This is a genomic window from Caenibius sp. WL (assembly GCF_019803445.1).
Taxonomy (GTDB): domain Bacteria; phylum Pseudomonadota; class Alphaproteobacteria; order Sphingomonadales; family Sphingomonadaceae; genus Caenibius.
Genome location: NZ_CP081844.1, coordinates 1,118,309 through 1,233,651 on the forward strand (window position 1 = coordinate 1,118,309; position 115,343 = coordinate 1,233,651).

Sequence of the window (115,343 nt, forward strand, 5' to 3'; positions counted from 1 at the left end):
GCGCGCCGCATGCCCCACACGATCGCCGCTTCCTTGGCAAAGGCGTAGGGATCGCCCAGTTCGGGCAGATGCTGTTCCGCCCAGGCGAGACCGGTGTCGTAATCGGGCGTCTGGACGAGTTCGGTTACCGTGGGCAGGCGCAGGACATAGCCATTGCCCGCCGTGGACGCGATGATGGCCACCGCCCCGCCGCGCCGCATTTTGGGCAGAGTCTGTTCGACGAGATAGCGCGCGCTGAGGAAATTGACCTGCACCACTTCGATGCCGGGGAAAGTCTGCGGCAAGCCCGCGCAATAGAACAGCGCGTCGATCGGTCCATCGATCCCGGCCAGCGCGGCGTCGATATCCGCCCGGCTGCGCAGATCGCAAAGGGTGAAGGAGGCGAGGTCCACCGGCGAAGGCTTGATGTCGAACCCGTGCACTTCACCACCCAGGCGGATCAGTTCGCGTGCGGTCGCTTCACCGATACCGGAATGGCAGCCGACGACGAGGCAGCGTTTCCCTTCGTATGACCACAGGTCCATAACTACTCTCTCCCGATTGTTTGGCCGAACGTATCGCAAGCAGGGGCCGATTCAAGCGGGAGTGCGCGTGGAGGCTTTGGCGATATGGACATTTAGCGGGATATCGCGGCATCCTCCGTTGCCCCCCATGCGCGGAGTAACCTAACCGGGTGGGAGTGGCGGTTGTCCGCGATGTGTCGAGACTTGGTAGTGCGCGCCAGCGATGGCGCGATAGGAGAAAGATGACGATGTCGGTTGCGGCAAAAGCGCGAGAACTTGGGCTCCAGATCGAAGATCCGCTGGTGATTGCCGATCCCGATAGCCATGCCTGGGACGAAACGGCCGATCTGGTCGTCGTCGGGCTGGGTGGGGCAGGTGTCGCGGCGGCGCTGGAAGCGGTGGAGCGTGGCGTCAGTGTGATCGCTGTGGATCGCTATGAAGGTGGCGGATCGACCGCGGCCAATGGCGGTGTGTTCTATGCCGGGGGCGGCACCGTGATCCAGAAGGAGGCGGGGGAGGAAGACACGCCCGAGGAGATGTACAAGTATCTCAAGATCGAAGCGGGCGATGTCGTTTCCGATGCCACCTTGCGCAAATTCGTGGCGGAAAGCGTGCCGACGATCGACTGGATTCTGGAGCACGGCGGCAAGTTGCAGGGCAGCGTGTGGAAAGAGAAAGCCTCTTATCCGCCGCTCGACAAGTTCCTCTACCATCCGGACAACACGCTGGTATCGAGCTATCGCAAGCGGGCGAAACCTGCCGCGCGCGGCCACCGTGCATTCGTGCGCAACGGCAAGAAGGCGTGGGGATTGGGCGCGGCGATTTACGATCCGCTGCGTGATTCCGCGTTGAAGCAGGGCCTTGTGTTCCATCGCCATTCGGAAGCGCGGCAACTGGCGGTGGACAGCACCGGCCGGGTGGTCGGGGTCAAGATCCTCTCGATCCCCAAGGACAGCGCCGATGCACGCAAGTTCAGCCAGTATATCGCGCGGGCGGACAAGTTCCTCGCCATGCTGCCGCCTGCCTTACCGTTCGCGGCGATCACCATCGGCATCGGCAATCACTACTTGAAAAAAGCCATGGCGATCGAAGCACATGGACGGGAAACCCGCTGGATTCGCGCCCGCGAAGGGGTGTTGCTCAGCACCGGCGGCTTCATCATGAATCCGAAAATGGTGGAAGAGCATGCACCCGATTATGCCAAGGGCATGCCCAACGGCACGCTGGGCGATCAGGGTGCGGGCATTTATCTCGGCAAGTCGGTGGGCGGGCAGACCGCATTGATGGGCAAGATCAGCGCATGGCGCTTCATCAACCCGCCCAAGGCATGGGCCAATGCCATTGTCGTCAATCGCAGGGGCGAACGCTTCATCGATGAAACCGTCTACGGCGCCACGCTGGGCGAACATATCGGCGATCATCAGGGCGGTGTCGCCTACGTGGTTTACGATGCGGCAGCGCGCAAGGCGGCTTTCAAACAGGCGATGGACCCGGTGCTGGTGCCGTTCCAGCGAGATGTGACGCTACTCAACCTGATTTTCAATTATCAGAAGGCGCCCACTGTCGAAGCGCTGGCGCAAAAGCTCGGTTTCGATGCCGCGACGTTGAAAGCAACCATCGACACTTACAACCGCGCGGCGCGCGGGGGAGTGGACGATCCGTTCGAGAAAGACCCGGCGGATATGAAACCGCTGGAGCAGGGGCCATTCTACGCCATGGACATTTCGGTGGCGAGCAAGTTCCTGCCGCTGCCGGTCATTTCCTTCGGCGGTCTGCGGATCGAGGAGGAAAGCGGGCTGGTGCTCAACCGCGAAGGCAAACCGATCCCGGGGCTCTACGCAGCCGGGCGCACGGCGGTGGGGATCGCTTCGCAGACCTATGTCAGCGGGCTGTCCTATGCCGATTGCGTCTATTCCGGCCGCCGTGCGGCGCGCCATGTCGCCAAGGCGAACCTCTGAGAGACGAGCAGGCGGGGCCGATGCTGTTTGCACCGGCCCCCTTGCTGCGCATAAGCGTCAACCGGCGGCGAGCCCACCGTCGACGATCAGCCCGTGGCCGACCATGTAGCTGGCCGATCCCGCGACCCACAGGATCGTTTCGGCGATCTCCTCCGGGGTGGCGATGCGGCCGATAGGATGGTTTTGCGCTACCAGTTCTTCGGCGTTGTCAGCCGGGATCGAACCGATATTGTCATCCAGGATGGCGGTCCGCACGGCGCCCGGGCAGACCGCATTGATGCGGATGCCTTCGCCTGCATATTGCAGCGCTGCCGAACGGGTTAGCCCCAGGACGGCGTGCTTGCTGGCGGAATAGGACGGCTTGTTGGGTACGCCCGCAAACGAGGCAAACGAGCCGACATTGACGATAGAGCCGCCCTTGCCCTGCATCTGCGCGATTTCTTCCTTCAGGCAGAGGAACACGCCGCGCACGTTGATGCCCATGATCCGGTCGAACTTGTCGAGCGACCAATCGGCGACTGGCGTGAATTCGGGATCGATCCCGGCGTTGTTCACCGCATAGTTGAGCTCACCGTAAGTGGAAACGGCATGGCGCACCATTGCGGCGACCTGTTCGGGCACCGATACGTCGCAGGCAACGAAACTGGCGGTTCCGCCCGCCGCCGCGATCTGGTCAACCGTTTCCTGCCCGGCATCGGCCTGATAGTCGGCCACCACCACTTTGGCCCCCTGCGCGGCAAACAGCTTTGCGGTGGCGCGCCCGATCCCGCCGCCCGCGCCTGTCACGATCGCGACTTTGCCTTCGAATTTGCTCATCTTTGTGTGGTCCTCTCCATGCATGCATCTGGCCCGCGCCCCGCAGGAAGCTTGCCCGTGCCCTGCAAAGTGGCAGGCGGGCCGCGACGCGGCAAGCGCTGTTGCATGATGTTATCGATCAGGCCAAGATTGCGGCGATGGCCGGAAGGTGGCTGCATAGGGCCGGCGCGGCTTGTTGCCCCAGATGCGGTGACATAGTCTGCTCTCCAAGAAGATGGCGATAAGGCTATCGCATAACGGGCAGAGAGATGCGGGTCGAAACTATCACCTTTCCCGTTGCGCCGGGTGTCTCGCTTCAGGCGGATCGCTATGGCGCGCCCGATGGTGCGCCGGTGATCCTGCTTCATGGCGGCGGGCAAACGCGCTGGTCGTGGAAAGGCACCGCGCAGGCGCTGGCCGATGCCGGTGGGAAGGGCGGGTTCGCCGTCCATGCCGTGGACATGCGCGGCCATGGACAGAGCAGTTGGTGCCCGGATGGCCAGTATGGGCTGGGCCACTTCGCGCAGGACGTGCGGGTCCTCGCCGGGATGATGCCCGCGCCGCCGGTAATCGTCGGGGCGTCGCTTGGGGGATTGTCCGCTTTGCTGGCCTGCGGGGAAGATCCGCAGGCGCCGTGCGCGGGGTTGGTGCTGGTCGATATCGCGCCGCGCATGGAACAGCGCGGCACCAGTCGCGTGGGCGCTTTCATGCGCGATACGCTGGACGGGTTCGATACGCTGGAAGAAGCTGCCGCTGCTGTGGCGGATTATGCCCGAAATGGGCGCCGCGATACCCGGCCCGAAGGCCTGCTCAAGAATTTGCGGCAGGATGCCGATGGCCGGTATCGTTGGCACTGGGACCCGGCGTTCATGGCGGCGGGCAAATCGGGCTGGGACCCGGATGTGGTGGAACGGCGGCTGATGGCTGCCGCCGCTCGAATCACTGCGCCGATGCTGATCGTGCGCGGCGGCGAAAGCGATGTGCTGAGCCGGGAAACGATGGATCATCTCAAGCAAGCCCTGCCGCATATCGCGCAGGCCGAAATAGCGGGAGCACGCCACATGATTGCGGGTGATGACAACGCGCGGTTCAACGCCGCGATTCTGCCGTTCTTGCAGGCTCATGCAGCGGCGCAGGGAGGGGCTGCATGAATCGGCAATCCACCCGCCCCACGCGTGAAGAAACCATGGCCCGCTTCATGAAGGGGGCCAGCCGGGTGATGGGGTTCACCCGGGATATGCCCTATGTGGTGGCCGATCGGCTGGAAGAACGGGCGCAAGACAGCGCGGATGTGCCGTTCATCCTGTTCGAGGAGCAGCGGATCACTTTTGCCGAAGCGAACCGGCGCGCGAACAGGATCGCCAATGCCGCGCTGGCACAGGGGTTGCAGCGGGGGGATGTCGTCGCCCTGCTGATGAACAACCGCCCCGAATATGTGCTGACCTGGCTGGGGTTGTCCAAAGCGGGGATCGTCACTGCGCTGCTCAACACCAGTGCGACGGGCGCGGTGCTGCGCCATGCGTTGACGCAGGTCGGCGCGAAGGCGCTGGTCATCGATGCGGATCTGCTCGGCGCGCTCGATACGCTGGATGGGCCGGTGGGCATGCCGGTGTTCGTCGATGCCGAAGTGGGACAGGATTACACACCGGACGCGAGATCGCAGGATTTCGCCGCGCTGATTGCCGCAGCTTCGGATGAAGCCCCACCCGCCGAATGCCGCGCGGGGCTGAAAGCGGAAGATACGCTTTACCTGATTTTCACTTCGGGCACGACCGGCCTGCCCAAGGCCGCGAAGATGAGCCACCTGCGCTTCCTCAACGCGGGAGAGATGATGGGCGGGCTGATGGAGTTCGACAAGGACAGCGTGTTCTACTGCGTCCTGCCGCTCTATCACGGCGCGGGCGGGATGGTGGTCCCATCCGCCTGCCTTGCTTTCGGCGTGCCTTTCGTCCTGCGGCGGAAGTTCAGCCGCTCCGGCTTCTGGCCCGATGTGCGCCGGCATAAAGTGACAGCCGCCTACTACATCGGGGAAATCGTTCGCTACCTCATGGCCAGCCCGCCGCGGCCGGATGACCGCGATCACACATTGCGGAATGTGGCGGGTGCGGGGCTCAAGCCCGATATCTGGCATGCTTTCGTCGATCGCTTCGGCATAGAGCGGGTGTTCGAAGGGCTGGGCTCGACCGAAGCCAATTACGGCATCACCAATGTCGACAATGTCGTGGGCGCGGTGGGACGCATTCCCTATCCCGAATACACCAACATCAAAGTGCTGCGCTGGGACGTCGAAAACGGCGAATATGTGCGCGATGCGGATGGCCGCCCGGTCGAGGCGGGCCCGGACGAAGTCGGCGAACTGGTGGCCGAAGTCCGCCACGGCAACGATGGGGTGGGATTCTTCGAAGGCTACACTTCGAAGGAGGCCACCGATGCAAAGCTGCTGCGCGGGCTGTACAAGCCGGACGATGCATGGGTGAAATCGGGCGATCTCATCCGCGTCGATGCCGATGGCTATGTCTATTTCGTCGACCGTGTGGGCGACACGTTCCGCTGGAAAAGCGAGAACGTCTCCACGCAGGAAGTCGAAACCGTGCTGGCGGCCTTTCCCGGGCTGGACATGGTCAACGTCTATGGCGTGCGCGTGCCGCATACCGAAGGGCGGGCGGGGATGGCCAGCCTGACATTCCAGCAAGGACACAGCTTCGATCCCGCTGCATTCTACGCTTTCGCGGAAGAACGCCTGGCATCTTATGCCGTGCCGGTCTTCGTGCGGCTGTCGCAGGCGGCGGACATGACCACCACGTACAAGCTGCGCAAAGGGGCGGTGCAGCGGCAGGGATACGATCCGGCGCTGACGGGGGAACCGGTCTTCGTGGCCGATCCGGCGGCCCGGACATATGTGCCGGTCACGCCCGAGACGCTGGGGCGGCTGGGGATCGCCCCGTTCGAGAAAGAGGAAATCTGAACCATGCGGGTCGATTATACCCCCGAACAGCGCGCGATCCGGGCGGAATTTCGCGCATATCTGGATCGGCTCGTCACCGACGAAGTGCGCGCCGAAACATTGGGCGCCGAGGGCGGGCCGCTCTATCGCGAAACCATCCGCCAGATGGGCCGCGACGGTTGGCTGACGCCCGGCTGGCCGGTGGAATACGGTGGGCGCGGGCTCGATCCCCGGACGCAGAAGATTCTGCTGGAAGAGCTGGTGCTGGCCGCCGCGCCTTATCCCTTCGTTACGGTCAACACCGTGGGCCCGGCGCTGATGCGGATGGGCACCGATAAGCAGAAGGAAATGATCCTGCCGCGCATCGCCAGCGGCGATCTGATTTTCGCCATCGGCTATTCCGAACCGGGCGCGGGAACGGATCTCGCCGCGCTCAAGACGCGGGCGGTGCGTGAAGGCGATCATTACCGGGTGAACGGGCAAAAGATCTTCACCAGCGGGGCGGAAGGGGCGGACTATGTCTTCCTCGCCACCCGCACCGATCCCGACGCGCCGCCGCACAAGGGCATAACGATTTTGATGGTCGATGCGCGCGATCCGGGTTTTTCGTTCTCCCCTATAGTCACGGTCGGCGGCATTCGCACCAATGTCAGCTACTATCAGGATGTGATGGTGCCCGCCGATATGGTGATCGGGCAGGAAAACGGCGGCTGGCGGCTGATCGCCGAACAGCTCAACCATGAACGGATCGGGCTGGCGGCATTGAGCTATGCCGGGCACGGCCATTTCGACCGGGTGGTGGAATGGGCGAAAGCGACGCCGGTGGGCCGCACGGACCGGATGGTGATCGATCTGCCATGGGTGCAGATGGCGCTGGCCGAGGCTTATGCCCTGCTGGTGGCGAGCGAGACGATGGGCAACCGTGTCGGCTGGGAAGTGGCCGAAGGATCGACCCGGCCGGATCTCGCGGGTGCGGTGAAAGTGTTCGGTACCGAGGGGATGATCAAGGTCATGCGGCTGTTGCTCGATGTGCTGGGCGCAGCGGGGCTGGTGCAGGCCGGATCGCCGGGTGCGGTGCTTTCCGGGCGGATCGAGCGCGAATACCGCGCATGCCAGATCAATACGTTCGGCGGCGGCGCGGTCGAAGTGCTGCGGGATATGGTGGCGCAGATGGGGCTCGGCATGCCCCGTGCGCCGCGCTGAGGAAAAGGTGGTCCAGATGAATGATGTGAGCGATCTCTATACGCAGGCGCGGACATGGGTCGGCAAGCAGGCGACCCGCCCGACCACGGCGCGCGATCCGGTGAATGTGCCGATGGTGCGCCGCTGGTGCGAAGCGATGGGCGAAACCAATCCGATCTTCGTCGATGCCGATGCGGCGCGGGCCGAAGGGTTCGCTGCACCCGTCAGCCCCCCTGCGATGATGGAAGTGTGGACCATGGCTCAATACCGCCCCGGCGGGCGGCTGAAGGACGATTCGATCCCCGTTCTCGAACTGTTCGATAACGCGGGTTACACCGGCGTCGTCGCCACCAATATCGAACAGGAATACGATCGTTATCTGGTCGAAGGTGATACGGTGTCCTTCACCGCAGTGGTCGATGATGTGTCGGAAGAGAAGCGCACCGGCCTCGGCATCGGGCACTTCGTCACCATCCGCTATGAATTCACCGATCAGAACGGCGAACCGGTGGGGCGGATGCTGTTCCGCGTGCTCAAGTTCAAGCCCAATCTGGCCCAAGCTCCGGCTCCGGCAGTGGCGGACGACGCGGCCAAACCGGCCTTCCCGCACCCCCGCCCGGCGATCACGCATGACAACGCTTTCTACTGGGAAGGCATCGCCCGGCGCGAATTGCTGATCCAGAAGTGTAGCGGCTGCGGCGAATTGCGCCACCCGCCGGGGCCCGCTTGCCCGCATTGCCATTCGCTCGAATGGGATACGGTGAAGGCATCGGGCAAGGCCACGCTCTACAGCCACGTGGTGATGCACCAGCCGCGCCTGCCTACGTTCGATTATCCGCTGCCCGTGCTGCTGGTGGAGCTGGAGGAAGGCGTGCGCATGGTCGCCAACGGTATCGATCTGCCGGCGGACAAGCTGGCAATCGGTATGAAGCTGGACCTCGATTTCATCGAGATCGAGCCGGGCTATCTGTTGCCCGCGTTTCGGCCCTCGCGCTGAGGAGGGTGGCATGGAATTCGCACTCGATAGCGATCAGAACGCGATTGTCGAACTGGCGCGCACCATTTTTGCCGATCACTGCGATGACGAGCAATTGCGCAAATTCGCTGCCTCGGGCCAGCCCTATGATGCTGAGCTATGGCGCGTGTTGGCCGAAGCGGGGCTGACGGGCGTTGGCCTCGATGAAAGCGTCGGCGGCACCGGCTTCGGCGTGATCGAAACCGCGTTCCTGCTCGAACAGGCAGGCGCTGCGCTGGCTCCGGTTCCGCTGCGCGACACGCTGATTGCGGCGCAGACTCTGGCCACGGCGGGGCCAGCGCATGATGGGCTGGTTGCCGAAGCAGCGACAGGCAAGGCCATCCTGACGAGCGCCTGCGAAGAAATCGGTGCGGCATGGGACAGCCCGGCCCTGCTGGCCCGGCGCGACGGCAACGGCTGGCGCCTCACCGGCAGCAAGACCGCCGTGCCCTGGGGCATGGAGGCATCCGCGATTCTCGTATCCGCCGGCATCGATGGTGCGGATGAGTCGGGCCTGTTCCTGCTGCCTGCCGATACGGCTGGCTTGCGGCGCGAAGCGCAGCACGGCACCGATCTGACGCCGCTGGCTCTGCTCGATCTTCAGGACGTTCACCTGCCCGGCGACGCCTTGCTCGATGCGGGGCAAGGCCATGGCGATCTGCTGCGCTGGCATCTGGGGCGCATGCGCGTGGCGCTGTGTGCCAGCCAGCTCGGCATCGCCAGCGAAGCGCTCAAACGCACGGCGGGTTATACGGCGGAACGGGTCCAGTTCGGGCGTCCGATCGGTTCGATGCAGGCGGTGCAGCAACGCGCGGCCGATGGTTACATCGATGTGGAAGCCATGCGCTCGACCACGTGGCGGGCCGCCTGGCTGATGGATCAGGGGCTGTGCGACGATGCCGATATCGCTGCCGCAAAGTATTGGGCGGCGATCGGCGGACACCGGGTCACGCACAGTGCCCAGCATCTGCACGGCGGCATGGGCGCGGACATCACTTATCCGATCCATCGCTTTTTCCTGGCCGCGAAAGCGGTCGAATCCGCGCTTGGCGGCGCGCAGCCGATGCTGGCCGCGCTGGGTGCGCATATCGCGGCAGGCAAGGCGCGTCCGCTGTCTGCCATTGGTGGAGGTTTCGATGCAGTTTGAAGATATCAAGGAAGGCGCGGCGCTGCCGGAACTGGAATTCCCCGTCACCGCTTCGGCGATCGTCGCGGGGGCGCTGGCCACCAACGACTATGAAAACGTCCATCATGACAAGGCTGCGGCGCAAGCCACCGGCGTGCCGGACATTTTCATGAACATCCTGACCACCAATGGCCTGGTGCAACGTTATGTCGGGGCATGGGCCGGGCAGAGCGCCCGCGTGCGCAGTATCAAGATCAAGCTCGGCGCCCCCAATTTTGCAGGCGATGTGATGCGGATCAACGGTTCGGTCGCGCATGTCGATCCGGCCACGCGCGAAGTCGCGGTTGCGGTATCGGGCCGTAACGCCATCGGCGAGCATGTCGGCGCGACAGTCACCCTCCATTTTCCTGAAAGGAACGCGGCATGAACGCGCTTGCTGGCAAGGCGGCCATCGCCGGAATCGGCGCCACCGAATTTTCCAAGAACAGCGGGCGCAGCGAACTGCGGCTGGCGGTGGAAGCGACTCTCGCCGCGCTGGAAGATGCCGGGATCGACCCCGCGGAAGTGGATGGCATGTCCACCTACACGATGGACAACAACCCCGAGATCGAGCTGTTCCGCAATATCGGCGGGCGCAATCTCAAGTTTTTCAGCCGGGTCCATTATGGCGGCGGGGCTGCCTGCGCGCCGATCCTGCACGCGGCGATGGCCGTGGCCACGGGCGTGGCCGAAGTGGTGGTGTGCTACCGCGCGATGAACGAACGTTCGCAATACCGCTTCGGGGCGGGCTATGCGCCCGATGCGGTGCCGACGGCGGAAGCGGCGCACTACGGCTACTATGTGCCGTTCGGGTTGATGTCTCCGGCAAGCTGGGTGGCGATGGCCGCGCAGCGCTATATGCACGAACACGGCGCGACATCGGAAGATTTCGGCCGCATCGCCGTGGGCTTCCGCGATTTTGCCGCGACCAATCCCCAGGCGTGGTTTTACCAGCAGCCGATCACGCTGGACGATCACCAGAATTCGCGCTGGATCGTGGAGCCGTTGCATCTGCTTGATTGCTGTCAGGAATCGGATGGCGCGGTGGCGATTGTCGTCACCACGGCGGAACGGGCGCGCAAGCTGCGCCAGCCGCCGGTGATCGTTCGCGCAGCAGCGCAGGGCGCGTGCGACGATCAGCAGATGATGACGAGCTATTACCGCCCCGATCTGACCCGGCTGTCCGAAATGGATCTGGTGGCGCAGCAGCTCTATGCCATGGCGGGCATCGGCCCGGCGGATGTGCAGGCGGCGGTGCTCTACGATCACTTCTCGCCTTTCGTGCTGCCGCAGATCGAAGCGTTCGGCTTCGCAGCGAAGGGACAGGCGAAGGATTTCGTGCGTGAAGGAAACATCGCCCGGGGTGGCCGCCTGCCGGTGAACACCAATGGCGGGCAATTGGGTGAAGCCTATATCCATGGCCTGAACGGCGTGGCCGAAGGCGTCCGCCTTGCGCGCGGGCAAAGTGTCAACCAGCCCGGCGATTGCCGCAATGTGATCGTAACGGCGGGAACCGGCGTGCCAACATCGGGATTGATCCTTTCGGCGGACTGAAACGGCCCTGCGGGGCAACTCTTGCAATGATCGGATGGGGGACGTGAACCAGCATTCGCAAATGCCGCCCGGTTACCGCTCGCGGATCGATGTCAGCGTTTCGACATCGGTCCTCGTTGCCCAGCTTGCGACGCATTTTGCGCCCGAGCCGGGGGAGTTCGTTCTCAACGAGCGGCTGCACACACTCTCGCTCGAACTGCAGGTAAAGCAGAGCTTCGCTGTCGGCCGGTTCGAAATGGGGGGCGCGCCGGGGGAATTTTCGGATATCGGCCGCGCGCTGTTCGTCCCGGCCGGGGTGCCGCTGCGCATTCGGTCCGACGGGGTGCTGACCAACACCATTCGCTGCTTCTTCCGCCCGCCCAAGCTGGAAGAACTGCTGGGGGAAGAAATCGATCAGTCGCGCAACCGGCTGAACAGCTGCCTCAATGTCAAACGCCCGGTGGTGCGCGATCTGCTGCTACGGATCGCGCGCGAGATCGAAACCCCCGGTTTCGCTTCGGCCCGCCTGCTCGATGCGCTCAGCGATCTGCTGCTGGTCGAACTGGTGCGCTATCTCAGGGAAACCCCGGCTGATGGCAACCTGTTGCGCGGTGGCCTATCGCGCGCAGCCTATCGCAAAGTGGTGCGGCGACTTGAGGAGGACGGCCCGCCGCCTTCTCTCGATGAACTGGCGGCACTGGCCGAATTGAGCAAGCGCCATCTGACGCGGGCTTTCCACGAAACCACCGGGATGACCATTCACCAGCAGCTGGACGAATTGCGGCTCAAGCGCGCCACGACCTTGCTGGACGATCCGGAACTGTCCATTGCCGAAATCGGGGAACGGCTCGGCTTCCGCTCGGGCTCGGCCTTTTCTACCGCGTTTGCCCGGTGGAGTGGGAAAAGTCCCAGCCGCTATCGCGGAGAACTGGTGCGTTCGCGCGATCTGCGCAAGGAGGAACTGGGCAACCTGCCCCAGACCACCTATCAGACAAGACAGCAGTAAGAGAGGTATCCTGTGATCCGATTGTCCCATCGCGGTATTTGCGTCAGCGATCTCGAAGCATCCGAACGGTTCTATCGCGAGGCGCTGGGGTTCGCGGATTATCAGGATCATGGCGTGATCGAAGGGCCGGACATGGACCGGACCATGGAAATGTCCGGCGTCCGCCTGCGGGCCAAGATGCTGCGTTATCCCGGTGGTCCGGTGATCGAACTGCTGCGTTTCCTCCAGCCCGACGCCACCGGCCCGCGGGAAAAGCGTTCCACGCTGCAATACGGCCTTGTCCACCTCTCGTTCTATGTCGACGATATCGATTCCGCTGCTCAGAAAATCCGCGATGCAGGCGGGACGGTGTACGACCATACGCGCGTGCAGAATGGCGAGGGTGGGATCACTTTGATCTATTGCACCGATCCCGATGGCGTGCGGATCGAGCTGATGCATCAGCCGGGTATCGCCCAGCGCTTTTCGCATAGCGGTATCTGCGTGTCGGATATCGACGTGTCGCTGGCCTACTACGCGGCGCTCGGTTTCACACCGGCGGAAAACTACGTGTTCGACGAGCCTACGACTTTCCTCGACACGATCAACGAAGTGCCGGACATCCGGCTGCGCGCGCAGATGATCCGCGATGCGGAAGGGAACACGCTGGAACTGCTGAAAGTGTTTGCCCCCGATTCTTTCGGTTCGCGGGAACGCCAGCCGCTTAACCGCTATGGTCTGACCCACATCGCCTTCTGGGATGACGATCTGGAAAAGACCGTTCCGGCGCTGGAGGCAAAGGGCGGGCATTTCGTGGCGGCAGCCCATGTGCGCACGCCCTCCATCGAATTGCAGCAAGGCGGCGATCCCGATGGGGTGCGGATCGAATTGATGCGTCCGGTGGCGTGAAGGCACGCAAACGGGCTGACAAACCGTTGCGCCCGTCCTAAGGCACCTCCCATGCACGCCTTGCGCACCTTTCTGCTCGGCCATCGCGGCCTGGCCGCATTCGCGGTGGCGCTGGCCCTGTGCATGAAAGTGCTGCTGCCGGTGGGCTACATGCTTTCCAGCAGCCTGGATGGTTCATCCACGCGCGTTCTGACTCTGACTCTCTGCCACACCGGCAGCGAAGATGGGCCGGCGGTTGCCAATGTCACTGTCCCGGTCGATGGGCAGGCGAAGGGTGACGGAAAGAGCGCTGCGGGCAAGGCGGACGGGCAGTGCGCCTATTCTTCCCTGTCGATGTCGGCGGTGGTCGGGGCCTCGCCCGCGCTGCTGGCGCTGGCTTTTGCCATTATCCTTGCGCTGGGGCTCGCCCCGGCGCGGCGTCTGCCGTTCGGGCCGATCGCCTATCTGCGGCCGCCATTGCGCGGGCCGCCAAGCTTCGTCTGACATTCTGAGCTGATCTCCGCCATCCGCGCGTTCACCTGTTCACAGGCGCGCGCAGGGTGGCCGTATCGGCTTTTCCGCCTTCCTGGTGATCGCCACCGTGCACCATCCGCCCATGCGGGTGGCCGGGCTGGCCGATCACACGATAGCTGTCAGATGGAGAACAGCGTGAACACCGCCAATTGGGCTTTTGCCGCCGCCACCCTATCGCTTCTCGCTACCCCCGCGCTTGCCGAAAGCGGCAGCGATGCCGACCGGGGCGACAATCATATCATCATCGTCACCGGCCGTTCGGCCAGCGATCAGGCAGAACAGCAGGCGCGGGCCACCCCTGGGGGCACCGATGTCGTCGGTTACGAAGACTATGCCGACAAATCGCTTGTCTCGTTACGCGATGCGCTGGCCTATTCGCCGGGAGTCTATCTCCAGCCGCGCTATGGGCAGGAAGTGCGCCTGTCCGTGCGCGGATCGGGCCTTTCACGCGGCTATCACATGCGCGGGCTGACACTGCTGCAAGATGGTGTGCCGATCAATCTGGCGGACGACAACGGCGATTTTCAGGAACTGGAACCGATCTTCTTCGACCATCTGGAAGTCTATCGAGGGGCCAATGCGCTGCGGTTCGGTTCGGGCACGCTGGGCGGCGCGATCAACGGCGTGACGCCGAACGGCAGGGATGCGCGTGGGCTCTATTTCCGCGCCGATGCGGGCAGCTTCGACACGTTGCGCGGGCTCGCATCCTATGGCGGGGCAACGGGTAGAATGGACTATTGGGGGGCGGTGAGCGCCGACACCTCGGACGGGGACCGCCAGCATGCCCGCCGCCAATCGCTGCGGTTTCATGGCAATCTGGGGATCCGCCTCAGCGATACGATCGAAACGCGATTCTACGCCAGCCACAACCACATCGAACAGGATCTGCCGGGCGCCCTGACCATGGCGCAGGCGCTGTCCCATCCGAAAACGGGCAATTTCATGGGCGATCAGGCGCGCAATATCGATTCCGTGCGCTTTCAGAACCGCACCAGGGTGGCGCTGGGCGCTGCGCAGCTCAATTTCGGGGTGTTCTACAACCGCAAGTCGCTCGATCATCCGATCTATCAGGTGATCGATCAGGAATCGCGCGACCATGGTGTTTTCGCACGGCTGGAATGGGCCGATGGCCCCCTGTCGCTGACCGTGGGTGGGGAAGCCCGCTTCGGCACCGTGGATTCGCGCCGCTTCGTCAACGTGAACGGCAGGAAGGGCAAGGTGACATTCGCCGCCGACCAGCGCGCCCGTACCGCCAATCTCTATGCCGAACTGCGCTATCGCCCGATCGAACGGTTGAGCCTTATTGTCGGGGGCATTTATGCCGATGGCTATCGCCGCCAGCATGAAACCTACAATGTGACCGCCGGTGGCGCGCGTAATGTCACGGCGCGGGCCGATTTCAGCGAATTTTCGCCCCGCTTCGGGATACTGTTCGAACCGTCGGGTACGGTTCAGGTCTATGCCAATTACAGCCGCTCGGCCGAATTGCCTGGCTTTGGTGAACTGGCGCAGATCAGCCAGTTCGTTCCTCTCTCAGCCCAGCGGGCGTGGACGGCGGAAATCGGCGCGCGCGGCACGGCCGGTATCGCACAGTGGGATGTTTCGTTCTATCGCGCGGACCTGAAAGGCGAGATGCTGCAATATACCGTCGGCAGCGATATTCCGGCGTCCACGTTCAACGCCGGGCGCACCCGCCATCAGGGGATCGAAGCGGCACTGGCGCTCGATCTCGCCCCCTGGCTGCGATTGCGGCAAGTCTATCAGTACAGCGACTTCCGCTTCCGCCGCGATCGTGAGTTCGGCGGCAATCGTCTGCCCGTGATCCCGCGCCACATGATGCGGGCAGAACTGCGGTTCGGGTCGGACGAATTGCATATCGCCCCCAATTTCGAATGGGTGCCACAAGGGGCATGGGCCGACTATGCCAACACCGTGCGCACGCCTGGCTATGCCTTGCTGGGATTGACGGCCGGGGCGCGGGTATCGGATCGAGTCGATTTGTTCTTCGATGCGCGCAATCTCACAGGCAAGAAGGCCGTGGGCGATATCAGCGCGGTGATCGCGGCCGGACCGGCGTCGGCGATCTACTATCCGGTGGAGCGCCGTGCAGTGTTCGGCGGCGTGCGCGCGCGGTTCTGATCACCGGTATCCTGGGCCGGGCGATGGAGCGAACACTGTCCGGCTCTGGCCTTTCAGGGAATGGGAGACGAGACAGCGGCGGCGGTTTTACGCCTGTTCCAATGAGAATGAGATTGACTCGCATTAATTTCTCGGACACGGGGGCATGATCCGAAGGGGATGAAATCGGTCATGTTCGACGGCGCGGATTATCGGAGCGAGGAAGGGGCGATGCCGTCTGCCCTGCGGCGTGCGCCGATCCCTGTCGAGGTCGGTGTGCTGTCCCCCGGTGCGAATGGCCGCATGAATGACGAGGGTCCGCGCATATCGGCTGCCCGCTATGGCGATACGCGCCGGCCCAATATCACCGCGATCATCGTAACCGCCATGATCCATGCCATCGTGCTGGCCGCGGTCCTGATGATCCGCAGCGAGGCCCCGCAGGAAAAGCGGCGTGAGCGGCTGACAGTGGTCGATCTCATGGCCTCGCCACCGCCTCCGCCGCCCTCTCCGGACACGCCTCCGCCACCTCAGTCCGAAATCGCCGCCCCGCGTCCGCCGATCCGGATCGCACCCACGCCGCCAGTGGCGGCGACGCCCGATCCGCAGCCGCAAGCCCCGGTTGCGCCCGTATCGGCACCGGCCATCGCCCCCCAGCCCTCCGTAATAGCCGCGCCGGCGCCGCCCAGCACAGTGCAGGTGTCCGATCTTTCGGTGCGCATGACCTCGGGTTCGCCGCCGCGCTATCCGATGGAAAGCCGCCGCAAGCGCGAACAGGGCACGGTGGTTCTCTCGCTTACGCTCGGCCTCGATGGCCGGGTGGCAAATATTTCCGTGGCGCGCAGCAGCGGTTTCGATCGCCTGGATCAGGCCGCGTTGTCCGCCGTGCGCAAATGGCGCTGGGCCCCGTTGATCCAGGATGGCAAGCCGGTCCTGATGAAAGGTGTTGTTGAAATACCCTTCGTCCTGAAAAACGCGGATTAGGCATTTTCCGATCACTTTCGCAGGAATGACGTGGGTGGCCGAAGTGGCCGCGCGCTGCCATTCGGGTTCGCGCATTGCAGGATCGGGGGGGGATACCCCATATGTGAACCGTTGCGAGCAGATCGCATTCGTGAAGCGATGATGGAGCGGAACTGTGTTGCAATCGGTTTCCCAGAGTGGCGGCATTTCAAAGGCATCGGGAAATCCGGGGGGCCATGTGGCTGAAGACGGAGCCCGCTATATCGCCCAACCTGTCCCGCATGTCATTGTCGTCGAGGACGATCCGCCTTTGCGCACCTTGCTGATGCGGCTTCTGGTGGAAAACGGCTATCATGCGACCGGCGCTGCCGATGGCGAGGAATTGCTGCGGGCGATGGCGGATCGCGGATCCAACCCGGTCGACCTGATCCTGCTCGATATCATGCTGCCCGGCGATGACGGATTGACGCTGTGCCGCCGGATTCGCGAATACAGCAAAGTGCCGATCATCATCATCAGCGCACGCGGGATGGAAGCGGATCGGGTGGCGGGGCTGGATACCGGGGCGGACGATTACATCGCGAAGCCTTTCGGCCGGTCCGAACTTCTGGCCAGAGTGCGGGCCTTGCTGCGCCGGGCAGGCGAATCGCGCATTCCGCCCGAAGCGTTCGAAGTGACCCAGCTCGATTTCGCGGGCTGGCGCTATTTCCCCAAGCGGCGCGAGCTTTTTGCGCCCAGCGGGGCGGAAGTGCCGTTGACCGCGGCCGAGCATGACCTGCTGCAAACGCTCCTGCGCCATCCGCAGCGCACCATCGGGCGCGAAAGGCTGATCGAACTGGTGCGCCACAGGATCGGCAATTCCACCGACCGCAGTATCGATGTGCTGGTCAGCCGCTTGCGCCGCAAGCTGGGCGGGCAGCGCAACCACCTGATCCGCACCATCCGGGGCGTGGGCTATATGTTCGCCGCCGATGTGACAGGTTCCTGATCGTGGTGTGGACCGGGCGCGGCACCGGCATGGTGGCGCGGATCGCGCTGGTCCTGCTGGCGGCGGTGCTGGTGGAAGCGCTGGGCACCTATGCGTTGCATCGCTGGCAGGATCGCGAACTTGTGTCCGACAGCCAGACGCAGAACATCGCCCGGCAATTGGTGGACGCGGCGCATGCGGCGGAGCAGACCGCGCCGGATGAACGGGCCCGGGCGGTCCATGCGCGGGAAAGGGCCGGTCTGGCGCTGAACTGGGTGGGGCGCAGTGTCGTGACCGATCACAGCGCCTTTTCGCCGCAGCTTGCCAATCTGCGCGCGCGGCTGGTGCAGCAGGCGCCGGAATTGCGGAAGCGCGAAATCCATCTCAGCCTCCTGCCCTCCGGTGGCGGGGGGCAGCGCGATCTGATCGGGCTGGTGGAACTGCGGGACGGATCGTTCCTGTCGTTCAGAGTGGCGGGCTATCTCAGCGCCCCGCTGCCGGTGTGGGTCGTGTTGCTGCTGCACGTGGCGCTGGTGTGCGTGGTGTGCGGCGCGGCGCTGGCCATGGTGCATGCGCTGGTGCGCCCGCTTGCCCGGCTGGCCGCGGCCGCCGATGAAACCGGGCGCAATCACGCCGCGCGGATCGATCCCACCGGCCCGCACGAGGTGCGCCGTGTGGCCACCGCCTTTGCCGCGATGCAGACGCGGCTGTTGCAGATGATGGAAGACAACACGCAGGCGCTGATCGCCGTGTCGCACGATTTGCGCACGCCAATCCAGCGCTTGCGGCTGCGCGCCGCACTGATCGCGGATGATGAGGTGCACGAGGCCATCCAGCAGGATCTGGCGGAGATGGAGCATTTCATCGATTCCACGCTCGCCTATGTCCGCAGCGGCATGGATGAGCCTGCACGGCTGGTCGATATCGCCGCACTGATCGCGACCATTGTGGACGATGCCTGCGATACCGGGGCCGAGGTCCACTATGCCGGGCCGGGCTCTTTCACTCTCCATGCGCGCGCCGCGGTGCTGACGCGCATCCTGCACAATCTGATCGGCAACAGCCGCCGCTATGCCCAGCGGATAGACGTGAGCCTGGCAGGTGAGGAAGGCGTGCAGGCTCTGATTACGGTGGAGGACGATGGCCCTGGCATTCCGGCGGAACACCGTGCAGCATGCTTGCAGCCGTTCCAGCGCATGGACCGGGCGCGAAGCGGGGGCGAGGCGAAGGGGGCGGGGCTTGGGCTTTCGATCGTGGCCCGCAGCGTGGCCGCGCAGGGCGGAACGCTCGCGCTGGAAAGCAGTAGTCTGGGCGGATTGGCCGTGCGGATCGTCCTGCCTGCCGCGCCGCCGGATGCCCCTCCTTCCGAAGCCGGTGGCAATGGGGATGGCTCTGCGCCCCATTCTGGCGGATGAAGAGGTGTCCAGCCCTTGATACACACTGACACAATTTTGCTATTGATCTTTATTCTCAATTAGACCACGCAAATTCATAACTTGAGTAAAGCTCCTATCCCGATGGACATGCAGACAAGCGATATTCCCTCAGCCAGTGCCGGGGCCGGGCGGCCGCGCAAGGCGAAGAAGAGCGGATTGCCGCCTTTTCTCGTGCGCCAGTTCCATACCTGGCACTGGATGAGCAGCGCGGTCTGTCTGGTGGGCATGCTGCTGTTCGCGATTACGGGAATCACGTTGAATCATGCCGCCTCCATCGAGGCGAACCCGGTGGTGAAGACCGAGGAAAAGGTTCTTCCCGAAACCCTGCTTCCGCTGGTGGAAAGCGGGAAAGGCACAGCCCCGGTCCCGCAGCCGGTGGCGCAGTGGCTGGAAAAGGAACTCGCTGTCAGCGTGGCTGGCCGTAAGCCGGAATGGAACGATGACGAGCTTTATATCGCGTTGCCGCGCCCGGGCGGGGATGGCTGGGTCGCGATCGACCGGGTCAGCGGCGATGTGACTTACGAAGCCACCAGCCGGGGTTGGGTCGCCTATCTCAACGATCTGCATAAGGGCCGCAACACGGGCGTGGCGTGGTCGTGGTTCATCGATATTTTCGCTGCCGCCTGCGTCATTTTCAGCCTGACCGGTTTTCTCCTCCTGCAGGTCCATTCCAAACGGCGGCCGTCCACCTGGCCGATCGTCGGTGCGGGCGTAATTATTCCGCTGCTGCTTCTCGTCTTCCTGATGCACTAACGCCGAAGGACCAACTCATGCGCAAAACTATCGCTTTCTTGGCCACGGGCCTGATCGCAACCCCGGCGGTGGCCGGCGAGATGACGGTGAACGTCGAAATTCCGCGGCTGCGCGTTGCGGAATATCACAAACCCTACGTCGCGGTCTGGGTTGAAAACGAAGCGGGCCAGGCGGTCGCCAATCTCAAAGTCTGGTACGATGTCGATATGCGCAACGCCGAAGGCACCAAATGGCTGCCCGACATGCGCACCTGGTGGCGGCGCACGGGGCGGACGCTCAAAATGCCCGTCAACGGCGTCAGCGGGCCGACGCAGGGGCCGGGGCGTTATGCGCTCAAATTCCGGGACGGCGTGCGGCCCTTGGGCAAGCTCGCGCCGGGTGCCTACAAGCTGCGGATAGAGGCCGCGCGCGAAGTGGGTGGACGCGAAACGCTGGCCATTCCGTTCCAGTGGCCGCCGCGCGGGACGCAAACCGGATCGGCCCAAGGCCAATCCGAACTGGGTGCTGTCAGCCTGATTCTGAAACCTTGAAGCGACCCGGTCGCCGTCTGCAAATAGAGAGGAAATACGGATGTTTGCCAGAGCCAGCCTGATTGCCGCCGGTCTTGCCATCGGCCTCGGTGCCTTCATGTCCACGCCGGCCGAAGCGCATCGCCGCTGGCTGCTGCCGTCGATGACGGTGTTCGCGGGGGATGAAGCCACCGCCTCGGTGGATGCCGCCGTGTCCAACCAGTTGTTCGTGTTCGAACATCATGCATTGGCGCTCGACAATCTGGCGATCACCGGGCCCGATGGCCAGACCGTGCAGCCCACTATCATCGGTTCCGGCAAGTATCGCAGCGCGTTCGATGTGCCGTTGAAGAAGCAGGGCACCTATCGCATCGCTTTGACCAGCGAGGGCCTGATGGGGTTTTACGAACTGAACGGGCAACGCCAGCGCTGGCGCGGCACGCGCGAGGAAATAAGCAAGATCCCCGCCGGTGCGACCAACGTGCAGATCAACGAATCCATTTCGCGCACGGAAACTTTCGTATCGCTTGGCACGCCCAACGATACGGCGCTGAAGCCGATCGGGCACGGGGTCGAAATGATCCCGGTCACGCACCCGACCGATCTTGCCGCGGGTGAACCGGCGGTGATGCGCTTCCTGTTCGACGGGCAGCCTGCCGCGGGTCTTGAGATCGAATTCGTCGAAGGTGGCACGCGCTATCGCGACAACGACGGCGCCCAGAAGCTCACCACCGACGCGAAGGGCGAAGTGACGCTCAACGTCAAGGATGCGGGCATGTATTATCTGGAAACCACCAAGTCGGTGGACGGCAAGGAAGGCCAGCCGGGCCGCCGCGCGTCCTACACCGGCGTGCTGGAATTCCTGCCGTCCTGATCGGGCCGGCGTGATCGGATGACGATACAGGGGGGCAGCGGCGAAGTCGGCGAACTGCTGCTGCCCCCGCATCTTTCTCCCGATACCCTGCGTCCGCTGGCTGGTGGGCGCGCGCTCCGTCTCGATGGAGAGACGATGGGCACATATTGGGCGCTCTCGGCGGTGGTGCCGCCGGAACTGCCGGAAACCGGTCTGCGCTCCCTGCTGGAACAGGGGTTTGCCCGTGTCATCGCGCAGATGAGCCAGTGGGAGCCGGATTCGGAAATCAGCCGTTTCAACCGCGCGGCGCCCGGCACCCGTTTCCCGCTGTCAGCCGAATTCGCTTATGTCCTCGATTGTGCGCTGGAAATCGCCCGGGCGAGCGGGGGCGCATTCGATCCCACGCTGGGCGGGGCGAGCGATCTGTGGGGCTTCGGCGCCAGCGCGGCACCCATTCAAACGCCCGACGAGAAAGCCGTTTCCACCGCGCGCGGGCCGAATTGGCGGCATTGCATCTTGGAAGACGGCGGGCGCATCGCGGTGCAGCCCGGCGGGCTCACGCTCGATCTTTCAGGCATCGCAAAAGGGTTTGCCGTCGATCTCGGCATCCGCTGGCTGGAAGCTATCGGGGTGCATCACGCATTGCTCGAAATCGGGGGGGAATTGCGCGGCGTGGGCGTTCAGGCGGATGGCATGCCGTGGTGGGTCGATATCGACATTCCGCCGTGCAGCGATGCGCCCCATGCCCGGATCGCCCTGACCGGATGGGCGGTGGCGACATCGGGCAATTACCGCCGCCGCCGCGAAAGCGATGGGCAAAGCTGGTCGCACAGTCTCGATCCCGTCAGCGGGGCTCCGCTCGGCGATGACGTGCTGTCCGCAACCGCCTTGCATCCGGGATGCATGCAGGCCGATGCGCTGGCGACCGTGCTGATGGTGCTGGACGGTGAAAAGGCGATGGCTTTTGCCGATGCGTACGGCCTGCCCGCCCGGGTGGTGTCCCGCAATGCCGTGCGGACAAGTGCCGCGTGGAAAGTGTGGGCGCAGGACGAGCCTAGGCAGGATTGAGGCTTCAGACCACCGGCATCTGCCGTTCGATGGTGCGGGCGGCACTGAGCAGCAGCTTCTGTACTTCCGCTTCGTATGCAGGATCGATCTGGGCCATAGTCCGGGAAATCGAAATGGCGGCAGGCACGCGGCCATCGGCCATGCGGATAGGGGCCGCGATGCAATAGAGGCTTTCGGTGATTTCCCCGTTGTCCACCGCCATGCCCGTCTGGCGGACGCGTTCCAGTTCCTCCGCCAGCGCGGCGGGATCGGTGATCGTATTACCGGTCAGTGGGACGAACGGCCCATTGGCGAGATAGGTGTGCAGTTGATCTTCCGGCAGATGGGCCAGCAGCGCTTTGCCAATACCCGAACAGTAGGCTTCGAGCTGCATGCCGACTTTGGTGAACAGGCCGCTCGCCCCCCGGCCGGTCTTGATGCGATAAGTCACCATGTCGTTTTCGAAAGTGCCGAGCTGGACGACGCTGCGCACTTGGCTCGCCAGATCGTGCAGCACGGGCGCGGCGACATTGGCGATAACCTGCTTCTCGTCCAGCCGGTGCAACAGGCCGAGCAGCCGCGTGCCCGCGATGTGGCGCCCGTTGCCCGCGGGGGTGAGATAGTTTTCCGCCACCAGCGTCGCCACCTGCCGGTGCGCAGTGGCGATGGGCATGCCGATGGCGCGGGCGATGGCGGAGACCGAGCGTTCGCCGCCATCGGCGATGATCGCTTCCAGCATGGCCAGCGTGCGCTGGAACGAAGACAGGACAGGGGTTCCCTTGCTCATATGATGAGAAATATGGCGCATGCTTATCTGGATTCAAGTCCGGCTTCTTCCTAGATAGGGTGGGAAAGCCGTGGCGCGATCCTGCGCGCCCGGTGCACGCGTCGTCTTAAGGAAGGTTACGATGTCGAGAGTGAAAGCGGCGATTATCGGTTCGGGCAATATCGGCACGGACCTGATGATGAAGATGATCAAGCATCCCCAGAATATGGAGCTTGTGGCGGTTGTCGGGATCGACGAGGCGAGCGAAGGCCTGGCGATGGCTCGCGAGCACGGTATTGCGACGACGCACGAAGGGCTGGAAGGCCTGCAGAAGCTGCCGGTCTATCCCGAAATCGGTATCGTGTTCGATGCGACCAGCGCTTACGCCCATAAGGTGCATGACGAGGCGCTGCGCGCCGACGGTATTCAGGTCGTCGATCTGACCCCGGCCGCGATCGGCCCGTTCACCATTCCGCCGGTCAACATGCGTGAACATCTCGATGCGCCCAACGTCAACATGGTGACCTGCGGCGGGCAGGCGACCATTCCGATGGTCGCGGCCGTCAGCCAGGTGGCCAAAGTCCATTATGCGGAAATCGTCGCTTCGGTGTCCTCGCGTTCGGCAGGCCCCGGCACGCGCGCCAATATCGACGAATTCACCCGCACCACCGCCAACGCCATCGAAAAGGTCGGCGGGGCGACCAAGGGCAAGGCGATCATCATTCTCAATCCGGCCGAACCGCCGATGATCATGCGCGACACCGTCTTTACTCTGTCCGAAGGCGCGGATGAGGAAACGATCCGCCAGTCGGTCAAGCAGATGGTGGCCGAAGTGCAAAAGTATGTGCCCGGCTATCGTTTGAAGCAGGAAGTGCAGTTCGAACGCTTCGGCGACAACAACAAGCTGAAAATCCCCGGCATGGGCGATTTCACCGGCATCAAGACGATGATCATGCTCGAAGTCGAAGGCGCGGGCGATTACCTGCCCAGCTATTCGGGCAATCTCGACATCATGACCGCCGCCGCCAAGGCAACCGGCGAACTGCTGGCTGAACGCCGCATGGCCGCTGTGAACGCCTGAGGAGACGCACCAATGACCAGCACTTTCAATGTCGAAGCGGGCGACAAGCTCTACATCCAGGACGTGACTCTGCGCGATGGCATGCACGCCATCCGCCACATGTATGGCATCGATCACGTGCAGGCGATTGCCAAGGCGCTCGACGGCGCGGGCGTCGATGCGATCGAAGTCGCCCATGGCGACGGGCTTTCGGGCGCGAGCTTCAACTACGGTTTCGGTGCGCACACCGACTGGGAATGGATCGGCGCGGTGGCCGAGGTTCTGGAAAAGAGCGTGCTGACCACGCTGATCCTGCCCGGCGTGGGCACGGTCGAGGAACTGAAGCGCGCTTACGATCTCGGCGTGCGCTCGGTGCGCGTGGCAACGCATTGCACCGAGGCGGACGTGTCGAAGCAGCATATCGGGATCGCCCGCGATCTCGGCATGGACGTTTCCGGCTTCCTGATGATGAGCCACATGATCGATGCCGAAGCGCTCGCCCAGCAGGCTCTGCTGATGGAAAGCTACGGTGCGCAGTGCGTCTATGTGACGGACAGCGGCGGCGCGCTCGACATGGATGGCGTGCGTGATCGCCTGCGGGCCTATGACAAGGTGCTCAAGCCCGAAACCCAGCGCGGTATCCACGCGCACCACAACCTGTCGCTGGGCGTGGCGAACTCGATCGTGGCGGCGCAGGAAGGCGCGGTGCGCATCGACGCCAGCCTCGCGGGCATGGGCGCCGGTGCGGGCAATGCGCCGCTAGAAGTGTTCATCGCCGCGGCCGACCGCAAGGGCTGGAATCACGGGTGCGACGTGATGGCGCTGATGGATGCGGCTGAAGACCTCGTCCGTCCGCTGCAGGATCGCCCGGTGCGGGTGGACCGTGAAACGCTCGCGCTCGGCTATGCCGGGGTTTATTCGTCCTTCCTGCGTCATGCGGAAAAGGCGGCGGAAACCTACGGTATCGATACCCGTGCGATCCTCGTCGAACTTGGCCGCCGCAAGATGGTCGGTGGACAGGAAGATATGATCGTCGACGTCGCGCTCGATATGCTCAAGGAAAAAGCCTGAGCATTTTTGCGCGCATCGGATGGTGGACTTGCTCCGCCACCACGATAGCCAATTGGAAAGGGCCGCCATTGTGCGGCCCTTTTTCGTGGCGTGGCCCGCCGCAAACCCCTGAATGACGTTTGGGGCTGGGCGTTTGCTGCGATGTCTGCCATGCCGTTCCCGGCAACGAATAGAATGGGACTAAACGTTTGTCCAGTGAAGCGGCGGTGCGCCTTGCCGAAATAGCCTGTGAATTGTGCATCGAAGCGGGGATCGGCAACCTGACGATGCGTGCCGTTGCCGAGCGGGCCGGGTTAACCCCGCCGGCGGTGGTCTATCATTTCGGCAATCGGGAAAAGCTGCTGCTGGCGGCGTTGGAGGCGCTGCGTCAGCGGCTTTTGGCGACTTATCAAGCGATTGTGGCGGGCTTGCGCGCCGAAGCGGTGGGGGACATGGATGCGCATTCCGCCATCTGCGCCGCGCTGATCGAACTTGTCGCGACAGAGGGCAGGGCCTTCGCGGCGAGCGACGATATGGCGCGCGCATTGGCTGTCACCGCGCAGGCGCAGCAGGCGGGCGCTGTGGTGGCGGGCATGTATGGCGATGCCGAAACCTTCTGGCGCGCGCTGCCCGCCGTGGATGCCCTGCCTGAGGACGCCCGCGTGCTGTGCGTGGCGGTGCCCTTGGGCCTTATCCCCTATGCGATTCTTGATCGGGTGGCGGCGCGGCGCAATGCGATGATCGTCCAGGCGATCACGCGCCTGTTCGCGCGCCTGCACGGAGCGGCGGTGATTCTGCGCGAGACGGCAGGCGATCTTGCTCCGCTGGAGGATGAGGCACGGCCTGAAGGCAAGCAGCAGATTGTCGAAGCGACAATCCGCCTGAGTGGGCGATTGGGCATCGCCGGATTGACGCATCGCAATATCGCCAAAGAGGCCGGGCTGTCAGCGGCCGCGACCACCTATTTCTATCCCACCAAGGAAGATATCGTGGTGGATGCGGCGCGGGTGGTGCAGATGCGGGCGATCGATGCGGTGATCGCCGGGCATGTGCCGCCGCCGAAATTCCCCTCCCGCATTGCACTCGACGCGGACAGCGAAGAACGCAGCGAGCTTGCCGCGCTGACGGCGTTCATGAACGCTGCGGCGATGCTTCCTGATCTCGGCAATCTGGCGGCGACCTTCCGCTGGATTCGCGGGCTTGCCGCCGTGCGCTGGTTGCGCGCGCGCGGCTATGCGGTGGACCGGCTGGATGGGATCATCTGGTCATCGGCGACTACGCCGCTGACGCGAAAGGCGCTGCTTCTGCCCAAGGCGCAGCGCGCGGCTTTCCTTGATGATACGGCGGAAATCTGGCTCCATCGCCTGTTCGGCCAATCCTGACTGTACATATATAAAGTCGATCCTTGACGGATGTTAAGGATTCGGATAAATTTCCCTCAAATCTCGAATCCTATCGGCGGTAATTCGAGGATTTGAGGGAAATATAGCTAGCCTGAGACTGTTCAAAAATTCAGTCATTTGGGTTTGGGGAGATTTATGAAGCATTTTCTGAATTCGTCCGCGTGCCTCGCTCTCGCTGTTGGGTTGGCTGGTTTCGCACCCGCAGCTCTGGCGCAGGAGCAGGAAGCGCCGAGTGCTGAAGGCGGCATCGCTGAAATCGTCGTTACCGCGCAGCACCGCGCGGAGTCGTTGCAGAAGACACCGATCTCGGTCGCCGCGCTCACCAGCGATGCGATCGAAGCCCGCGGCATCACCAGTGTGACCGGCCTGCAGTCGGAAGTGCCCAATCTGCAAATGACCCCGCATCCGAACAGCGCCACCACGACCCGGATTTTCATTCGCGGCGTGGGCAATATCGATGACCAGATCACGCAGGATCCCAGTGTCGCGGTCTATGTCGACGGGATTTATGTCGGCCGCAGCCAGGGCCTGGCCAGCGATATTGCCGAGATCGAGCGGATCGAAGTCCTGCGCGGCCCGCAGGGCTCCCTCTACGGGCGCAACGCCACGGGCGGGGCAATCAATTTCGTATCGCGGCCGCCGCAACTGGGCAAATTCGAAGCCAAGCAGGTGGTCAGCGTGGGCAACTACGATTACCTGCGCACCCGCACCCGGCTGAATATCCCTCTCGGTGAAACGCTGGCGGTGGAACTGGGCTACGTCCACAGCGAAAAGGACGGGTACGTCAAGAATCGCGGCACCGGCGTTTCCCGTTTCGGCGATCAGCGCCGCGATGGGTATCGCGCGGCGGTGCGGTGGATGCCGACTCCCGATATCGATATCCGTTACAGCTATGACCGCAGCGATATCGGCGATACGCCGGCTTATCTCGTGGCCATGCCGATCTATCCGAAAATGATCGACCGCCCGACCGAAAGTTCGCGCTACGTATCCAATCTGCGTCGCAACGATGTGCGGGCGCAGGGGCACAATCTGACCGCCAGTTTCCAGCTCGGCGATCATCTCGAACTGCGCTCGCTCACCGGCTATCGCCGCCTGCACAATGAATCGAACCAGAACTATCTGACCGGGGCGGTCGGGCCGTTCCCGCTGTTCGTCAACTCCTTCGACGATCGCCAGAAACAGTTCAGCCAGGAATTCCAGCTTCTCGGCAGCGCTCTCGATGGCCAGATCGAATATGTTCTGGGCGCCTATTACTTCGATGAAAGCGCGCGTTCAGCCAACACCACGATAACCGCGGCCTCGGTTCGCACCGATCGCAGAGTCACCGCCAAGAACCGCGCCTATGCCGTCTATGGCCAGGGCACGTGGACTCCGGCGGGCCTTGACGAGCGTCTGCATCTCACGGTCGGCGCCCGCTGGTCGCGCGACAAGCGGCAGGCGACGCTGCAGGACGTCATCACCCAGGCCAACGGTGCGGTGAACGTGCTGCCCGCGGGGGCGGGCCGGAATGCCTATTCCAATGTCAGCCCGACACTCATCATCGCTTATGACATCAACCCGCAAGTCAATGCCTATGCCAAGGTTTCGCGCGGCTACAAGTCGGGCGGCTTCAACATCCGCGCATCGAGCACCCAGCGCTTCAATCAGGGGTTCGGTCCGGAAAGCCTCACCGCTTATGAACTGGGCTTCAAGTCCGACCTGTTCGATCGTCGTCTGCGGCTGAATGTGGCGTTGTTCAACGCCAACTACAAAGACATCCAGATCAACATGCAGACCGATCCGAACAACCCGACGCGCACCGACGTGCTCAACGCGGGCAAGGCCCGGATTTATGGTGCGGAAATCGATCTGACGGCGATGCCGGTGGACGGGCTGACGCTGACGGCCAGCTATGGCTATACCAAAGCGAAGCACAAGAAGATCATCGGTCTCAATGGCGAGAACATCGCCGACAATTTCGTTTTCACGAATATCCCGCGCAACAGCCTCAATCTCGGTGCGGACTATGAATTCGCGAAGACGAGCATCGGCAATTTCTCCGCTTCGGTGAACTACAGCTATCAGGATCGCGCTTATGCCTCGGTGGCCGACAAGCGGCAGATCCTGCCGAAGTACGGCCTGCTCGATGCCCGGCTGACGTTGTCGGAAATTCCGGCGGGCAAGCTGGACCTGCGGCTGTCGGCCTGGGGCCGCAATCTTACCAACAAGGAATACCTCGTGTTCGAAGGGGCCGTGGGCCTGCCCGATCGTTTCGGTGCATTGTTCGGCGAGCCGCGCAGCTATGGTCTCGATCTGACGGCATCATTCTGAAGGAGATAGCATGGCAATAACGGTCAAACCCGTTCAGCCGCTCATCGGCGCCGAGATCGAGGGGATCGACCTGATGTCCGTCTCGGCTGTCGAAGTGGCCGAAGTGCGCGCGGCGCTGTTGCGGTACAAGGTGCTGTTCTTCCGCAACCAGAAGCTGGAGCGGGCGAATCACGTGGCGCTGGGCAAGGCTTTCGGCGAACTGGAAGTGCACCCGCTGTCGGTCCATCCCGATTTTCCCGAATTGCTGGAAATCGCATCCGATGGCGATGTCTCGGAAGGGCGCCAGGCGCCCGCCGCGGATTTCTGGCACAGCGACACGACGTTCCGCGATGTGCCGTCGGCGGCGTCGATCCTCAAAGCCACGGCTTTGCCGGCGCTGGGCGGGGATACGCTGTGGGCCAATATGGCGGCGGTCTATGCCGGGCTGCCGGAAAAGGTCCGCCAGCGGATCGATGGGCTGGACGCCTGGCATGATGGGCTGGTGTCGTTCGGGCGCCATCTCGACACGCCCGAAAAGCGCGCGGGGTTCACCGCCAAGCATCCGCCGCAGCGGCATCCGGTGGTGCGCATCCACCCGGAAACGGGGGAACGGGTGCTTTACGTCAACAGCGGCTTCACCACGGCCATCGCCGATATCGATCCGGCGGAAAGCGAAGACTTGCTGCGGCTGCTGTTCGACGAAGTGAAAAGGCCCGAATATCAGGTGCGTTTCCGCTGGGAACCGGGCGCGATCGCCTTTTGGGATAATCGATCGACACAGCACTATGGCGTTGCGGACTATTCCGGTTATCGTTGCCTCGAAAGAGTAACAATAATGGGTGACCGCCCGGTCGGCCCGACAGCGGAGTAGGATCATGGAAGCGACGGACAGGTACGAAACTCCCACGGATATAATCGTGCCAGTCCGGGAACCGCCTCGCTGGCTTGCACTGGCGTTGCTGTTCTTTGCGCAGATGGTGGCGATCGGCAGCATTTCCTACGGATTTTCCGTGCTGCTGAAGCCGCTGGCGCTCGATTTCGGCCTCCCTCGCGCCGAGGTCAATCGCGGTCTGATGGTGGTGCTGGTCGGTATGGCCGTGTTCTCGCCCCTGATCGGGCGGGCGCTCGACCGGTTTTCCGGTCGTCTGGTAATTGCCTGCGCGGCCGCGCTGTTCGGGGCTGGTTGGCTGGTGATCGCGGTCAGTCACAATCTGGTGATTGCCCTGCTGGCGGCGTTCTTCCTGCTGGCGCCCGGCGGCGCGGCGCTGGGGCCGCTCGCCGCCTCGACGCTGGTCGCGCGCTGGTTCACCGAGAAGCGGGGGCTGGCGCTCGGCGTGGTGTCGGTCGCTTCGTCCACCGGCGGCCTGCTGGTGGTCCCGGTGCTGACTTTCCTCATCGACACCTTCGGCTGGCGGCAGGCGATGGGTGCGTTTGCCGCGATCGTTTCGTTGATCGTGCTGCTGTTCGCATTCATCCTGCTGCCCGACAGGTCGGATCGCCCCGCGCAGGGCGAAGCGGCCGCGCAGGCGGTGGACCAGCCGGGCAATCTGTTTCTGATCCGAGATTTCTGGCTGATCGCGTTTGCGGTGGGATCGATCATGGCGATCAACGGCGCGCTGCTGTCCTGTTTGATCGCCTATGCCACCGATCGCGGCTTCACCGCGTATCAGGGGGCGGCCCTGATGTCGGTGATTTCGGGTACGGCGGTTCTGGGTAAACTGGGCATCGGCGCCCTGTCCGACAAGATCGATCCGCGCTGGCTGTTTCTCGTCGTTATCGTTCTTAATGCTTGCCTGCTGGCAATGCTGATCGCCAATCCCGCTTATCCGACACTGTTCACCGTGGCTGCGTTGACCGGGCCCGCTGTGGGCGGGGTTCTGCCGCTGTGGGGCATGCTGGTCGGCGGACGTTTCGGCGTGCCGTCGATGGGGCGGGCGATGGGGTTGATGTCCACTGTCTTCCTGCCGCTCAATCTGCTCGGACTGCATATCGTCGGCACGGCTTTCGACAAGACCGGCAGTTATCTGCCGGCCTTTGAAATCTATCTGATGGTCCTGGTGTTCGTGGCCATCGCTATCCTGCCCGTCAGGGCATCCTTCAGGAAATGACTGCTCATGCGTAAACGTCTCGCGATCTCCTTGTTGCCTTTGCTGGTGTTCGGCGGCATCGCCCAGCCTGTGGTTGCGGCCCAGCCTGAACCGCAGGCTGCCACGCTCCCACCGGAACTGCCGACAGGCGGGTTCGATGCGGGCCTGTCCAACAAGGAGATCGAAAGACTGACGGCAGAGGCGTTCTACTGGGGCCTCAATATCGCGGGGTTCTATGAACTGCGTTATGTCTATACCCAGTTCGAAGGCCAGCCTGCCTTTCGCGGGATCAACCGGATGCAACCGATCAACCAGTTGATGGATGCATCGGTGCGCTATGCCACCACGGTGAACGCTTCGACGCTCTATTCCGGCGGTGCGTTCGATGTTTCCCGCGATCCGCTGGTGATCGAGGCCCCGGCGGTGAGCGATGGCCGCTATTGGAGCGTGCAGGCCGGCGATCAGAACGCCAACTGGTTCATGATGGTGGGATCGCAGTTCACCGGGAACGAAGCGCAGCGTTATATCATCGTCGGCCCCAACTGGCGCGGGACCATTCCGGCGGAGTTCCGTTCGACCCAGGTCTATCGCGCCACGTCCGACAGTTTCACGCTGGCGGTGCGGGTGGCGGTGACCGACCGCAGCGAAGCCGACATGGCGGCCGCGCGCAAGGCGGTGAACGGCGTGCTCGCCGCTCCGCTCCGCCTGTGGCAGGCCAACGGCCGCAAGGTACCGCCGCTGGCGCAGCAGCCGATCGAGAAAGCAACCTACCGCCACTTCCCACGGATGAAGCAGATCGTCGATTACGGCCGCACGATGACGGCGAGCGACTATCTCCAGCTTCTCAGCCTCGCGATCAACGATCCGGCAATCACGAAGCGCAGCGATTCCGTGCGTGAAGTGGCCGTTCTGAAAGAACTGGCGAAGCTCGGCCTGCGCGAAGGCGTGCTGCTCGATCCGGCAAAGCTGACCCCGGATCAGGTGGCGGCGGCCCAGGCCGGTTTCAATGCGGCCCGCAAGAAGGCGAAAGACGCGCTGGAGGCGAGCCTTGTCAACATGAACGGCTGGCGCTTGCAATCCTCGCTGTTCCACAACGATCTCGATTATGTCGCCAAGGCTGGTTCGGACGATGTGGCTTGGGGCACGCCGGTGCCCTATCAGTCGCACACTATCGCCTATATCTTCCGCGACAGCACGGGTCAGGTGCTGGACGGCAACAAGCGCTACACGATCACGTTCGACCGCGCGAACATGCCGCCGGTCACCGAATTCTGGGAACTGCCGGTTTATGATTCGGCGGGCTATTTCATTCCCAACCCGATCAATCGCTACAGCACCACCAGCTATCAGGTTGCGGCGGGCGCTTTCGCCGAGAAGGACGGGAAAGTGACGTTCTACCTGCAAGCCGACCGGCCGAGTGATCCGGAACAGGCGCGCAACTGGCTGCCTGTCGCCAAAGGTGACACGTTCCAGCTTGCCGCCCGCTATTACGGGCCGATGGCGCCGCTGATCGATGGGACCTATCCAATGCCTGCGATCATCCTCAACACCGGCAAGTAAGCCGCTGGCGGTTAATCCGCCAGCAGCGGCAGTTCCTCGAAAGAGGGATCGTCCGGCCCACAGGTCCCTTGTGCCGATCTGGTGGTATAGGGGCTGGGCCGGGCGGGTTCTTCGCGGGACCAGTCGATCACCCGGCGGCGGCGGGCGAAAAGCCACCGCCCCTCGCGCTTGACGTAATGATCGAGATAGCGCCCGCCCGCCGTCATCTGCGTGGCCGGTTCGCCGGGGAAGATATGCGTGTTGATCGTGTAGATTTCGCCTTGCGCCTCGGTTCCGTCGATGGCGATCAGCATGTTGGCGACGAGGTGCTGCGTCTTCATCGTGCCCATGGTCTGGCGCAGCCATTCGATGAACAGCGCAGCTTCGCCGCAGAATGCTTCGCCATGATCCTGCACCGCGCCGGGGGCGTAGAGCGCAGGCAGAGCCGCGAAATCGCGCCGATCCACCGCGCGGCTGTAGCGGGCGAGAAGATCGGCGATTTCCGCGCGGTCGGCGAGGTCCTGCAGTGTGAACCGTTCGGCGCTCATGCGACGAGTTGTCCGCTGCGGATGGCGATATCGTCGGTGAGCATATCCCAGCCCTGCTTTTTGAGATCGGCCAGCGGGACCAGATAGGATGCGACCTGCGGCGGCTCCGCACACTTGATGAAGCGCAGGCTCATTGTGCCGTGCACATGGCCGAAGCTGTCGATCCAGTTGCCGCCGATGCCCGGGTTTTCCTCCGCGATCACCACCCGCACTGTGCCGTCGGCCTCATGGCGGGCCATCATCCCGTTGATATAGCCGCCCTTATGCTCATAGGTGTCGAGGTTTTCCTGGAAGATATTGAGCAACTGGAAAATCCAGTATTCGGCAGGCGGCGTGGCGAAGTGGAACACCAGCGCCATATCCTTGGGCTTTTCCCACATGCCGAACGCGTGATGGCGGTCGGCCACCCCGCCGTTGCTGAGATAGACCGTGCGGGAAAACTGCAACTGGTTGGCCCGGGTGGCCAGATTGTCGAACCACCAGCTCCGTTCCAGTTCGGCATAGCCGCGCACCATCTGCGCGGCCCGCGCAAGATTGGTCGCCAGTTCCTCCGGCCGCACGGGGCGCTGCCTCGGCTGGTCGAGCCGCTCGATATGGAAAGTGGCGGGCACTTCGGCGTCGCGATCCTTGTGCACCAGCCGGATCAGCAGCCCGACGGTGTCATCCCCGATCTTCAGCCAGTCGCGCCCATCAGCCGGTTTCTCCGGGCTGCAGATCACTTCGAAATTGCCTTCGGCATCGAAACGGATCGCATCGCTCTGGAGGAAATCGGTGGTGTACAGCATCGCCGGATCGAATTCCTTGACGCTGTCCGCCCCCTTGTCGGCCCAGTCGCGTGCGCCCACCGTCCGATCCTGGTTGGCTTTCCATGCCGCCATCACGAAATAGGGCAGAGTGCCGCGATTGCCCCATACGCGATAGGAATGGCCCGGTTCATACCATTCGGACAGTAGATGATCCTGATCGGGCGTTTGCGCGTTGATCGAACAGCGGAACGGAGTGTCGCGCAGGCGCGGATGAGCGGGCTCGCTGTTCTCGACGAAGCGTTCCAGCCCGTTGCGCAGCAGGCGGCTGAGATGGCGATACCATTCGGCGCGATCAAGATCATCGGGCACATCGCCCCAGCGTTCGATCTCATGCCCGGTGAGGCGGACCGTCTCGCAAAAATCGTCCCAGGCTTGCCCGGTCAACAGGCGCTGTGCCGCTTTGGCGTCGGTCATATCTCGCTCCTCTCTACGATGGATGGTGGGGGTGTGCCGCGCCGTTGCAGGACGGAAATCACGAATCCGGTCAGCAAGGCGAGGCCCAGAATAAGAAAGCAGCCCTTGGCCCCGAATGCTTCACGCAGCGGCAGGATCACCAGCGGGCTGAGAAATTCGCTGAGGAAAACCGCGCTGTACATCAGTCCGATGGCCCGGCCGCGCGCGGCATGCGGTGTCCGCGCGATCAGCACAGCGGCGAAATGCGGGGAAAACAGGCCGGTGCCGGTGCCCAGCAACATGCAGCCGGCAGCCGCGCTCCACACCCCGCTCGACTGGCTGAGCGTGATCGTGCCCAATGCAAAGGCCATCAGGATCGCGCTCAATGTGCCGCGTTCGCCCAGCTTCTGGCGCACGCGGGCGTAGAGCGCGGCGGAAACGATGGAAAGCGCGGCACTGCACGCGATGATGCGGGATTTGAGGACCGGGCTGACGATGCCGTTGTGTTCGAGCAGGAACGGGACCTGTGTCGCGGGCATCATCATCAGGCCTGCCATAGCCAGCACGAGGGCGTAGATCGGCCAGAGCGAGGACACCACAGTGCGGGTGGGCGTCGCCGCGCGATCCGCGCCGCCGGTGGCGATGGAAGGAACCGCGATCAGCGCCAGAACGACCAGCGGCGCGGCGACGAGATAGATCGCGAAAGGCATCCGCCACCCACCCGCCGCGGCGAGTACGCCCGACAGCAGTACCGCGCTCATCGCTGCGACCCCGGCGAGCGAATCCTGGATACCGATCATCTTGCGCCGGGTGATTTCGTCGAACCGTTCGCCGATCAGCCAGGTGGCTCCGGTGGCGACGCACGCTCCCCCCAGGCCGAGCAGGAAGCGCGAGACCAGCAACGCTATCGGATGGTCGATCCACAGCCCAGCCGAACCGCCAAGGGCGAACACCGCGAACGCCGTGATAATCAGCGAACGGGGCCCGATCCGGTCGATCAGATAGCCGCCCAGTGTGCCGCCGATCATCAGCCCCAGCGCCGGGGTCGTCATGATCCACTGGGCGAAGAAAGTGCCGCCGCCATGGCCGGCGAAATAGCGCGCCATGGCCGGAATGACGGGGGCAATGGTGGAAAACGTCAGCGAGATCAGGGGCGGCCCTGAAAGCATGACGATCAACAGGGCAGCCCATCGCAGGCCGTGTACCGCTTTCAATTGCTCTGTCGCGCTGTGTGCCATGCCTTGCCTGAGGATGTGTCTGATTGCCGGAAATGGGAAACCGATGGTGGCGGAGCCGATACGATCAGGGCGTGGGCGCTGCGCGAATGGGCGCAGGGCCGCCTGTGCGTTGCAAGTGTCTCTCCGATCCGTTCCTGTTTTCAACAGCGATCTTGCGCGAACCGCCAGATGGGCGCAACCTTTTATGATTGTGCGGGTTATCCGCCGGAATCGGAACGATAAAGGGCCGGGCCGCCCACGCGGTGCAACAGGTGGAGGATTTTTCGTGGCAGCTCTTGAGCGGACATCCAGTGCGGGCTCCTTCGGAATCAGGCACGTGCCATGGATCGTCATGGCGCTGGTCGGGGCGTTCTCGCTCTGGGTGGTCGCGGTATCGCGGGGGGAAGCGATCAATGCGCTGTGGATCGTGGTTGCCGCCGTATGCTGCTTCCTCGTCGCCTATCGCTATTACGCGTTGTACATTGCCCGCCATGTGATGCGGCTCGATCCGTCTCGGCCGACGCCGGCCGTCTATCGCGCTGACGGGCTGGACTATGTGGCGACGGACAAGCGGGTGCTGTTCGGGCATCACTTCGCCGCGATTGCCGGTGCCGGGCCGCTGGTCGGCCCTGTGCTGGCCGCGCAGATGGGATATCTGCCCGGCACCTTGTGGATCATTGCCGGGGTCGTGCTGGCAGGCGCGGTGCAGGATTTCATGGTCCTGTTCATTTCCATGCGCCGCGATGGGCGCTCGCTCGGCGAACTGGTGCGCATGGAAATGGGCGCGGTGGCAGGCACGATCGCCTTGCTCGGCACTTTCATGATCATGGTCATCATCCTGGCGGTGCTGGCGCTGATCGTGGTCCGGGCGCTGGCGGAAAGCCCGTGGGGCATGTTTACCGTGGCGGCGACTGTGCCGCTGGCGCTGTTCATGGGAGTCTATACCCGCTGGATTCGCCCGGGCCGGGTGGGTGAAGTCTCCCTGCTCGGTTTCGTCGGGCTGATTCTTGCCATCGTCTATGGCCAGAACATCGCGGCTTCGCCGTTCTGGGGGCCGTTGTTCACGTTCACGCCGGTGCAATTGTGCTGGATATTGATCGGCTACGGCGCGGTGGCTTCCGTGCTGCCGGTGTGGCTACTGCTGGCCCCGCGCGATTATCTGTCCACATTCCTCAAGATCGGGGCCATTGCCGCGCTGGCTATCGGGATCGTGATTATGGCCCCGCCGCTCAAGATGCATGCGGTGACGCAATTTGTGGACGGCGGCGGGCCGGTGTGGTCGGGGGCGTTGTTCCCGTTCCTGTTTATCACCATCGCCTGCGGCGCGGTATCGGGCTTCCATGCCCTGATCGCCAGCGGGACGACCCCCAAGCTGATCGCCACCGAAGCGGATGCGCCGATCATCGGTTATGGCGGGATGCTGATGGAAGCGTTTGTGGCGATCATGGCGCTGGTCGGCGCTTCGATTCTCGATCCCGGGCTCTATTTCGCCATGAACAGCCCGACCGCGATCACCGGCGGCGATCCGGCCAGCGCGGCCGCGGCGGTGACGGCGATGGGCTTTCCGATTTCGGCCGATGTTCTGGCGCAGACCGCGCGCGACGTGGGCGAACATTCGATTGTCTCGCGCACCGGCGGCGCGCCCACGCTGGCCGTGGCGATGGCGGAAATCTTCGCCCATGTGGTCGGCGGGCCCGGCTGGAAAGCGTTCTGGTATCACTTCGCCATTTTGTTCGAGGCGCTGTTCATCCTCACGGCGGTGGACGCAGGGACGCGCGCCGGGCGGTTCATGCTGCAGGATCTGATGGGGCTGGCAGTGCCGTCGATGCGCTCCACCACCTCGCATGTGCCGGGGATCATCGCCACCGCGCTGTGCGTGGCGGCATGGGGTTTCTTCCTTTATCAGGGGGTCACCGATCCGCTGGGCGGGGTCAACACGCTGTGGCCGGTGTTCGGTATTTCGAACCAGATGCTGGCCGCTGTCGCCTTGATGCTGGCCACCGCCGTGCTGTTCAAGATGAAGCGCGCCCGCTATGCTTGGGTGGCCGCGGCACCTGCGGCCTGGCTGCTGGTGTGCACCGTCACCGCCGGGTTGCAGAAGATCCTCTCGCCCGATCCGGCGGTGGGCTTCTTCGCTCACGCGGCCAAGTTCGCAGGCGCGGCGGCGCGCGGCGAAGTGCTCGCTCCGGCCAAGTCGATGGATGAAATGCGCCAGATCATTTTCAACGACAGGATCGATGGCGCCCTGTGCGTGGTGTTCCTGCTGGTGGTGCTGTCGCTGTTGGGATTCACGATCCGCACCTGCATCGCGGCTTACCGCGCGGACCGGCCGACCGCGTCAGAAGTGCTGCCGGCCACGGCGGCGGCGCAATGAAGCGGTTGTGGGCCATGATGCGCGAAACCGCGCGGATGATGGTGGGCCAGCCGAGTTACGAGGCCTATCTTGCCCATATGGCGGCCAGCCATCCCGATCATGCGCCGTTGAGCAGGGTGGAATTCTTCCGCAACCGGGAGGAAGCGCGGTTCGGCGCCAAAGGCGGCGGGCGCTGCTGCTGACTGCGGGGTGGAACGGGCCCCGGCAGGGCCCGTTCCAGAAGCGATCACATATGCGTGCCGCCGTCGATCCGCAGTTCGGTGCCAGTGATGAACTTGCCATCATCCGATGCGAACATGGCGATGGCGCTGGCCACGTTTTCCGGCCCGGCAAAGCCGCCGTCCATCAGGGCGGGCGACATCTTGGCGAACAGCATCATGTCGGCATCGGCGGGCAGGCCCGGATCGTTGGTCATGCCCGACTGGATGCTGCCGGGGCAGACCGAAACGGCGCGCAGGCCCTGCTTCGCGTATTCCAGCGCGATCGTGTGGGTGAACGCCTGGATGCCGCCCTTGGAAGCCGCGTAAGCCGCCATGTAGGGGTGGGCGAAGCTGGCCGAAGTGGAGCTGAAATTGACAACCGCGCCATGCCCTGAACGCAGCAGTTCGGGCAGGCATTCGCGGGTGACGAGGAACGTGCCGGTGAGATTGATCGCCAGCACGCGGTTCCAGAATTCCAGCGTCGTCTTGTGGGTATGCTGCGAACGCAGGATACCGGCGGCATTGACCAGCACATCGAGCTTGCCCGCCTGCTTGATGGCGCCGCCGATCGCCTGCTGCACCGAATTTTCATCGGCAACATCCACCACCAGCGTGGTCAGACGGTCTGCATCGCCGGCTTCTTCGGCACGGGCGCGGGTTACGCCGAGGCCTTCTTCGGAAATGTCGGCGGCGAGCACAGTGCCGCCTTCCGCCAGGATGCGGGCCACGGTTGCCTGCCCGATGCCCGAACCGGCACCGGTGATGAGGACGACGCGATTTTCAAATCTGTTCATGAGGTTAATAATCCATTGGAATATCCGGGCAGCCACGGGAAAGCGTGCCGCCAGACATATTGTAAAGCCATTCGAGCCCCGGTTGCCGGTTGGCCCACCCTTGCGTTAATGCCGCGTGGTTACGTCATGGACGCTGCGCGTTTCATCGCGCGATCCATGAAAGGATACCGGCAATGAACGTATGATATTCGCGGATGAGCGGCGGTTTGGTGCGGGTTCTGATGGAGGACAGCATGATGGTCAGCGGGATCGCCGTGGGAAAGGATGCCCCGAAGAGGCTGGCCCGCATACTCCTTGTGATAGCCCCGGCGGAAACGCCGCCTGCGACGGCACTACACCAAGAAATGCTCTTGTCCAAGCGTGCCGTGGCCGGGCTTGCGGCCGATACCAAAAGCGAGGGCAATGCCCCCGCAATCGGTCGCACGCGGGATGATCCCGGTCTGCCGCCCCCGTGCGAGAGGGTGGCAGACCATTGCCGGATCACTCTCCGAAGCGATAACGCAGCTGGACGCCCCAGGTGCGCGGTTCGTTGTACAGCAGGCTGGTGGTGCCGAGGACCGAATAGATCGGCACGCCGCCGATCTTGTAGAGTTCCTTGGTGACGTTGTTGACGAAGACGCCGAGCGAGAGCCCTTCCTTGCCGGCGATATTGTTCCAGTCGGCGCGCAGGTCGAGCTGGTTGTAGCCGTTTTCGACGCCCAGCGGATCTTCGAAGACCGAGAGGCTGTAGCTGCTCGAATAGGCCCAATTGGCGCCGAACGAGAGTTCGCCCACATTGTCGCCCAGCGGCACAGTGTAATTGCCGGACAGGTTCAGACGGTGTTTTGCCAGGAACGGGAAGGGCCGGTTGGTGATTTCCTTGCCAGTCTGCACATCGAGGAAGCTCGAATACTTGGCGTCGGTCAGCGAGTAGGACGCGCCGAGCGTCAGATGTTCGAACGGCTTCAGCGTCAGGTCGGCTTCGAGGCCCTTGATCTTGGCCTTCGCGGCGTTGACGATCAGGTTGATCAGCGCGAGTTGGCCCGTCACTGGATTCTGGGTCGAAAAGGCTTGGCTGACCTGTGCATCCTTGAGTTGTGAAATGAAGCCGGCAAGATTCAGGCGGCCTTCCATCCCGCCAAGGCTGAAATCGGTTTTGAGGCCGAGTTCGAAGTCGGTGACCTTTTCAGGCCCGTATGCCACGCCGAAGTCCAGCGCCTGCGGGTTCAGGCCGCCCGCACGATAGCCACGCCGATGGGTGAAATAGACCAGTGTGGTGGGATTGACCTGATAATCCAGCCCGATGTTGTACGACGATGCGTTGAAACTGGCTTTGGTGAAAGTCGGACATCCGTTGACAAGGCTGCAGGTGTTGGACGCGAACGAGAATTTCCATCCGTTGGCTGCAGTCGCGGAAGCATCCCTATAGTTCTGCGCGGACACCGAGCGGAAATCGTGCGTATAACGGTACCCAGCGGTGAAGCTGAGGCCTTCGACGCCCATGTTCGAGAAGTCATAGGTGAACTGGCCGAACAGTGCCTGGCTGCGTTCCACGGGCGAGGAAACGCTGAGCGAAGGCGTGCCTACAGACACCTGTACCGTGCGCTGCGGCGAAGGCGACTTGCTCCACAGCACGAACGCACCGATGGTGAAATCCAGAGCGCCGTCGAACGCCTTGCCCTGCAACTGCGTTTCGTTGCTGATCTGGCGCAGATTGACCGACCAATCGCCATCGGGCGTGACCTGATCGAGCAGCGGATAGGCCGTGCCGTCCATGTCATAGCGGCTGAGTTGCTTGTAGCGGCGATAACCGAAGATGTTCTTCAGCGTCAGATTGTCGCTGATTTCGAAGGTCGAGATATTGGTGATGCCCCACCCGCGCGATTTGGACAGGCCATCCACGATGGACTGGGAAATCCGTGGCCCGTACTTGATCTGATTGGCCACCTGATTGGGAAGCGCCGGATTGGGGAACATGGAGACACGGCCCGCCGCCACTGCCAGCGGGAAGTAGGTGGCAGGGTTTGTAATCAACTGGGTGATGGTTGGGCCATTGCCGCCCAGCGTCAGCGGAATGGCCGGGCCGGAACCGCTGGTATTCACGTTGGGGGCGAGCACCTTGTTGGTGTCAATTCCGGCGATCTGCTGCGAAGAACCGTTGGTGTTCGAATGCATGTAGTCGAACATCAGGAAGTTTTCGAAGCGGTCCGATGGAGTCCACAGCATCGAGCCACGCAGACCGAAATAGTTGCGGTCGTCGAGTTCCTGCCCGGTGACGATGTTCTTGGTGAACCCGTCACGCTTGGCAAGTTTGCCCGCGAAGCGGAACGCCAGTGTATCGCCAGCGGGGAGGTTGATCGCGCCTTCGATCTGGCGATCGTTGAACCGGCCATACTGGAGGTTCACATAACCGCCGGTGTTGTGCGTTGGGCGGGCCGGTTCGTAGAGCACCGCGCCGCCGGTGGAGTTGCGGCCGAACAGCGTGCCCTGCGGGCCTTTCAACACCTGCACGTTCTGCAAGTCGAAGAACTTGCCGGGGCCGGTATCGCCGGTCTGCAGGGGAACCTGCGCAAAATAGGCGGTGACGCGCGGGTTCTGCCCTTGTGCCGAAGCGCCCGAGCTGGACTGGCCGCGGATGGACATGGTCACTTCGTCGCGAGCCTGCTGATAGGTGGTCAGCGCCGGAACGATGCGTTGCAGGTCGGTTGCATCCTGCACATTGCGTTCGCTCAGCATGTCGCCGCTGAAGGCCTGCACGGAAATCGGCACCGACTGGAGCGATTCCTCCTTGCGGCGGGCGGTCACCACGATATCCGCAAGGCCGCTGCTGGCCGATTGACCCGTGGGTTGCGGCTCCGCGTCCTGCGCAAATGCGGGCGCTGCGCCCACCATCAGGCCGACGGTTGCCGCCATGGCACCGATTTGCCAACGCTTGCGATAGATACAGGAAGCCCCTCTGCGCATCATACACCCTCCCAAAGTATTTTTCTTATGAACCCAGTTCAAATTTCTGAACTTAAGTTCATGTATAACGAATTTGTACTGGGCGTCCAGAGAGTTGATTGCGTGTAATAAGTATTACATAACAAATGGATGGGCCGTGGTGTTGCGTGTCTGCCACATCCCCGAAAAGGATGCGCGTGTGGCCTGATCGGGCGATTCGTCTGTGGTTCGGCACCTAGTGCCGCCGGGGGTGGCGGGCAGGCAAATACCGGCTGCCCCCGGCTACTGGTCAGGCAACGACAGCATCGCTGTAAAGGTTGGGGCTGCCCAGCCATTCGCGGTGGGATTGCGGCACTTTACCGCCTTCGTCCGTGATGCCGTAGACTTGCGCCTGTTCTGCGCCGATCAGGGTCTTGCCCGACAGTTCCATGCGCGCCGGATCTGCGTGGATGGCGGCGATGACGTGGCCGGTGAATTCGGGTGTTTCGGCGATTGCCAGAACCTGCGCATATTCATCGGGGCGTTCGAGCGCGGAAGCCTTGGTTCGCTCTGTCGCCAGGATACCCATCCAGACGGAGACCGTGGCCACGCCATGCGGGCGCAGGTCCACCGCCATATCGTGCGCCATCTTGTCGACCCCTGCCTTCTGCGCGCCATAGGCCGCGCCGTGCATGTAACAGGTCGCACCCGGAGAGGAGGTGAAAGCGATCAGCCCACTGCCCTGGCGGACCATGATCGGCGCGGCGTAGTAGCTGGCGACATACTGGCTGCGTAGGCCGACATCGATGATTTCCGCGAGCGAAAGCGGCTTCTCCCAGAACCCGCCTGGCCGGATCAGGGCATCGTCGATATGGGCGACATTGTTGACGAGGATATCCAGCCGTCCCTGTTCCTCCTCCACCTGCCTGAACAGCGCCGCGACGCTGGCATCGTCCCCATGATCGACGCGCACGGCGATCCCCTTGCCGCCGGCGGCGGTGACGGCTTCGGCGGTTTCGCTGATGGTGCCGGGCAAGGCCGCATCGCCGGGGTTGATTGTGCGCCCGGTGACATAGACAGTGGCCCCGTGCTGGCCCAGAGCGATGGCGATGCCGCGCCCGGCGCCGCGGCTTGCCCCGGTGACGACGGCGACGAGAGGCAGAGAGGCGTTCATGGGAAATCTCCTTACGATGCCGGGGCACTGCCGGCGATGGCGGCATGGATAGTGCCATCTTCACCAATGCCGCGCATCAGGAATGATTGGCGTTCGAACCGCGATCTCGCGCGTGGGTGAACCTGTGCCTCAATCCCGCCTTTCAAGGCCGCGTAGGAACAGGCGCACGCGATAATCGGCCATGGCGGCGATCTCGGCGGCCGGCGGCGCTTCCTCGTGATAGGCGAGCGCCTGATCGGTGTAGAAGATCAACTGGAAGAACGTGATCGCATCGCGCGGATCCGGAGGATTGAGTTCGCCGGCCTCCGCCCGGGCGGCGAGATAGGCGGCCAGCGGGCGCACGCCTTCGGCCTGATAGGCGGCAATGAAATCCTGCATCACTTCGGGCCGCGCAAAACCGAGTGAAATCATCAGTCGCGCCACGTGGTAGAACGGCAATCCTCCGGCAAAGGGACGGTACATTGCGGCGATATAGGTCTCGGCGAATTCGCCCAGCATCGCCTGCGCCGGACGCGCCGGGTTCAGAACGACACGGCAGGCGGAAAGCATGTGCCGCGCGGCGTGGAGCATGACTGCATCGAGCAGTTCGGCCTTGCCGCCGATCATGCGATAGACGCTCGCCTTGCCCATCCCCGCGGCTGAGGCGATTTCTTCCACCGTTGCCGTTTCATAGCTGCGTTCGATGAAAATCCGCGTCGCATGGTGGATCAGGCGGGTTTGTCTGGGATCGTCGAACGGCGTGTCAGAGTTCACGGCGGTTTTCCTTATCCGTGCGGCGGACTGGTCGGTTCTGCCCCCATGCATGCTGTTTGCACAGCCTTTATGCTGCGCGGGACACGATAGGGAGAGACAGTTATGATAACCACACCAGCGGCCCCGGCGCGGATTGCCGCTTTCGATGCGAGCGATGATGCGGATGCGATTGCGGAACGGATGCTCGGCGATGGGGCGGTGATCGTCCGCAATGTGCTGGGGCAGCGGACACTTGATGCGTTCAATGCCGAAATCGACGAGTGGTTCGCCCGCCAGGATGCCGCGCCGCGCACCTATATGAACGACACGGTTACCCACTTCTTCGGCCCGCAGACGCGCCACCTCGCCGGGCTGGCGGGCAAATCGAAGGTGTTCCGTGGCGAAGTGCTGTGCCACGAGGTGCTGATGGCGCAATGCGAACGGGTCCTGCGCCCCCATTGCGCGGCCTATCAGCTCAATTTCGCCGATGTGATGGACCGTGGCCCCGGCGCGGCCCGGCAACTGATCCACCGTGACGATGGCATCTGGCCCTATCTGCCGCGGCAGGCTTTCCCGCTGGAATTCGCCACGATGATCGCGCTTGGGCCGTTCACGCCGGAAATGGGCGCGACGCTGATTGTGCCGGGCAGCCATCGCTGGGATGCGGATCGCCAGCCTGAACCGCATGAAATTGTCGCTGCCGGGCTGGAGCCGGGCGATGCGGTGTTCTATCTCGGCTCCACTCTGCATGCAGGGGGCGAAAACCGCACCCGGCAACGGCGCCGGGGGATGCATCTGAGCTATTGCCTCGGCTGGCTGCGCACAGAGGACAACAATTATCTCACAGCGCCGATCGATCTGGTCCGCACGCTTCCGCGCGAACAGCAGGCGATCCTCGGTTATGCATTGCACGATGGGATCGAGGTGAATGGCGGTTTTCTGGGCGCAGTGGACTGGCGCAATCCGCTGGACCTGATTTCAGAAGGCAAGATCTGAAAGAAAATTGCGGAACTGCGATATATTCAGCGCGAAAGAATTAAGTAAGCGCGCCCATCTCCTTTTGCTGTCACAGGCGTTAAGATGGCTGTGAGGCGTCCCATATGGGCGGAAATCGTGAAGAGCATTTTGCGGCATTCGCCAAATTTTTCGATTGATAAAGGTAATGACGTTTTCTATTTTATTGCCGGATAGCCTGATTGGATGGTTTGTCCTTTAAATACAGATAATTGATAACATACAAATAAAGGGAGGGTGTTATGATGGTTCGTGGCAAACACATTCTGTCGATGGCATGCGTGTCCGCAGTGTGTCTGGCAACTCCGGCTTTGGCGCAGGACGCGCCGCCGGCCTCCAGCGGTGGTCTGGATGAGATTGTCGTCACCGCGCAGAAGCGGTCGGAAAATCTCCAGAGCACCCCGCTGGCGGTCAGCGCGATCACCGCCGCCGCGATCGAGGCGCGCGGCATCACCGATGTCAGCGCGCTGACGGCCATCGCCCCCAACATCACTGTCACCACGGCCCCGGCGTCGAGCGCGAACACGGCCATTTTCATTCGCGGCATCGGCGATCAGGAGCCGGTGCTGACATCCGATGCCCCGGTCAGCATCTATGTCGACGGGGTCGTGCTCGGGCGGTCGACCGGCGCGGTGTTCGATCTGGTCGATCTCGAACGGATCGAAGTGCTGCGCGGGCCGCAGGGCACGCTCTACGGCCGCAACACCATCGGTGGCGCGGTCAATTTCATCACTGCCAAGCCCGCGCAGGAATTCGGGGTCAAACAGCGTTTTTCCTATGGCAGTTTCAATCAGTGGCAATCGCGCACCACGATCGACACGGGTGAACTGGGCACATCGGGCCTGCGGGCGAAACTGTCCTATGTCCATCGGGAGCAGGATGGGTATGTCAACGATCCGACTGCCAAGAGCAGCCGCGATCCGGGGGCGCTGAATATCGATGCCGCGCGGGTGGCGCTGTCCTTCGACAAGGGCGGTGCGTTCCGGGCCGACTATGCGTTCGATTTCAACCATCGCGAAAGCATGGCGCCCGCATTCCAGGCCACGATCATGCGGCCCGATGTCCTGGCCTATGTCAACACTTCGCCGTCGCTTGGCGGGGCTGCCCCGGTCATTTCGACCAAGCGTCGCAAGCGGCTGGCGCTGGATACCGATGGGCTGCTGACCGACAAGGTCTGGGGCCACACGCTCACGCTGGAGCTCGATCTGGGTGAGAATACCATGCTGCGCTCGCTCACCGGCTATCGCAAATGGACCAATATCGACCGGGGTGACGATCTTGACGGGCTGGCCGGTATTCTGGGCAATACGGTCGATCCGATGATCCTGGTGGGTGGCTCGTTCACCCCCACTGGGGTCCAGCCGATCAGCCTGTTCAGTTCCAGCAACCGGCGCAAACAGCACCAGTGGACGCAGGAATTCAACCTGATCGGCAAGGTCGGGGACCGCTTGGATTACGTGCTTGGGCTGTTCTACTTCAAGGAGAAGAGCCAGGAGATCAATCCGCAGTTCCCCACCATCGTGATCTCCCCGGAATATGCCGCCCCGGCCTATGCGCTGCTGAGCTTCGACCACAAGTCGCGCTCGCAGGCGGCTTTCGGGCAAGTCACCTATCGCGCCACCGACCAGCTCAGTTTCACAGGCGGGATGCGCTATACCAGCGACAAGAAGGAACTCGATCAGGTTTCACCGTTCGCGCGGGAGCTTTCGCGCAAGTTCCACAAGTTTAACTGGGCGGCTTCGGTCGATTATCAGGCGAACGACGATGTGCTGATCTATGGCCGCGTCGCCACCGGCTACAAGGCGGGCGGGTTCAATGCCCGTTCGGCCAACTCGGGGTACAAGCCCGAAACGCTCACCTCCTATGAAATCGGCCTGAAATCGGAATTCTTCGATCGGCGGGTGCGGCTTAACGGGGCGCTGTTCTATGCCACGCACAAGGACCTGCAGATCCAGCAGTTCCAAGCCGGATCGAGCGGCGCGACGAGCATCACCGCCAATGCCGGGAAGGCAAAGTACAAGGGCATCGAACTGGAAGGGCAGGCGATTGTCGCCACCGGCCTGACCTTTTCCGGATCGGTCGGCTATGTCGACCGGAAGTACAAGCAGTTCGAAATTCTCGATCCGGGCACCGATCTGCCGGTCGATGTGGCGGACAGCGCGCGTTTCCCGTTCTCTTCCAAGCTGACCTGGAATGCGGCGCTGCAATACGATGCGCCGCGCTTCGATTTCGGGCAGCTTTCGGCCCGCGTCGAATACAATTATCGTGGCAAGGTCTATTTCCATCCGACCACGGTCGGCGCGCCGCTCAACGATGAAATCGCGGGCAAGGCGCGCGGGTTGCTGGATGCGCGCATCACGCTTTCGGAGCTGGAAGTGATCGGCAAGAAGGCGTCCATCGCCGTCTGGGGCAAGAACCTGACGGACGAAGCCTATCGTGTGCACGGGATCGATTTCGGCGGGCTCGGTTATGCCGGGAACGTCTATGGCGAACCGCGCAGCTTCGGGGTCGATCTGAACTTCGAACTCTGAATGGGCTGGCCGCCGGGCGGGTAATCCCGTCCGGCGGATCGTTTGAAGGCAGGAGAGACCGGCCATGACAGGCACAGCGCACGGCGTGCAGCCGTTTGTCATCGATATCGCCCCGCAGGTGATCGAGGATTTGCAGGACCGTTTGCGTCGGACCCGCTGGCCGGCGGACTTCGGCAACGATGACTGGAGCTATGGCGTCGAAGGCGGGTATTTGCGCGATCTGGTGGCCTATTGGGCCGATGGATATGACTGGTACGCGCAGCAGGAGGCGATGAACCGCCACGCGCATTATCGCACCGAAATCGATGGTGTCCCGCTGCATTTCCTGCGCGAACCGGGCAAGGGCCCCAATCCCGTCCCGCTGATCCTGACGCATGGCTGGCCGTGGACATTCTGGGACTATCGCGATCTGATCGGGCCCCTGTCCGATCCGGGGGCGTTTGGCGGCAATCCGGCCGATGCGTTCGAAGTGATCGTGCCTTCGCTGCCTGGCTTCGGGTTTTCCACCCCGCTGCGCAAGACGGGGCTCAATTTCTGGACCACCGCCGATCTGTGGCAGACGTTGATGACGCAGGTGCTCGGCTTTCCCCGCTACGCCGCGCAAGGCGGCGATTGGGGCGCGATGGTCACGACGCAACTCGGCCACAAATATGCCGATAGCCTGATCGGGATTCAGGTGTCGGCGCCGATGGTCCTCAGCGCCTTTTCCAGCGATCGCCCCTTTGCCCTGCTGGACGGGCAACTGGAAGGGATGCCGGCGGAAATGGCCGCCCATGCGATAGCGGTGGAACGCCGGATCGCCAGCCACGTGACGACGCATCTGCTCGACCCCCAGACTCTGGCCTATGCGATGCACGATTCCCCCACGGGAATGCTTGCCTGGCTGCTGGAACGGCTGCGCGCATGGAGCGATTGCAACGGCGATGTCGAAAGCCGCTTCTCCCGCGACGATATCCTGACGAGAGCGACGCTGTACTGGGTGACCGAAAGCTTCGGCACCACCGTGCGATACTATGCCGAGGCGGGGCGGCATCGCTGGCAACCTTCGCACGACCGCCAGCCGATGGTGGAAGCGCCATCGGGCATATCGTTGTTCCGCAAGGACGGGGCGGCTCTGTTCGGTGATGCCATGGTGCCGATTTACAACCTGCATCATCTGGCGGATCATCCGGCAGGCGGCCATTTCGCCGCGGCGGAAGAACCGCACACATTGGTCGAGGATATCCGGGCGACATTCCGCACATTACGCTAGCCTGGGCGCGTTCCCGCTTTACCGTAACCGAACGCTCGGATACCGATGTGATCGGAACGGCTCGGTTTGTTGGCGAAAGGGCCAACTCCGAAAGTGGGACGGGAGCATATGCCGCAGGAGAATCGCCATTTCGATATCGTGATCGTCGGGGCGGGATCGGCCGGGTGTGTGCTGGCCAACCGGTTGAGCGACGGCACCGGATTGCGCGTGCTGCTGGTGGAAGCGGGCCCGAAGGATCGCAGCCCGTTGATCCACATCCCCGGGTTCTTCACCGCGATGTATCGCCCGGGCAAGTTTTCCTGGGTCTATCCCACCGCGCCCCAACCGCACGTCGATGGCCGGGTGCTGCGCGATGTCCGGGGCAAAGTGCTGGGCGGATCGAGTTCGACTAATGGGATGCTCTATTGCCGCGGGGCCGCCGCCGATTATGACGGTTGGGCGGCAATGGGCAACGCGGGGTGGAGCTATCGCGAGGTCCTGCCCTATTTCAAGCGCGCGGAAGATCACGACGGGGGCGGGGATGCCTATCATGGCGTGGGCGGCCCGTTGCATGTGAAGCGGTCGCGGGTGGAGCATCCGCTGGCCCGCGCTTTCATCGCGGCAGCGGTGGAAGCGGGGCACCCCTACAACGAGGATATCAACGGTGCCCGGCGGGAAGGCTTCGGCCCGGCGGAGGCCACGATCTGGCACGGGCGGCGGTGGAGCACGGCCTCCGCTTATCTGAAGCCTGCGTTGAAGCGGCCCAACCTGACTGTGATGACAGGCGCGCAGGTGACGCGCATTCTTATCGACAAGGGCCGGGCGGTGGGCATCGAACTGGCGCGGGGCAGCCATGTCGTGACTTGCATGGCGGGCGAAGTGGTGCTGTCGGCGGGGGCGTTTCAGTCACCCCATCTGCTGATGCTGTCGGGCATCGGCGATGGGCGCAAACTTGCCGCGCACGGCATCCGTGCCGGGGTGGACCTGCCGGGGGTGGGCGCCAATCTGCACGATCACGCCAGCATCACCGCCCATGCGCGATGCAGCGCGCCGATCTCCTATTCCAGCCTGCTCAACCCGCTCCATGCGGGGCAGGAGCTGTTCAAGGGACTGATCGGGCGGCGCGGGTTCATGGCCGATTGTTCGATCGAAGCGGTCGGCATGGTCCGGTCACTGCCCGAACAGCCGGTGCCCGATATCAAGTACCAGTTCGTGCCGATCCGGCTCGATCCGCTGACGTCCCAGCCGTTGCCCGAACACGGCATGGTCAACCGTATGGAATTGACGGTGCCGGAAAGCCGCGGCGAAGTGCGGCTGGCTTCCGCCGATCCGCTGGCTCTGCCGGTGCTCGACGCCAATTATCTTGCCGAACCCGGCGATCTGGCCCGCCTGCGTGAAGCGCTGCGGATGGCCATCGAAATCTATCGCCAGCCCGCGTTCCGTGAATTCGGGGTCGAGCCCGATCTGCCGGTGGCCGACATGGCGGACGATGCTGCGCTCGACACCTATATCCGCGCCACGCTGACCAACGATCACCACGCGGCGGGCACCTGCAAGATGGGGCACGATCCCGCTGCCGTGGTCGATGCGCGGTTGCGGGTCCATGGGGTGGACAATCTGCGCGTGGTCGATGCGTCGGTGATGCCGGTGGTCGTTTCGGGCAACACCAATGCGCCCACGATTATGATCGCGGAGAAGGCTTCCGACATGATTCTCGGCCGCGAACCGCTGCCAGCCGCGCCGGTGTGACACGCCGCCCCGCGCGCCGGTCAGGCAGGCGGCGGGGCGAATGCGCGCAGCAGATGATCGACCAGCTTGCGGGTATGATCTTCGGGCTTGGCGACGGAGCTGAACATCGTGCGATAGATCACTGTGCCGACGATCAGATCGAACAGGATATCGGCATCGGCGGCTTCGTTGATCGTGCCGTTTGCCTTGCCGGCCGCCACAATGGCGCGCAATTGCCTGCGGGCGTTGGTTTCCGCCGGGGTGTGCAATTCTTCCCGCAGGGCTTCGTCGTTGTAATAGGCGCTGTTGAGGCCGAGACTGGCCGCGGCGATTTCGGGGATGCTGTACTGGTTGGCGATCTGTTCCACCAGCGCGGCGATCTGCGCGCGCAATTCACCCTCCACCACGGGCATTGGGCTGTCATGGTTGCCGTAGGCGATGGCGGCGGCGAGATGCGCCTTGCTGCGCCAGCGACGGTAGATTGTCGGGCGGCCGATGCCGGTCTGCTTGCCGATCGCCTCGAAAGTCATCGCTTCGTATCCGCCTTCCGCCAGCAGGGCACGGGCGGTGGCGAGGATCAATTCATCGATTTCGCTGTTGCGCGGCCGGCCGGGATTGGGCCGGTTTTCTTCCTCTGTTGCGCTTTGAGCGGCCAAAACCTTCTCCTCGATCAATCCTTGTTCCTGTATTTGCGCATTTTTGCCGCGGTGACAAAGGCAAGCGATGGAAAGCGTTGCGCTGACCATATCATTACGATACATATCGTATTTAGCAAACGAGAATCTGCAAGAGAGAGGTGCTGATGCGTAAGGTCAAATTGCGGGCCGGGATGTTCCTTGCTCCGTTTCATCCGCTTGACGAAAATCCGACACTGACGTTCGAGCGCGATCTCGAACTGGCGCAGTTCGCCGACGAGATCGGGTTCGAGGAATTCTGGTACGGGGAACATCACACGGGCGGCTATGAAAACAGCCCGTCGCCCGAACTGATGATCGCCGCCGCTGCCCAGCGGACGAAGCGCATCAAGCTCGGCACCGGGGTGGTTTCGCTGCCCTACCACAATCCGCTGATGACGGCGAACCGCATCGCCCAGATCGATCACCTGTCGTTCGGCCGCGCGATTTTCGGCGCCGGGCCGGGCCTGCTGGTCAGCGATGCGCACATGCTCAATCTTGATGTGCGCGAATCGCGTGACAAGCTCGACATCGGCCTCTCGGTCATCACCCGCCTGCTGCAGGGCGAGTGGGTGACCGAAAAGTATGACGGCTGGTTCGACCTGCGCGACGCGCATTGCCAGGTGCTGCCTTACCAGCGCGACATCGAAGTCTGCGTGGCCAGCACGTTTTCCCCCAACGGCGGCGTCCTGGCGGCCAAGTATGGCGCGGGCATGCTGTGCCTTGCTTCGACCAGCTACGGCGGGTTCGATGCGCTGACGACCAACTGGCAGATCGCCTGTGACAAGGCCGCGCGCGAAGGCCGGACGATGGACCCGTCCTCGATCCGCTGCGCCACCGACATGCACATCGCCGAAACCCGCGACAAGGCGATGGATCAGGCGCGCGTGGGCTACGAACGCTACCTGCTCTACATCAAGAACCAGTCGGAACAGCTGCCCGATTCCCCGGCGCACAAGACGCTGGAAGACCTGATCGAATCCGGTGAAATCGTCGTCGGCACGCCGGACGATGCGGTGGCGCAGATCCGCCGCCTGGAAGAAAAGGTGCCCGATTTCGGCTGCCTGCTGCTGCTCGACAAGAACTGGGCCGAAACGCACCATAAGAAACGTTCGATGGAAATGATCGCCCGCTACGTCCTGCCCGAAATCAACGGCGACAATCGCGCCCGCCAGCGTTCGTACGACTGGGCGCGCGAAAACCGCGACGGTTTCATCGATGTGATCCAGTCGGCGACCAAGCGCGCGTTCGAAAAGCATGCGGCGGAAGCGCCGGCCGAAACCGATTCCGCCATCGCGCGCCGCTGAGAACGAGATCGGGAGAGAAACGATGTTGTCAGCCAACTATATCGATCCGGGCCGGATCGAAGCCCGCAGCGACGCCACGCGGCCGAAGCCCGCCCCCGGCGAAGTTCTGGTGGCGGTGGAAGCCTGCGGCATTTGCGGGTCCGATCTGCATATGTACCGCAACAACAGCTACCGCCATTCGCTCGTCCGCAAGACGCCAGAAGGCTATGACGTTCCCGGGCATGAATTCGCCGGGCGCATTGCCGAACTCGGCGAAGGCGTCGAAGGGTGGAGCGTGGGTGAAGCCGTGGTCGGCGTTACCGGTTATGGCGGGGGCATGGCGCAGTTCGTGACCGTGCCGGTGAACCCGTTCCAGCTCGTGCGCATTCCCGAAGGCGTCAGCTTCGCCGAAGCGGCGACGACCGAGCCGATGGCGGACGGGCTGCAGATGGTGCGCAAGGCCGAAATCAAACCGGGCGAAAACGTCATGGTGTTCGGTGTCGGCATCATCGGCCTTGGCGTGATCCAGGCGATCCGGGCCAAGTGCCCGGATGTCGGCCGGGTGATCGCGGTGGACGTGCAGGACGTCCGCCTCGAAGCGGCCAAGGGTGTGGGCGCCAGCGACACGATCAATCCCCGCAATGCCGATATCTTCGAAGCCGCCGTCGCCCTCTGCGGCGCGGAAGACGATTATCGCGGCAAATCGGCGAAAATCGACGTGGTGATCGATTGCGCGGGCTACATCCCGCACATTCCGGGGCCGCCGCCGCTGGAAATCGCGCTGCGTTGCCTTGTCAACCGTGGCGGGCGTATCGTCTGCTTTGGCGCTTACGAAGAACCGATGACGATCGATTTCAGCTACGTCATCAAGAAGGAGCCGGTCATCATCGGTTCCAACGGCTACGCGGCCGAGGAACTGGTCGAAGCGCTGGACATGATGCGCACGGGCAAAGTCGACCGGGTGGGCCTGATCTCGCACACGTACGCGCTGGATGAAATCAGCGCGGCTTTCGAAAAGCAGGGCCAGCCCGAAGCGGTCAAAGTGATGCTGGAAATCCCGCAGGACACCGCGGCCTGACAGGCGGCAGCGAACCCCGCAAAATGCCGCTATCGTTGAAGCCCGGCCTCAGGTTACACTGCGGCCGGGCTTTCGCTTTCGGAAATACGCATATAGAGAAGGTATGCGAGGAGATTTTCGCTTTGCGTAGTTTGTAAAGGCGATATATCGCGTATTCAGGTTTTGTGCCTGATCATGGGCCGTATAAGGTCTGGATTGCGGCAAACGATGGAGAGATGGATGCACAACCGTAGCGGCCTGAGGCCGGCAACCCAGCTCTCGCAAGGAGACTGAGAGATGGGCATGTTCACCAAGAAGCGCTTTCGCCATTTGATGTCGCCGGGCCGCATCAACCAGCTCGAATTGCGCAACCGTATCTTCTTTTCCCCGATGGGATCGAATCTCGCGGAAGAAGACGGTTCGGTGGGCGAACGACTGCGCACCTACTATGTCGAGCGCGCCAAGGGCGGCGCCGCACTGGTGACGATGGGTTCGGTTTCGGTCGGTTTCCCGGTGGGCGCCAGCAACTGGCGGCAGGAAGCGATCTCGGACGACAAGTTCATTCCCGGCCTCAAGGCGCTGGCGGACGAAGTGCACCAGCACGGGGCGAAACTGGCGGTGCAATTGCATCACGCCGGCATCACCGCGATGACCGACATGCTCGATGGCCGCCCGCTCGCTTGCCCTTCCGTGCCCAAGGCATCGAAGGACAGCGGCGATTTCGTCGATGTCATGCTGGAGGAGGAACAGGCCAAGTTCTTCGAACCTTACGCCACTATGGGCGAAATCAAGTATGACACGCTCGATACGGAAGAAAGCATCGAGCGGATCGTGCAGATGTTCGCGGCGGCGGCCGACCGGGCCAAGCGCGCGGGGATCGATGCGGTCGAACTGCACGCCGGGCACGGCTACATTTTCTCCACGTTCCTTTCGCCCGCCTACAACCAGCGGACGGACGATTTCGGCGGTTCGGTCGAAAACCGCGCACGCTTGCTGACCCGCACGATCCGTGCGGTGCGCGAAGCGGTGGGGCCGGATTATCCGGTGTGGATGCGCTTCGACAGCCAGGAATTCCTGATGGATTACGGCATCACGCTGGAAGACGCGATCCGCGTGGCGCAATTGGGGGAAGAGGCCGGGCTGGACGCCATCCATGTCAGCGCGCACGGCGATTCCAATTATGGCCGCACCTATTCTACCGGCCATGCCACCGATATCCGCAATTGCTTTGTCGGCAACGCGGCGAAGATCAAGGCGGCGGTGTCGATCCCGGTGATCTGCCCGGGCCGGATCGAACCGGAAGACGCCGACCGTTTCATCGCGCAGGGCAAGCTCGATTTCGTGACCATGGGGCGCAAGCTGCTGGCCGATCCGCATCTGCCGAACAAGTTGCTGGCCGAACAGCCGGAAACGGTGCGCCCCTGCGTCTATTGCTACACCTGCATCAGCAACATTTTCAAATCCAGCCACGTGATATGCGCGGTCAACCCGTTGACCGGCTTCGAGACCGAGCGGCAGCCAGAACCGGCCGAACGGCGCAAGAAAGTGCTGGTGGTCGGCGGCGGGCCGGGCGGTATGGAATCTGCGCGGCTGCTTGCCAACAAGGGGCATCAGGTGATCCTGTGCGAAGCGACTGACCGGCTGGGCGGCACCGCGCAGTTCGCGTCCGTCGCCTATGCGCCGAACCAGCGCATCGTCGACTGGCTCAAGCGCGAAGTGCACGATGACCGGATCGATCTGCGGCTTAACACCCGCGTCACGTCCGAACTGGTCCGCAGCCTCGGCGTCGATGAAGTGATCGTCGCCACCGGTGCGAAACGTTCGATGCCGCCGATCCCCGGTTCGGATCGCGATTTCGTCTTTTCGGGCGATGACATGCGCAAGCTCGTGCTGGGGCATGATCTGGAGGAAATCGCCGACAAGACCGGCGGTTCGACCCGCTTCGCAATGAAGTGGGGTAGCAAGACAGGCCTGACCGGCAAACTGGGCCTGCTGCGCGAAGGATCGAAGTTCTGGATGCCTATCGGCAAGCGCGTGGTCATTCTCGGCGGTGAACTGGTCGGTCTCGAACTTGCCGAATTCCTCGCCAAGCGCGGGCGGCAGGTAACGGTGCTGGAAGACAGCAGCCGCGTGGGCCGGGGGCTCCCGCTGGTCCGCCGCTTCCGCGTGATCGACGAATGCCACGAACTCGGCGTGGCCTTGCTGACCAACACCGCCGATGCCCACATCGGCGAGCACACGGTGGCCTACACCAACGACAGCGGGCAGGAGCGCACGATCGGCGCCGATACGGTGATCGTGGCCAAGGGCGCGACGGGCGATGACAGCGTGGCCGACATGCTGGAGCGGGACGGTTTTACCGTGCACCGCGTGGGCGATTGCACCGGGGTCGGCTATATCGAAGGGGCAATGCGCGACGCAGCGCTTGCCACGCGCACGATCTAGCCCGCCGATGGAAGCAGGGCAGGACAGGGACGCGGGCTGGCTGGTCGCGGCGGTGTGCATCGCCGGGCCCGCGCTGGTCGCGCTGATCCCCATGGCCGCCGCCCCCGCGCTGGTGGCCATGGCGCAGCATTTCGGCGCGAACGCCGACAGCCAGTTGTTCTCGCAGATCGTGATGACTCTGCCCGCCGCGATGCTGGTGGCCTCCGCTCCGGTGGCTGGCTGGCTGGCAGGGCGGATCGGGCAGCGCGCGGTGCTGCTGGCTTCGCTGGTGCTCTACATCATCGGCGGGGCAGGGGTCCTGCTGATTGACAGCCGTTCGGCCCTGCTGGTGCTTCGCCTGCTGCTCGGCATTGCGGGTGGCGGCATCCTGACATCCTGCCTCGGCCTGATCGGCGATCATTTTTCCGGCCATCGGCGCGAACGGGTGCTGGGCTATGCCACCTCGGTGTCTTCGCTTCTGGCGGGGGTGGCGCTGATCTATGGCGGGCGCCTGGTCGATCTGGGCGGCTGGCATGCGCCTTTCGCGCTCTATCTGCTGGGCGTGCCGACCCTGCTGGTGTCATGGTTCGTGATCCGCAACGCTGTGCTGGCGCCGGAAGACGCGGCGGAAAAAGGCGTGGCCGCCGCGCGCGATCTCGCGCACGTCTGGCCCTATTACGCGCTGCTGATCTTGTTGACGCTGGGTATGTTCACCCCTTCGATCCAAGGGGGCTTCGTGCTGGCCGCACGGGGCATGGGCAGCGCGGAAACCATCGGTGCGGTGATCGCCTCCACCTCCTTCGTGGCGATGATAACCGCCTGGGCGTTCGGGTACCTGCGCCGCTGGATCGGATTGCACGGGTTTCTCGTGCTCGATGCGCTGAGCATGGGCTGCGGTATCCTACTGATCGGCCTGTCGAGCGAAGTGTGGATGGTGTTCCTCGGCTGTGCGCTGGTCGGCATCGGGGCGGGGATGTCCGAACCGGCCACGGCATCGCTGCTGTTCCGCCGCACGGGCCCCGCTGTCCACGCGCTGGCCATGGGGCTGATCGTCAGCGCGCTCAACGCGGGGCAGTTCCTCAATCCGCTGCTGTTCGATCCGCTGCGCCGGGGGATGGGCGTATCGGGGGCATTCGTGGCGCTGGGGCTGGTGTTTCTCGTGGTTGCAGGCGGTCTGGTGCTGCGCAACCGGCATGATCTGACAGAAAAGGACAAGGGTTAGGATGGCACAGCGTTTCGCAGGCAAGCGGGTTCTGGTGACGGGGGGCGCATCGGGCATCGGCCAGGCAACCGCCGAACTTTTCGCCGCCGAAGGGGCCACGGTGGCGATCGGCGATATCGACGGTGCGGGCGCAAAGGCGATGGCGGAGCGCCTCGGCGGTGTGGCTTTCGCTTATGACGCGCGCGATCCGGCCGCCGCGGCCAAGCTGGTGAGCGACGTGGAAAGCGCATTGGGCGGGATCGATATCCTGCTCAACATCGCCGGGATCATGACCTGGGGCCGGATCGAGGAAACCGACCCGGCCGCATGGCAGCGCACGCTGGATATCAATCTGTCCGGCCCGTTCTACCTGACGCAGGCCGCGCTCGAACCGCTGAAGGCGAGCAAGGGCAATATCGTCAATGTCGCATCGGCCGGGGGAATTCACCCCGTCTATGGCACGTCCGCCTATGGCATTTCGAAGGCGGGCGTGATCGCGCTGACCAAGAGCACCTCGCTCGAATGGGCGCGCCATGGCATCCGGGTGAATGCAATCGCGCCGGGCGGCGTGGCCACGCCGATGCATGAAAAGAGCACGGCGGGCGGCGGGGTCGATCCCGCGATCTTCACCGAAGCGGCGGGGCGCAACATGCCCAAGCTGACTGACCGCGAAGCCTGCACACCGGCGGAAATCGCCGCTGCCATCGCCTATCTCGCCAGCGACGATGCGCGCTATGCCACGGGTACGGTGCTGATTCTCGATGGCGGGCAGACGACGGGTTGACCGCGGCCGCCCCGCAACGCCGATAGGAGCACAGGACATGACCACCAACCCGGGCGCGGATATCTGGGACGCTTTCACTGCACGGCTGGGCGAGGCGCGGGCCACGCTCAACGCCCCAGGGGCCCCCGCCGATCTCTTCGATCAGGCGGAAGGGGCGCGCTATCTCAGCCGCCTCGTCCGGCTGGGGCTGGAGATGTATCTGGAAGGAGGCGATCCCGATTTTCCCGCTTTCGTGCGGCCGAGCCATGAAACGGCGAAGCTGGGCGGGGACAATCCTGACAACCTCTATCTCTCGGCGACGATTGCCGGGGATCGGACCTATCGCCTGACCGGCAATGTGGGATCGGTGGCCTATCTCAGCATCGGATCGAAAGCGAACCGCTACGCGATCGACGGCACGATGGCGTCCACCGGGGAACTGAGAGCGAACGAATTCCGCCCCGATGCGAACGGCGATTTCGTCATCACCGCCAGCCAGACCGATCCGCAGGATGGCAGCGCGTGGTTGCCGTTGGCGGCGGATTCGAACATCCTGCAAGTGCGGCAGACCTTTATCGACCGGCGCAGTGAAGTGCCGGCGACGTTCGCTATCGAACGGATCAGCGATGGCCCGGCGATGCCGCACCCGCTCGACCCTGAGGCGCTGAAAGCGCGCCTGCAAGGCGCGGCGGATTTCGTGGTCAACAGTTCGAAACTGTTCGCCGACTGGTCGAACATGTTCATGGCCCATCCCAACGAAATGCGCGATTGGGGGCAGGACATGTTCCAGAAGGCCGGAGGCGATCCGGCGATCTTCTATGTCCACGGTTACTGGACATTGGGGCCGGGCGAGGCGCTGTTGATCGATACGCCGATCCCCGATTGCGAATTCTGGAATATTCAGATCAACAACTGGTGGATGGAATCGCTCGATTACCGGTACGTCCCGGCCTGCATCAACAAGGGCACCGTGGTGCCCAACGCGGATGGCACGGCGACCATCGTGGTCGCGCATGACGATCCGGGCCGCCCCAACTGGCTGACCACGCATGGGCATAACCAGGGCTTCCTGCTGCTGCGCTGGATCCATGCGGCGCAAACCCCGGTGCCGACCATACGGAAGATTACGCTCTGAGGGTGCGCGAAGGGGAAAGGCGGCAGTCTTCCCATGCCGCGCAAATGAACAGGGCCGCGTGTGCAAACGCGGCCCTGTTTTTTTTCGGTCCGTTCGCCGGTTACAGCGGCATGTAATCGCCGCCGTTCACATCCAGCGTGGCGCCGGTCACGGCACTGAACAGGTCCGACAGCGGCAGCAGCACGCCGTGGGCGCATTCCTCGTCGGTCGGGATTCGGCCGAGCGCCATGGTGGAGGAGATCGCGGCCACCGTTTCATCGACGCTGGGGCCGCCTTGGGCCGCCTGATCTTCCAGCCAGGCGCGTGCGGGGGCGCTCATCGTCCAGCCGATGGCGGGGGTGTTCACGCGGATATTCTTCGGCCCCAGTTCGGAGGCGAGATAGCGGGTCAACGATGCCAGCGCCGCCTTGGTCGAAGCGTAGCCGCCCTGATGCTGCACGACCTTGCGCGCAACCTGGCTGCCGACGTTGACGATCGAGCCGCCGCCCTGCTGTTCCATCACCGGCACGACCGCGCGGATCATGCGCAGAGTGCCGATCACCGTGACATCGAATGCACTGAGCAGCACGTCGAGATCGATCTCGTTCACCGGGGCGAGATCGCCGGGGCGGTAGGCCGAATTGACGAGACCATCGATCCGGCCGAAGGCGGCCTGTGTCTTTTCCGCGGCGGCGTTGCAGGCATCCTGCGAAGTGATGTCGGCCTGAATGATCAGCGCCTTGCGGCCCATTTTCTCGATTTCACCCGCGACTTCTTCCATCAGCGTGGTCGAGCGCGAAACCATCGCCACATTCGCGCCCAGTCGCCCCGCCTCATAGGCGATTGTGCGGCCGAGCCCGGGCCCGACGCCGGTGACCAGAACGGATTTGCCTTCGAGAATGCTCATTATCGTCTCCCAAGTGTCTGTGGATGGCGCCGGCACGATGGCCGCGCATGTGGAAATGAAGCCTGTGGCAGGCGATGCGATCCGCCCGCCGGGCCAATGCACGGAATTTGCCAGAAGCCACCGGGGGCGTCTATACGCAAAAAGGAAGATGTGGCCTGATTTGTAACGGTATGCGGAGTTGCCCAATGTCGCAACTTTAGGGGCGTACCTGCGCACGATTGCAAATGCCGGCCGGATGCCATAGCCCCGGCAGCGAAAGGGGCGGGAATTGAAGCGTCAACTGGATGAACAGGACGAGGCGATCATCGCCGTGCTGCGCGAAGATGGCCGCATCGCGATTCGCGAACTCGCCCAGAAGGTCGGCCTGACCGAGGCGACCGTACGCGCGCGTATCCGGCGGCTGGAAACATCCGGATCGATCCGCATCGTGGCCAAGCGCGATCTGGGGGCCATGGGCTATCCCTACACCGCATTGGTCGGCATCAGGATACGCGGGCGGACGATCGACGAAGTGGGACAGGATCTGCTGGCGATTCCCGAAGTGATCTCGATCCTGTCTGTGATCGGGCGCAACGATCTGGAAATCCAGGTCGTCGCCCGCGACATGGCGACGCTGAACGGATTGCTGACAGAAACCATCCCGCAGATCGATGGGATTGTCGGCGTGGAATCCGCGCTGGCGATGAACATCGTCAAATACGATCACCCCTGGGGGCGCTTCGAATGAAGGAAATCGAACTCAGCGATCTCGACCGGCGGCTGCTGGAGCGGCTGGCCACCGATGCGCGCGTCAGCAATCGGGAAATCGCGCGCGAATTCGGGCTGACCGAAGGCGCGATCCGGCTGCGGCTGAAGCGCCTGATAGATGAAAAGGCGATCCAGGTCGCCGCTGTCACCAACATCGATCACGTTCCCGATTCGGTGATCGCCTACCTCTGGATCGACGTGGATGCGACGTATCCCTTGGCCGGAGTGCTGGATGCGCTCGTCGCGCAGCCGGAAATCACCTATGTCGCTTCGCTGGTCGGGCGGGCGGATATTCTGGCGATCACCTGGGTGCGCAGCGCGACGCATCTGGCCGACTATCTGCATAACACCATCGATCCGATCCCCGGAATCGGGCGCATCCGCTATGAATTGACTCACCGGATGATCAAGCACGATTACCGTTTGACGACGATCACACGCTAGCGGCGAAGGTGGGGCTGGCTTCGCACCTTCGATGCCATGCCTGTTTCGAAATACGCAAAGCGCAATAATTTTGATCCTGATTTCCTTTTTGCGTTTGACAGCTTCCCTTGTGTGACGGCATTTCCCGTCCATACAAGGAGAATGCCATGGGATTCGAGGAAACACGCCGTGCGCAGTTGCGCACGCTCTTCGCGGAGCTGATCGGGGCCTACGGGCGCAAGGATTTCGAGACTTTCGCCCGGTATGTGGATGAACAGGCCGTGTTTGAATGGCCCTATCTGCCGCTCAAGGAATTTCCCAGCCGCATGGTCGGCCGCGACGCGTTCATCGAAACCTCGCGCGTGGGGATGGAGGATTGCGACGGCTATCACCACCAGATCGATACGTTCTACGATCAACTCGATCCCGACACGCTGATTGTCGAATATCATTCGGATACCACGCTGCGTTCGAGCGGCATCCACTATTCCAACAAATATCTCGGCATCCTGCGCTTTGAAGGCGATCAGGTGGTTTACTGGAAGGAGTATGTGAACCCGATCATCATTGCCGAAGCATTCGGGCTCAATTTCCAGAACGAAGCGGCCAACTCGTGAGCGGGTGGGACAAGGACGTTGATGTTCTGGTGATCGGAACCGGGGCGGGGGGCATGGCGTCGGCCGTGTTCGCCGCCCATCGCGGGGCGCGGACGCTGATTATCGAAAAGAGCGCGCAATATGGCGGCACTTCGGCGACTTCGGGCGGCGGCGTGTGGATTCCGTGCAGCGATTCCGCGCGCGAACAGGGGCAGGAAGATACACCGGAAGAGGCCTTCACTTATATCAAGGCGCTGACCGGCAACACCGTGGCCGATGCCCGCATCCGCGCTTTCGTGGAAAATGGCCATGTGATGAAGCGTGCGATCGAGGCCATTTCTGACCTGCGCTTCACCGCGATCCCCTACACCGATTATCAGGCGGAAAAGCCGGGCGGAAAAATGGGCTATCGCAGCCATGCCTGCAACACCATCGATGCGCGGGACCTGTCGCGGGAGGATTTCGAGAACCTGCGCACCACGCACCCTTCGGCCATGCTGTTCGGCTTCATCCCGTGGACGATCATGGAATCCGCGCCGATGATCACGCGCGGGCCGGGCTGGAAGACGATCATGGCGAAAGTGCTGTGGCGTTATTACAGCGATATTCCGCAGCGTCTGCGTTCGTCGCGCAGCCGGTTCGTGGTGTTCGGATCGGCGATTGCCGGGCACCTCAAGAACGCTCTCAATCGCTACGGCGGGGAGATGTGGCGCGAGGCGGAGCTGGTCGATCTGGTGAAAGGCGATGATGGCCGCGTCGAAGGCGCGGTGATCCGCAAGGACGGCCACGATGTCCGCGTGCGCGCGGCGCGGGGGGTGATCCTTGCCGCCGGTGGGTTCGAACGCAACCGGGCCATGCGTGAACAATACCTGCCGGGCGCGGAAAGCCGCCCGGAATGGTCGGCGGGCCAGGAAAACAACACCGGTGACGGGATAACCGCCGGGATGCGCGTGGGCGCGGCCATCGATCTGATGGACGAGGCATGGTGGGCGCCGACTCTGAACGTGCCGGGCGAAACGCGCGGTCGCCCGCTGTTCTACGAGCGGGCGCTGCCGGGCAATATCATGGTCAGCCAGACGGGTGAGCGCTACATGAACGAGGCGCGCAGCTACGATATCGCCGGGCGGGCGATGATCGACGCAGACCGGCCCGATCGGCGCACGATCCCGTCATGGATCGTGCTCGACAGCCGGTTTCGGCGGAAATATCCGATGGGCCCGGTCCTACCGCTGGTGCCGGACTGGCTGCTGCCCAAGCGGGTTCGCCAGATGTATGTCAAAGCGCCGACGATCCGCGCCCTTGCGGAAAAGATGGGCGTCGATCCGGATCGGCTGGAGAACACTGTCAACCGTGTCAACCGCTTTGCCGCCACCGGGGTGGATGACGATTTCGGCCGCGGTTCGGCCCCGTACGATCGCTATTACGGCGATCAGTCGGTGCAGCCCAATCCCAATCTCGCCCCGATCGACGAAGCGCCGTTCTACGCGCTCAAGGTCTATCCCGGCGATATCGGCACCAAGGGCGGTCTGGCGACGGACGAGGCCGCGCGCGTACTGGATACGCAGGGGCAGGTGATCCCCGGTCTCTATGCCATCGGCAACAATGCGGCGTCGGTGATGGGGCCATCCTATCCCGGGGCAGGTTCGACGCTCGCCCCGGCGATGACGTTCGGTTTGCTGGCGGTGCAGGATTGCCTGGGCGGCCCGGCAGAAATGGCGCAAGCGGCGCAATAGCCGCCTCAGGTTGGTGAGCCTGTAGAGAAAAAGGGCCCGGGGTGACCCGGGCCCTTCAGGTGTCCGGCGGGAGCCTTCAGGCTGCCGGTGCCGGAGCGATGCCTTGCATCAACCCGTCGATGATGCGCCGCTTCATGGGTGCGACCCAATCGCGTTCAAGCGCTTCGTTCAGCAGACCCGCTTCCTTGAGTTCGTCACACAGCTTCATCTGGTGGCCGATATCGAACAGGTCATACTGCGAAGAGAATTTGCCGTCGCCGCCATAGGTGATGAAGCTGACGCCTTCGGTTTCGTAATAGCTGCCGTCCGGGCGGCGGCCCGGGCCGCGGTTGACCCAGCGGCTGAAGATCTGGTCGCCGTTGACTGCGAAACTGGTGACCGGGAAACTCCATCCGGCCCAGCCGGACCCCACATCCATGTCGCGCCCGTAATGGGTCTGGCGGATTTCCTCGCGGCTGCGCGCGAAGACCGGCATCGCCCCGCCATAGGGGCAATAATAGGTGGCGTTTTCGTGATAGAGTTCGTCCGCAATCCAAGCCCAGTGATTGCGTTTCTCCGCTTCGACAAAGGCATCGCGCAAGGCGATGATGGCGGCTTCGACTTCTTCGCGTGGATAAGACATCGGATTCTCCCTTTTTCGCGCGATAGAATGGGCAAAGTAGGCAATTTCGTCAAGACGCCATTGCCATATGCGGAGTATTTTGTCATAAAAAACTACGCAAAAAGATATTACGGTTGAGGTGGGTGATTCATATGCAAAATCTGGCGCAACTCGAACCCGATGCTCTGATGGCCCGGGCCAAAGCGAACACCGGGCTGGACGATTTCGGTCCCGATCATTTCCTCGAACCGCTGACGGTGCTGACCCGTTCGATGCGGGAAGAAGCCGATCTGAACGAAGCGGGCATTCAGATGCAGGGCGGGCGCATTGTCAATGCGCTGGAAAACCGCCTGCGCCGCCAAGCATTGATGAAAGCGCATCCCGAAATCGCAGACGAGAAAGTGGAAGTGGGCGCGATCATCGTCGGTTTGCCGCGCACCGGCAGCACGATGTTGCACCGTCTGCTGGCGGCATCCCCCCGGGCGACGGCGATGGTGTGGTGGGAAACGATTTTCCCCCTGCCGCGCGACGAAAGCGGGGCGGCCGATATCGCCGCGCGCAAGGCCGATGCCGAAGCGCTGGTCGAACAGCTTGTCGGCGCTTCCGCCGGGTTCGATGCGATCCATCCGATGGATGCGCATGCCTATGACGAGGAACTGCCGCTGATCGAGCAGTCGTTCATTTCGAACATTCCCGAAGCGATGATGTATCTGCCGAGCTATGGCGCCTGGCTGCTGGAAGCCGACCAGCGCGCCGCTTATGGCGAACTGATCGACTGGCTGAAAATCCTTCAGTGGCAGGACCCTTCGCGGCGGGGTCAGAAATGGGTGCTCAAGGCGCCGCATCATCTGACAGCGGTGCAAACGGTGCTCGACATGTTCCCCGAGGCGGTGATCGTCATGACGCATCGCCGGATCGATCATGTGATCGCCAGCTATTCCTCGATGGTCGGATCGTTGACCGGCGGCAACACCGACACCGATTTCCGCGCCGCGCAGGCCCGGCACTGGAGCGCGCGGCTCAAGCGCAATCTGGAAGACATGATGGCAGCGCGCCGCAATGCGGAAGATCGTTTCGTCGATGTCGATTACCGCAAGCTGCTGGCCGATCCGGTGGGCCATGCCATCGGCATTTTCGCCACCGCCGGAATACACGCGGACGATGCGGACGTGGCCGCGTGGAAAGCCTGGCTGGACGGCAACAAGCGCGACAACCGGCCATCGCACAAATACGAACTGGCCGATTTCGGGATCGATGCGGAGCAGTTGAGCCGCGAATTCGCATTCTATACTAACGTCTACGGAAGCGAATCCTGATTGTCGGGAACGCGGAGAGAGAATGCAAAAATGAAAATCGAAGGCAAAGAAGCGGACTATCTGAAAGGGGCGAACGAACCTCTGGCCGGGTCCATCCTGATCAGCAATTCGCGCTATCTGAACAATCCGCGGTTTCGCGATATCTATGCGCAGATGGGGCTCAAGCGGAACGGGCATGATCTGCCCGCCGCCTATCTGGTGCCGGAAATCAACAACGCCATCGCCGAGGAACTCGACTACGAACGGCTGATGACGCTGCTGGCGGAAGAAAAGGCCAAGAACGCCGAATTCGCCGAATGGCTGGATACGCGGTTCCTGTCGGACTGGAACGCAATGGATCTGTCGGGGTGCAAGGATGGTACGGTCGGGGCGGCGATCCGCGGCTTCATCCAGGAAAGCGGCATGGATATCGATTTCATGTTCCGAGGCGAACCGAAGAACGATTTCGAATACCTCAACAAGCGCCGGGTGCAGAACCACGATATCGAACATATCGTCACCGGTCTCGACCCCAGCCCGGTGGGCGAGGAATCGCTGATCGTCGCCAACACGGTGGCGTGCTTCAACTATTTCTCGCCGGAACTGGCCGGGATGCTGACGTTCCAGCCGATGTTCCTGTCCTCGACCAGCCTCATGCGGATGAATTGCCACTATCCCCAGGTCGTGCCCGCGATGCTCGAAGGCACCGCGCGCGGCTATGCCCTGGGCATGAAGCAGAAGAAGCCGCTGTTCATGATCCGCTGGGAAGACTGGATCGATGTTTCGATTGCGGATGTGCGCAAGGAATTCGGCTTCGAAGATGGGCCGGAGCCCGGCCACTGGACCTGGACTTTCGAAGCGGCTTACGGGTGATCCGATCATGACCGACTTTGGTGTTACCGACTTTCTGGCGATCCAGAAGTTGATCCATTCCTATCCCCGTTTTCTCGATGCCGGGAAGCTCGACGGGGTGGGGCAGCTGTTCGCTTCGGCGACGGTGCATTTCGAAGGCCGCGATGATCCGGTGGTCAACGATCCGGCGGAAGTCACGCGTATGTTCGCGGACTTCCTGCAGCTTTATGATGGGATTCCGCGGACCCGCCATCTGATCTGCAATGTGATCGTGGAACCGGAAAGCGCGACTGTGGCCACGGCGACCAGCACCGTGCTGGTGGTTCAGGCGGCCCCGACCTTGCCGTTGCAGCCGATCATCACCGGGGACTATCGGGACCGGTTCGAAAAGCGCGACGGGCAGTGGCGCTTTACCGAACGCTATATCACCAACGATCTGTTCGGCGATCTCTCGGCCCACGGCCGCTATACGATTGGCGCCTGACCGGTCCTTTCCCTGAAGGAAACCGGCAGCCCCCGCGTTCCATCCGGAGCGCGGGGGTTTCGCTGTCAGGCGAGATAGCCGCCATCGGCGGCGAGGACGGCCCCGTTGATATAGGCGGCATCCTCGGAACACAGCCAGACCACCGCCTTGGCGACATCTTCCGGTTGGGCGAAGCGGCCGATAGGGATCGGAGCCAGCAGCATATCCTTGTATTCGGGCTGGTGGATCACCTGGTTGGTCAGCGGCGTATCGACCACGCCGGGCGACACCGCGTTGCAGCGGATGGCGCGCCCGCCGTATTCCTTGGCGATCGTCTTGGTCAGGCCGAGCACGCCATGCTTGGCCGCCGTGTAGGCCGCCGTGCGCGGATAGCTGATATGCGCCTGCAGCGAGGTGGTGTTGACGATGGCCCCGCCGCCGCTTTCAAGCAGAAGGGGCAGTTCGGCGCGCAGGCAGTGGAACACACCATCCAGATCGACACCCAGAACCTGCCGCCATATGTCCAGCGGCAATTCATGCGTTTCGGGTAGCGGAGCGCCTTTCAGCGGCGCGACTTCGGTGATCCCGGCGTTGTTGAACGCGCAATCGAGCCGGCCGAACGCTTTGCGCACCGCGTCCACCATGGCGAGGCAGTCGTCAGGATTCATCACATCGACGGTGCAGGCGATCGCTCCTGGCAGTTCCTGCGCCAGTGCGCTGGCCGCTTCGCCATTGCGATCCGCAATTGCGACACTGGCCCCTGCGGCGGCGAAGAGGCGTGCGGCTGCGGCGCCAATGCCGCTCGCCCCGCCGGTGATGAGAACAGCCTTCCCCCGATAATCCATCTGTTTTCCTTTCAGTATTCCATGGCTCCGTGTGCCGCGATGCGCGCGCTTTGGAAACCACTTTCCCACCGATTACCGCATGCTACGCAAAGCGTCAATTATATGCGATGTTTGATCGCTTCACGTAGTTTATATGCTTTTCTGATTCTGCAAATGGAATCCGGGCTGCGAAGGAGGCCGTTCATAACCCGCACAACGCGGGTGTGCGGTATGCTTGCCCGATTGCATTTTACGCAAATAGATAACTGTTGGATTTGATTTGTCATTTTACGTAGCAATTTGGCTTGATGATTTGTGCAAATTTTATCATAAGAATGCGTGTAGAATGCAGCAAAAGGCTGCCACCATCGCTCAGGGAGTAGGAAATGAAACTTCGTTTTGCCGTTCTGGCGGGTTCCATGCTGGCGGCTGTCCAGCCGCAGATGGTTTTCGCTCAATCGACGCCCGCGGGTGGCGCCTCGGCGGGGATTGGCGATATCGTCGTGACCGCGCGCCGCACCGAAGAAAGCGCGCAGACCGTGCCGGTAGCGGTGACCGGCTACAACAGCGAACAACTCGAAGCGCTGGACATCAAGGGTTTCGGCGATATCGGCAAGACGGTGCCGAACCTCGATGTGCAGCGTCAGTTCGGTTCGGCCAGCGCGCCGCAATACTATCTGCGCGGCGTTTCCACCGGCACCTTGAAATTCGAGGCGGACGCGGGGATCGGCCTCTATATCGATGGCGTCTATCTCGGCCGCCCGGCGGGGACGGCGTTCGATCTCGCCGACGTGGAACGGGTGGAAGTGCTGCGCGGGCCGCAGGGCACGCTGTTCGGCCGCAATTCCACTGGCGGTGCGATCAACTTCATCACCGCCCGCCCCACGGGCGAATTCGGGGTGAAAATGGATGGCACCATCGGTAATTACGATCGCCGGAAGGGCTCGATCACGGTCAATCTGCCCGCGCTCGGGCCGATTAGCGCGCGCGTATCCTATCTGCATGATGAAAACCGGGGCTATGTCCGCAATCTGACGCCGGGCCGGACTTTCCATTTCGCGGAGCCGTTCGGCACGATCAAATCGGCTAAGACCTTCGGTGCGGAAAACACCGACGCCGTTGCCGCAGCGGTGCATATCGATGGCGGGGCGCTGCAGGTCGATTACAAGTTCGATTACACCGACAAGGTCAGCACGCAACTCGCCCAACAATTGCTGGGGTATGATCCGACCTATCTTCCGGGTGTGGGCGATCCGCCGTTCTATACTGCTGCGCCGAGCATCTATGTGCCGCCCAGCAGCAAGCGGCAAAAGGCGGTGGCGCTCGATTTTACGACGCCTTCGCATCTCAAGATTCAGGGCCACAGCCTGACCATGGCGCTGGATGTCAACGATGCGATCACGCTGAAAAGCATCACCGGCTTCCGCAAGATGGATGAATTCGTCGGCGGTAACGATATCGATGGCGGGGCTTACATAGTGGGCGGCCTGCCGTTCACCAACATTTCCTCGGTGCAGGATCGGCATCAGAAGCAGTTCACGCAGGAACTGCAGGTGCTGGGCAAGACCGGCAACTGGGACTGGGTGCTGGGCGCGTTCTACTTCCGTGAAACCGGGCGGGACAACAATCCCGTGTTTATCGGGACGCTGTTCCCGACACACTTGCCGGAAATCATCCCTTCCACAGGCCCGGGCACTGGCAACACGCTTAACGCATTTGGAGTGCCGAGCGATTATCTCGCCGGGGCCGATGCTTCGATCCGCAACAAGTCGATGGCTGCCTATGCCCATCTCGGCTACAAGGCGGAGCATTTCGAACTGGCAGGTGGCATCCGCTACACCAAGGACAAGCGGCGTGAAGTGCTGCGCGCGGCGGGCTTGATTCCCTTCGCCGCACCGCCGGTCACCGCCAATGCGTCGTTCGACCATTGGGATTTCGACGCCACGGCGACTTATATCGTCAACCGCAATGTCCGTGGCTATCTGCGCTTCGCCACCGGCTATCTTTCGGGCGGCGTGATGGGCGGCAACCTCTTCAAGCCCGAAACGGTGAAAAGCTACGAAGCGGGCGTGAAGGCGGACCTGCTGGACAACAAGCTGCGCATCAATGCCGCTTATTTCATCTCGCGGCGCAAGAATGTGCAGACGCTTGGCTTCAATGCCGCCAGCGGCACTTTCCTGTTCTCCTCGCCCTATGGGCGCGAGAACGGGTTCGAGATTGAACTGACCGCCAAGCCGGTGGAGGGGCTGACGCTGAACACCAGCTATGGCTACCTCCACCAGAAGCTGGCCAACGATCCGGTCAACGGCCCGGTCAACTCGCTGGCGCCCAAGAACACGCTCAGCCTTGGCGCGCAGTATGATTCCCCTGCTTTTGCCAATGGCAGCTATGTCACGTTCCGGGTGGACGGGTTCTATAAGGACAAGCGCCTGTCCGACCCGATCCGCAATGCGGCGACACTGGATATGACAACGCTGCCTTCGCGCTTCGATGTCAACGCACGCCTTTCGCTGGTCGATCTGCCCATCGGCGGGGCCAAGGCGAAAGTGTCGGCCTGGGTCCAGAATCTGACCAACAATCAAAAGCTGGAATTCGCCCGCAATCTCAGCACCAATGTGATCGGCACGTTCCAGGTGCCGCGCACGTTCGGTGTGGATGTCGGCTTTGCCTTCTGAATATGTATGAGGGAATTGGGATAATATCGCGATATATGATTTGATCGGAACATAGTATCAGAAGGTAATACTATGATTAAATCTGCTTCGCGATTTATCCCAATCCCATATGCGCTGCTTCTGTTGTGCAGCGGCCCTGCCTTGTCGCAAGAAATGCAATCCCGTGATGGCCACGGAATAATTGATATCGCGAAAAGGTATGAAGGGGTAATCACTGATCTTTCCCACAGAATCTGGAAAATGCCGGAAGTGGGATTCAAGGAAGAGAAAAGTTCTGCTCTGTTGCAGTCGGCCCTTCGCAAGGAAGGGTTTTCGATAAGTTCCGGCGTTGCCGACATGCCAACGGCATTTGTCGCGCGTTATCGTACAGGCGATGGGCCTGTCATAGCCTTTCTTGCCGAATTCGATGCGCTTCCCGGTATCAGCCAGCAGGCCGAAGCGACCGCGCCATCTCCCGTCATTGGCGAAAATGCGGGGCATGCCTGCGGGCACAACCTGTTGGGGGCGGGCAGTGTCGGGGCTGCGCTTGCCGTGCGGCAGTGGATGGCGAAGACAGGCTTCAAAGGCGAGGTGCGAGTCTACGGCACACCCGCGGAGGAGGGAGGTGACGGCAAAGTATATATGGTCCGTGCCGGCCTGTTCGATGATGTCGGCGCCGTACTGCATTGGCACCCTTACAGCCTTTCCGCAGTGATCAACTCCACCAGCAGGGCCAACATCAAGACCGACTTCACATTTCACGGGATTTCAAGCCACGCCGCAATTGCTCCGGAAAAGGGGCGCTCTGCTTTGGCGGGTATCGAAATCATGAATGTAGCCGTTAATTATATGCGGCAGTTCATTCCTGAAAGTGCACGGGTCCATGGCGTTGTCACCAACGGAGGGGAAGCGCCGAACGTCATCCCCAGCGTTGCGTCCAGCAGTTACTACGTCAGGGATATCGATGTTAATATCGTGAAAGACGTACAGGGAAGGCTTCTGAAAACAGCGGAAGGCGCTGCGATTGCCAGCGGAACGAGTGTTGAATGGACTATAAAGGGCGGCGTCTATCCTTTGCTGATAAACGATACTCTCAACAAAATAGCCTATAAGAACCTGAAAACGGCAGCTTCTGCATTGGCATGGGATGAGAAAGAACATCGCTACGCCGAATCCGTTCAGAAGTCCCTGGGCATGGCGCCGGAAAACGATCCGGCGTTGGTTATCCCCCTTGCGCCCTTGCCTCCCGGTGCCGAGCGCGGGGCAGGCTCGACCGATGTGGGCGATGTTAGCGTTGTCGTCCCCACGGTCGGGGTCATGGTGATGGCGTGGCCGCAGGGTGTGACACCGCATAGCTGGGCTGCTGCGGGGGCAAGCGGCAATTCCATAGGAACGAAGGCCGCGGTTACCGCTGCCGCCGCGCTGGCGATGACTGCTGTCGACCTGTTTCAGTCGCCGGAGGCATTGAGCGACGCGAAGAAAGAGCTTCTGAAAAAGAGAGGCCCGAACTTCAGATATGAGGCTCTGCTGGGCAATCGAAATCCCCTGGATTGACGGAAGCGCTCCTACCGCCCCGATATAAGGTACGCCGTCCCTGTTGCTGCCTGAACTGACCGGATGTGTGGGGGCATTTGCGGAAAAAGGGGGGAAAGCACGCCTTCCGCATATGGGCTCCTGCGGGGGAGTTTCCTATAGGCACGGGCGATGCACGCGGACCCAGCCATTCTCCTGCACGATATCTTCGGATTCGAAACCTTTCGCGGGGTGCAGGAACAGGTGATCGGCCGGGTGATGGCGGGGCAGGGAACGCTCGCCATCATGCCCACCGGGGCGGGCAAATCGCTATGTTACCAGCTTCCCGCCGTGGCGCTGGACGGCTGTTGTATCGTCATTTCGCCGCTGATCGCTCTGATGCACGATCAGTTGCGCTCCGCCCGCGCGCTCGGCATTCGCGCCGCCAGCCTGACGTCCGCCGACGCCGACTGGCGCGAAACGCAGGATCGGCTGATCGCGGGGGACCTCGACCTGCTCTATGTCGCGCCGGAACGGGCGAGCGGGGAAGGTTTCCGCAACCTCCTCGAACGCGCGCGGATATGCCTGTTCGCCATCGACGAGGCGCACTGCGTCTCCGAATGGGGGCACGATTTCAGACCCGATTATCGCCTGCTGCGCCCTTTGCTCGATGCATTCCCGCACGTGCCGCGCCTGGCGCTGACGGCGACGGCCGACGGCCACACCCGCTCCGATATTCTGGCGCAATTGGGCCTACCGCCCGCCGGGCTGGTGGTTTCGGGCTTCGACCGGCCCAACATCCGCTATGCGATCAAGCCGCGCGACGGGATGCAGCGGCAGATTGCCGATGTGCTGGCGGCCAATCCGGGGCCGGGTATCGTCTATGTCCAAACGCGCGCGATGGCAGAGCGGCTGGCGCAGTCTCTGGCGGGCAAGGGGCGGCCGGTGTTGCCCTATCATGCCGGGCTCGATCCGCAGGTGCGCGCGGGCAATCAGGCGGCTTTCCTCGCCAGCGAAGATATGGTGATGGTTGCGACCGTCGCTTTCGGCATGGGGATCGACAAGCCCGATGTCCGCTTCGTGATTCATGCCGGGCTGCCGAAATCGATCGAGAGCTATTATCAGGAAAGCGGCCGAGCCGGGCGCGATGGTGATCCGGCTGTGGCCACGCTGTTATGGGGCGCGGAGGATTTCGTTCGTGCGCGCCAGCGGATCGGTGAAGTCGACCCCGCCCGCCAGCAGGGAGAGAGGGCCCGTATCGGGGCACTGGGTGCGCTGGTGGAAACGGCGGGGTGCAGGCGCGCGGTCCTGCTGCGCCATTTCGGCGAGGACCCGCCGGCAAGCTGTGGCAATTGCGACAATTGCCTGTCGCCCCCGGTCAGCGTCGATGCGACGCAGACGGCGCAGAAGCTGCTATCCGCCGTGTACCGCACCGGGCAATCCTATGGATTGGGCCATATCGAAGCGGTGCTGACGGGCAAGAGCAACGATCGGATCGCAGCGCGCGGGCACGATGCGCTTTCGGTGTTCGGTATCGTCAGCCAGGATGAGGCGCCGCTGGTCAAACCCGTGGCGCGTGCGCTGATGGTTCGCGATGCGCTGGAAACGAATGAGCACGGCGGCCTGACGCTGGGCCCATCGGCACGTCCGTTCCTGCGCGGCGAGGAAGCGGTGGCGCTGGTCCTGCCGCCTGCGCGCATGCGGCGGGGCAAGCGCGGCGATGTGGCCAATCCGGTGGGCGATCCGCTGTTCGATGCGCTGCGCGAATTGCGCCGCGATCTGGCGAAGGAAGCGGGCGTACCGCCCTATGTCATCTTCCATGACAGCACTTTGCGCGAAATGGCCCTGCGCCGCCCGCGCAACGATCTCGATCTGGGGCATATCGCCGGGATCGGCGTCCGCAAGCGGGAGGTGTACGGGCAGGCGTTTCTGGATGTGATCGCGCGCTTTGCGCAATAGCGCGGGCGTTCAGACCGGAGTGCTCTGCTGCGGGCCCGCGCTGGCGACCTGTTCGGCCACATGGCTGCGCCACAGCGCGGCAAGAAGATCGGTCTGAGTAATCATTCCGGCCAGCTTGCCATCGGGATCGACGATGAGCGCATCATGATGCAGCCCGGTGGATAGCGCGGGCAGCAGTTCGTCGATCGGCAGGTCCGGCGCAGCGCGGTAAGGCGCGGGATCGAGCACGTCCTGCACCAGCCTGCCGTTGCCCGCCAGAAGCTGGGCATGGCCGACGATGCCCACCGGATGCCCTTTGCCGTCGACCACCGGCATGGCCGAAAGATTGCGGCCGAGCAGGCGATCGCGCGCCTGGCCGACGCCTTCGTCGGGATGGGCCACGATCACATCGCGCGACATGATATCGGCGCAGCTTAACGCGCGGTGCAGGCGGCGGTGGGCGCGTGCTTCCACTTGCCGGAACAGCGTGTCGAGATCGTCGCGGCTGACGTCGAGCAGTTCGTCATAGCGAGCCAGCACCGCATCGATATCGGCGGTGGTGAAACCCACCCGGTCTTGCGGCAGGGGATCGCGCGTGCCGTGCGCGTTGGGCTGCGCCGGCGCAGCGCGGTGCGGGTAGCGGTGGCGCGTGGCATTGTTGAACAGGATGCCGACCAATAGCAGAAGCACCGCGTTGAGCCCCACGGGGAAGAAAGCGAACGCGAAGCCGGCTTTCGCGATAGCCGGGCCGCCGAGCGCCGTGGTCAGCGCCATGGCCCCGCCGGGCGGGTGGAGGCAGCGGCACATGCGCATCGTTACGATGGCCAGCGCCACAGCCGCCGCACCAGCGAACAGGCCGCCGGGCAGATAGGCCGCACAGGCCACCCCGACCAGAGTAGAGAGGACATTGCCGCCGATGATCGACCATGGCTGGGCCAGGGGGCTGGCGGGCACCGCGAACAGCAGCACCGCCGATGCGCCCATCGGCCCGACCAGCGTGGGCAGGCCGTGGTTATCGCCCAGCCACTGGTGGCTGATCCAGGCCGTGAGAAGAATGCCGGTCATCGCGCCGAGACTGGCGCGGACGACGTTGAGATGCCCCGGAAGACCCAGTTGGCGGAAGAAGGCGAATCGCGGCATGGCTTTGTCGATCTGTCGGTCGAAAGGAAGTGCCGCGCGCTAGACGAAACCAGCCTTCCCGCCAACTGCAAGCATGCAGGGCAGCCGTAAAGGTTGCCTATCGCGGGGAAGTTCCACACACTGCGGCCATTCCCGCGTCAATCACAACATAATTGAGGAAAGCCATGAAACGTATCGCCATCATGACTGCAACGCTGCTTCTGTCAGGAGCGCTGGCCACAACGGCCATCGCGGGGGAACCGTTGCGCATCGAACGCAAGGATGCGCAATCCGCGACCGTGGTGCGCGATGACACCGTCCCGGCCAGCTTCTGGTTGAGCCGCGATACCGTGCTGGATGATGGCGATACCCTGATCGTGCGCGACAGCAAGGCGCAGCGCGTGGCCGTGAAACTTCCGGCCAGCGAACGCAGCTATGTGATCGTGCGGCGTGGCAACGAGGCGCCGCAAGTGGTGGCCGAACGTCTCCTGCCGTTGGAGAAAGGCAGCAATTTCCGCGATCTGGGCGGCTATACCACCAAGGACGGGCGAACTGTCCGCTGGGGCAAGGCGTTCCGTTCGGGGGCAATGCCGCTGTTGACGGATGCGGACTATGCGTTGCTGGAACAGCTTCGCCTGGGGGCGGTGGTCGATCTGCGCTCGCTCGAAGAACGGGAGGTCGCACCCGATCTGCTGGATGATCGCACCGGGGCGCTGTTCCTTTCGAACGACTATTCGATGAAGCCGCTGTTCGCCAAGATGGAGGCAGGTAGCGGCGAAAACACCTATCAGGGCATCGAGGAACTGCTGGTGCCGCAGCTGCGGGCGATCTTCAACCGCCTGCTCGCCGACGACGGGGCCGTGGTCTATCACTGTTCAGCCGGGCAGGACCGCACCGGCATCGCCACGGCGCTGATTTACGAAGTGTTGGGGGTCGATCGCGAAACGATTCTGAAGGACTATCATCTTTCCACCGGGTTCCGCCGTCCTTCGGTCGAAATGCCGCCGGTCGATCCTGCCGATTATCCCGGCAATCCGATGGTCAAATACTATGCGGCGAGCCAGGCAAAACCGGGCGGCGCCAAGGCAGAGCCGCTTTACACCCCCAGCGGCCAATCGCATCTGGCGCAGTTCTTCACCTATATCGACAGCCGCTATGGCGGGACGGAAAGCTACCTCAAGCAGAAGCTGGGGCTGAGCGATGTCGATCTCGAAGCGCTGCGGACGAAAATGCTGAGCTGATCCGGGCGCTATGGCTTGCGTTACGCGGCGTCTTCCGGCGGGACGCCGCGTTGCGACGCTTCGGCGAGTTCGCGAAAGCGCCTGGTGTCGAGCGGGCGCACGGCGACGAGCGTCGTCATCCATTGGCGGGATAGAAGGGCATGGCGGCGGTCGTCATCCGCCAGTTCCTGCACGTCCAGCCGAAAGCGTTGCAGCAGTTCCTCCAGCCGGGCGATGCCTGATGCGGATAGCTTGGCAGCTTCGGCGGTGTAGATTGTATCGGGATCGCCGAAATCGATTTCCATGAACTGACGTTTCATGTGCTGTTCGAAATGCTGGCGCATCGGGCCGCGCCGCCAGGCCACGCGCCGGTCGACACGGCTGCGCACACGCCCGCCGGGCAGGCGGTCGATCAGCGCCAGCCGCTCCAGCCGGTCCAACTGTTCCTCGATCCGGTCCATCGGTACGCCGAAATCGTCATGCAGGTCGCGCGGCGGCCAGCCGCTCATCGCCATGAAGAACAGGAACGACAGCAGCGTGCTTTCCGTCAGCGCCTGCTCCTGCGCCAGTGTCAGTTCGCGGGCCAGTTCACGCGGCGGGCCGCCTGCCAGTTCGGCCAGTTCGTTCAGGCGGATTCCAGCCAATGCGCACAGGTCCTCCAGCCGGTCGGTGGCGAGGCCCCGCCCCTGGAACCAGCGCTTCACGGTGGCGTCACTCACTTCCAGGCGTTCGGCGATCATCCGGATGGTGAATCCGTTGGCGCGCAGCAGCCTGCGCAAAGTGGCCATCCATTGCGGAAACTGGCGATCGGATCGTGCGGGCATGCCTGTGCCTCCATCGATTCATCAACGGTTCGTGTCACAAGCCAAATTGGCTCTTCACATGATCTATGTCTGCTTCGATCGTTTGTCACGCAGCCTTGCGGACCTGTAAAAGTGCGGCACAGATCAGACGCGGATTACGCGTCGCCAGCAGCAGGAGAAGGACAGATGGCAGGTATCCTGATCAAGAACGGCACGGTTATCGACGGCACGGGGGCAAAGGGCTTCGCGGCCGATGTGCGCGTTGCCGACGACCGCATTGTCGAAGTCGGCCCCGATCTCGAAGCGCGGGGCGAACGCATTATCGATGCACGCGATTGCGTCGTCGCGCCGGGCTTCATCGAAAGCCATACCCATTACGATGGCACGATGTGGTGGCAGCCCGATCTCGATCCGCTGCCCGGCTATGGCACGACCACCGTCATCCTCGGCAATTGCGGTTTTTCTGCCGCGCCGGTTTCCGACGAGGAGGCCGTGCGGCTGGAAATGGTCAAGATATTCTCCTTCTTCGAGGATATCCCGGAAGCGCCCTTCGTGCAGAATTTGCCGTGGGACTGGCGCAAGTGGTCGGAATACAAGCAATCGATGACCAAGCATGTCCGCGTGCCGGCGAACTATGGTGCTTTTGTCGGCCATATCGCCATTCGCCTGGCCGCGATGGGCATGGACGCATGGACCCGGGCGGCGACGCCGGAGGAAGTGGCGAAAATGGCCGAACTGCTCGACGATGCGCTGGCCGCCGGGGCGCTGGGCATGTCGGACAATCTGCACGATCATGACGGGCAGAACCGCCCGATCCCGACACTGTTGGCTGACGATGCCGAATTCGCCGCTCTGTTCGAAGTGATGGAACGCTATCCCGGCCGCACCTATCAGGTGATCGTCGACACGTTCATGCGCAAGACGGGCCCGGCCTCGCTCGACCGGATGGCGCGCCTGCTCAAGGGCAAGAAAGTGCGTGTGCAGATCGCAGGCGCCATTCCCGCGCTCGATTTCCAGAAGGATATCCGCGAAATCATGGAACCGCAGATGGCGCGGCTTCAGGCGGAAGGCTATGATTTTTGGGCCGGATTCAGCCATGTTTCGCCGACCAACACCTTGTCGATCGAACGGTCGCTGATTTTCGCCCAGTCCAACGATTATGTCTGGCACGAAGTCGTGCTGGCCGAAACGGCGGAAGAAAAGGAACGCCTGCTGCGCGATCCGGAATGGCGCGCCCGGGCCCGCGATAGCTGGGACAATCAGGCATGGAAGCATTCGCCGATGGCCAATCCGCAATCGCTGCATCTGCGCAATTCGGAAAACGGCTTCGGCCCGATCAATCTCACCCTCAGGGACCACGCCGATGCACTGGGCGTTCACGCATCGGATGCCATGGCGGAGTGGATTCTGTCCAACGGCCTCGGTTCCACCGTGCACATGGCGCCGTTCCCCAAGGATGAAGAACTGACCGCCAGGCTGATCCGCGATCCGATGACGGTGGGCAATATTTCCGATGCCGGGGCGCACTTGCAGATGTTCTGCGGCGGCGGCGAAAACATCCTGATCTTCACCAAATATGTCCGCGAAGGCATGGTGACGATGGAAGAGGCGATCCATGCGTTGACCGGCAAGCTTGCCGGGCACTTCGGGCTGGATGATCGCGGGGTCATTTGCGCAGGCATGCGGGCGGATATCACCGTGTTCCATCCCGACGAGATCGAACGCCGCGAAGAATACAAGCGCTTCGATGTGCCGACCGGCAATTACGGTATCAGCTGGCGCTATACCCGCGATGCGGCCCCGATGCGTCTGACGCTGGTGAACGGTATGCCCACCTTCATGGACGGGCGTTTCACCGGGGCCCTGCCCGGCGCGTTCCTCAGTCCTTCGGCTGGTGTCGAACTGGCTCAGGCCGCAGAATAACAGGACCCGGCGGAAATCGCAGCCGCGCCGATCGAAACGGCGCGGCTGCATCTTGCTATTTGCCGGGCACGGCGCAGAATGCGCGCCATAAGAGAACGAGGAGAGATGCAATGGTTGAAGTCACCAAGGCGGATTACGAGTATTTCAACGGCGCGGTGCGCCGGTATGAAACGCAGAGTTCGGTTCTGATCAGTTCCTCGCGCTATCTGAACCACCCGGTGCTGCGCGAACTGATGGCGCAGGAAATGCTTCGCCGGAACGGGCCGGACATGCCCAACACCGCCTACATTCCCGAAGTGGCGCAGATTCTGCACGATCTGGAAGACATGCCGGAAATCTTCCGCCTGTTCGAAGCGGAAAAGCAGCGCCTGCCCGAATTCCGCAACTGGCTCGACCGCAAGCTCCTCTCCGACTTCAAGGCTGAAGACGTCGCCCATTGCAAGCCCGGCACGCTGGGCCACATGATCCACGATTTCATCGCCAACAGCGGTTTCAACATGGACGTGTTCTTCCAGGGGATGAAAGTCGACAGCGACTACACCTATTACCTCAAGGAACGCGCGCTCACGCACGATCTTGAGCATATGGTCACGGGGTTCGGCCCCAACAACGGCGGCGAACTGGCGCTGATTGCGGCCAATATCCGCGCGGCTTACAAGTATTTCTGCCCGGAACTGGCGGCTTACATGAACCGCGTCTCGAACTATCTGAAGGCCAAGAGCCTGATGAAGAGCAACCTCTATTATCCCAAGGCGGTGCCGATCCAGATCGAGGCGGAGGAGCGCGGCTATGCGCAGGGGCGCAACTGGAAATTCCCCCTGATGCTGCTGCCCTGGCGTGAACTGATCGACATTTCGGTGGAGGAAATCCGCGAGGAATACGGGATCACCGACGCGCCGCCGCCGGGCTATTGGGAAGACAGCACGCCGTACAGCGAAGATCCGCGCTTTCCGGCGGAACAGGCGCAGAGCATCGCCGCCGAATAAGCATTATCGCAGGCACACCGCCCGGGCCCAGCAAGGTCCGGGCGGGCGCTGCCGCGCGGCGCGGCTTCCGGGAGAGGGAAATCATGAAGAGTTATCAGCTCGTTGCGTTCGGCGCGGCGCTTGAACCGAACGAAAAGGCCAATCCGCAGCCCAGCGGAACGGAAGTCCTTCTGCGCACGCGGGCGGCCGGCGTGTGCCACAGCGATCTTCATCTGTGCGAAGGCGGATATGATCTGGGCGGCGGGAAAGTGCTTTCACTGACCGATCGCGGCGTGCGCCTGCCGCGCACGCTGGGCCATGAAACGGTGGGCGAAGTGGTGGCCGTCGGCCCCGACGCAACCGGCGTGGCGGTGGGCGATATACGGCTGATCTATCCGTGGATCGGTTGCGGCTCTTGCGCCAATTGCACGGCAGGTTCGGAAAACCTGTGTCTCGGTGCCCCGGCCAATCTCGGGGTTCACCGCGATGGCGGCTATGCCGATCACATTCTTGCCCCGCATCCGCGCTACCTGCTCGATCTCAAGGGCATCGAACCGACCGCGGCCGCGCCGCTCGCCTGTTCGGGCCTCACCACTTACAGCGCGCTGCGCAAAGTGATGGATGTCGCCCGGCGCCAACCGATCCTGTTGATCGGTGCGGGTGGGCTGGGCCTGATGTGTCTCGCGCTGCTCAAGGCCTTGGGGGGCAAGGGGGCGGTGGTGGTCGATCTCGATCCGGCCAAGCGGGAAGCCGCCTTGCAGGCGGGGGCGCTGGCCGTGATCGATGGAGCTGCACCCGATGCGGCGGCGCAGATCAATCAGGCGCTGGGCACTCCGCTTCTGGCGGGGATCGATTTCGTCGGCAATCCCGCCACGGCGGCGCTGGGCTTCGATCTTCTGGCCAAAGGCGGGAAAATGGTCATTGTTGGCCTCTTCGGCGGAGCCTCGCCATGGTCGTTGCCGCTGTTTCCGATGAAAGCGCTGACAGTGCAGGGCAGCTATGTCGGCAATCTGCAGGAACTGCACGAACTGGTCGATCTCGTCAGCACGCTGCCGCAAACCCCGCTGCCGATTGACGCGCGCCCGCTGGATCAGGCCAATCAGGCGCTGGACGATCTCGCGAGCGGGCGAGTGGTCGGGCGCGCGGTGCTCGTGCCGTGAGGGGATAAGCGCCCCGCAGGGGGTATTGTTGCTTTCCGGAGAGAGGGAAATTGTGGCGCTGGGGCTTCTGGCGCAGCCAATGTTGTGCCATGAGCAGCGGCGCAAGAGCCGTTCTTGTGGCACGGGGGCAAGCCACGTGTCGAAAATGGTATTATTCCGGCACGGATTGCCCAATGAACAAACCTGTCTCCCGCCGCGAACTTAACAAGGAGCGCAGGCGCAACGCCATCCTCGACGCGGCACGCGCGGGGTTCGCCCGCGACGGTGTGCAGGGGACAACCATGGACGATATCGCCAGGGAAGCGCAGGTTTCGCGCACCACGCTGTTCAATTACTTCACAGGCAAAGGGGAAATTCTCGATCATCTGGTGATGGAAATGCACGAGCATTTCTTCGCCCGGATCGAGGAATGCCGCAACGCGACCACCGATGTGGGGGAACGCGTAATGCTGGCTTTCGTCAAGACGGGGCAGGTCATGGACGCCGGGGCGGAAAAGTTGCGCCCGCTGGTCGGCTATTCCGAACTCGGCTGGAATGAGGCTGGGGTGCTCGAACGGATGGAGCGGCTGACGACCGGCTTCGAAAGCCTGCTGGAAGGCGGCGATACCCAGTTCGCACCCGATGCCCCCGATCCGCGCGCCATCGCCGAAATCATGACCGGGGTGTTCATTGGTATGGTTCACAATTGGCGGCTCACCCCCGGCTATCCGCTGGAAGAACGGTTGACCGAGGCCGCGAAGTGGATTTGCGTGATGCTCAGGCGTTCCCCCCAAGGCTGAACGCCTACGATTTCCCATATTTCTCCGCTTGACGTGAACCCAGGTCCAATTATGAACTTGAGTTCAGAAAAGCGAGGTGGCCGCGCGCAGCGGTTGCACCGGGGAGAATGGTCATGCGGGGATTGGCAGGCAAGGCCGGGGTGATTGCCGGTGGTGGGCGCGGGATCGGCGCGGCCACGGCGCTTCGGCTGGCCGAAGAAGGCGCTGCTGTCGTGATCGGCGATCTCGAAGAAGAATGGGCCCAGGCCACCGCCGCGCGCATTGTCGAAGCGGGCGGCAAGGCGATCGGTATGGGGCTCGATATCTGCGAGCCGGACTCGGTGGCGGCGCTCGTCCAGACCTGCATCGGCACCTATGGCGCATTGAACTATTTCCACGCCAACGCTGCCGGGGCCACGCAGGGCGATGTCGATGCGCTGACGATTAGCCTCGAAACGTTCGACCGTTCGATCGCGCTCAATCTGCGTTCCTATCTCATCTGCACGCAACAGGCCCTGCCCGCGATGCTCGAACAGGGCGGCGGCGCGATGCTCTACACCAGTTCGGGCGCGGCCTATGGCGGCGCACCGTGGCAGGTCGCCTATCCCACGGCCAAGAACGGCATCCATGCGATGATGCGCCATGTCGCGGCGCGTTATGGCAAGGAAGGCATCCGTGCCAATGTCGTCTGCCCCGGCCTGGTGCTGACCGAAGCGGCGCTGGAGCATCTGACCGACGAATATCGCGAAGCGGGCCTCAGGCGCGCGGCACTGCCCCGCCTGGGCAAGCCGGAAGATCTGGCCGCGATGGCCGCATTCCTGATGTCGGACGATGCGGAATGGATCACCGGGCAGGTGATCAGTGTCAACGGCGGAATGGCCATGCGGGACTGATCGGTAGCGCGATGGTGCATATTGTCCGCAGTGCGCCGGTCATCGGACTGACAGCCGTCTATGAGCGTCACCGGGCATCCGGTATCGAATTGAGCACCTGGTTCGAAGGGTAAAACTGGCGCTATCCGGTGCCCGTTGCGGGCAGGGATGGCGCGATAAAACGGGAAGGAATGCGTCATGGACACTACACGTCGAGAAATGCTTGCCGGGGCGGCGGCGATTGCGGCCACGGCGGCGGTATCGGTTCCGGCCGGTGCGGCATCGCGCGCATCGGGCCATGTGCTCGACGATCATGACGCGATGGGGCTGGCCGAACTGGTGAAGACCAGGCAGGTGTCCGCCTCGGAACTGCTCGAAGCGGCTATCGCGCGGGCGGAAAAGCACAACCCGAAACTGAATTTCATAGCGCACAAGCTCTATGAACGCGCCCGCGCCACGGTGGCCAAGGGCGTGCCTGAAGGGCCGTTCCAGGGCGTTCCCTGGCTGATCAAGGATCTCAACACCCATATTGCCGGGGAACTGACCGAACAGGGCAGCCGTCTGTTCAAAGGCAACCGGGCGACTGTCACTTCGGAACTGGTCAAGCGGTACGAACGGGCGGGCCTGGTGATTTTCGGCAAGACGACATCGCCCGAATTCGGCCTGACCGCGACCACGGAAAGCCTGTTGATGGGGGCAACGCGCAATCCGTGGAATCCGGAACGAATCGCCGGCGGATCGAGCGGCGGCGCGGCGGTGGCGGTCGCCTCGGGCGTGCTGCCTGCGGCGCATGCCACCGATGGCGGCGGCTCCATCCGCATTCCGGCGTCGTGCTGCGGCCTGTTCGGGCTCAAGCCCAGCCGGGGCCGGGTGCCCATGGGGCCGCCCTACACCGAAGGCTGGGGCGGGATGTCGGCGCATCATGCTGTCACCCGCAGCGTGCGCGACAGTGCCGCGCTGCTCGACGCCACGCACGGCCTGGAGCCGGGCGCGCGCTATACCGCGCCGACGCCGGAACGCCCGTTTCTGGAGGAAGTGGGGCGTGATCCGGGCCGTCTGCGGATCGCTTTGAACGTCACACCGGCGCTCGGTACGCCTGTCGATCCCGATGTGGTGGCGGCCGTCCGCAATGCGGCGGCGCTGTGCGAAAAGCTTGGCCATACGGTCGAGGAAGCAGCGCCCAAGCTGGACATGGACGCGATCGGCAAGGCGTCCTTTGCAATTATCGGTTCCTCCATCGTGGCCACGGTGAACGCGCGGTGCGCGGCGCTGGGGATCAAGCCCGGCCTTGATGTGCTCGAAGCGGCCACGCTGATGTATTACCAGATGGGGCAGAAAACCGCTGGCGCCGACTATGTGCAGGGGACCAACGATCTGATGGTGGCCGCCACTGCGGTTTCGGAATTCATGAACGATTACGATATCCTGCTGTCGCCCACCGTGGCCAGCCCGCCGCTGCCGCTTGGCGTGATCAACCTGTCCAACCCGGATATCGAAGCGTACATCAAGGCGATCAGCGCTTTCGTGCCGTTTAGCGGGTTGCAGAACCAGACCGGCCAGCCGAGCATGTCCGTACCGCTCGGCATGTCGCAATCGGGCTTGCCGATCGGGGTGATGTTCTCTGCCCGCTATGGCGCGGAAGCGACGCTTTTCCGCCTCGCCGGGCAGCTCGAAAAGGCGGCTCCGTGGCGGGATCGCAGGCCGCGCATGGCGTGAGGTTTATTCCGGGCCTTGCCGTCGTCCGATTTGTAAGCCATCCCTCACATCGATCACAGAATCACACCGATAAGAAAGAGGAGATGGGGGATGATCAAAGGCCCGGATGCACTGTGCCGGAGCTATGACGAAGCGATGGCGGCCAAGGATGGCCGCGCTTTGGCTTCGCACTACGTGTTTCCGTACTATTCGTTCACGATGGGGCAGGTTCACAGCTTTACAGATCGCGAGGAGGCTGATGCCGCCTGCGCCGATCAGGTTGAACGGTTCGAAAAAGCCGGGGTCGGTTCGGATATCCGCATCACCAATTACAAGGTCGTGCCGGTGTCGGACGGCGCGGCGCTGTGCCATATCACCTGGGAAGTGTTCCCGAGCAACGGCGCGCCCGGCTGGAAGTGGACCAACGTTTACGGCTATCGCCGCCGGGGTGACGAAGAAGGGTTCGAATTCAATATTTCGGACAACGAAATCGGTGAACTGCTGGCGCGCTTCCCGGATTTCTACAGCCTTTGAACGCAGCCCGGCAGTAGCCGGGCCCGCAAGGACAACGATCAGGTCGGCCTACCGCCGGCCTGTCTCGTTTCCGGCTCTTGCGGCGCGCGCCATTCGCGGGTGATCGCCTCCAGATCAAGCGGGCGCACCAGCATCAGGATCGCGCTCCAGTCATAGGCTTCCATATGGGCGGCCTGATCCTGTTCGCAGATCAGCTGGATGTCGTCGCGCAGTGCTTCGAACAGGGCCTGCACCCGCGCCCGCCCGGCATCGCTCAGCCGCACCATGTCGGAAACGTAGCGCGATTCCGGCGCGCCGAAATCCATCGAGATGAAGAAGCGTTTGACGGTCTTCTCGAACGCCACGGACAAGGGGCCGCCGCGCCGCCAGCGCACCGCCTTGCGGGTGCGGGCGCGCAGCCGCCCATGCGGTGCGATATCGACGAGATCCATCCGGTGCAGGCGGGCGAGGCAGGTGTCGAGCGGTTCGCCGCTCAGGCCGAATTGTTGCTCCAGGTCCTGCCGCTGCGCGCCGTGGAGGATCGCAAAGAAGGCCAGTGCCAGCACGCGGTCGGCGGCGAGCACGCGTTCCTGCGCCAGCGTGAACATGGCCTGTTCCGGCCCGCGTGAGCGGCCAACCAGATCGCGCATTTCCAGCCCGGCCAGCGCGCATATCTGATCGAGCCGCGCAAGGCTGAGCCCTTCGCCGCGCAACCAGCGCCAGACCGTCGGCTCGGCCACTTCCAGTTGCCGGGCCAATGTGCCGATCCTGACCCCCTGCCGTTTCAATTCTCCGCGCAGTTCCGCAAGGATCGCGGCCACACCGGGGCGCTCGCTCATCGTCAAATTTCCAAATCTATCTATATTCGATAGATTTGTATCATAAAACGATCGTCAATCCAGAAGGGCGATTGATCCACCCCACTGCGGCGAACAAGAAGGCAAGCCAGACGGGCAGCAGGGCCCGCAAGTCGGGAGTGGAAACGATGGCAAGAACAGCCGAATACGGCCTTGGCGAATTCACCTTTCCGCGCGGGTGGTTCATGATTGCGCGCTCCGCCGATCTGGGCAATGTGCCGATGGCGTTGCGCATGTTCGGTCGCGATCTGGCGCTCTATCGCGGGGAAAGCGGCGCACCCCACCTGCTCGATGCTTATTGTCCGCACATGAAAGCGCATCTCGCGGCGGAGCAGACTTCCACCGAGGGCGCACATCGGATCGAAGGAGAATCGATCCGATGCCCCTATCACTGGTGGCGTTTCGGCCCGGATGGCCGATGCAACCATGTTCCCTATTTCGATGGTGCGATTCCACCCGCGGCCAAGATCCGCGCCTATCCCACACAGGAACGGTTCGGCTGTATCTTCGCCTGGCATGACCCGGAAGAGCAGGCGCCCGATTTCGATCTGCCCGAGATCGGCGAATGGGATGATCCTGCGTGGATGCGCTGCGACTGGGACGATCTCGGCACGCTGGCGGTCCATCCGCAGGAAATTACCGACAATCTGGTCGATGCGCGGCATTTCGGGCCGATCCATGGCCAGCGGATCGCCTATTTCGAATCCGTGTTCGACGGGGTGATCGGACGGCAATATTCGGGCGGTGGGCACGAAACCATGGTTGCCACCGACGAAGGCGTGATGGACGTGGACGCGTTCTATCAGGGGCCCGGCTTGCTGGTGGCGCGCTATGCCGGTGATACCGATGCAGTGCAGCTTGTCTTCCACACGCCCAAGGAGGACGGGGTGACGCAAGTGTGGCACGGATTGTTGACGAGGGCCCACGCCTCGCCGCCCAGCGTGGAAGATATCGCCATAAACCAGCAATATCATGACGTCGGGCTTGCGGCATTCTCGCAGGATTTCGCAATCTGGCAGTCGAAAGCGCCCGCCGTGCAGATTATGCGTATGCCGGGGGATGGCCCTTTCCATCGTTGCCGTGCATGGTATCGCCAGTTCTACAACCCACGTGCGCGGGCGAGTGAGTTCCAGGCACGCGCAGACGGGGCGCACGATACGCAAGGGATCAGCATGCGGGCCCCGCTGGCGGCCGAATGATTTTGTACCGACAATTTTTTGGAGGATGTGAATGAGCAAGGATTTCCCTGAAGGCGCCGTGATGGTTTTCGGCGGCAGCGGCGGCATCGGGAAAGGCGTGGCGATGGAGTTCGCCAAGGCCGGAACGAATGTCGCGATCTGTTATCGCAGCAAGAAGGAAGTCGCCGAAGCCACCGCCGAGGCGATCCGTGCGCTGGGCGTGAAAGCGTCAATCCATCAGATGGATGTGCGCAACCGCGCCGAAGTGGTCGCCGGGATCGATGCCGCGATCGCCGAACATGGCCGGATTCACTCGATCGTCTGGGGTGCGGGGCCGATCGTGGCGCAGGTGCCGCTGGCCGACTGGACGGAAGACCAGTTCCGCCAGTCGATGGAAATCGAAGCGTTCGGTTTCTACAACGCCGTGCACACCGCGATTCCGCATTTCCGCGCCAAGGGCGGCGGTTCGTTCGTTCACCTCGGTTCGGCCGGGCATGACTGGTGGCCGCATCTCGATGGCCTGTCGGTCGCGCCCAAGGCCTGCAACGAAGCGCTGATCAAGGGTATCGCCAAGGAAGAAGGCGTGAACGAAATCCGCGCCAATTCGATTCTCGTCGGCGTGATCGACGCGGGCCAGTTCAAAGTCGGCCAGGAAGAAGGCTACTTCGACGAAGCGTGGGAAACCGCGGTCAAGGCCATGCTGCCGATCAAGCGCTGGGGCCTCGCGGAAGATATCGGCCAGGCGGCCGTGTTCTTCGCTTCGAACAAGGCGAACTATGTCACCGGCCAGACCATTTCGGTCGCGGGCGGTTTTGGCGTCTGATGCGCCATCGGTGGCCGCATCGGCGGCCACCGTCTGCCAGTTCACCGACCGCCTTTTCAGAGCGGTTTGACGCGGGGCGGGGCCATGAAGGCCTCGCCCCGTCCGTTTGTCGCACCATCGTCACATCCTGACCCTAAGGCGCCCGCATGCCGGGCACCGGACAGCCTTGAGCAAGGTTGTCCGGCTAGAAATGGGCTGCGCATTTTCGCGCAAGGAATGGAAGTGAGTTGGGAATGAATGTGCCGGGCACTTATGTCGATGCGGGCCGCTCGTATCACGATGTGCGCGTGGTCAATCTGACCTGTGCGGATTGCCTCGTCGCGGGAGAAAGTCCGGATCTGCCCGCTGGCAGCGAATTGCGCATATTCATTGGCGCCATCGGCCCGATCGATGCCCGGGCGGATGAGCGCTGCGGCGATTGCTATCGCATCCGTTTCGTCCATCCCATCGAACAGCGGATCGTCGAACACTTCGCCGCCGCCTGAGATTTCTCTCACTTTGTGAGCAGCAATCGCACTTGCCGATTGCCTATTGCCGCGCTTTCGCGGATAGGCGCGCGCGCAGGACATGAGCGAAAATCCCGATGCGATAATTCTCGGCGCTGGCGCGGCGGGACTGATGTGCGCGGCCCAGGCGGGCCAGCGCGGGCGCCGTGTCGCGGTGATCGAAGCGGCGGACGAGCCGGGCAGGAAAATCCTCATTTCCGGCGGTGGGCGGTGCAATTTCACCAATCTTCACACGGCGCCGGATCGGTATCTCTCCGCCAATCCGCATTTCGCCAAGTCCGCGCTCAGCCGCTATACGCCGGCCGATTTCCTTGCGCTGGTCGAGGCTTACGGCATCGCCTGGCACGAAAAGACGCTGGGCCAGCTGTTCTGCGATGGCTCCGCGCGGCAGATCGTCGCCATGCTGGGCGATGAAGTGGCGAAAGGCGGCGGCACTGTCCATTGTGGTCATACCATCACCGATGTGGCGCATGCCGATGGGTTGTTCACCGTCACCACCGATCAGGGCCGGTTCCGTGCACCCGCACTGGTGATCGCAACCGGCGGCCCGTCGATCCCGAAAATGGGGGCGAGTGGGTTTGCCTACGATCTTGCCCGGCAATTCGGGCTGAAAGTGGTGGAACCGCGCCCCGCGCTGGTGCCTTTGACGCTGAGCGGGGAGGAGGCGCTGTTCCGCGATCTTTCCGGTGTCGCCACCGATGTGATCACCCGCGCGGGCAAGGCTTCGTTCCGCGAAGCGGCGCTGTTTACGCATCGTGGCCTGTCCGGCCCGGCGATTCTGCAAGTCTCCTCCTATTGGCGCAAGGGCGATCCGATCGGGATCGATTTCCTGCCGGGGCGGGGCACCGGCTGGCTGCTGGGGGCCAAGCAGGACAAGCCCCGGGCGACGCTGCTGGGGCTGCTCAAGGATGCGCTGCCGGATCGGTTGGCCGCTGTTTTGGCGGAGCGGCTGGCGCTTGGCGGTATGCTGGCCGGGCTCAGCGATGCGGCGCTGCGCGATGCCGAAAATCGCCTGGCCGACTGGCGCTTCGTTCCCAATGGCAGCGAAGGCTTCGCCAAGGCGGAAGTGACCATCGGCGGCGTCAGCACGGCGGAATTGTCCTCCAAAACGATGGAGGCCAAGCGCGTGCCCGGTCTTTATGTTATCGGTGAAGCGGTCGATGTGACCGGTTGGCTCGGCGGATACAATTTCCAATGGGCCTGGGCCAGCGGCTGGGCGGCCGCGCAAGCCCTCTGATTTTTCTCTCCCCTGTCCGGTATTTCCCATGCCGAACCAAGCGATTGTGAGTTCGATGTCCTTTCCCCTTATTCCTTCCCTGCTGGGTGATGCGCTCGCCGAACGCGGTTATGCCGCGCCAACCCCCGTTCAGGCCGCCGTGCTGGAAGCGGAGGCCGCCGGGCGCGATCTGATCGTTTCGGCGCAGACCGGTTCGGGCAAGACGGTCGCTTTCGGCCTGGCGATGGCGAGCGATCTGCTGCGCGATGAAGGGCGGCTGCCCTATGCGGCGGCGCCGCTCGCGCTAGTGATCGCGCCGACGCGCGAACTGGCCTTGCAGGTGAGCCGCGAACTGACCTGGCTCTATGCCAAGGCCGGGGCGCGGATCGCCACCTGCGTGGGCGGGATGGACCCGTCGAAGGAACGGCGGGCGCTGAACCATGGGGCCACCATCGTGGTCGGCACGCCGGGTCGCCTGCGCGATCATCTGGAACGCGGCGCGCTCGATCTCTCGGCACTGGCCGTGGCGGTGCTCGACGAAGCGGACGAAATGCTCGACATGGGCTTCCGCGAAGATCTGGAGGAAATTCTCGACGCGGCCCCGGCGGAACGGCGCACGTTGCTGTTTTCCGCCACCATGCCGCGCCCGATCGAGGCGCTGGCGCGGCGTTATCAGCGCGATGCCCTGCGCATTTCGACCATCGGCGAAGAACGCGGGCATGGCGATATCGCCTATCAGGCGATCACCGTCTCCCCCTCGGACATCGAAAATGCGGTGGTCAACCTGCTGCGTTATCACGAGGCGGAAACGGCGATGCTGTTCTGCGCCACGCGCGACAATGTCCGCCATCTCCATGCCACTTTGCAGGAGCGCGGGTTCTCGGTCGTCGCGCTGTCGGGCGAACATTCGCAATCGGAACGCAACCACGCCTTGCAGGCGCTGCGCGACCGGCGGGCGCGGGTCTGCGTGGCGACCGATGTGGCCGCGCGGGGGATCGATCTGCCGACGCTCAGCCTCGTGATCCATGTCGAAATCCCGCGCGATGCCGAAACCTTGCAGCACCGTTCGGGGCGCACCGGGCGTGCGGGCAAGAAGGGCACGGCGGTGCTGATCGTGCCCTATCCGCGCCGCCGCCGGGTGGAATCGATGCTGCGCCATGCGCGCGTGGCGGCGGAATGGGTGAATGCGCCGACGCCGGAGGAGATCCGCACACAGGATCGCGAACGGTTGATGCAGGTGCTGCTCCAGCCGGTGGAATTCGACGAGGAAGATCACGATCTGGCACAGCGGCTGATGGGCGAACGCTCGCCCGAAGCGATCGCGATGGCGCTGGTCCATGCCCATCGTTCCGCTCTGCCGCAGCCGGAGGAACTGATCGAAAACACCCCCGAAGCGCGGGATGCGAGCAAGAAGGATCGCCATCGGGCGGGCTTCGAGGATACGGTATGGTTCCGCATGAACGTGGGGCGGCAGCACAATGCGGAGCCGCGCTGGATTCTGCCGCTGATCTGCCGCCGCGGGCACATCACCCGCAACGAAATCGGCGCGATCCGCATCACCGGCAACGAAACCTATTTCCAGGTGCCGCGCCCGATTGCATCCAAAGTCGCCGCCGCCGTGCGCCGGACGGCCAAGGAAGAACGCGATGAGGACCCGATCCTGATCGAGGAATCGGCCGAGGCGCCGCGCGAAGTGGCGCGTGAAAACCGCCGCAAGGGCCCGCCGCGCGATGGCAAGCAGTTCGTGCGTGACGAGCGCGGCCTGCGTGGCCCCCGTGGTCCGTACAAAGGCGGGCCCAAGGGCGGGAAAGGCAAGCCCGGCGGGCGCAAGGGCCCGCGCGCGGACCAGTACTGAAGCGGGATAGCGCCTTGCGGAGGCGCGTTCCCCGTGCGAGGGCAGCGGGACCGCGCGAGGCCCGACAGGAGCCGATGGAATGATTGCACGCGAATTGCTGGGCACGGCGCAAGTGCCGGGCGGGGAAGAACTGAAGCTTTTCCGCCATGATCGCGATTTCATGATCGTGATGGGCCATAACGAGCTGATGAGCACGCGCCGCAGCGGCTCCGAGATCGCGCTGGCCACGCAAAGCCATCAGCGGATCGCCGGGGTGAAACGCCCGCGTATCCTGATCGGCGGCTATGGCATGGGTTTCACGTTGCGCGCCGCGCTGGAGGTGTTGGGGCCCGATGCGGAAGTGACTGTGGCCGAACTCGTTCCCGAAATTATCGCTTGGGCGCGCGGGCCGATGGCGGACCTGATGTCGGGCTGTCTCGACGATCCGCGAGTCACTCTGCTGATGGGCGATGTCGGCGATGTGATCGAAGCGCGGCCGGGCGATTTCGATGCGATCCTGCTCGATGTCGACAATGGGCCCGATGGGCTGGTGCGTGAAGACAACAACCGGCTCTATTCCAAACGCGGCCTTGCGGCGGCGAAGGCCGCGCTGCGCCCCGGCGGGGTGCTGGCCGTATGGTCGGCGGGCAAGGACCCGGCCTTTACCGCACGGCTGAAGAAAGCCGGGTTCGTGGTGGACGAAGTGGGCGTCCGCGCGCGCAGCAACGGCAAGGGGCCGATGCACGTGATCTGGTTCGCCACCCCTGCCTGAAGGAACACGCGATGGACTTCGACGATCAGCTGCGCCGCTATTTCGCCACTGACGATCTGGCGTCGCTGCCGCCTGCCGCGCTTGAGGCCGGGGTGGAGCGGATGCAGGTCGATTTCGGAATGGAGAAAGATCGCGCCCGCCGCTTCGCGCTGTGGACGCTGCTCCACATGTTTGGCGCGGCGCCCGATCTGGATGTGGCCTTCGACAACGAGGACGACCGCAACAGCGCGCGCAATTTCATGGAAATGATGGAACGCGCGCAGGAGGAATAGGCGGTAAGCCTCCGTCATTGCTTCGCCCCTTGGGCTTGCAATGATGGGCTGGTTTATTCCTCCCTCGCCACCGCAATCGCCAGCACTTCGATCGCATCCTCTTTCCCGCCGAAAGCCACGCATTCACCCACTTCCGCGCCGATCATCGCGCGGGCGAGTGGGGCGGAAAAGGCGATGTGCCCGCTAGCCGGGTCGGCTTCGTCATCGCCGACGATGACGAGCGTGCGCTGCTTGCCATTGAGCGCGAAAGTGACACTGGTGCCGAATTCCACCTTTTCGCCATCGGGCGCGGGCACCGGTTCGGCGGTGATCTGCCGGGTTTGCCAATACCGGAGATCGCGCTTCAACGCGGCGATGGCGGTTTCTTCGCCGCCTGCCGCGATCCGCGCTTCCAGTTCCGTGACCCGTTCCCCGATCAGCCGCAATCCGCGCGCGGTGACGCGATTGGGGCCGGGCGGGATGGGGATTTCGAACTTGGGTTCGAGATGTTCTTCATCGCCATCCCGGCGAAATGCCACGCTCATCGTCAGTCCTTACGCGCTGAAAGTTTCCAGCGCTTCACTCGCTTCCATCCAGGCGGTTTCGGCGGCGGCGATCTTCTTTTCGATTTCGGAGCGGCGCAGCATCAGTTCGGTCATGGTCAGGCTCGCGAACGGCGGCTTGGCCGCCGCGGGATCGAACATCGCCTGATCGATGGTGGTAAGCTGCGCCGACAGCTTTTCCAGTTCCGCCTCCGCCGCTTTGGCTTGCTTGCGCAGATGCTGGCTCTTTTCGCGGGCATCGGCGGCGGCTTTGCGCTGGTCCTTCTTGTTGGGCGTGCGCGGGGCGTCATCTTTGGCGCCGGCTGGCGGGTCCTTCGCCAGCACGTAGGCGATGTAATCGTCGATCGTGCCGTCGAATTCCTTCGCGGTGCCCTTGTCGACCAGCACCAGCCGGTCCGCCGTCATTTCCAGGATATGTCGGTCGTGGCTGACGATCACCACCGCCCCGGTGTAGGCATTGAGCGCCTGGATCAGCGCCTCGCGCGCATCGACATCGAGGTGGTTGGTCGGTTCGTCCAGAATCAGCATATGCGGCGCATCGCGGGTGATAAGCGCGAGAGCGAGCCGCGCCTTTTCGCCGCCCGACAGCTTGCCGACCTCGGTCGTCGCCTTGTCGCCTGAAAAGCCGAACCGGCCCAGTTGCGCGCGCACCGCGGCAGGCGTCGCCCCCGCCATCAGCTTGTTCATGTGGTGGAACGGGGTTTCATCGGCGTGCAGTTCTTCCACCTGATACTGGGTGAAGTAGCCCACACGCATTTTGCCGCTGGCGTTCATCGCGCCTTCCATCGGCGCCAGTTGCGCGGCGAGCAGGCGGGCCAAGGTGGTCTTGCCGTTGCCGTTGCGGCCCAGCAATGCGATCCGGTCATCCGGATCGATCCGCAGATTGATGCGGCTGAGCACCGGCGTTTCGCCATAGCCCACCGCCGCGAGATCGAGCGTGATCAGCGGCGGGCGCAGTTCGTCGGGCAGGGGGAAGCCGAAGCTGAGCGTCGGATCATCGACGATTTCGGCAATCGGTTGCAATCGGGCGAGGGCTTTGACCCGGCTTTGCGCCTGCTTGGCCTTGGTCGCCTTGTAGCGCCAGCGGTCGACGAAGGCTTGCAGCTTGTCCCGCTCCGCCTGCTGCTTTTCGCGCGCGGCGGCGGCGTGGGCCTGCCGCTCCGCCCGCTGCCGCTCGAACGCGTCGTATCCGCCGGGGTAGAGCTGCAATTTGCCGTGCGACAGGTGGAGGATGTGATCGACCACGTTGTTGAGGAAATCGCGCTCGTGGCTGACCAGCAGGATCGTGGCGGGATAGGTCTTGAGGAAATCCTCCAGCCACAGCACCGCCTCCAGATCGAGGTGGTTCGACGGTTCGTCGAGCAGCAGCAGTTCGGGTTCGGAAAACAGCAGCGCGGCCAGCGCCACGCGCATCCGCCAACCGCCCGAAAAGCTGTCGAGCGGGCGATGCTGCGCTTCCTCGTCGAAGCCGAGGCCGACCAGAATGCGTGCCGCGCGCGAGGGGGCGGCATGCGCATCGATGGCGATCAGCCGCTCGTGAATATCGGCCAGCCTGGCCGCATCGGTGGCGGTTTCGCTTTCGGCGAGCAGAGCGGTGCGTTCGGCATCGGCGGCCAGCACCGTTTCGAACGGTGTGCCTTTGCCCGCCGGGGCTTCCTGCGCGATATAGCCGATGCGCGCGCCGCGCGGCATCGCGATCGTGCCGGTATCGGGTTCGATCATGCCCGTGATCGTGCGGATCAGCGTGGATTTGCCTGCGCCGTTGCGCCCGACAAGGCCGATGCGCCCGCGTGGCGGGAGCATGGCGGTGGCGTCTTCAATAATCGCGCGGCCGCCGAGGCGGACGGTAATTCCATTCAGATTAAGCATAAAAGTGCGTCTAGCAGCAGAGGCATAGGCGCGAAAGCAGGTGGCGCCCGGCCATTGCGGGGCCGGGCCAGTTTCGCCTTCAGCCCTGCGCTTCCTTCCATTCCCGTTTGATTTTCTTGGCGAGGCTCCATTTGTGGACCTCCGTCGGGCCGTCGTAGATGCGGAAAGCCCGGATTTCGCGGAACACCTGCTCCACGATCGTATCGTCGGTCACGCCTTTGCCGCCCATCACCTGCACGCAGCGGTCGGCGATGCGCATCAGCGCTTCCGACACGGCGACTTTGGCCATCGAGCTTTCGACAGTGCCGAGCGAGCCGGTGTCGAGCACGGTGGCGCACCAGTCGATCATCAGTTCGGCCTGCTGCAGGTCGATCCGGTTTTCCGCCAGCATGAAACCCACACCTTCATGATCGATCAATGCCTTGCCGAAAGCTTCGCGGCGGCAGGCATAATCGGTGGCGATCTCGTGCGAGCGGATGCAGGCCCCGAGCCAGCGCATGCAGTGCGACAGGCGGGCGGGGGACAGGCGCACCTGCGCGTACTTGAACCCTTCGCCCGCTTGCCCCAGCATCTGGCTGGCGGGAATGCGCAGATCGTTCAGCGTCAGCACGGCATGGCCGCCGGGCATCGAATTGTCGATGGTGTTGGGGATCGTTTCGATGCTGATCGCCGGATCGGGCAGATCGACCAGGAACATGCACGCGCCTTCGTCGGCCTTGGCCATGACGATGCCGATCTTCGCCCCGTGATAGCCGGTGATGAACGCCTTGCGCCCGTTGACCACCCAGTGATCGCCATCGCGCACGCAGGTGGTCTTCATCATCGAGGGGTCGGACCCGGCGCCGCCCCAGTCGGCCGGTTCGGTCATGAAGAAGGCGGAGCGGGCGTTGCCTTCGACCATGGGCTTGAGGAAGCGTTCCTTGAGATCGTCGCTGCCGACATGGCCGAGCAGATACATATTGCCTTCGTCGGGCGCGTTGGTGTTGCAGGCCAGCGGGCCGAGCGGGGAGAGGCCCGACTTGATAAGGACCACGGCGGTTTCGCGCTGCGTCAGGTGCGAACCGTCGGGCAGGATATGCGGCGTCAACACCCCGGCGGCGCGTGCCTTTTCGCGCATTTCGATGACCAGTTCATCCAGCGGCGCACCATGATGATCGCGGCGTGGATCCTTTTCGTAAGGCACGACGACTTCGCGCACGAAGGTTTCGACCTTCTGCGCAATATCCTGGGCGCGCTGTGAAATGGCGGGATTGGTCATGGGGCGTCCTCTACCGAATGTGTTATGAGCGGGCTTCCGGCCCATCCTGTCACAGCGCCGGTGCCGGATCGTTGACATGGCGCAAGCTAGGGATTCGCGCTGCGCCATAGCTGTTTGGCGGGGGCAGGCCAATGGCTTCCATGCTTCTGCCCCTATGCCGTGCCGCCCGTGCATCATGACGCGGCGGTCTGCCGCACAGGCCCGGTATCCGGCCAGATAGCGTTTGCAGCGTCCCGGCGGTTGGATTATGCCGATGGATGAAGTGAGTTGTTCCTTACTTTCAAGATCGAGAAAACCCCACACCGTTGGGACGAGGAGAATACCGGCATGTACAATCCCGCAGGAGAAAGTGCGGATACCAGCAGTATGCTTGAAGCCGCGGTGGCCGAGCTGGACCCGATCGTCGCGCTGCTCAGCCTGATTCACATCACCGGCGACCAGATGCTGCTGCATCGCTATGGCCCCCTGCTGGAAGGGACGCAGGAGCAGAAGCGCGAAGCCTTCGTCGATTTCGGAGAGACGGAGCACAAGGAAGCCGACCCCGCCGTGGTGGCGGAAATCCGCGGCATGCTGCTGAACGAGTTGCGCGGCGGCAAGCCGGAAGTGCTGCTGGACGAACCGGCGCCGGGCCTGTTCCGCGAAATGCTCAAGCTCGCGCTGGGCATGGAATTGCCCGAAGCCTCGTTCGAAGTGGCGCGCCAGCATGGCGGTTTCGTCACCGATACGCGGATCGTGCCGCAGGATGTCATGCCATCGCCCGATTTCAAGGTGCTGGTGATCGGCGCGGGGATGGTCGGGATCAATTCGGCGGTGAAGCTGAAGCAATCGGGCTTCAACTACACCGTGATCGAAAGCCGCCACGAAATGGGCGGCACCTGGTCGATCAACCGTTATCCCGGGGCGGCGGTGGATACGCCCAGCATTCTCTATTCCTACTCGTTCGACCCGAATCCGAGCTGGACGAAATTTTACCCGATGAAGGATGAGTTCCTGAAATATCTGGAAAAGGTCGCGGACCGGCACCGGATTCGGGACAATATCCATCTCAACACCACGATGACCGACGCGACCTGGGACGAGGCGCGCAAGCTATGGGTGGTGAAGGCCGTGCGCGATGGGCAGGAAGTCGTGTACGAAGCCAATGCCGTGATCCAGTGCCTCGGCATGCTGACGCGGGCGCGCTGGCCCGATGCGGCGGATCGGGAGAAGTTCTCCGGCCCGGTGATGCATTCGGCCGAATGGGATGAAAGCGTCGATCTGACGGGCAAGCGGGTGGTGATCGTCGGCACCGGGTGCAGCGGCGTGCAATTGACCCGCGCGCTGTCCGAAGTGGCCGCCGATGTCACCGTGGTGCAGCGCCAGCCCGATTATATCATTCCCAACCCGCAGGCGCTGGCCCCGGTGCCGCCGCTGGAAATCTGGGCGATGGAAAACATCCCCTACGTCACGCAGTGGAAGCGGATGCAGAGCCTCGTCAGCGCGCTGACGGATATGCGCGGGATGATGGGCTTCGATCAGGAATGGCACGACAAGACGGGCGGTTTCGGCCCGCTCAACGATGCCGTGACCAAGATGAGCCTCGATTATCTGGCAAGCAAGTTCCCCGACGATCCGGAGATGGTCCGCAAGCTGACGCCGCCGTATCCGCTCTATGCCAAGCGGCCGATCCTCGATTGCGGCTATTACGATGCCCTGAAGAAGGAACACGTCCATCTCGTCGAAGGCGAATTGAAAGCGTTTGACGAAACGGGCGTGATCCTCGCGGATGGCACGCATATCGCCTGCGATGCGGTGGTGCTGGCGACGGGTTTCTACCTCGAATGGTACAAGGATCTCAACATCACGGGCCGCAACGGGCAGACGCTGCGCGATGCGTTCACCCCCTATCCCGAAGCCTACGAAGGCATTCTGGTGCCGGGTTTCCCCAACTACCTCATCACCGCCGGGCCGAACACGGGCCTGACCGCCAACCACGCCGTGCTGGGCGAACAGCACGTGCATTACATCATCGAACTGCTGCAGATGATGGTGAACGGCGATTACGCGGCGGTGGAAGCCGATGAAGAAGCCTGCCGCGCCTACAACGCCTGGACCGAGGAGGCGCTGAAGGACACCGCGTGGTATCGCAAGGGCGCCGCGCACGGTTATTACCGCCATGACGACAGCGGGCGGATCGTGCTGGCGACGCCGCGCCACAATTCGACCGTGTGGCACGACACGCGCGTACCCAAAACCGAACACCTCAAGCTGGAACGCCGCCCCGGCGCGCCGGAGCGCAAGCCGCGCGTGATCGAACCGCTGTCGATCTGAGGCACGGGGAAGACCGATGGCCGGAACGGAGCGGGTGAGCGTTCCCGTTCCGGCCTTCTGGATCAAGTGTGTGTCGGGGAAGTGGCAGGCTGTCCGGGTGCGTAGGCGCGCATGAACAGGTCCAGCGCCCGGTCGACGTCGGCCGTGGCCCGCACGGCATCCACTCGGTCCGTCAGGCCGAACAGCAATTGCTGCTGGCTGCGCGACACGCACATCTGCATCAGGAAATGGGCGGCATCCAGCGGTGTATCGGCGCGCAGTTGCCCGCGCTTCATCGCCCCGTCGAGGAAGTCCGCGAGCAGGGCGGTGGTGAGGCGCGGCGCACGTTCGTAGAAAATCCGGCCCAGTTCGGGGAAGCGGCCTGCCTCGGCCACGATCAGGCGATGCAACGCGATCGCTTCGGGTGAAACGACCTTTTCCAGCAGGCGCAGACAGAAATTGCGCAAGGAGGGCTGGATATCCCCTTCGGGATTGAGCGTCGCGGACAATTGCGCCCGGAACGCGGTGGTCGCCTGATCGACGACAGCGGTGAACAGCGCTTCCTTGGACGGGAAATAGGCCCACAGGGTGCCTTTCGATCCGCCCAGCGCAGCGGCAATGGCCGACATGGTGGTGGCGGAATAGCCATGTTCACGAAAATACTGTTCGGCGACAGCCAGTATGGCGTCGCGCCTGTCCTGCCGCCGGGTTTCGCGGCGGCTCGCTTTGCATTCCGAAAGTGTCATGACTGGAACCGTACCATATAGTACGATTTTTTCGTTGACAAGTTTTCTTTCGGGGCTCAATGCCCCGTGCCCGGATACTGACTGGTACGGTTTTATGTCGGCGACTCGTAAGCATTTGCAAGTGTGCGCCGCGGTGGCGGCTCTTTCCTTCGGGTTGGGAGGCTGCGCCGCCGTTCCCGATCTCGGCCCTAAGCCTGTGCCGCGCGCCGCTGAAACGGTTGCGGCCGACCGCAGCTTCGCCGGCGCAACGGCGGCATGGCCGGGCGACACCTGGTGGACCGCGTTCGGCGATCCGCAACTCACCGCGTTGATCGACGAAGGCTTGCGCAATTCGCCCGATATGGCCGCCGCCGCCGCACGCTTCCGCAAGGCGGCGGGGATGGCGCAGCAGGCCGGTGCGCCGCTGCTTCCCTCGGTGGATGCGGGGGGCAAGGCTTCGCTCAACAAGCAAAGCTACAACAATGGCTTTCCCAAGGAGTTCGTGCCGCAGGGATGGCTCGATACCGGCGATGTCAGCGCCAGTCTCGGCTTCGATCTCGATCTCTGGGGCAAGCACCGGGCAGCGCTGGCCGCGGCGACTTCGGAAGTAAAGGCGGCCGGTTACGATGCGCAGCAGGCGCGGCTGGCGTTGGCCACCGGAATCGCCGATGCCTACACCGATCTCGCCCGCCTTTATGAAGAACGGGATATCCGGCAGGCGACGCTGAAACTGCGCACCGCCAGCCGCGATCTGGTGGCGCAGCGCCAGCGCAACGGCCTGGAAACCCGGGGCAGCGAACGGCAAGCCGATGCCACCGTGGCCACGGCGCGCGCCGAACTGGCCGCCGCGCAGGAAGCCATCACCTTGCGCACCAACCAGATTGCCGCGCTGATCGGCGCGGGGCCGGATCGCGGCCTCGACATCGCCCGGCCCCGGCTTTCCCTTCCGGCAGCGGGCGGGCTTCCCGCCGGGGTGACGACCGATCTGGTCGCGCGGCGGCCGGATATCGCCGGGGCGCTGGTCCGGGTCGAAGCGGCGGGCAGCCGGATCAAGGTGGCGCGGGCGGATTTCTATCCCGCGATCAGCCTCAATGCCCTGATCGGCCTGCAATCGCTGGGCCTTGATCAACTGTTCAAGAAGGATTCGCTCTACGGCAATGTCGGCCCTGCGATCAGTCTGCCGATTTTCCATGGCGGGGCGATCAGCGGCCAGTATCGCAGCGCGCGGGCGACGTATGACGAAGCGGTGGCGGATTACGACCGGACCGTGCTCGGCGCATATCAGGACGTGGCCGATGCGATGACCAGCCGCACCATGCTGGCGCAGCGTCTGGCCGATGCGCGCGCCGCGCTGGCCGCCTCGCAGCAGGCCTACGATATCGCCCGGCTGCGCTATCAGGGCGGGCTGTCGACCTATATCGACGTGTTGAACGTGGAGGATCGCCTGCTGATCGCGCGCGATACGGTGGCGGCGCTCGAAGCGCGCGCCTATACGCTCGACATTGCTCTCATTCGCGCGCTGGGCGGCGGTTTCCAGACTGCGAACAATTCCGAATCCAAGGATCAAACCGATGGCTGAAGCCGATCCCATACAGCAGGCCCCGATCGCGGCCGACACCGGCCCGCAGATCGACGAGGCCAAGGCGCGCCAGCAGGAAATACGCCGCAAGTGGCTTCTGCGGTTGCTCGTGGTGGTTTTGATCGTCGGCGGGGGTATCGGCCTCTGGTACGTGCTGATCGGGCGCAATCATGTCAGCACCGACAACGCCTACGTGAATGCGGAAATGGCGCAGGTCACGCCGCTGATGTCCGCCCAGGCCGTCGAAGTGAAAGTGAGCGATACCGACAGCGTGAAGCGCGGCCAGATACTGGTGGTGCTGGACGGCTCCGACGCCCGGATCGCGGTGGCGCAGGCGGAAGCCGATCTGGCCGACGCCCGCCGCAAATTCCGCCAGGCATCGGCGACCACCAGTTCTTTGGCTTCGCAGGTCAAAGTCCGCGAAGCGACGATCGCGCAGGCCCAGGCTGATTTCAACAAGGCGCAGATCGATCTGCAACGCCGCGAAAAGCTGGCCGGCAGCGGGGCGGTTTCGGGTGAGGAACTGACGCAGGCCCGTGCCGCTTTCGCCACGGCCAAGGCGGCGTTGGCGCAGGCCCAGTCGACCCGTTCGGCGGCGGTCGGCGAATTTGCCGCCAGCGAAGCGCTGGTGCGCGGTTCGACCGAGGAAACCGATCCCGCGGTAATGGCGGCCAAGGCGCGTTTGGAATCGGCGCAACTGGATCTTCAGCGCACCGTGATCCGCGCGCCCATCGACGGCGTGGTGACCAAGCGGCAGGTGCAGGTGGGGCAGCGTGTGGCGCAGGGCAGCCCGATCATGACGATCGTTCCGCTGAACAACGTGTATGTCGATGCCAATTTCAAGGAACGCCAGCTTCGCCGGGTGAAAGTGGGCATGCCCGCCAAAGTGACCGCCGACCTTTACGGCGGCAGCGTGGTCTATCACGGCAAAGTCGTGGGTTTCGCGGGCGGCACGGGCGCTTCCATGGCGCTGATCCCGGCCCAGAACGCCACCGGCAACTGGATCAAGGTTGTGCAGCGCCTGCCGGTGCGCATCCAGCTCGATCCGAAGGAACTGGCGGCGCATCCGCTGCGCGTGGGTCTTTCGACGGAAGTCGAAATCGACCTTTCGGGCAACTGAGACGCTTGCAGTGACCGCCGATCAGGCCAGCTATTCGAAAATCCCGCCATCGCGGCGTTTCATCGCCGGGATGGTGCTGGCGCTGAGCAATTTCATGGTCGTGCTCGACATGACCATCGCCAACGTCTCGATCCCCCATATCGCGGGCAATCTGGGCATTTCCGCGTCGCAGGGCACATGGGTCATCACCTCCTACGCCGTGGCCGAGGCGATCTGCGTGCCGCTGACCGGCTGGCTTGCCCAGCGGTTCGGCGCGGTGCGGGTGTTCCTGATGAGCATGATCGGCTTCGGCACGTTCTCGCTGCTGTGCGGGCTGTCGCCCACGCTGAACATGCTTGTCCTCTGCCGGATCGGGCAGGGGATTTGCGGCGGGCCGCTGATGCCGATGTCGCAAACCCTGCTGCTGCGTCTCTATCCGCCCGAACAGCGCGGCAAAGCGATGGGGATATGGGCGATGACAACGTTGCTCGGCCCCGCGCTGGGGCCGATCCTGGGCGGCACGATCAGCGACAACTGGAGCTGGCACTGGATTTTCTTCATCAACGTGCCGATCGCGGTGATGATCACGCTGGCGGCGATTGCGCTGCTGACGCCGCTGGAAATGGAACGCCAGAAAACCCCGATCGATATCGTCGGCCTCTTGCTGCTGGTGTTCTGGATCGGCTGCCTGCAGATCATGCTCGACATCGGGCGGGAACACGACTGGTTCAGCGATCCGCTGGTGCTGGCCCTCGCTGTCTGCGCGTTCCTCGGCTTCCTCGTCTTCCTGATATGGGAACTGACCGACAGGCATCCGGTGGTCAATCTGCGGGTCTTCCGCAATCGCGGCTTCTCCATGGGGCTGATGGCGTTATCGATCTGTTTCGGCACTTATTTCGCCAGTATCGTGGTGATCCCGCAATGGTTGCAGATGTCGATGGGCTATACCGCGACGCAGGCCGGGCTCGTCACCGCGTTCACCGCGATGAGCGCGCTGGTCACTTCGCAGATCGCCGCGCGGCTGATCGGCAAAGTGGATGCCCGGATCATGGTGTCCTGCGCGATGGCGTGGCTGGGGCTGATGGCCTTGTGGCGGACGACGCACTGGACGGCGGATGCCGATTTCTGGACGCTGGCTCTGCCGCAGATGGTGCAGGGCTTCGCGATGCCGTTCTTCATCGTGCCGCTGACGACGATCACTTTGAGCTCGGTGCCGCCGAATGACGTGCCGGCGGCGGCGGGGCTCCAGAACTTCCTGCGGACCATGGCCAGCGCAATCGCGGCGTCCATCGTGCTGACCTTGTGGGACGATGCGCAGCGCGTTTCCCGAAGCGATATCGTTTCCTCCCTGCGGCCGGATGAAACGCTGGCCCAGTTGTCGGCCAGCGGTATGCCCACGCTGCAATCCTGGCAGACGATTTCCAGTCTGGCCGATCAGCAGGCGACGGCGATTGCCGTCAACCATGTCTTCCTGCTTTCGACCGGGGCGCTGTTCGTGGCGGCGGCGCTGATCTGGCTTTCGCCCAAACCGAAAGGGCCGGTGCAGGCGGGCGGGGGTCACTAAAACGACAAACCCGCCGCGCAGGGCGGCGGGTTCGAGGATTGCAGGGCAGGCTACGTGTCAGCCGTTGAAGCCGAGCTTGCCGTAAAGCGTGATCCCTTCGGCCAGAGCCGCGCCATCCACCACGAGATCGGCCCCGGCGACGAAATCCGCCGCTGCGCTGGCGAGGAATACCGCCGCTGCCCCGACATGATCGGGCAGGCCCGCCGTGTGCAGCGGCTGGAACTGGCTGACATGCGCATCCGCGAACCCGGCGGCGCGCATGTTCTCCGTCAGGATCAGGCCGGGCGAAATGCTGTTCACCCGAATGCCATGGGGCGCCAGTTCGCCCGCCGCGTTCTGCGTCAGGCGGACCAGCGCCGCTTTCGCCGCGCTGTAGATCGGCGGGCCGGCCCCGGCGGCCTGTGCGGAAATCGATCCGATAGTGATGATGCGCCCGGCCGTGCCCTGCGCGATCATGTGCCGCGCGGCGGCGCGAATGCCGAGAAATGCGGAACGCAGGGTCAGCCGTATGGCGTCGTCGAAATTGTCCGGCGCGGTATCGATGATCCGGCCCAGCGCCCCGGCGGGGCCGCCCGCGTTGCAGACCATGCAATCGAACCCGCCGAACCGGGCCTGCGCCGTTTCGATGGCCTGCTGCACCCCGCTTTCGCTGGTGGCGTCCGCTTCGACGAACAGGACGGTGTCGCTCTCCCCGGCCAGATCGGAAGCATCGAAAGCGTCGCGGTCGATATCGGCGATCACCACGCGCGCCCCGGCGCTATGGAGGCTGCGGGCGACGCCCAGGCCGATGCCTTTGGCGCCGCCTGTGACCAGAGCGGTCTGGCCTGTCAGCGAAGCGCTCATGCAGGCAGACCCATCATCAGCGCGAGCAGGCGGATCGGCTTGTCGCCATGATTGAACCAGGCATGATTGGTGTTGCGCTGGACGACGAGATCGCCGGGTTGGACCATGATCTTTTCATCATCCAGCACCAGTTCGACCGGGCCATCGAGAATGACCACGAAATCCACCGTGTTGGTCAGATGGAAGCCATCGGCATCGATCCCGTCCACGCCCTGCGCCAGATGCGCGCGCATTTCCTCCACCGGCGGAACGGAAACGATGTTCCAGCTCGCCGAACCGGCGCCCTGGGGGAAGGACGTATCGCCCTGGGCGCTTTCGTCGCCCAGGGGGGCATCGGCAGATACCGACCAGAGATTGACCCAGTAATCGCCGGGCAGTTCTTCGGCCTTGAGAACGCGGGATCGGCCGGAAACCGTGGTCGTCACAATCGTGCGCATGGATGTGTGTCCTCTCGTATGCTGCCCTGCGGGCGCTGTTTTTATAAGAGTGGCAGATAAGAAAAGGGCCTGCCAGCGCGATCACGCTGGCAGGCCCGTTCGTCACTGGCGATGCATCAGAACTCGATCGACAGATCGACCCCGTAAGTGGCCGGATCGTCAAACAGTGCCGCCGCCGTAATGCCGGTGTTGGCAATGAAGTTCAGGCGCTGCTTGTTGGTGATGTTGCGACCCCAGACGGAAAGCGCTGCCTTGGTCGGGCCAACCGGAATGTTCGCCACCGTCGCACGCGCATTCAGAGTCAGCAGACCCTTCTGGTTGAGCAGATCGTTCATGTAGCGGTTGTCGTAGTCGATGCCTTCGGCAACAAAACCTGCGTTGCTGAACTTCTCCGTGCCGACCTTGATCGACGAGCGATAGGCCGCATCGAGGCGAAGCATCAGCGTGGTTTCACCGACCAGCGGCGTGACGTACTGAACCGAACCTGTGGTCATGAACTTCGGCCGCTGGGCTTCGGGATAATCCTTGACGTTGGTAACGCCACCGCCATCCAGAATGGCCTTCGAAATCTTCTTGAAGTCGAAGTCGGTGTAGCTACCCGACCAGCCAAGAGTCAGACCTTCGGTCGGAACGGCCGTGAATTCCCATTCCACACCGTAAGCACGCGCCTTGCCGAAGTTGGCGGTGTACGAGGCCGAAATGATCTTCTCAAGATTGCCGCTGGGCGACATGATCTGACCGTCTAAGGCGAACTGCGGGGTCTGCAGACCGCTATAGGTCACGTGGAACGCGGCAAGGTTGGCGCGCAGACGGCGGTCAAACCACTGCGTCTTGACGCCGGCTTCCCACGATTTGGCCTTTTCTTCGCCATATTCGATGGCCGGGCCCTGGAAGACGCGTCCGGTAACCCTGTCGATTGCCATCGAACCTGCCGACGTACCGCCAGCGATGAAGCTGGTGCTGTACTTGGCATAGGCCATGAAATCTTCACTGGCCTTGTACGAGATATTGCCGAGGAAGCTGAAGTTACCCTTCGAGTACTGGTAAGTCGAACCCGGTTCGCCTGCTGCCACGTCGAAGAACGTCTTGTCGTCCTGCGTGTAGCGGATGCCGCCCGTGATATCGAACTTGTCGGTCAGGTGATAGGTCAGCTGACCATAGCCAGCCGTCTGCTTCACCCGATAGTAGAAGCTGCGATCGAATTCGCTGATGGGCGCGCCTGCGTAGGCACCACCAGGATAAGTACCGAACGCATGGGTCGTTGCTTCACCCCAAGGGTTGCTGCCCGGCTTGGTCCGGCGAGTATAGTGGAACAGCCCCAGGGTGCCGGTGACTTTGTCGGTATCGATGTTGAGCTGCAGTTCGTTGCTGAACTGGTTCAACTTGCTGCAGCACAGCACCGTCAGCAGGGACATCGGCCCATAGGCTGTCGGGTTGCCCTGTTGATCATAGGCAATCGGCCCGGTAATCACGCCGGCCCCATCGAGGTTGGACGTGAAGCCCTTGCGATCGTTGCTGCGCCAGCTGGCCGTGTTCTTGATCGAAAGCCAGTCATTCGCCTGATAATTGGCGACAAACAGGTGCGACTGGGTCTTGGTGATCGTCTGCGTCGTGGTGTCGTTGAAAGCAATCCGGCCGCGCTTGGTCTGGATATAGTCGTCGATCGAAGGGCCACCGAAAAACGGCTGAGAAGCCACGATCTGATAGGCACCGACCCCGGCTTCGGTATCGGGGAAACCGAGCAGGTAAACAGCCGGCGGAGCCGACTTCTGGCGCGACCAATCATATTTGTAGTCGAGCGTCAGGCCTTCGACCACATCCTTCCAGCGCACGGCGACGTGGACGGCGTCGTTCGTGCTTTCACCCAGACGCTTGACCGAGGTCAGCTTGCCGAGTTCGCCGCTGGTGTGCGTGCTGTAGTCGATCGTCGTCTGGCGGAAATTGCGGACGTTGTTCTTCTTTTCGTTATGCAGATAGCTGACCGACGCGCTCAGCCCGTTCCATTCGGGCGTGTCGATGCGGGTCTTGCTGCGGAACGAACCGAAGCGGGCATAGCTGAAATCCTGCTTGATGCCGAATTCGCCCTTGGGGCCGCTGGTGATGTAGTTGATCGCGCCGCCGGTGGAGTTGGTGCCGAACAGGGTGCCCGCCGGGCCGCGAATGATTTCGATCCGTTCGATTTCGTTGATGTCGAACAGGATCCCGTTCAGCGCGCCGAGATAGACGCCATCGATGTAGTACGAAATCCCGTTGTCGACCGTCGGGTTCGTTGCCGCGCCGGAAACCTGGCCGCGCATCACGGTGGACGGGATCGAGCTGCCGCCCGGCTGGGTGACCACATAGAGGTTCGGCGCGATGGAGCGCAGATCGGCAATGTTTTCGATCCGCGCGTTGGCGATCGCTTCCGAGGTCACGGCCGTCACGGCCACCGGAACATTTTGCAGGTTTTCGGCACGCTTCTGCGCCGTCACCACGATTTCCTGGACACCGCCGGTGCGGGCGGCTGCTTCATCGGTTGCCGCATCCTGGGCGAAGGCGGGCTGGGCGCCGAGCACAGCCAAGGCAACCACCGACACTGACGTAGTGCCGGTCAACTTCAGATAACGCATTACTCACTCCCTTGAATATTCCGATGATTTGGGGGAATCGGAATTCTTTTGATAAGTGGAAGCTGGCCCGCCTCAGTTGGCGGACAGAGCTTCGGGGGGCAGAGGCGGAAACGCGGACAGGGACGCCGCATCCACCAGTTGGGCCTGCCCGTTCAGGCCGACCGCGCGGCGGCTGAGCAGGAACAGCGCGACTTCCGCCACCTGTTGCCCAGTCAGCGCGCCGCGATATTCAGGATCGGTCAGATCGTTCGGATCGTCAACCGTTTCGACAGCCGCAAGGCCGTTCATGCTGGTCAGCACCATGCCGGGGCAGATCGCATTGATCCGCAGGCTGCGTGCTGCGAACGAAGCGGCGGCCGAGCGGACGAGGCCGATCACGCCATGCTTCGACATCGAATAGGCGGCCGCTTCGGCAAAGCCGATGATCCCGGCGGCCGAAGCGGTGACGACGCAGGCCCCGCCCGGACGCAGCCGCGCCTGCGCCTGCTGGGCGCCGAGGAACGCGCCGCGCAGATTGACCGCAATCAGACGATCAAAAGTTTCGACGCTGAGCTTGTCGAACGGGCCGTAGGGCTGGAGGATACCGGCGTTGAGGAACGCTGCGTCAACGCCGCCGAATGCCTTTTCCGCGGCATCGAACATGGCGATGTTGTCGGCCTGACTGGAAATGTCGGCCGTCACGGCAATCGCCTGCCCGCCGGTGGCGGCAATCAGTTCGACAGTGCGTTCGGCCGTGGCCGCATCGCGGTCCACCACCACCACGCTGGCGCCTTCTGCCGCCATGCGCTGACAGGCGGCGCGGCCGATGCCCGAACCACCACCGGTGACAAGGGCAACTTTCTGGGCGAAATCACTCATTTCCTTCTTCCTTGTTGAGGATCGGCGGCCGCATAGGGGGAGAAGGCCGCCGTCCGGGTCAATCGGCGCGTGGCGGGGCCACCCGCCCGGCCATCACGGTTTCCAGTTGGGCACGTTGCGGATCTGCTCCGCAATGCCGGCGGCTTCACCGCCGAGATCTTCGAGATGTTCGCACAGTTCGTCCATCAGGCTGAGCGGCGCGCGCATCGTGTCGAGCGACATGACCTGGCTTTCCAGCGCCGCCCACGCTTCGGGCGTGTCTTCCGTGGCCAGCGCGGCCGGGCCTTCCGCCAGCACCACGCGCGCGGCGCGGCCCGCGCCGACCGAAAAGATTTCGCCGTTGATACCGCTCGACAGCAGCCAGACGACGAAAGCGGCGACGCGTTCCGGCGGGAAATGCGTGGCCAGATAATCGCGCAGGATCGGATCGGGTATCTGGGCGGTCAACCGCGTATAAGCGGCGGGCATGACAGCATTGACAGTGATGCCCGCCATCGCGCCTTCGGCCGCCTGCGAGCGGGTGAGCCCGATCATTGCCGATTTGGCGGTGGAATAATGGGTGGTGAAAGGTGCGCCGAACGAGGCGTTGGAGGACGAATTGACGATCCGCCCGGCCCCGGTTTTCGCCAGATGGGGCCATGCCGCGCGTGACATGCGCACGGTGCCGTCCAGATGGGTGTCGATCATCCGCTGCCAGTCGGCCGGGGGGATTTCCGCGAACCATCCGCCGCCGGAAATCCCGGCATTGTTGATGAGGATATCGAGCTGGCCGAACTGCGAAATCGCCGTGTCGACGATCGCCTGCGCTCCGTCGGTCACGCTGTGCTTGGCGGCCACGGCCACGCCGCCGGCCTGTTCGATTTCGCGCACGACATCGTCAGCCGGATTTTCCGCGGCGGGGGAGCCATCGGGGCCGCAGGCGAAATCGTTGACCACGACTTTGGCGCCCCGTGCGGCGAGCATCAGCGCATACTGCCGCCCCAGGCCGCGCCCCGCGCCGGTGACGATGGCAACGCGTCCGTCGAAGTGAATCCCTTCCATATGCACCGCTTCCCTAGATTCGACCGTGTTTTCCGGTCCATTCTTCGGTCCGATTCCCCTGTCGAAGTCGGACCGTCGATTTATGCATTGCCTCCTATCTAAATACATTACAAAATGGAATGCAATGTTTCAGAGCACGCAAGAAGGTCCGGAACAGCGTTGGGCGAGAGCCTGCCATGGGTCGTTAGAAAAGAATATAACCTTATGAAAAATGATGATAAAAAAGGGAGAGGGCGACCGCGTTCGGAAGAGAACGACCGTGCCATAATGGCCGCAGTTAGAAAAATGTTGGCCGAAGACGGGGTTGAAGGCTTGCGTTTTGATGCGCTCGCGCGGGAGGCGGGTGTCTCGCGGCCGAGCATCTATCGCCGCTGGGCGACCAAAGCCGATCTGTTCAACGCCATCGCCTATCACAGCGAGTGGGATTTCCCGACCGATCTGGCGGACAGCGATCTGCGCGGCGCGATCCGCAAAATTCTCGCGTATGTGGCGGACTATTACCGCAAGCCGGAAATGCGCGCGGCGGTGCTGGGTGCGCTCGCCGCGCTGCCGTCCACTCAGCGGTCCCCTTCCGCGGTGGCGATCGCGGCGGAGAAGGAGACCCGCGCCGCCGTGGTGCGGCTGGTGCGTGAAGCGCAGGCGGCCGGGGTGATGCGGGCCGAAGTCGAACCCGATGCGCTGTATGACCTGATGGTGGGCTCGATCATCTACCGCACGATTTTCAGCTACCGCGAGATGGCCGAAGGCGTGCCGGAAGATCTGGTGGATATCATCATGGATGGGCTGGCGCCGGACTGACCGCCTCCGGCCGGTTAGCTCCTGCCCGGCGCCCGCGCCGCCTTGAACCAGACCGACAGGGCAAAGCGCGCTTCGCCCGCCACGGGCAGGCTGCGATGCGGGGTGAAACGGTCGAGAAACAGCACCGAACCGGGCGGGCAATCGGGGCGCGCACGGGGGAGGTCGGCCACGTCCGCGTCAGGAATGAACAGCACGCGATTCTTGCTGTGCGGTTTGGGCGCGGTGAGCCGGCAAGGTGCGATTTCGAGGCCGCAACGGTCCGCCCCGGTATCGGTCAGCGCAATCCAGGCGGCGATGCGGAACCGCGCGCATTCCGAACCGTCATCGAACGCGACATCCGACCGCCAGGGATAGAGATAATCGGGCAGCGCGGCGACATTGGCCCGGATGCGCATCACCGGCTGGCTTTCCAGCGGGCATCCGGCGAGTTCTTCCGCCATGCGCAGCAGTTCAGGCCGATGGGCGAGCGCCTGCAGGCGCGGGCCGGAATGGGCATCGGTCTGCAAGGCCATGCAGAGCAGATTGGCGAGACTGCGGTTGGCGCGGAACACGCGGTCGAGCCGGGTGCCGAGCGGCTCGTCGGGCAGGCTGGCGGCGAAAGGCAGGTACAGCGCCTTGGCCACCCGGTCGAGATGATCGGACAGATCCTGCCGCGCCGCCTGGATGAGTGCGGGCGGGAACAGCGCGGCAACGCTGTAGCCGTCCCGATCGAACCGGGCTTTGGTCATGCCATATCCTTATGTGAAGAGGCCGGCACGCGGCCGAGCGGGACAATCATCGGCGTATCCGCGTCTGCCGCGATGAACGCCCCGATGCCGTAGATTCGGGCGAGATTGTCGGCGGTAAGAACTGTGGCGGGTGGGCCATCGGCGACCAGGCGCCCACGATGCATCAGCAGCAGCCGATCGCAATACCGCGCCGCCATCGTCAGATCATGCAGCACCGCGACCACCAGCGTGCCGGTGCGCGCTTCGCGGGCGAGCAGTTCCATCACGTCGATCTGGTGCCCGGGATCGAGCGAGGCGAGCGGTTCGTCCACCGCCAGCCCCTGCGCGCCCACGGCCAGCGCCCGGGCGAGCAACACGCGGGCGCGTTCGCCGCCGGAAAGTTCGAGCACGTTGCGCCCGGCGAGATGCAGCACATCGGCGCGGTGCAGCGCCTGTTCGATCGCGGTCCGGTCGGCCGCCGCGATGGGCGACAGCGGGCCGAGATGCGGCAAGCGCCCCAGCGCCACCAGCCGCCCGACCGAAAGCGGCCAATGCAGCGTCTGGCCCTGCGGCAGATAGGCCAGCGCGCGGGCCAGCGCCTTGCGGTCCCACTGGCGGAGCGGCATATCGCTGATGCGCACCGTGCCCGCCGACAAGGGCGCGAGGCCGAGCATGGCCCGCACCAGCGTGGATTTGCCCGCGCCGTTGGGGCCGATCACGCCGACCAGGCTCCCTGGTTCGAGCCGCGCGGTTATCCCGTGCACCACCGTGCGTCCGCCCAGCGGCACGTCGATCCCTTCGCATGCGATCATCACCATTGGTGCCGCTCCTTCAACAGGTGGACAAGGAACACCGGCACGCCGAGGAATGCCGTCACCACGCCCAGCTTCAGTTCGGCCTGCGTCGGGATCAGGCGCACGGCGGTGTCGGCCAGCGTGAGCAGCAGGGCCCCGGCGGCGAACGAGGGCGCCAGCAGGGCGGAAGGGCTGCGGTCCGTAAACGGGCGGATCAGATGCGGCACGATCAGGCCGACGAAGCCGATAGACCCCGATACGGCGACCGCGCCGCCCACCCCGATGGCAAGGCCGAGGAGAATCGGCAGCCGTGCCCGCGCCAGATCCATGCCCAGCGCCCGCGCGGCGTCTTCCCCCAGGCTCAGCGCGTCGAGCACCCGGCCGCTGCCGAGCAGGAGCAGGGCCCCGGCAACGACGCAAGGCAGGGCAATCCACACGTGCTCCAGCGTGCGGTTCTCCAGCGAACCGAGCAGCCATGTCATGATCTCCATCGCGGCGAACGGATTGGGCGAGAGATTGAGCGCGAGGCTGATGCCCGCGCTGGCCAGCGTGGACACCGCGATCCCGGCAAGGATCAGCGTGAGCGGCGTTCCCGCGCGGCCCGCCAGCGCGAACAGCAGCGCCAGCGCCAGCATCCCCCCGGCAATTGCCATGAGGGGGAGCGCGACGGCATGCCATTCCATAAGCCCGAAATAGATCGCGATCACCGCGCCCAGCGCCGCGCCGTTGGAAGCGCCGAGCGCGGACGGTTCGGCCAGCGGATTGCGCAGATAACCTTGCAGCACCGCCCCGCCGAGGCCGAGCATGCCGCCGACCAGCAGCCCGACAAGCAACCGGGGCAGGCGCAGATCGAGCATGATCACGCTGGCGATCGGATCGCCTTGTCCGGCCAGCGCGGCGACGATCCGCGTGGGCGAAAGAGCGACGGGGCCGAGCGCGAGCGATGCACCGGCGGCGCAGGCCAGCAGCACGCCCAGCACCGGCATCAGCAGCCGGTGGCGCGTATCAGGCAGGGAGAAAGGAAGCACGAAAACCTCGCATGGGATAGGTTGCCCCGTCACGCTTGTGTCCCGGGGTCGTGTTGATATGGGAGGCGGCATGACGCCGCAGATCGGAATCGTATCGGGCCGCCGGAAGGCCGCCTCTGTTGCTGCCCTTGCCGCCGCGCTTGGCCTCGCATTGGCCGCGGGCACGGGGGCGCATTCCGCCCCGCCCATCGCCCGGCAGGGGGAGGCGGCGCGCCCGCCGCAGCGGATCGTCTCGCTCAACCTCTGCGCGGACCAGTTCCTGATCGCGCTGGCTGATCGGCACCAGATTGCCGGGCTGACGCACTATGCGGCCGATCCGGTCACTTCGGCCGCGGCGGCGCAGGCAAAAACCTATCCCATTCTCGGCCAGTCGGCGGAAGAAGTGCTGGCGATCCAGCCCGATCTGCTGGTGGGCATGCCCGCCCGGCGCAGCGCGGTGATGGCGGCGTTGCAGGGGCGCGGCTATCGCGCGCTCGATGTCAAGCGCGCGGAAAGCTTCGCCGCCATCGTGCGCGAAACGCGCAAGGTGGCCGGGGCGGTGGGGCACCCGGAACGCGGGGAACGGCTGATCGCCGATATGGAACGGCAACTGGCCGCTCTGCCCAAGCCGGGGCGGGGGCGCGTGGCCGCCTATTACCAGCGGCGCGGATACCTTACCGGCACGGGCACGCTGGTGGACGATCTGATGCAGCGCGCCGGGCTGGTCAATCTCGCGGGCAAGCTGGGCAAGCCGGCGCTGTCCACGCTTTCGCTGGAGGAAATGGTCGCCGCCCGGCCCGATTTCATCATCGTCGAATCGCAGAGCGACACCGTGGCCGACCAGGGCACGGCAATGCTCCACCATCCGGCGCTGCGCGATATTCCGCGCATCCGCCTGCCGCAGGCATGGACGGTGTGCGGCGGCCCGGCCTATGTCGCGGCCGCGCGCAGTCTGGTGCGGCAGGTCGCCGCCCATTGACGGGGTGAGCGCGGGGGCGGTCAGAACTCGATTCCCGCCTGCGCTTTCACCCCACTGCGGAAGGGATGCTTGACCATCGTCATGTCGGTGACGAGATCGGCCGCTTCCATCAGCGCATCGGCGGCGTTGCGCCCGGTGACGACGACATGCTTCATCGGCGCGCGGGCGGTCAGCACCTCTAGCACTTCGTCCAGCGGCAGATAGTCGTAACGCAGGACGATGTTCAACTCGTCCGCCAGAACCATGTCATAAGCCGGATCGGCGATCATCCGCTTGACCTCTTCCCATGCCGCGCGCGCCACGGCGATATCGCGGGCGCGATCCTGCGTGTCCCAGGTGAAGCCTTCGCCCATCGGCTTGAATTCGACATTGTCCGGGAACGCATCGAACACGGCCTTTTCGCCCGTGGTCATCGCGCCTTTGACGAACTGGACCACGCCGACTTTCCGGCCATGCCCGATCATCCGCAGAACCATGCCCAGCGCGGCGGTGGTCTTGCCCTTGCCTTTGCCGGTGTGGACGATCAGCAGGCCTTTTTCGACCGTCTTGCCGGCCATGATCTTGTCATGCGCGGCCTGTTTCTTCTTCATCTTCTCCGCGTGGCGTTCATCGCTGCGTTCGGTCATCGGGGGTCTCCTCGGTCAAATCCGCCAGCAACAGCGCGGCGCTGTTGGAACGGGGTTTCCACAGGCCGCGCGCGATCGCTTCGGCCATGCGGGCGGCGCTTTCGCGCAGGGCGGCGGGGTTCGCTTCGGCCATGAACGCGCGCACGGCCTCATCCTCGAAAAAGGCGGCGTGGACGGCATCGAAATGATGATCGCGCACCGCGTGCGTGGTGGCGGCGAACGCGAACAGGTAGTCGATGCTCGCGGCGATTTCGAATGCGCCCTTGTAACCGTGGCGCATCACGCCCGCGATCCATTTGGGATTGGTCACCCGCGCGCGGACGACGCGGCCGATCTCGTCTTCCAGCAGACGCACCACGGGCCGTTCGGGGCGGCTGTGATCGTTGTGATAGGACAGCGGGACTTTGCCCGAAAGATGCTCCACCGCCGCCGCAATGCCGCCTTCGAACTGATAGTAATCGTCGCTGTCGAGCAGGTCGTGCTCGCGGTTGTCCTGATTCTGGATCAGCGCGTCGGCACTGGCGAGGCGGCTGGCGAACAGTTCACGCTCCACATCGCCTTCCACCCCGCCGCCATAGGCATAGCTGCCCCAGTCGAGATAGACCCCGACCAGATCGGCGCGGCTGTGCCACAGCTTCTCGTCGATCATCGCCTGCAAGCCTGCGCCATAGGCCCCCGGTTTCGATCCGAAGACGCGGGTGCCCGCGCGCCGGGCGGCTTGGGCCGGGTCAGCGCCCCCGGCAATCAGCGCGGCGCTTTCCGCGCGGTGGCGGGCGGCGGCGGGGTTGTCTTCCTCCGGCTCGTCCAGCGCCATCACCGCGCGGGCGGCGCTGTCGATCAGGTCCATCTGTTCGGGAAAGGCATCGCGGAAAAAGCCGGAGACGCGGAAAGTCACATCCACGCGCGGGCGGCCCAGTTCGGCCAGAGTCATGATGGCAAAGCCGATCACCCGGCCCGAGGTCCAGTCCCACCGCGGGCGCACGCCCATCAGGGCGAGAGCCTGCGCGATATCGTCGCCCCCGGTGCGCATATTGGCGGTGCCCCACGCGGATACGGCCATGGCGCGCGGATAATCCCCTTCGCGCTGGAGATAATCCTGCACCAGCATCTGCGCCGAACGCAGCCCCAGTTCCCACGCCACGGCGGTGGGCACGGCGCGGGTGTCCACCGAATAGAAATTGCGCCCGGTGGGCAGCACGTCGGGCCGCCCGCGCGTGGGCGCGCCCGATGGCCCCGGCATGACGAAGCGCCCGGCGAGCCCGGCAAGCAGCGCCGCGCTTTCGGCATCGCCGCAGGCATCCACGCGGGGGGCAAGGTCGTGGGCGATATCGGTGAGAACGGCGGCGGTTTTGGCACCCAAACCGTCATCCTGAACTTGTTTCAGGATCCATGTTTCCTCAGGCGCTGCTGCTTGTGGCGCGATGGACCCTGAAACAAGTTCAGGGTGACGATGAGGGAGAGTATCCACCAGCCGGGCCGCCAGTTCCTCCAGCCGTTCGACCGTGTCGCCCACGTTGCGCCATGGGCCACTCGCCAGATCGGCGAGGATGTCGGGACGCGGCCCCTTCCACGCATCGCCCATCCGGCAGTCGAGCGGATCGAAACCGAGGCCGAGATCGTCCGTCATGGCGCGCAGCAGCGAGGCCTGCCCGGGCCGCTCATAGCCGCGCGGAGTGCGGGCCAGAGCGATCAGCAGATCGCGCCGCAACCGCCCTTCCGGCGATCGGGTGAAGACATGCAGCCCGTCGCGAATCTGCATTTCCTTCAATTCGCATAGGTAGTTGTCGATCGCGGCCAGTGCATCTTCGCCATCGCCGCTGGCCCCGGCGTCCTGCGCCAGTCCCTGGCTGTGGGCGAGATCGAGAATGTCGCGCCTGAGCCGTTCCAACCGGCGCGGGTCCATCCCGGCGGCGAGGTAGTATTCGTCGACCAGCGCTTCCAATTGCTTGAGCGGACCATAGCTTTCCGCGCGGGTCAGCGGCGGAGTCAGATGGTCGACGATGCACGCGCCGATCCGCCGCTTGGCCTGCGTGCCTTCGCCCGGATCGTTGACGATGAACGGGTAAAGCTGCGGCACCGGCCCGGAGCACACCTCGGGAAAGCAGGTTTCGGACAGCGACACCGCCTTGCCCGGCAACCATTCGAGATTGCCGTGCTTGCCCACGTGCACCGCCGCATGAG

100 protein-coding genes (2 of these 100 running past the window's edge) are annotated in these 115,343 nt (G+C 63.5%); 69 read left to right on the plus strand and 31 right to left on the minus strand.

Going from position 1 to position 115,343, the window contains the following annotated elements; genetic code table 11:
* Positions 1–524: the 5' portion of a coniferyl-alcohol dehydrogenase gene (locus tag K5X80_RS05265; protein WP_222559796.1), read on the minus strand. The gene continues 298 nt to the left of window position 1, outside the view; the window shows 524 of its 822 coding nt (coding positions 1–524); it begins with the start codon at positions 522–524; the stop codon falls past the left edge of the window.
* Between the two features lie 221 nt (positions 525–745).
* On the opposite strand from K5X80_RS05265, the gene K5X80_RS05270 reads away from it, so the two are divergent.
* Positions 746–2,461 (plus strand): FAD-binding protein, encoded by a 1,716-nt coding sequence (locus K5X80_RS05270; RefSeq protein ID WP_222559797.1) that lies wholly within the window; start codon positions 746–748, stop codon positions 2,459–2,461.
* Positions 2,462–2,518: 57 nt separating this feature from the next.
* Here K5X80_RS05270 and K5X80_RS05275 read toward each other — a convergent pair whose 3' ends face one another.
* Positions 2,519–3,277, minus strand: a complete 759-nt coding sequence (locus K5X80_RS05275; RefSeq protein WP_222559798.1) for a glucose 1-dehydrogenase — start codon at positions 3,275–3,277, stop codon at positions 2,519–2,521.
* A gap of 248 nt (positions 3,278–3,525) precedes the next feature.
* Here K5X80_RS05275 and K5X80_RS05280 point away from each other — a divergent pair, with 248 nt between their 5' ends.
* The 18 genes from K5X80_RS05280 (at position 3,526) to K5X80_RS05365 (ending at position 22,169) form a co-directional block, all read left to right on the plus strand.
* Entirely contained in the window at positions 3,526–4,407 is an 882-nt protein-coding gene (locus K5X80_RS05280; RefSeq protein ID WP_222559799.1) for an alpha/beta fold hydrolase, read from the plus strand.
* A complete protein-coding gene (locus K5X80_RS05285; protein ID WP_222559800.1) occupies positions 4,404–6,221 on the plus strand; it encodes a long-chain-acyl-CoA synthetase in 1,818 nt (605 codons plus the stop codon). The genes K5X80_RS05280 and K5X80_RS05285 overlap by 4 nt, the downstream gene beginning before the upstream one ends.
* A gap of 3 nt (positions 6,222–6,224) precedes the next feature.
* Positions 6,225–7,403 (plus strand): acyl-CoA dehydrogenase family protein, encoded by a 1,179-nt coding sequence (locus K5X80_RS05290; protein WP_222559801.1) that lies wholly within the window; start codon positions 6,225–6,227, stop codon positions 7,401–7,403.
* Between the two features lie 16 nt (positions 7,404–7,419).
* A complete protein-coding gene (locus tag K5X80_RS05295) occupies positions 7,420–8,379 on the plus strand; it encodes a bifunctional MaoC family dehydratase N-terminal/OB-fold nucleic acid binding domain-containing protein (protein WP_222559802.1) in 960 nt (319 codons plus the stop codon).
* Between the two features lie 10 nt (positions 8,380–8,389).
* Positions 8,390–9,544 (plus strand): acyl-CoA dehydrogenase family protein, encoded by a 1,155-nt coding sequence (locus K5X80_RS05300; RefSeq protein WP_222559803.1) that lies wholly within the window; start codon positions 8,390–8,392, stop codon positions 9,542–9,544.
* Positions 9,534–9,950, plus strand: coding sequence for a MaoC/PaaZ C-terminal domain-containing protein (locus K5X80_RS05305; protein ID WP_222559804.1), 417 nt, complete (start codon positions 9,534–9,536; stop codon positions 9,948–9,950). Before K5X80_RS05300 ends, K5X80_RS05305 begins: the two co-directional genes overlap by 11 nt.
* Positions 9,947–11,116, plus strand: coding sequence for a lipid-transfer protein (locus K5X80_RS05310; RefSeq protein WP_222559805.1), 1,170 nt, complete (start codon positions 9,947–9,949; stop codon positions 11,114–11,116). Before K5X80_RS05305 ends, K5X80_RS05310 begins: the two co-directional genes overlap by 4 nt.
* A gap of 43 nt (positions 11,117–11,159) precedes the next feature.
* Positions 11,160–12,101 carry a helix-turn-helix transcriptional regulator gene (locus K5X80_RS05315; protein ID WP_222559806.1) on the plus strand — a complete coding sequence of 314 codons (942 nt, stop codon included), beginning with the start codon at positions 11,160–11,162 and terminating at the stop codon, positions 12,099–12,101.
* 12 nt (positions 12,102–12,113) lie between these two features.
* Positions 12,114–12,989, plus strand: coding sequence for a VOC family protein (locus K5X80_RS05320; protein WP_222559807.1), 876 nt, complete (start codon positions 12,114–12,116; stop codon positions 12,987–12,989).
* Positions 12,990–13,040: 51 nt separating this feature from the next.
* Complete coding sequence (locus K5X80_RS05325; RefSeq protein ID WP_222559808.1) at positions 13,041–13,472, plus strand: DUF2946 family protein; 432 nt, start codon at positions 13,041–13,043, stop codon at positions 13,470–13,472.
* A gap of 153 nt (positions 13,473–13,625) precedes the next feature.
* Positions 13,626–15,641: a TonB-dependent receptor family protein gene (locus K5X80_RS05330; protein ID WP_283249236.1), complete on the plus strand. Its 2,016-nt coding sequence runs from the start codon at positions 13,626–13,628 to the stop codon at positions 15,639–15,641.
* A 171-nt stretch (positions 15,642–15,812) separates the two neighbouring features.
* Positions 15,813–16,604: an energy transducer TonB gene (locus K5X80_RS05335; protein WP_222559810.1), complete on the plus strand. Its 792-nt coding sequence runs from the start codon at positions 15,813–15,815 to the stop codon at positions 16,602–16,604.
* A gap of 304 nt (positions 16,605–16,908) precedes the next feature.
* Positions 16,909–17,571, plus strand: a complete 663-nt coding sequence (locus K5X80_RS05340; RefSeq protein WP_222560385.1) for a response regulator transcription factor — start codon at positions 16,909–16,911, stop codon at positions 17,569–17,571.
* 2 nt (positions 17,572–17,573) lie between these two features.
* Positions 17,574–18,965 carry an ATP-binding protein gene (locus K5X80_RS05345; RefSeq protein ID WP_222559811.1) on the plus strand — a complete coding sequence of 464 codons (1,392 nt, stop codon included), beginning with the start codon at positions 17,574–17,576 and terminating at the stop codon, positions 18,963–18,965.
* 102 nt (positions 18,966–19,067) lie between these two features.
* Positions 19,068–19,739 carry a PepSY-associated TM helix domain-containing protein gene (locus tag K5X80_RS05350; RefSeq protein ID WP_261390645.1) on the plus strand — a complete coding sequence of 224 codons (672 nt, stop codon included), beginning with the start codon at positions 19,068–19,070 and terminating at the stop codon, positions 19,737–19,739.
* Positions 19,740–19,756: 17 nt separating this feature from the next.
* Positions 19,757–20,269 carry a DUF2271 domain-containing protein gene (locus tag K5X80_RS05355; RefSeq protein WP_222559812.1) on the plus strand — a complete coding sequence of 171 codons (513 nt, stop codon included), beginning with the start codon at positions 19,757–19,759 and terminating at the stop codon, positions 20,267–20,269.
* Between the two features lie 40 nt (positions 20,270–20,309).
* Positions 20,310–21,122 carry a DUF4198 domain-containing protein gene (locus tag K5X80_RS05360; RefSeq protein WP_222559813.1) on the plus strand — a complete coding sequence of 271 codons (813 nt, stop codon included), beginning with the start codon at positions 20,310–20,312 and terminating at the stop codon, positions 21,120–21,122.
* Positions 21,123–21,140: 18 nt separating this feature from the next.
* Positions 21,141–22,169 carry an FAD:protein FMN transferase gene (locus K5X80_RS05365; protein ID WP_222559814.1) on the plus strand — a complete coding sequence of 343 codons (1,029 nt, stop codon included), beginning with the start codon at positions 21,141–21,143 and terminating at the stop codon, positions 22,167–22,169.
* A gap of 4 nt (positions 22,170–22,173) precedes the next feature.
* Here the strand turns inward: K5X80_RS05365 and K5X80_RS05370 are convergent, their stop codons facing one another.
* A complete protein-coding gene (locus tag K5X80_RS05370; RefSeq protein WP_222559815.1) occupies positions 22,174–22,935 on the minus strand; it encodes an IclR family transcriptional regulator in 762 nt (253 codons plus the stop codon).
* A 121-nt stretch (positions 22,936–23,056) separates the two neighbouring features.
* Between K5X80_RS05370 and K5X80_RS05375 the strand changes: the two genes are divergently transcribed.
* From K5X80_RS05375 to K5X80_RS05405, 7 genes are all read left to right on the plus strand, one after another.
* A complete protein-coding gene (locus tag K5X80_RS05375; protein WP_222559816.1) occupies positions 23,057–23,995 on the plus strand; it encodes an acetaldehyde dehydrogenase (acetylating) in 939 nt (312 codons plus the stop codon).
* 12 nt (positions 23,996–24,007) lie between these two features.
* Positions 24,008–25,045, plus strand: a complete 1,038-nt coding sequence (gene dmpG, locus K5X80_RS05380) for a 4-hydroxy-2-oxovalerate aldolase (RefSeq protein ID WP_222559817.1) — start codon at positions 24,008–24,010, stop codon at positions 25,043–25,045.
* A 188-nt stretch (positions 25,046–25,233) separates the two neighbouring features.
* Positions 25,234–26,406, plus strand: a complete 1,173-nt coding sequence (locus K5X80_RS05385; protein WP_222559818.1) for a TetR family transcriptional regulator — start codon at positions 25,234–25,236, stop codon at positions 26,404–26,406.
* Between the two features lie 156 nt (positions 26,407–26,562).
* Entirely contained in the window at positions 26,563–28,740 is a 2,178-nt protein-coding gene (locus tag K5X80_RS05390) for a TonB-dependent receptor (protein WP_222559819.1), read from the plus strand.
* 10 nt (positions 28,741–28,750) lie between these two features.
* A complete protein-coding gene (locus K5X80_RS05395) occupies positions 28,751–29,590 on the plus strand; it encodes a TauD/TfdA dioxygenase family protein (RefSeq protein ID WP_222559820.1) in 840 nt (279 codons plus the stop codon).
* Between the two features lie 46 nt (positions 29,591–29,636).
* Positions 29,637–30,827: an MFS transporter gene (locus K5X80_RS05400; protein WP_222559821.1), complete on the plus strand. Its 1,191-nt coding sequence runs from the start codon at positions 29,637–29,639 to the stop codon at positions 30,825–30,827.
* A gap of 6 nt (positions 30,828–30,833) precedes the next feature.
* The gene (locus K5X80_RS05405) at positions 30,834–32,366 is read left to right on the plus strand and encodes a DUF1254 domain-containing protein (RefSeq protein WP_222559822.1); all 1,533 of its coding nucleotides are present in this window, start codon (positions 30,834–30,836) and stop codon (positions 32,364–32,366) included.
* 11 nt (positions 32,367–32,377) lie between these two features.
* On the opposite strand, the gene K5X80_RS05410 is transcribed toward K5X80_RS05405, so the two are convergent.
* From K5X80_RS05410 to K5X80_RS05420, 3 genes are read right to left on the minus strand one after another with little or no spacing between them, the layout of a single operon-like run.
* Positions 32,378–32,893, minus strand: coding sequence for a nuclear transport factor 2 family protein (locus K5X80_RS05410; RefSeq protein ID WP_222559823.1), 516 nt, complete (start codon positions 32,891–32,893; stop codon positions 32,378–32,380).
* Positions 32,890–34,113: a hypothetical protein gene (locus K5X80_RS05415; protein WP_222559824.1), complete on the minus strand. Its 1,224-nt coding sequence runs from the start codon at positions 34,111–34,113 to the stop codon at positions 32,890–32,892. Before K5X80_RS05415 ends, K5X80_RS05410 begins: the two co-directional genes overlap by 4 nt.
* Positions 34,110–35,330: an MFS transporter gene (locus tag K5X80_RS05420; protein WP_222559825.1), complete on the minus strand. Its 1,221-nt coding sequence runs from the start codon at positions 35,328–35,330 to the stop codon at positions 34,110–34,112. The genes K5X80_RS05415 and K5X80_RS05420 overlap by 4 nt, the downstream gene beginning before the upstream one ends.
* Positions 35,331–35,661: 331 nt before the next feature.
* Here K5X80_RS05420 and K5X80_RS05425 point away from each other — a divergent pair, with 331 nt between their 5' ends.
* Positions 35,662–37,683 carry a carbon starvation CstA family protein gene (locus K5X80_RS05425; RefSeq protein ID WP_222560387.1) on the plus strand — a complete coding sequence of 674 codons (2,022 nt, stop codon included), beginning with the start codon at positions 35,662–35,664 and terminating at the stop codon, positions 37,681–37,683.
* On the plus strand, positions 37,680–37,865 hold the full coding sequence (locus K5X80_RS05430; protein WP_222559826.1) for a YbdD/YjiX family protein: 186 nt from the start codon (positions 37,680–37,682) through the stop codon (positions 37,863–37,865). Before K5X80_RS05425 ends, K5X80_RS05430 begins: the two co-directional genes overlap by 4 nt.
* Positions 37,866–37,909: 44 nt before the next feature.
* Here K5X80_RS05430 and K5X80_RS05435 read toward each other — a convergent pair whose 3' ends face one another.
* From K5X80_RS05435 to K5X80_RS05450, 4 genes are all read right to left on the minus strand, one after another.
* Positions 37,910–38,677: an SDR family NAD(P)-dependent oxidoreductase gene (locus K5X80_RS05435; protein ID WP_222559827.1), complete on the minus strand. Its 768-nt coding sequence runs from the start codon at positions 38,675–38,677 to the stop codon at positions 37,910–37,912.
* 480 nt (positions 38,678–39,157) lie between these two features.
* Positions 39,158–41,569: a TonB-dependent receptor gene (locus K5X80_RS05440; RefSeq protein ID WP_222559828.1), complete on the minus strand. Its 2,412-nt coding sequence runs from the start codon at positions 41,567–41,569 to the stop codon at positions 39,158–39,160.
* Positions 41,570–41,888: 319 nt separating this feature from the next.
* Positions 41,889–42,752, minus strand: coding sequence for an SDR family NAD(P)-dependent oxidoreductase (locus K5X80_RS05445; protein ID WP_261390646.1), 864 nt, complete (start codon positions 42,750–42,752; stop codon positions 41,889–41,891).
* Between the two features lie 129 nt (positions 42,753–42,881).
* Positions 42,882–43,505, minus strand: coding sequence for a TetR/AcrR family transcriptional regulator (locus K5X80_RS05450; protein ID WP_222559829.1), 624 nt, complete (start codon positions 43,503–43,505; stop codon positions 42,882–42,884).
* Positions 43,506–43,607: 102 nt separating this feature from the next.
* Here K5X80_RS05450 and K5X80_RS05455 point away from each other — a divergent pair, with 102 nt between their 5' ends.
* The 4 genes from K5X80_RS05455 (at position 43,608) to K5X80_RS05470 (ending at position 50,009) form a co-directional block, all read left to right on the plus strand.
* Positions 43,608–44,480, plus strand: a complete 873-nt coding sequence (locus K5X80_RS05455) for a phytanoyl-CoA dioxygenase family protein (RefSeq protein ID WP_222559830.1) — start codon at positions 43,608–43,610, stop codon at positions 44,478–44,480.
* A gap of 260 nt (positions 44,481–44,740) precedes the next feature.
* Complete coding sequence (locus tag K5X80_RS05460; RefSeq protein WP_222559831.1) at positions 44,741–47,029, plus strand: TonB-dependent receptor; 2,289 nt, start codon at positions 44,741–44,743, stop codon at positions 47,027–47,029.
* 64 nt (positions 47,030–47,093) lie between these two features.
* Entirely contained in the window at positions 47,094–48,281 is a 1,188-nt protein-coding gene (locus K5X80_RS05465) for an epoxide hydrolase family protein (RefSeq protein ID WP_222559832.1), read from the plus strand.
* Positions 48,282–48,389: 108 nt separating this feature from the next.
* Entirely contained in the window at positions 48,390–50,009 is a 1,620-nt protein-coding gene (locus K5X80_RS05470; RefSeq protein ID WP_222559833.1) for a GMC family oxidoreductase, read from the plus strand.
* Between the two features lie 20 nt (positions 50,010–50,029).
* Here the strand turns inward: K5X80_RS05470 and K5X80_RS05475 are convergent, their stop codons facing one another.
* A complete protein-coding gene (locus K5X80_RS05475; protein WP_222559834.1) occupies positions 50,030–50,644 on the minus strand; it encodes a TetR/AcrR family transcriptional regulator in 615 nt (204 codons plus the stop codon).
* Positions 50,645–50,790: 146 nt separating this feature from the next.
* Between K5X80_RS05475 and K5X80_RS05480 the strand changes: the two genes are divergently transcribed.
* The 6 genes from K5X80_RS05480 (at position 50,791) to K5X80_RS05505 (ending at position 58,528) form a co-directional block, all read left to right on the plus strand.
* Positions 50,791–51,969: an LLM class flavin-dependent oxidoreductase gene (locus K5X80_RS05480; protein ID WP_222559835.1), complete on the plus strand. Its 1,179-nt coding sequence runs from the start codon at positions 50,791–50,793 to the stop codon at positions 51,967–51,969.
* Positions 51,970–51,991: 22 nt separating this feature from the next.
* Positions 51,992–53,026, plus strand: a complete 1,035-nt coding sequence (locus tag K5X80_RS05485) for a zinc-dependent alcohol dehydrogenase (protein WP_222559836.1) — start codon at positions 51,992–51,994, stop codon at positions 53,024–53,026.
* Between the two features lie 276 nt (positions 53,027–53,302).
* Positions 53,303–55,450: an oxidoreductase gene (locus tag K5X80_RS05490; protein ID WP_222559837.1), complete on the plus strand. Its 2,148-nt coding sequence runs from the start codon at positions 53,303–53,305 to the stop codon at positions 55,448–55,450.
* Between the two features lie 7 nt (positions 55,451–55,457).
* Entirely contained in the window at positions 55,458–56,651 is a 1,194-nt protein-coding gene (locus K5X80_RS05495) for an MFS transporter (RefSeq protein WP_222559838.1), read from the plus strand.
* 1 nt (position 56,652) lies between these two features.
* Positions 56,653–57,414: an SDR family NAD(P)-dependent oxidoreductase gene (locus tag K5X80_RS05500; RefSeq protein ID WP_222559839.1), complete on the plus strand. Its 762-nt coding sequence runs from the start codon at positions 56,653–56,655 to the stop codon at positions 57,412–57,414.
* Between the two features lie 37 nt (positions 57,415–57,451).
* Positions 57,452–58,528, plus strand: coding sequence for a DUF1214 domain-containing protein (locus K5X80_RS05505; RefSeq protein ID WP_222559840.1), 1,077 nt, complete (start codon positions 57,452–57,454; stop codon positions 58,526–58,528).
* Positions 58,529–58,628: 100 nt separating this feature from the next.
* Here K5X80_RS05505 and K5X80_RS05510 read toward each other — a convergent pair whose 3' ends face one another.
* Positions 58,629–59,414: an SDR family oxidoreductase gene (locus K5X80_RS05510; RefSeq protein ID WP_222559841.1), complete on the minus strand. Its 786-nt coding sequence runs from the start codon at positions 59,412–59,414 to the stop codon at positions 58,629–58,631.
* 268 nt (positions 59,415–59,682) lie between these two features.
* Between K5X80_RS05510 and K5X80_RS05515 the strand changes: the two genes are divergently transcribed.
* The 4 genes from K5X80_RS05515 to K5X80_RS05530 all read left to right on the plus strand — a co-directional run bounded on the left by K5X80_RS05515 (position 59,683) and on the right by K5X80_RS05530 (position 62,913).
* On the plus strand, positions 59,683–60,141 hold the full coding sequence (locus K5X80_RS05515; RefSeq protein WP_222559842.1) for an Lrp/AsnC family transcriptional regulator: 459 nt from the start codon (positions 59,683–59,685) through the stop codon (positions 60,139–60,141).
* Positions 60,138–60,605: an Lrp/AsnC family transcriptional regulator gene (locus K5X80_RS05520; RefSeq protein ID WP_222559843.1), complete on the plus strand. Its 468-nt coding sequence runs from the start codon at positions 60,138–60,140 to the stop codon at positions 60,603–60,605. Before K5X80_RS05515 ends, K5X80_RS05520 begins: the two co-directional genes overlap by 4 nt.
* A 146-nt stretch (positions 60,606–60,751) precedes the next feature.
* Positions 60,752–61,201 (plus strand): nuclear transport factor 2 family protein, encoded by a 450-nt coding sequence (locus K5X80_RS05525; protein WP_222559844.1) that lies wholly within the window; start codon positions 60,752–60,754, stop codon positions 61,199–61,201.
* A complete protein-coding gene (locus tag K5X80_RS05530) occupies positions 61,198–62,913 on the plus strand; it encodes an FAD-dependent oxidoreductase (RefSeq protein WP_222559845.1) in 1,716 nt (571 codons plus the stop codon). Before K5X80_RS05525 ends, K5X80_RS05530 begins: the two co-directional genes overlap by 4 nt.
* A gap of 76 nt (positions 62,914–62,989) precedes the next feature.
* Here the strand turns inward: K5X80_RS05530 and K5X80_RS05535 are convergent, their stop codons facing one another.
* Positions 62,990–63,535 carry a nuclear transport factor 2 family protein gene (locus tag K5X80_RS05535; RefSeq protein WP_222559846.1) on the minus strand — a complete coding sequence of 182 codons (546 nt, stop codon included), beginning with the start codon at positions 63,533–63,535 and terminating at the stop codon, positions 62,990–62,992.
* A 131-nt stretch (positions 63,536–63,666) separates the two neighbouring features.
* On the opposite strand from K5X80_RS05535, the gene K5X80_RS05540 reads away from it, so the two are divergent.
* The 3 genes from K5X80_RS05540 to K5X80_RS05550 are packed head-to-tail and all read left to right on the plus strand — an operon-like array spanning position 63,667 to position 66,145.
* Positions 63,667–64,830 (plus strand): sulfotransferase family protein, encoded by a 1,164-nt coding sequence (locus K5X80_RS05540; protein WP_222559847.1) that lies wholly within the window; start codon positions 63,667–63,669, stop codon positions 64,828–64,830.
* Positions 64,831–64,860: 30 nt separating this feature from the next.
* A complete protein-coding gene (locus K5X80_RS05545; protein ID WP_222559848.1) occupies positions 64,861–65,682 on the plus strand; it encodes a Coq4 family protein in 822 nt (273 codons plus the stop codon).
* Positions 65,683–65,689: 7 nt separating this feature from the next.
* Positions 65,690–66,145: a nuclear transport factor 2 family protein gene (locus K5X80_RS05550; RefSeq protein WP_222559849.1), complete on the plus strand. Its 456-nt coding sequence runs from the start codon at positions 65,690–65,692 to the stop codon at positions 66,143–66,145.
* Between the two features lie 65 nt (positions 66,146–66,210).
* On the opposite strand, the gene K5X80_RS05555 is transcribed toward K5X80_RS05550, so the two are convergent.
* Positions 66,211–66,969 (minus strand): SDR family NAD(P)-dependent oxidoreductase, encoded by a 759-nt coding sequence (locus tag K5X80_RS05555; protein ID WP_222559850.1) that lies wholly within the window; start codon positions 66,967–66,969, stop codon positions 66,211–66,213.
* A 365-nt stretch (positions 66,970–67,334) separates the two neighbouring features.
* Here K5X80_RS05555 and K5X80_RS05560 point away from each other — a divergent pair, with 365 nt between their 5' ends.
* The 3 genes from K5X80_RS05560 to recQ all read left to right on the plus strand — a co-directional run bounded on the left by K5X80_RS05560 (position 67,335) and on the right by recQ (position 73,073).
* Positions 67,335–69,623: a TonB-dependent receptor gene (locus tag K5X80_RS05560; protein ID WP_222559851.1), complete on the plus strand. Its 2,289-nt coding sequence runs from the start codon at positions 67,335–67,337 to the stop codon at positions 69,621–69,623.
* 72 nt (positions 69,624–69,695) lie between these two features.
* Positions 69,696–71,156: an amidohydrolase gene (locus tag K5X80_RS05565; RefSeq protein ID WP_222559852.1), complete on the plus strand. Its 1,461-nt coding sequence runs from the start codon at positions 69,696–69,698 to the stop codon at positions 71,154–71,156.
* A gap of 150 nt (positions 71,157–71,306) precedes the next feature.
* Positions 71,307–73,073: a DNA helicase RecQ gene (recQ, locus tag K5X80_RS05570; protein WP_222559853.1), complete on the plus strand. Its 1,767-nt coding sequence runs from the start codon at positions 71,307–71,309 to the stop codon at positions 73,071–73,073.
* 9 nt (positions 73,074–73,082) lie between these two features.
* On the opposite strand, the gene K5X80_RS05575 is transcribed toward recQ, so the two are convergent.
* A complete protein-coding gene (locus K5X80_RS05575) occupies positions 73,083–74,192 on the minus strand; it encodes an HPP family protein (RefSeq protein ID WP_222559854.1) in 1,110 nt (369 codons plus the stop codon).
* 164 nt (positions 74,193–74,356) lie between these two features.
* Between K5X80_RS05575 and K5X80_RS05580 the strand changes: the two genes are divergently transcribed.
* Complete coding sequence (locus K5X80_RS05580; protein ID WP_222559855.1) at positions 74,357–75,412, plus strand: tyrosine-protein phosphatase; 1,056 nt, start codon at positions 74,357–74,359, stop codon at positions 75,410–75,412.
* A gap of 20 nt (positions 75,413–75,432) precedes the next feature.
* Here K5X80_RS05580 and K5X80_RS05585 read toward each other — a convergent pair whose 3' ends face one another.
* A complete protein-coding gene (locus K5X80_RS05585; protein WP_222559856.1) occupies positions 75,433–76,215 on the minus strand; it encodes a helix-turn-helix domain-containing protein in 783 nt (260 codons plus the stop codon).
* A gap of 165 nt (positions 76,216–76,380) precedes the next feature.
* Between K5X80_RS05585 and K5X80_RS05590 the strand changes: the two genes are divergently transcribed.
* From K5X80_RS05590 to K5X80_RS05620, 7 genes are all read left to right on the plus strand, one after another.
* Positions 76,381–78,117: an N-acyl-D-amino-acid deacylase family protein gene (locus K5X80_RS05590; RefSeq protein WP_222559857.1), complete on the plus strand. Its 1,737-nt coding sequence runs from the start codon at positions 76,381–76,383 to the stop codon at positions 78,115–78,117.
* 110 nt (positions 78,118–78,227) lie between these two features.
* Positions 78,228–79,103, plus strand: a complete 876-nt coding sequence (locus K5X80_RS05595; protein WP_222559858.1) for a Coq4 family protein — start codon at positions 78,228–78,230, stop codon at positions 79,101–79,103.
* Positions 79,104–79,186: 83 nt separating this feature from the next.
* Positions 79,187–80,242 carry an alcohol dehydrogenase gene (locus K5X80_RS05600; protein WP_222559859.1) on the plus strand — a complete coding sequence of 352 codons (1,056 nt, stop codon included), beginning with the start codon at positions 79,187–79,189 and terminating at the stop codon, positions 80,240–80,242.
* A gap of 173 nt (positions 80,243–80,415) precedes the next feature.
* Entirely contained in the window at positions 80,416–81,021 is a 606-nt protein-coding gene (locus tag K5X80_RS05605; RefSeq protein ID WP_222559860.1) for a TetR/AcrR family transcriptional regulator, read from the plus strand.
* 113 nt (positions 81,022–81,134) lie between these two features.
* Positions 81,135–81,893 carry an SDR family NAD(P)-dependent oxidoreductase gene (locus tag K5X80_RS05610; protein WP_222559861.1) on the plus strand — a complete coding sequence of 253 codons (759 nt, stop codon included), beginning with the start codon at positions 81,135–81,137 and terminating at the stop codon, positions 81,891–81,893.
* Between the two features lie 177 nt (positions 81,894–82,070).
* On the plus strand, positions 82,071–83,588 hold the full coding sequence (locus K5X80_RS05615; protein ID WP_261390648.1) for an amidase: 1,518 nt from the start codon (positions 82,071–82,073) through the stop codon (positions 83,586–83,588).
* Positions 83,589–83,678: 90 nt separating this feature from the next.
* A complete protein-coding gene (locus K5X80_RS05620; RefSeq protein WP_222559862.1) occupies positions 83,679–84,101 on the plus strand; it encodes a DUF6841 family protein in 423 nt (140 codons plus the stop codon).
* Positions 84,102–84,139: 38 nt separating this feature from the next.
* On the opposite strand, the gene K5X80_RS05625 is transcribed toward K5X80_RS05620, so the two are convergent.
* Positions 84,140–84,919, minus strand: coding sequence for a helix-turn-helix domain-containing protein (locus tag K5X80_RS05625; protein WP_222559863.1), 780 nt, complete (start codon positions 84,917–84,919; stop codon positions 84,140–84,142).
* Positions 84,920–85,065: 146 nt separating this feature from the next.
* Between K5X80_RS05625 and K5X80_RS05630 the strand changes: the two genes are divergently transcribed.
* The 7 genes from K5X80_RS05630 (at position 85,066) to K5X80_RS05660 (ending at position 91,538) form a co-directional block, all read left to right on the plus strand.
* Positions 85,066–86,136 (plus strand): Rieske 2Fe-2S domain-containing protein, encoded by a 1,071-nt coding sequence (locus tag K5X80_RS05630; RefSeq protein ID WP_222559864.1) that lies wholly within the window; start codon positions 85,066–85,068, stop codon positions 86,134–86,136.
* Positions 86,137–86,167: 31 nt separating this feature from the next.
* A complete protein-coding gene (locus K5X80_RS05635; protein ID WP_222559865.1) occupies positions 86,168–86,938 on the plus strand; it encodes an SDR family NAD(P)-dependent oxidoreductase in 771 nt (256 codons plus the stop codon).
* A 227-nt stretch (positions 86,939–87,165) separates the two neighbouring features.
* Complete coding sequence (locus K5X80_RS05640) at positions 87,166–87,423, plus strand: hypothetical protein (RefSeq protein WP_222559866.1); 258 nt, start codon at positions 87,166–87,168, stop codon at positions 87,421–87,423.
* 82 nt (positions 87,424–87,505) lie between these two features.
* Positions 87,506–88,681 (plus strand): BaiN/RdsA family NAD(P)/FAD-dependent oxidoreductase, encoded by a 1,176-nt coding sequence (locus K5X80_RS05645; protein ID WP_222559867.1) that lies wholly within the window; start codon positions 87,506–87,508, stop codon positions 88,679–88,681.
* A 55-nt stretch (positions 88,682–88,736) separates the two neighbouring features.
* Positions 88,737–90,515 (plus strand): DEAD/DEAH box helicase, encoded by a 1,779-nt coding sequence (locus K5X80_RS05650; protein ID WP_222559868.1) that lies wholly within the window; start codon positions 88,737–88,739, stop codon positions 90,513–90,515.
* Between the two features lie 79 nt (positions 90,516–90,594).
* Positions 90,595–91,266, plus strand: a complete 672-nt coding sequence (locus tag K5X80_RS05655) for a spermidine synthase (protein WP_222559869.1) — start codon at positions 90,595–90,597, stop codon at positions 91,264–91,266.
* Positions 91,267–91,277: 11 nt separating this feature from the next.
* A complete protein-coding gene (locus K5X80_RS05660) occupies positions 91,278–91,538 on the plus strand; it encodes a hypothetical protein (RefSeq protein WP_222559870.1) in 261 nt (86 codons plus the stop codon).
* 53 nt (positions 91,539–91,591) lie between these two features.
* Here K5X80_RS05660 and K5X80_RS05665 read toward each other — a convergent pair whose 3' ends face one another.
* From K5X80_RS05665 to K5X80_RS05675, 3 genes are all read right to left on the minus strand, one after another.
* Positions 91,592–92,062 (minus strand): GreA/GreB family elongation factor, encoded by a 471-nt coding sequence (locus K5X80_RS05665; protein ID WP_222559871.1) that lies wholly within the window; start codon positions 92,060–92,062, stop codon positions 91,592–91,594.
* 9 nt (positions 92,063–92,071) lie between these two features.
* Positions 92,072–93,949, minus strand: a complete 1,878-nt coding sequence (locus tag K5X80_RS05670) for an ABC-F family ATP-binding cassette domain-containing protein (protein ID WP_222559872.1) — start codon at positions 93,947–93,949, stop codon at positions 92,072–92,074.
* Between the two features lie 79 nt (positions 93,950–94,028).
* The gene (locus K5X80_RS05675) at positions 94,029–95,207 is read right to left on the minus strand and encodes an acyl-CoA dehydrogenase family protein (RefSeq protein ID WP_261390649.1); all 1,179 of its coding nucleotides are present in this window, start codon (positions 95,205–95,207) and stop codon (positions 94,029–94,031) included.
* Positions 95,208–95,534: 327 nt separating this feature from the next.
* Between K5X80_RS05675 and K5X80_RS05680 the strand changes: the two genes are divergently transcribed.
* Positions 95,535–97,517: a flavin-containing monooxygenase gene (locus tag K5X80_RS05680; protein ID WP_222559873.1), complete on the plus strand. Its 1,983-nt coding sequence runs from the start codon at positions 95,535–95,537 to the stop codon at positions 97,515–97,517.
* Positions 97,518–97,579: 62 nt separating this feature from the next.
* Here the strand turns inward: K5X80_RS05680 and K5X80_RS05685 are convergent, their stop codons facing one another.
* Positions 97,580–98,242, minus strand: a complete 663-nt coding sequence (locus tag K5X80_RS05685) for a TetR/AcrR family transcriptional regulator (protein WP_222559874.1) — start codon at positions 98,240–98,242, stop codon at positions 97,580–97,582.
* Between the two features lie 94 nt (positions 98,243–98,336).
* Here K5X80_RS05685 and K5X80_RS05690 point away from each other — a divergent pair, with 94 nt between their 5' ends.
* The 3 genes from K5X80_RS05690 to K5X80_RS05700 are packed head-to-tail and all read left to right on the plus strand — an operon-like array spanning position 98,337 to position 102,463.
* On the plus strand, positions 98,337–99,800 hold the full coding sequence (locus K5X80_RS05690; protein WP_222559875.1) for an efflux transporter outer membrane subunit: 1,464 nt from the start codon (positions 98,337–98,339) through the stop codon (positions 99,798–99,800).
* Positions 99,793–100,920 carry an EmrA/EmrK family multidrug efflux transporter periplasmic adaptor subunit gene (locus K5X80_RS05695; protein WP_222559876.1) on the plus strand — a complete coding sequence of 376 codons (1,128 nt, stop codon included), beginning with the start codon at positions 99,793–99,795 and terminating at the stop codon, positions 100,918–100,920. Before K5X80_RS05690 ends, K5X80_RS05695 begins: the two co-directional genes overlap by 8 nt.
* 10 nt (positions 100,921–100,930) lie before the next feature.
* A complete protein-coding gene (locus tag K5X80_RS05700; RefSeq protein WP_222559877.1) occupies positions 100,931–102,463 on the plus strand; it encodes a DHA2 family efflux MFS transporter permease subunit in 1,533 nt (510 codons plus the stop codon).
* Positions 102,464–102,520: 57 nt separating this feature from the next.
* On the opposite strand, the gene K5X80_RS05705 is transcribed toward K5X80_RS05700, so the two are convergent.
* From K5X80_RS05705 to K5X80_RS05725, 5 genes are all read right to left on the minus strand, one after another.
* Positions 102,521–103,306: an SDR family NAD(P)-dependent oxidoreductase gene (locus K5X80_RS05705; protein WP_222559878.1), complete on the minus strand. Its 786-nt coding sequence runs from the start codon at positions 103,304–103,306 to the stop codon at positions 102,521–102,523.
* Positions 103,303–103,743, minus strand: coding sequence for a cupin domain-containing protein (locus K5X80_RS05710; RefSeq protein WP_222559879.1), 441 nt, complete (start codon positions 103,741–103,743; stop codon positions 103,303–103,305). Before K5X80_RS05710 ends, K5X80_RS05705 begins: the two co-directional genes overlap by 4 nt.
* 116 nt (positions 103,744–103,859) lie before the next feature.
* Positions 103,860–106,352 (minus strand): TonB-dependent receptor, encoded by a 2,493-nt coding sequence (locus K5X80_RS05715; RefSeq protein ID WP_222559880.1) that lies wholly within the window; start codon positions 106,350–106,352, stop codon positions 103,860–103,862.
* 72 nt (positions 106,353–106,424) lie between these two features.
* The gene (locus K5X80_RS05720) at positions 106,425–107,210 is read right to left on the minus strand and encodes an SDR family NAD(P)-dependent oxidoreductase (RefSeq protein ID WP_222559881.1); all 786 of its coding nucleotides are present in this window, start codon (positions 107,208–107,210) and stop codon (positions 106,425–106,427) included.
* A 93-nt stretch (positions 107,211–107,303) separates the two neighbouring features.
* Positions 107,304–108,251: an SDR family NAD(P)-dependent oxidoreductase gene (locus K5X80_RS05725; protein WP_222559882.1), complete on the minus strand. Its 948-nt coding sequence runs from the start codon at positions 108,249–108,251 to the stop codon at positions 107,304–107,306.
* A 285-nt stretch (positions 108,252–108,536) separates the two neighbouring features.
* Between K5X80_RS05725 and K5X80_RS05730 the strand changes: the two genes are divergently transcribed.
* On the plus strand, positions 108,537–109,049 hold the full coding sequence (locus K5X80_RS05730; RefSeq protein WP_222560391.1) for a TetR/AcrR family transcriptional regulator: 513 nt from the start codon (positions 108,537–108,539) through the stop codon (positions 109,047–109,049).
* A gap of 14 nt (positions 109,050–109,063) precedes the next feature.
* On the opposite strand, the gene K5X80_RS05735 is transcribed toward K5X80_RS05730, so the two are convergent.
* From K5X80_RS05735 to K5X80_RS05745, 3 genes are read right to left on the minus strand one after another with little or no spacing between them, the layout of a single operon-like run.
* Complete coding sequence (locus K5X80_RS05735; RefSeq protein WP_222559883.1) at positions 109,064–109,777, minus strand: phytanoyl-CoA dioxygenase family protein; 714 nt, start codon at positions 109,775–109,777, stop codon at positions 109,064–109,066.
* Positions 109,774–110,574, minus strand: coding sequence for an ABC transporter ATP-binding protein (locus tag K5X80_RS05740; RefSeq protein ID WP_222559884.1), 801 nt, complete (start codon positions 110,572–110,574; stop codon positions 109,774–109,776). The genes K5X80_RS05735 and K5X80_RS05740 overlap by 4 nt, the downstream gene beginning before the upstream one ends.
* Positions 110,568–111,536, minus strand: a complete 969-nt coding sequence (locus K5X80_RS05745) for an iron ABC transporter permease (RefSeq protein WP_222560392.1) — start codon at positions 111,534–111,536, stop codon at positions 110,568–110,570. Before K5X80_RS05745 ends, K5X80_RS05740 begins: the two co-directional genes overlap by 7 nt.
* Before the next feature lie 112 nt (positions 111,537–111,648).
* Here K5X80_RS05745 and K5X80_RS05750 point away from each other — a divergent pair, with 112 nt between their 5' ends.
* Positions 111,649–112,536 carry an ABC transporter substrate-binding protein gene (locus K5X80_RS05750; RefSeq protein WP_222559885.1) on the plus strand — a complete coding sequence of 296 codons (888 nt, stop codon included), beginning with the start codon at positions 111,649–111,651 and terminating at the stop codon, positions 112,534–112,536.
* A gap of 20 nt (positions 112,537–112,556) precedes the next feature.
* Here the strand turns inward: K5X80_RS05750 and cobO are convergent, their stop codons facing one another.
* Positions 112,557–113,162 carry a cob(I)yrinic acid a,c-diamide adenosyltransferase gene (cobO, locus tag K5X80_RS05755; RefSeq protein WP_222559886.1) on the minus strand — a complete coding sequence of 202 codons (606 nt, stop codon included), beginning with the start codon at positions 113,160–113,162 and terminating at the stop codon, positions 112,557–112,559.
* Positions 113,143–115,343 carry the 3' portion of a cobaltochelatase subunit CobN gene (gene cobN, locus K5X80_RS05760; RefSeq protein ID WP_222559887.1) on the minus strand. It continues 1,648 nt past the right edge of the window, so 2,201 of the gene's 3,849 nt are visible here — the last part of the coding sequence; its start codon lies off the right edge, out of view — the gene reads right to left on this strand; the stop codon is at positions 113,143–113,145. The genes cobO and cobN overlap by 20 nt, the downstream gene beginning before the upstream one ends.

Excerpts from the sequence above, each read along its gene's own strand:
- K5X80_RS05270 (WP_222559797.1), top strand. The coding sequence starts at position 746 with ATGACGATGTCGGTTGCGGCAAAAGCGCGAGAACTTGGGCTCCAGATC.
- K5X80_RS05275 (WP_222559798.1), bottom strand. The coding sequence starts at position 3,277 with ATGAGCAAATTCGAAGGCAAAGTCGCGATCGTGACAGGCGCGGGCGGC.
- K5X80_RS05280 (WP_222559799.1), top strand. The coding sequence starts at position 3,526 with ATGCGGGTCGAAACTATCACCTTTCCCGTTGCGCCGGGTGTCTCGCTT.
- K5X80_RS05285 (WP_222559800.1), top strand. The coding sequence starts at position 4,404 with ATGAATCGGCAATCCACCCGCCCCACGCGTGAAGAAACCATGGCCCGC.
- K5X80_RS05290 (WP_222559801.1), top strand. The coding sequence starts at position 6,225 with ATGCGGGTCGATTATACCCCCGAACAGCGCGCGATCCGGGCGGAATTT.
- K5X80_RS05295 (WP_222559802.1), top strand. The coding sequence starts at position 7,420 with ATGAATGATGTGAGCGATCTCTATACGCAGGCGCGGACATGGGTCGGC.
- K5X80_RS05300 (WP_222559803.1), top strand. The coding sequence starts at position 8,390 with ATGGAATTCGCACTCGATAGCGATCAGAACGCGATTGTCGAACTGGCG.
- K5X80_RS05305 (WP_222559804.1), top strand. The coding sequence starts at position 9,534 with ATGCAGTTTGAAGATATCAAGGAAGGCGCGGCGCTGCCGGAACTGGAA.
- K5X80_RS05310 (WP_222559805.1), top strand. The coding sequence starts at position 9,947 with ATGAACGCGCTTGCTGGCAAGGCGGCCATCGCCGGAATCGGCGCCACC.
- K5X80_RS05325 (WP_222559808.1), top strand. The coding sequence starts at position 13,041 with ATGCACGCCTTGCGCACCTTTCTGCTCGGCCATCGCGGCCTGGCCGCA.
- K5X80_RS05330 (WP_283249236.1), top strand. The coding sequence starts at position 13,626 with ATGGAGAACAGCGTGAACACCGCCAATTGGGCTTTTGCCGCCGCCACC.
- K5X80_RS05335 (WP_222559810.1), top strand. The coding sequence starts at position 15,813 with ATGTTCGACGGCGCGGATTATCGGAGCGAGGAAGGGGCGATGCCGTCT.
- K5X80_RS05340 (WP_222560385.1), top strand. The coding sequence starts at position 16,909 with ATGCGGCTTCTGGTGGAAAACGGCTATCATGCGACCGGCGCTGCCGAT.
- K5X80_RS05350 (WP_261390645.1), top strand. The coding sequence starts at position 19,068 with ATGGACATGCAGACAAGCGATATTCCCTCAGCCAGTGCCGGGGCCGGG.
- K5X80_RS05355 (WP_222559812.1), top strand. The coding sequence starts at position 19,757 with ATGCGCAAAACTATCGCTTTCTTGGCCACGGGCCTGATCGCAACCCCG.
- K5X80_RS05360 (WP_222559813.1), top strand. The coding sequence starts at position 20,310 with ATGTTTGCCAGAGCCAGCCTGATTGCCGCCGGTCTTGCCATCGGCCTC.
- K5X80_RS05365 (WP_222559814.1), top strand. The coding sequence starts at position 21,141 with ATGACGATACAGGGGGGCAGCGGCGAAGTCGGCGAACTGCTGCTGCCC.
- K5X80_RS05370 (WP_222559815.1), bottom strand. The coding sequence starts at position 22,935 with ATGAGCAAGGGAACCCCTGTCCTGTCTTCGTTCCAGCGCACGCTGGCC.
- K5X80_RS05375 (WP_222559816.1), top strand. The coding sequence starts at position 23,057 with ATGTCGAGAGTGAAAGCGGCGATTATCGGTTCGGGCAATATCGGCACG.
- dmpG (WP_222559817.1), top strand. The coding sequence starts at position 24,008 with ATGACCAGCACTTTCAATGTCGAAGCGGGCGACAAGCTCTACATCCAG.
- K5X80_RS05390 (WP_222559819.1), top strand. The coding sequence starts at position 26,563 with ATGAAGCATTTTCTGAATTCGTCCGCGTGCCTCGCTCTCGCTGTTGGG.
- K5X80_RS05395 (WP_222559820.1), top strand. The coding sequence starts at position 28,751 with ATGGCAATAACGGTCAAACCCGTTCAGCCGCTCATCGGCGCCGAGATC.
- K5X80_RS05405 (WP_222559822.1), top strand. The coding sequence starts at position 30,834 with ATGCGTAAACGTCTCGCGATCTCCTTGTTGCCTTTGCTGGTGTTCGGC.
- K5X80_RS05410 (WP_222559823.1), bottom strand. The coding sequence starts at position 32,893 with ATGAGCGCCGAACGGTTCACACTGCAGGACCTCGCCGACCGCGCGGAA.
- K5X80_RS05415 (WP_222559824.1), bottom strand. The coding sequence starts at position 34,113 with ATGACCGACGCCAAAGCGGCACAGCGCCTGTTGACCGGGCAAGCCTGG.
- K5X80_RS05420 (WP_222559825.1), bottom strand. The coding sequence starts at position 35,330 with ATGGCACACAGCGCGACAGAGCAATTGAAAGCGGTACACGGCCTGCGA.
- K5X80_RS05425 (WP_222560387.1), top strand. The coding sequence starts at position 35,662 with ATGGCGCTGGTCGGGGCGTTCTCGCTCTGGGTGGTCGCGGTATCGCGG.
- K5X80_RS05430 (WP_222559826.1), top strand. The coding sequence starts at position 37,680 with ATGAAGCGGTTGTGGGCCATGATGCGCGAAACCGCGCGGATGATGGTG.
- K5X80_RS05435 (WP_222559827.1), bottom strand. The coding sequence starts at position 38,677 with ATGAACAGATTTGAAAATCGCGTCGTCCTCATCACCGGTGCCGGTTCG.
- K5X80_RS05440 (WP_222559828.1), bottom strand. The coding sequence starts at position 41,569 with ATGGCGGCAACCGTCGGCCTGATGGTGGGCGCAGCGCCCGCATTTGCG.
- K5X80_RS05445 (WP_261390646.1), bottom strand. The coding sequence starts at position 42,752 with ATGAACGCCTCTCTGCCTCTCGTCGCCGTCGTCACCGGGGCAAGCCGC.
- K5X80_RS05455 (WP_222559830.1), top strand. The coding sequence starts at position 43,608 with ATGATAACCACACCAGCGGCCCCGGCGCGGATTGCCGCTTTCGATGCG.
- K5X80_RS05460 (WP_222559831.1), top strand. The coding sequence starts at position 44,741 with ATGATGGTTCGTGGCAAACACATTCTGTCGATGGCATGCGTGTCCGCA.
- K5X80_RS05465 (WP_222559832.1), top strand. The coding sequence starts at position 47,094 with ATGACAGGCACAGCGCACGGCGTGCAGCCGTTTGTCATCGATATCGCC.
- K5X80_RS05470 (WP_222559833.1), top strand. The coding sequence starts at position 48,390 with ATGCCGCAGGAGAATCGCCATTTCGATATCGTGATCGTCGGGGCGGGA.
- K5X80_RS05480 (WP_222559835.1), top strand. The coding sequence starts at position 50,791 with ATGCGTAAGGTCAAATTGCGGGCCGGGATGTTCCTTGCTCCGTTTCAT.
- K5X80_RS05485 (WP_222559836.1), top strand. The coding sequence starts at position 51,992 with ATGTTGTCAGCCAACTATATCGATCCGGGCCGGATCGAAGCCCGCAGC.
- K5X80_RS05490 (WP_222559837.1), top strand. The coding sequence starts at position 53,303 with ATGGGCATGTTCACCAAGAAGCGCTTTCGCCATTTGATGTCGCCGGGC.
- K5X80_RS05495 (WP_222559838.1), top strand. The coding sequence starts at position 55,458 with ATGGAAGCAGGGCAGGACAGGGACGCGGGCTGGCTGGTCGCGGCGGTG.
- K5X80_RS05500 (WP_222559839.1), top strand. The coding sequence starts at position 56,653 with ATGGCACAGCGTTTCGCAGGCAAGCGGGTTCTGGTGACGGGGGGCGCA.
- K5X80_RS05505 (WP_222559840.1), top strand. The coding sequence starts at position 57,452 with ATGACCACCAACCCGGGCGCGGATATCTGGGACGCTTTCACTGCACGG.
- K5X80_RS05510 (WP_222559841.1), bottom strand. The coding sequence starts at position 59,414 with ATGAGCATTCTCGAAGGCAAATCCGTTCTGGTCACCGGCGTCGGGCCC.
- K5X80_RS05520 (WP_222559843.1), top strand. The coding sequence starts at position 60,138 with ATGAAGGAAATCGAACTCAGCGATCTCGACCGGCGGCTGCTGGAGCGG.
- K5X80_RS05525 (WP_222559844.1), top strand. The coding sequence starts at position 60,752 with ATGGGATTCGAGGAAACACGCCGTGCGCAGTTGCGCACGCTCTTCGCG.
- K5X80_RS05535 (WP_222559846.1), bottom strand. The coding sequence starts at position 63,535 with ATGTCTTATCCACGCGAAGAAGTCGAAGCCGCCATCATCGCCTTGCGC.
- K5X80_RS05540 (WP_222559847.1), top strand. The coding sequence starts at position 63,667 with ATGCAAAATCTGGCGCAACTCGAACCCGATGCTCTGATGGCCCGGGCC.
- K5X80_RS05545 (WP_222559848.1), top strand. The coding sequence starts at position 64,861 with ATGAAAATCGAAGGCAAAGAAGCGGACTATCTGAAAGGGGCGAACGAA.
- K5X80_RS05550 (WP_222559849.1), top strand. The coding sequence starts at position 65,690 with ATGACCGACTTTGGTGTTACCGACTTTCTGGCGATCCAGAAGTTGATC.
- K5X80_RS05555 (WP_222559850.1), bottom strand. The coding sequence starts at position 66,969 with ATGGATTATCGGGGGAAGGCTGTTCTCATCACCGGCGGGGCGAGCGGC.
- K5X80_RS05560 (WP_222559851.1), top strand. The coding sequence starts at position 67,335 with ATGAAACTTCGTTTTGCCGTTCTGGCGGGTTCCATGCTGGCGGCTGTC.
- K5X80_RS05565 (WP_222559852.1), top strand. The coding sequence starts at position 69,696 with ATGATTAAATCTGCTTCGCGATTTATCCCAATCCCATATGCGCTGCTT.
- recQ (WP_222559853.1), top strand. The coding sequence starts at position 71,307 with ATGCACGCGGACCCAGCCATTCTCCTGCACGATATCTTCGGATTCGAA.
- K5X80_RS05575 (WP_222559854.1), bottom strand. The coding sequence starts at position 74,192 with ATGCCGCGATTCGCCTTCTTCCGCCAACTGGGTCTTCCGGGGCATCTC.
- K5X80_RS05580 (WP_222559855.1), top strand. The coding sequence starts at position 74,357 with ATGAAACGTATCGCCATCATGACTGCAACGCTGCTTCTGTCAGGAGCG.
- K5X80_RS05585 (WP_222559856.1), bottom strand. The coding sequence starts at position 76,215 with ATGCCCGCACGATCCGATCGCCAGTTTCCGCAATGGATGGCCACTTTG.
- K5X80_RS05590 (WP_222559857.1), top strand. The coding sequence starts at position 76,381 with ATGGCAGGTATCCTGATCAAGAACGGCACGGTTATCGACGGCACGGGG.
- K5X80_RS05595 (WP_222559858.1), top strand. The coding sequence starts at position 78,228 with ATGGTTGAAGTCACCAAGGCGGATTACGAGTATTTCAACGGCGCGGTG.
- K5X80_RS05600 (WP_222559859.1), top strand. The coding sequence starts at position 79,187 with ATGAAGAGTTATCAGCTCGTTGCGTTCGGCGCGGCGCTTGAACCGAAC.
- K5X80_RS05605 (WP_222559860.1), top strand. The coding sequence starts at position 80,416 with ATGAACAAACCTGTCTCCCGCCGCGAACTTAACAAGGAGCGCAGGCGC.
- K5X80_RS05610 (WP_222559861.1), top strand. The coding sequence starts at position 81,135 with ATGCGGGGATTGGCAGGCAAGGCCGGGGTGATTGCCGGTGGTGGGCGC.
- K5X80_RS05615 (WP_261390648.1), top strand. The coding sequence starts at position 82,071 with ATGGACACTACACGTCGAGAAATGCTTGCCGGGGCGGCGGCGATTGCG.
- K5X80_RS05620 (WP_222559862.1), top strand. The coding sequence starts at position 83,679 with ATGATCAAAGGCCCGGATGCACTGTGCCGGAGCTATGACGAAGCGATG.
- K5X80_RS05625 (WP_222559863.1), bottom strand. The coding sequence starts at position 84,919 with ATGAGCGAGCGCCCCGGTGTGGCCGCGATCCTTGCGGAACTGCGCGGA.
- K5X80_RS05630 (WP_222559864.1), top strand. The coding sequence starts at position 85,066 with ATGGCAAGAACAGCCGAATACGGCCTTGGCGAATTCACCTTTCCGCGC.
- K5X80_RS05635 (WP_222559865.1), top strand. The coding sequence starts at position 86,168 with ATGAGCAAGGATTTCCCTGAAGGCGCCGTGATGGTTTTCGGCGGCAGC.
- K5X80_RS05645 (WP_222559867.1), top strand. The coding sequence starts at position 87,506 with ATGAGCGAAAATCCCGATGCGATAATTCTCGGCGCTGGCGCGGCGGGA.
- K5X80_RS05650 (WP_222559868.1), top strand. The coding sequence starts at position 88,737 with ATGTCCTTTCCCCTTATTCCTTCCCTGCTGGGTGATGCGCTCGCCGAA.
- K5X80_RS05655 (WP_222559869.1), top strand. The coding sequence starts at position 90,595 with ATGATTGCACGCGAATTGCTGGGCACGGCGCAAGTGCCGGGCGGGGAA.
- K5X80_RS05660 (WP_222559870.1), top strand. The coding sequence starts at position 91,278 with ATGGACTTCGACGATCAGCTGCGCCGCTATTTCGCCACTGACGATCTG.
- K5X80_RS05665 (WP_222559871.1), bottom strand. The coding sequence starts at position 92,062 with ATGAGCGTGGCATTTCGCCGGGATGGCGATGAAGAACATCTCGAACCC.
- K5X80_RS05670 (WP_222559872.1), bottom strand. The coding sequence starts at position 93,949 with ATGCTTAATCTGAATGGAATTACCGTCCGCCTCGGCGGCCGCGCGATT.
- K5X80_RS05675 (WP_261390649.1), bottom strand. The coding sequence starts at position 95,207 with ATGACCAATCCCGCCATTTCACAGCGCGCCCAGGATATTGCGCAGAAG.
- K5X80_RS05680 (WP_222559873.1), top strand. The coding sequence starts at position 95,535 with ATGTACAATCCCGCAGGAGAAAGTGCGGATACCAGCAGTATGCTTGAA.
- K5X80_RS05685 (WP_222559874.1), bottom strand. The coding sequence starts at position 98,242 with ATGACACTTTCGGAATGCAAAGCGAGCCGCCGCGAAACCCGGCGGCAG.
- K5X80_RS05690 (WP_222559875.1), top strand. The coding sequence starts at position 98,337 with ATGTCGGCGACTCGTAAGCATTTGCAAGTGTGCGCCGCGGTGGCGGCT.
- K5X80_RS05695 (WP_222559876.1), top strand. The coding sequence starts at position 99,793 with ATGGCTGAAGCCGATCCCATACAGCAGGCCCCGATCGCGGCCGACACC.
- K5X80_RS05705 (WP_222559878.1), bottom strand. The coding sequence starts at position 103,306 with ATGAGCGCTTCGCTGACAGGCCAGACCGCTCTGGTCACAGGCGGCGCC.
- K5X80_RS05710 (WP_222559879.1), bottom strand. The coding sequence starts at position 103,743 with ATGCGCACGATTGTGACGACCACGGTTTCCGGCCGATCCCGCGTTCTC.
- K5X80_RS05715 (WP_222559880.1), bottom strand. The coding sequence starts at position 106,352 with ATGCGTTATCTGAAGTTGACCGGCACTACGTCAGTGTCGGTGGTTGCC.
- K5X80_RS05720 (WP_222559881.1), bottom strand. The coding sequence starts at position 107,210 with ATGAGTGATTTCGCCCAGAAAGTTGCCCTTGTCACCGGTGGTGGTTCG.
- K5X80_RS05725 (WP_222559882.1), bottom strand. The coding sequence starts at position 108,251 with ATGGAAGGGATTCACTTCGACGGACGCGTTGCCATCGTCACCGGCGCG.
- K5X80_RS05730 (WP_222560391.1), top strand. The coding sequence starts at position 108,537 with ATGTTGGCCGAAGACGGGGTTGAAGGCTTGCGTTTTGATGCGCTCGCG.
- K5X80_RS05735 (WP_222559883.1), bottom strand. The coding sequence starts at position 109,777 with ATGACCAAAGCCCGGTTCGATCGGGACGGCTACAGCGTTGCCGCGCTG.
- K5X80_RS05740 (WP_222559884.1), bottom strand. The coding sequence starts at position 110,574 with ATGGTGATGATCGCATGCGAAGGGATCGACGTGCCGCTGGGCGGACGC.
- K5X80_RS05745 (WP_222560392.1), bottom strand. The coding sequence starts at position 111,536 with ATGCCGGTGCTGGGCGTGCTGCTGGCCTGCGCCGCCGGTGCATCGCTC.
- K5X80_RS05750 (WP_222559885.1), top strand. The coding sequence starts at position 111,649 with ATGACGCCGCAGATCGGAATCGTATCGGGCCGCCGGAAGGCCGCCTCT.
- cobO (WP_222559886.1), bottom strand. The coding sequence starts at position 113,162 with ATGACCGAACGCAGCGATGAACGCCACGCGGAGAAGATGAAGAAGAAA.